Here is a 115,343-nt window from a genome sequence, read left to right on the forward strand (position 1 = left end):
CCTGATAGGAAGCCCAATTTTTATCAAGCGGAAGATAAGTTTTAGCTACGATGAAATATGTGCTAGCTTTATTCGCAGCGTGTGCTGTACTTGCTCAGGGTCAGCTTTACCTTGCGTATGTTTCATGACTTGACCAACCAGCGCGTTGAAGACTTTTTCTTTGCCAGCTAGAAACTGTACAACCAGGTGAGCATTGTCTGCAATGACAGCTTCTGTAATTTGGCTAATTGCATCGGCATCAGTGATATTTTCTAGGCCTTCATTGCGAATAATGTCATCAACAGGAAGACGGATTACCCACATTTTTTCAAATACCTGTTTGGCCAGTTTATGCGAAAGCTTGCCTTGGGCAATTTTTTTAATAAGAGTTGCTAAAGCCTGAGCAGATACAGGTGATTGTGAAATGGATAATGCTTCTTTATTCAGATAAGCTAGTAATTCACCATTAATCCAATTAGCTGCTAATTTTCCTTGCCCAGACTGCTTGGCAACTAATTCAAAATACTGCGCAACACTTCTTTGAGCGGTTAGGAGGGAAGCATCATAATCTGATAATTGATAAACTGCCATAAAACGCTGTTTCATCATATCAGGTAATTCTGGCATCGTAGATCGTATTGTTTCAATTTGTGCTGTTTCAAGTTGCATAGGCGGTAAATCTGGATCTGGAAAATAGCGGTAGTCATGGGCATTTTCTTTGCTACGCATGCTGCGTGTCTGTCCTGTGTCAGCATCAAACAACACGGTTGCTTGTTGGATGGGATAGCCTTGCATGCGCTGCTCAATTTGCCAAGATACTTCATATTCTATCGCTTGTTCAAGAAATCGAAAGGAGTTCAAATTCTTAATTTCGCGCCTAGTACCCAATGCAGTATCTGTTGCTTGACGTATTGAGACGTTAGCATCCATCCTAAAGTTGCCTGCTTCCATATCGCCTACCGAAATATCAAGCCATGTGACTAATTGGTGTAAGCGACGCGCATAAGCAACGGCTTCTTGAGCGGAACACATATCAGGTTCTGAGACAATCTCAATCAGCGGTATACCAGCACGATTCAAATCAACGCCCGTTAATTGTGTCGTATGGTCATGAGTCAGTTTTCCGGCGTCTTCTTCAAGATGTGCACGCGTAATGCGGATAATTTTTTCTACGTTATCCAGCATGATTACCAACTGTCCACACTGTACGATCGGGTGATCCATTTGGCTAATTTGGTAGCCTTTGGGTAAGTCAGGATAAAAGTAGTTTTTTCTGGCGAAGCAGTTTTTTTTGTTAATCGTAGCCTTCAAAGCAAGCCCTAAAAGGATAGCTTTCTCAATAGCTACTTGGTTGACAACGGGCAGTACACCTGGCATTGCCAGATCAATGATCGAGACCTGTGCATTAGGTATTTTGCAAGGTTTTGTTGGTGCGCAGGAAAAAAATTTAGATTGGGTATTGAGTTGAACATGCACCTCCAAGCCAATCACTGTTTCCCAATGCATAAAGCTTGTTCTCCCAATACGTCATCATGAATCATAAATGTGGCATACGATGGTGCCAATCTGTGACCTGTTGAAGGCGATGCGCAACATTCAGCAGGCGCGATTCGCTAAAATAAGAACCGATCAATTGGATGCCAGCTGGCATAGCTTCATCAGTAAATCCCGATGGTACACTCATGCCAGGTAACCCGGCAAGGTTAACAGCGATCGTGTACATATCTGACAAATACATCTGAATAGGATCATTTTGTTTTTCGCCTAACCGAAAGGCTGTTGTTGGTGTGACAGGAGCTGCAATTACATCGCATACTTTAAAGGCTTGCTGAAAATCTTCAGCGATCAGACGGCGGATTTTTTGTGCTTTTAAATAATAAGCGTCATAGTAGCCATGGCTTAATACATAAGTACCGATGAGAATACGCTGCTTGACTTCTTTGCCAAAACCTTCCGCACGACTTTTTTCATAAAGTTCAGTAAGATCCTCGTAGTCATGAGCACGATGACCGAATCGAATGCCATCATAACGTGCTAAATTAGCAGAAGCTTCAGCTGGTGCAATCACATAGTAAGCGGGTATTGATAAGTCAATATTAGGCAGACTCACATCAACGGTTTTAGCCCCTAATTGATTGAGTATAGCGACTGTTTTTTTAATCAGCGATGCAACTTGTGTATCCAATGCATTCGAAAAATATTCTTTTGGCAAGCCAATACGCAATCCCTCAATTGAGGCGTTTAAGTTGCGCGTATAATCTTCCTTAGCTCGTAAAATGCTCGTAGCATCACGCTCATCAAAGCCAGCCAATATATTAAGTAGTAAAGCACAGTCTTCCGCTGTTTTTGCCATGGGTCCGCATTGGTCAAGTGAACTGGCAAAAGCAACCATCCCAAAACGGCTCACCATGCCATAGGTTGGTTTGATACTAGTGATACCACAGAATGATGCGGGCTGCCTAATGGAACCACCTGTATCGGTACCGAGTGCAACAGGCGCCAGTCGTGCCGCAACAGAAGCTGCTGATCCTCCAGAAGAGCCGCCAGGAGTACAATCAACGTGCCAGGGATTTTTAACAGGGCCATAACAGGAATACTCATTTGACGAACCCATCGCAAATTCATCCATATTGGTATGCCCCAAGATAACCATACCAACGTTTTGGCATTGTTCGACAACATGAGCACTATAAGGCGAAACAAAATTTTTTAAGATTTTTGAGCAGCAAGTTGTTTTCCAGCCTTGGTGACAAAATAAATCCTTGATCGCAATTGGAATGCCCGTTAATGCATGCTGTTGACCTTTTGATAAGCGTAAATCTGCTGATTTTGCTGCTTGCTGGGTTTTTTCTTTATCCAGTGCAATAAAAGCGTTTAATATTGGATTCAAGTCATCAATACGCTTCAAAAACATTTCAGTTAATTCAACGCTTGAAATTGTTTTGTGTGCTAAATTTTCGGAGAGTGTACGAAGCGTTGCGTTAATCATTACATGATGGTCTGTTGACTGAATTATTCGATGACTTTTGGGACTAAAAATAAACCATCTTTTGCTTGGGGAGCCAAAGATAAAAACTGATTGCGTGGACAAGGAGGCATGGCGACATCTTTTCGTAATCGCAAAGCAACATGGTGCGCATAAGCCATAGGCTCTATATGATCTGTATTCACAGATTGCATGGTCTCAATCAGCGAAAAGATACGGTTAAGATGATCGTGAAGTTCGCCCGATGTTGTGTCATCCATCGCAATACGAGCTAGTTTAGCAATATGCTTAATTTCTTGCTCGGTGAGCAACATGAAATTTTCCAGTGAAACATTAACAAAAAACACCGCATAGAGTATCATATCTACATGGTAAATGCATCACATCAACGTTGTGATGATTGATAGCGGTTTTTTTGAGCATACTTTTGGAAAGATGAAGATGTTTGGGTCTTTATTGGGATATTTTTCTAACGATATTGCGATTGATTTAGGAACGGCCAATACTTTGGTGTTCGTAAGAGGCAAGGGTATTGTGCTGGATGAGCCATCCGTTGTGGCGATTCAAAGCGAACTTACCTCACAAAGGCAATCCGTTTTGGCTGTTGGTTTAGAGGCTAAAAACATGTTGGGTCGTACACCGGGTACGATCCAAGCTATTCGACCTATGAAGGACGGAGTCATTGCTGACTTTAAAGTGACGGAACAAATGCTCAAACAATTTATTGCGAATACGAAAAAAGCAGTTAACGCAGGTTGGTTTTCGGCTAGTCCACGCATCGTTGTATGTGTGCCTTGCGGTTCGACGCAAGTGGAAAGAAAAGCCATTTATGAAGCTGCCATCAATTCGGGTGCAAGAAGGGTTGAGCTGATTGAAGAGCCTATGGCAGCAGCACTGGGTGCTGATTTGCCTGTTGAAGAGCCAACTGGTTGTATGGTTATTGATATTGGGGGCGGCACAACTGAGGTTGGTGTCATTTCTTTGGGTGGGGTAGTTTACTCTAACTCGGTGCGTGTAGGAGGCGATAAATTTGATGAGGCAATCATTAATTATATTCGTCGTAATCATGGCACGCTTATTGGTGAAACCACAGCAGAAAAGATAAAAAAAACGATTGGTACCGCTTTTCAAATGGCCAAAAACGAAACGCTAGAAGTCAGAGGAAGGCATCTTTCAGAAGGTGTACCGCGTTCGCTTTCTATTTCAAGTAACGAGATATTAGAGGCATTGAATGAACCGCTTAACCAAGTGGTGCTGGCTGTTAAAAATGCCCTTGAAAAAATTCCGCCTGAACTGAGTGCAGATATTGCGGATCGTGGGATGGTCCTAACAGGAGGAGGAGCTTTATTAAAGGGTCTTGATCTGCTACTTTCTGAAGAGACGGGATTATCTGTTGTGGTTGCAGCAGATCCATTAACTTGTGTTGTCAGAGGTACAGGTAAGTCGCTAGATAGATTGGATACGCCAAACGTTATTTTTGCTGAAGTGCCTTGATGACAAGCTATTTATCAAAAAAGGTGATAGGTAAGTGAAGCATGGTATTTTCCACAATACGGTATTTTTTGAGGTTCCTATCTTTTCACTCAAGGTTTGTGGTTTATACATTGCTGGCATTAGGGTTTATTGCGCTGGATCAAAATTTCTCTTTCGTCAAATCAGCTAAGCGATATCTTGATGGAACGATCTATTCTATGCAGTTCGTTCTTTACCAGCCATTTCATTGGATGAGGCAAGGTAGTATTTTATTACAAAATCAAGCATCATTAGGTTACGCTAACCAACAATTACAACGCCAAATTCTACAACTTACAACTCAAATTGATCAACTCAAAGTGGCTGAACAAGAATTAGCTACGCTCAAGCGTTTTTTTGTGTTGCGACACCATCTTACTTTTGATCACTATTGCGTTGGACAATTGTATAGGTGGCGTGGTTCGTCTGCATATCAACTGATATTGGATAAGGGTACTGATTTTCATTTGCAACATGGTCAACCTGTTGTTGATGAACGGGGGTTGCTGGGGCAAATTTCGCATGTTTATGATCATTTCGCTACGGTGACGCTCATTGTGAGTAAAGGGCAAATGATTCCTATTATGGTTGAGCGGACCGGAGAGCGAGCTATTTTATATGGCCAAAATGGCCGCTTAAGTTTGCCATATTGGCCACTACAATCGGATATTCGGGCACAGGATCGCTTGGTTACTTCTGGTATTGATGGGGTTTATCCTGCTGGTTTGCCAGTGGCAAGAGTGAACCATGTTGAAAAAGATTCCTATGCACATTTTGCTAACCTTGATATTGTGCCGCTAGCTGGCCTATTTCGTTCTCGTTATGCTATGGTACTTTCCCCTCATGCTAGAGGGTTTTTGTTGCCATATCGTGATCATGAAGAGGTGTTAAAAAGGCCTTCTCAATGAGTATAACAACACAGCCGTTTGTTCGTTTGGCTAGTAGACGCCTGATTGGAGGTAGTCTATGTTTAGCCTGCGCGTTGCCTTTACTACCTTTTCCCGCTTTTTGGTTAAATTATTTTCCCGATCTAGTAGGCATAACGCTACTTTATTGGCTAATTTATCAGCCTCATCGCGTGAGTTTCGGCGTGGCTTTTTTGATCGGCATATTGACAGATATCGTGACCCATTCCTCGTTTGGGCAACACGCCTTGTCTTATGTAGCGCTTACTTATTTTGTCTTATTAATACGACCTGCTTACATCTTGATGCATGGTTTTGTGTTTCAATCAGTTTTGGTAGGTGCGTTATTAATGAGTATTGGCTTACTTAATGGCTTAGTGTGCTGGATGGTTGATGATCTATTTATCCAGATTACTTATTTCATTCCACCTTTATTAAGTGCTTGTATATGGCCTTTATTTAATAAAATTTTATTGCTAGCTTGCAACAAGCGTTTTACTCAAAGCAGATAGGCTATGCGTCATTAGGCGTGCTGTTTGATAAAGGGTATGCTCAAACATGAGAGAGGTTGAAGAGTGCTACGCAAGACTATACGTTTTGTTCAGGAAGAAGAAAAACAACGTTTTCACAATCGATTGCTTTGGTCCGGTCGATTTATTTTTTTGATGTTTGCATTATTATTGTGTCGCTTTGTATATCTACAAGTCATTCAGTACTACCATTACGCAGCGGAAGCTAAACATAATCAGATTACTTTTATACCACTAGAGCCTAACCGTGGTCGTATTGTGGATCGTAATGGTATTGTGCTGGCACAAAATCTGCCTTCGTATATGCTGGACATTATTCCCAACCAAACGCGTGATGTTGTACAGACCATTGTGGCGCTGCGCGAAATTGTGACACTTACACCAAAAGATCTAAAACGTTTTGAGCGTTTACGAAGAGAATCCCAAGTTTTTCAGCCAGTTTTATTGAAAGCTAAATTAACAGAAGTAGAGGCAGCACGCGTGGCAGCTAACAGTTGGCGCTTTCCAGGTGTGCAGGTAAGAGCTCTCTTAGCTCGAGATTATGTATACGGAATGTTAACCAGCAATTTTTTAGGTTATGTTGGGCGTATTTCTGCCCAAGATGATGCTTATCTTGGGCGAATCGGGCGGTCTCATGAATATCGGGGCGCTACCTATATTGGTCGCACTGGTTTAGAGGCTTTTTACGAAAATCGCTTGCGTGGTCAATTGGGTTTTGAGGCGATTGAAACCAATGCAACGGGCCAAAGCTTAAAAGTATTGGAGCGCCGTTCCCCCTTACATGGCGAAACACTTCAATTAACTTTAGATATTCGTTTGCAAGAAATCGCTGACAAATTATTGGGTCAGCGTCGTGGTGCATTGGTAGCTCTTAATCCGCAAACAGGTGAGATACTAGCTTTTGTATCCAAACCGAGCTTTGATGCAAATTTATTTGTTAATGGTATTGATTATGAGACATGGGATGCGCTGAATAGCGATTGGAGGCGTCCTTTACTAAACCGCGCAGCAAACGGGCTGTATGCGCCAGGATCCATCCTAAAACCTTTTATTGCTATGGCAGCCTTACATAGCAAGCAGTTGCAATATGGTGATAAACGTGCTGCGCCAGATGTATTTCGTTTACCCAAATCGCGCCATCAATTTAGAGATAGTAAGCGAACAGGGCACGGCATGATTAATTTACAGCGTGCTATTACTGTATCCAGTGACACCTTTTTTTATCGTTTGGCATGGGAGATGGGTATTGATGCCTTGCATCCGCTTTTAGCGCAGTTCGGATTGGGTCAAAAGACTGGCGTTGATTTACCTGAGGAGGCAAAAGGTGTATTGCCATCTCGTCAGTGGAAACAGAAACGTTTTGCGCGCCAAGCACCTATATTCCAAAAATGGTTGCCTGGCGATACGGTCAACATTGGTATTGGACAAGGATATAATGCCTATACCCCCTTGCAGATGGCGCACGCCACGACGATTTTGGCGAATAACGGCAAAGTATTTCAACCTTTTTTTGTCAAGCAGTTTGTAAAAAATGAGAATGGTCAAAATTACCAAAAACCTATCCAGCCGCAGAGTGTTGTACCTTTTAAATTAGCCGATTTTCAATATGTCAAGCAAGGTATGGAAAATGTATTGGGTCAGGGAGGTACAGCACAATATGCTGGTCAAGGATTGCAATACCGCATGGCAGGTAAAACAGGCACAGCGCAGGTTGTTAAAATTGCCCAAGGAAAAAACTACAATCGGTATGCCTTAATGGAGCAACATCGTGACCATGCTTGGTTTATTGCTTTTGCGCCAGCGAACCATCCAACCATTGCAGTTGCTGTGATTGTGGAGAATGCAGGATGGGGTGGAGTTGCTGCAGCTCCCATTGCGCGGGCGCTTTGTGATTTTTATTTGTTGCATATAGTACCCCCCGCTTTAAAAGATCGACTCATCACGTTGCAAGCATTGCCAAGATCTAATAATGCTATCCCTGCTAAGCAAGTAGCGCCTATTTCTCACCGTTTACGTAGGCGAGCACCATGAACATATATCGTACTGAGCATCCTATTAAACGGTTTTGGCGTGTCTTATTAGCGCCATTAGATCGGCGGCTTGTTTTGTTTATCAGCTTGATTTATTTGTTTAGCTTATTGGTACTGTATTCAGCCGATCAATACAGTTTTGACCGTTTGGGTGATAAATTAATCTATACCATCCTCGCATTTGGTCTCATGTGTTGTATTGCACGCATTTCTCCGCAATCTATCATGCAATGTGCGCCATATTTTTATTTTATAGGGTTGGTTATGCTCGTTGCTGTACATGTTGCTGGGGTAACAGTCAATGGTGCGCGACGATGGCTAGATCTTTATATTTTTACGTTGCAGCCTTCGGAAGTCATGAAACCAGCATTACCGATGATGCTTGCTTGGTATCTTTACCGCATAGAAAACGGACGACGCTGGTATCATTATGTCATAGCTACACTATTCATCATGATACCGAGTTTTTTAGTGCTCAAACAACCTGATTTGGGTACTGCTTGTCTTATTATCTTGTCTGGTTTCTTCGTGCTATTTTTTGCAGGATTATCTTGGAAAGTCATCGCAAGTGCTTTCGGGGCTTTTATCTGTATTTTTCCGCTGCTATGGCAGTACTTTTTCCTTGATTACCAAAAACAGCGCATATTATCGTTATTGGATCCAGCTCAAAATTTATTGGGGGCGGGCTATCACCACCATCAATCAGCTATTGCGATTGGTTCAGGTGGCATCTTTGGAAAAGGCTGGGGGCAAGGAACTCAAGCTCAGTTAGACTATATTCCAGAACAGGCAACCGACTTTATTTTTGCTGTGTATTCGGAAGAGTTTGGATTGATTGGTAATGCTATTTTATTGGCGCTTTATTTGGCTATCATCCTGCGTGGCTTAAGAATTGCGGCTCAAGCACCGACACTATATAGTCAATTATTGGCAGCTACCATTACCCTGTGTTTCTTTCTTTATGTGTTTGTTAATATGGGTATGGTAGCTGGAATTTTTCCAGTAGTTGGTGTGCCCTTACCACTGATGTCTTACGGTGGTACCGCAACTTTAATGGTGTTGATGAGTCAAGGGATGCTTATGAGCATTGCTCATCAAAAAAGATGATTTAAGTTAGTATATTCTAATGATAAATTGCTGAATGTTGTCCTATTTTAGGAGACGTAGAAACCTATTAATGTATAGGGTGGTTGTTATGGGCTGGTGGTTTGACTTCACAAAACTCGCCTTCAATGGTGGAACCATTGTCAGGTGAGGTTTTAGATTTAGAGGTTGAGGAAGTATGGTAAGCACTGGATTGCTGAAGGGTTGCTCCTTTAAAAGGTAAGAGTAGGACTAGTGCAGCAATGTCAGATAAGAAGCCCGGTATAATAAAGAGTAACCCAGCCATTTTATATCGAATGGGCCATAATAGCTGGTATAACGATACTGGTTTTGATTGCAAAAATGTTACGAGAGTCCATGCGATACCGAGTCGGTGTTGTTTAAGCAAAAAGATGCCCAATAGAGCGCTGACGGTCACCCATAACAATACAATTTTGAGGCCAAAATGACGGATGCTCCAGCTAAAAGTGATCATTTCTGCAAAGGGATAAATGATCATTATCCACAGTAATTTTTTGATAAGCGATCCTATGAAAATTTTAATGGTGCTATGTAATGTACCGGATAAGGAAATTGCCCTACGTATTGCTCAAGCTTTAATCAAAGGAAAACTTGCAGCTTGCGTCAATATTTTGTCGCCTTGTCAGTCATTATACCATTGGGAAGGGACTATACAGTCTTCTCAAGAAATCCCCTTACTCATCAAAACAACCAATGCATGTTACCAAGCACTCGAAGCTTGTATTATTGGGCTCCATCCGTATAGTATGCCTGAAATTGTTGCCATACCCATTACTCAAGCGTCTTCCGGTTACCTTAACTGGGTTCGGCAATCTTGTGTGATGCCAGTTGTTGGTAGTGTTGCTAAATCATGCTAATTTACTCAACTAAGGTGGGTAGCCTTTAGGATTGCTTAATGGTAAAATATATACTCTGGCTTGCAAAAAAAGTATTGGGAGTATTTGGGGTCGTTAGCTCAGCTGGTAGAGCAGCGGACTTTTAATCCGTTGGTCGCAAGTTCGAATCTTGCACGACCTACCATTTTTAAAGGGTGCTATATTTTAACACGCTTAAAAGGTGGCAGCGCTTCTAACAGTTTTCTACCATAGGGTTGCCTTGTAGTACGGTGGTCTAGTATGGTCACACGCCCGTAGTCTGATTCAGTGCGTAACAATCTTCCAACGGCTTGCAATAGCTTAAGCGATGCCTCGGGCATTGCTATTTCTAAAAATGGATCCTTACCCTGCTGGATGACCCATCGAGATAAGGTACGATCAATCGGATTATTGGGCATCGTAAAAGGCAATTTAGCAATAATAACTTGTACACAGGATTTACCAGGTAGGTCTAATCCCTCGGCAAAAGAATCCAGTCCAAAAATGATACTGGGTTTATTGGCTGCTAGTTGTGCAGCATGCTTTTCTAATAAACATGCTTTTGTCATGTTTCCTTGCACAAGAAGATGCGCCCTTAAGCATGCATCCAGTTGTTTTGCAACAGTGTGCATTTGCTTTTGTGATGCAAATAATACCAACGTACCGACTGCTTGCTGTAAATCAATCAATTTTGGCAGCCAAAGGATTACTTCGGCTGTATGTTCAGCAATATTTTTAGGGTTAGCGAGAATATTGGGCAAATACAGTTCACCTTGATTTGCGAAATTAAAGGGACTATCTAAAGCGAGACAAGTTATACCAGACAAGGCAAAAAGCCCAGTTTGTTGGAGAAAAATATCAAATGTTCCTAGTGCACGAAGGGTAGCCGAGGTCAGTAATATACCGGATGGGCGACGCCATAAGATCTGTTTAAGATGATGCGCAACGTCGGTTGGCGCTGCACAAAACCAATAATCATTTTGACGTGAAATCCACTTAGCAATGGGTTTTTGTCTATTGTCAACTGGAGTATCAAACAATTCCCATAGCTGCTGCATGCGATCTACATAACTTAATAATATGCCAAAATTGTCACTGATACGATCAAGCTGAGTGCCATGCGTTTTCGTTTGCTGCTGGTTGATTGTGTCAGATAAAGTATGCAGTGCTTTGAATAATTGTTTGGATAACAAGGCAAGATTTTGTGTGCAATGGTGCAGTGCATCGGGTACAACGCCTTCTTCGAAGAGCAACATTGTTTTTTCTGGGTCTTCATAGGAAGCCAACGTTGTATTATTTTCTAGTGTAAACAGCAGTTCTACGAGGCTCTGTTCAGTATAGTGAGCTATCGTTTGGATTTCATCAATATGGAACCTCTTTTTAAGATGTATAGCAATAGCTGGTAAAAGTGCACTAATTTTTTCTAGCGTACGAATACCTTGTTTTAAAGCGATATCTGATGAAAATTGGTTGATAGCTTTTTTGTAAAGGTGATGCGCTTCATCAATGCAGTAAAAACTGTTTTCAAGTGGTGGCAGAATGATGCCTCCACCCATAGCGCCATCAGCCAACAGTAAATCATGGTTTACTACTAAAACATCAACTTTTTTCAATTGTTCACGTGCTAAAAAAAATGGACATTCTGCTCTATTGGGACAAGTATCTTTACGACAGCCATGCCGATCGTTTGTGATGCGAGGAAGTAGTGCTACATCAATCGATTGTGGCCATACGTCAAGGTCACCACACCATTTTCTGTGTTGAAAAGCATCCGATAGTGCATGTAACAAGGTAACATCCGCTGGTTTTAATTTGTGATCCCATAATGCTGTGGTGATGGTTAGATCTGGCAGGGTAGGTTGAATAGTGTGTTGGTATAATCGGTACGGGCATACATAGCGCCTCCGTCCTTTTGCTAAAGCATAAGTGATAGGTTGGTCACTATATTGAAATGCCATCGGTAAATCTTTTCGGATCAACTGTTCTTGCAGGGCAATAGTTGCTGTGCTGATCACCAGTTTTTTACGACGCATTCTCGCGAGTACACCGCCAGCGATAAGGTAAGCAAGACTTTTTCCAACGCCAGCTGGTCCTTCAACAACTAAAATGTGATCGCCACGCAAGTCTTGGGTTGTATTCTGTGGAGCGTTATGACGAGCAAAGACTTCAGCAATACTATCAATCATGCATTTTTGGGCAGCACGCACAACAAAATCAGGTTGATGTTTGGCTAATTGCTGGTAATGGTTTTGAATATATTCTTTTTCGAAATCGGCTAGCATGCGCGTTATTATATCCCCTATACTAATATAATACCGTGATCTCTTATAATCTTACTTAGCGGTAGGTTTAGTATAGATGAGCTATCTGTAGATTTTTATCAATCGCATGGTGTAATGATTGCTCAATTGGAGGTAGTATATGTCGGCGCAAAAAATTTTTTCGCGGCGCTTTTTTCTAGAAAATGCTGTATATATCGCCCTATTATTTTTGCTTACCGTTGCTTGTATCAAAATATTGCTACCTTTCTTGGTAGCGCTGATTTGGTCAGTAATTATTCTGATAGCAGTTTGGCCTGTTTACCAGTTGTTGTGTCGCAAACTGGGTGGACGATCTAAACTATCAGCAGTACTTGTAGTGTGCATGTTAATTTTGGCACTCATTATGCCTTTGGCTTTTATGGTCATGGCAATTATTGAGATATTGCCGACTATCAGCGATACTGCTGCACAATTTGCGCATTACAAATTATCCTCCTTGCCACCTTGGCTAGCTCAAATACCTGTATTGGGTCAGCAATTAGCAGATTTTTGGATTTCTGTGCAAAACAATTTATCGGGCGTTTTTAGTCGCACACAACCTTTTATCCAAGATATTTTAAGTTGGTCTTTACGTCGAGGAGCAAGTCTTGTAAGGGGGGTATTGGAAATTTCCTTAGCCATTGTGATTGCTGGGGTTTTATTGGTATCCGGTGATAAAATACAGTATTACGCTAAGCACATCATTATCCGATTAAGCGGCAGAACCCATGCAGATTTATCCAATGTTGTGGTGCGTACCATAAGAGGTATTGCAACGGGCGTGATTGGTACAGCGTTGCTGCAATCTATTTTAGCAACCATTGGATTGATAATTGCTGGTGTACCGGGTGCTTTAGCATTAGGGTTTGCTTGTCTCATATTGGCTATTGCACAATTGCCAACAATACTTGTTTGGTTGCCTGCAACGATTTGGTTGTTTGCGCAACATGCGATGGGCTTAGCTATTTTCTTGGGGCTTTGGGGCTTGTTACTGGTTTCAACGATTGACAACTTTATTAAACCCTATCTTATCAGTCACGAAGCAGGGATGCCATTGTCGTTGATCTTTTTGGGGGTATTTGGCGGATTGTTAAGCATGGGAATTATTGGTCTATTTGTCGGACCAACCATGCTAGCGATTGCTTATACATTGATTGTGCATTGGCTCAAAATACCTACCACGGAAGACTATAAATAGCCTTTAAGATTAATTAATCGTTAAGCGATAGCTATCCATGTTAACGACTGTTATGCATTGGCAAAAACTGCTTTCTACAGCACGATTTAAAATAGATACTGGGCTTGTTACGCCAGTGGTTGTTAATAAAAACACAACCATCACGGCTGACCTGCGTAGTGATTTTCATGTTGACCATGATCGTATTGCTTTTTCCAGCGCCTTTCGTTGTTTAGGGAAAAAGACACAAGTGCATCCGCTTGCACAACATGACCATATCCATAATCGATTAACGCATAGTGTGGAAGTAGCTAGTGTCGGGCGTAGTCTTGGCAATCAAGTGGGTGCTATGTTACGAGTACAAGGGTTATTGCCCAAACAATTTACCCCTTTTGACATAGGCGACCTTGTACAGGTTGCTTGCTTGGCACATGATATTGGTAACCCGCCTTTTGGACATACTGGTGAAGAAGCCTTACGCGATTGGTTTCGCATGCCCAATAATCAGCGCTGGTTAACTGGATTGGGCGATGCTGAAAAGCAAGATGTATCAACTTATGAGGGCAATGCACACAGTTTGCGGATCTTAACAGCTTTGGAAATGTATGTTGCTAGAGGTGGGATGCGTCTGACAGCAGCAACATTAGGTACGGTAGTGAAATATCCTTGGACAGCTGATGCTATACCACAGCATATGGGGGAGAAATTTAATATTTACGGAACAGAGCTAGCTTATTTTCGATGCGTAGCTAAAAATTTAGGGCTTTTGCAAGTAGCTAATAATCATTGGTGTCGCCACCCTCTGTCATATCTTGTTGAAGCAGCAGATGATATGTGTTACGCCATTTTGGATCTTGAGGATGCTGTTGCTATTGGGATGTTGGCGCCTGAAGTTTTTGAAAAGATATTAAGGCCACTTATTGATGGGGAAGATTCACGTTTATCGCGGGCAAGCAACATGCGTCAACGCTGTGCGATGATGCGAAGTCTTGCTATGGGGCATAGTATTACTGAAATAGCTCGTTGCTTCATGCATTACCATTCATCGCTGTTAGAGGGTTGTTTAAACGCAAAAGACCTGATTAGTATTTGTGATGAACCAGTTAAAACTGTGTTAACCAATGCTAAATTGCTTGCTAATCAACATATCTATCACCATCACAATAAATTACCAACAGAGATTGCTGTATTTGCTTGTTTGGGGTCATTGCTGGATATGTTGATCCCCGTTGTACATAATTATATTACGGGCAATAGTACACATCATGCCTTACGGCAAGATCTTATTCTTAAACTGCTGCAAGAACATATCACGGTGGATAAGAATGACTCGCTGTATGTGGGCTATATGAAAATTTTAGATTATCTTGGCTTAATGAGTGACAATGCTGCGGCCGATTTGGCCAAAGTATTATCTGGGTTTGCGATTACATCGTGATTGACCATAACAGTGCTAAGTTATTCCATGATTACCCTGTAGCCAGTGGGGTAATTTCATTTATAATGGCTAGTATTTGGTTAACAGCAGGGGATAAATATGGGTTTTTTGGCAGGAAAACATATACTGATTACGGGCATGTTATCAGATCGCTCCATTGCTTATGGTATTGCTAAAAGTTGTTATCGGGAAGGTGCTAAACTGGCCTTTACTTATGAAGCGGATAGAATAAAAGAGCGTGTACAACATTTGGCTGAAGCGTTTGATTCTTCATTAGTTTTAAAGTGTGATGTACAAGTTGACCAGGATATTGAGCAGTTATTTGTAAGGCTTAGTGATCATTGGGATGGTTTGGATGGGTTGGTACACTCTATTGCCTTTTCACCACGTGAAGCCTTAACAGGCGATTTTTTGGATGCTCTGAGCCGAGAAGCTTTTCGTATTGCACATGATATTTCGTCCTATAGTTTTCCAGCGTTAGCTAAAGCAGCACGACCGATGATGAAAGATCGCTATGGTGCGTTACTGACATTAACTTATCTTGGTGCGGTACGGTCTATTCCGCATTACAACGTGATGGGTCTTGCTAAGGCAAGTTTAGAGTCTGCTATACGTTTTATCGCCAGTTCTGTTGGTCGAGACGGCACGCGTTGCAACGGTATTTCAGCTGGACCGATTAAAACATTAGCTGCATCGGGCATCGCAGATTTTTCCAAACTATTGAGTATTTCAGCGGCCAATGCCCCATTGCGTCGGAATGTTACCGTGGAAGAAGTGGGCAATGTTGCAGCGTTCTTATTATCTGATTTATCATCAGGTATAACTGGTGAGATTACCTATGTAGATGCAGGGTACAATATCAATGCTTTAAATGCACCTGAGGAAGATGAATCATAAAAATTGAATATGATGGATAATATCAATTTAGATAAAGGGCATAGCGATGCTTGGTAGAAGAGTTTTGGAAGAGATAGGCAAAAAAATAAGTGATATGGTGGCTACCAGTCCAGCCAAAGATATCGAAAAAAATATTAAGGCGGTTTTAACTTCTGCTTTAGCACGTTTAGATGTTGTCACGAGAGAAGAATTTAATTTACAACAAGAAATATGTGTACAAACTCGCGAGTCATTAAATGAGATAACAGTAAGATTGGATCGGCTGGAAGCCAAGCTTAGTCAAAACAAAATATTGCATGTGAGTTCATCAACTCAAACTAAACGCAAACGAAAGGTTTTGCATCAAGTACCCGTTGGTAAATTGACGAAAAGTGGTAGAACCACAAAATCGACGAGGATACTTAAGTCACGTTCTATACCTAAACCATAAGGATCTTGTTTGGATATTTTTATCAGCAATGCTTTGTTGAAGTAAGAGACGAATATTTTGTTGTATCTTAGATGAAGTTGGTTAGTTGTTGCGACTTGTTGGGTCATAATTGTGATGAAACAAAAACGCTATTTTCAAACAACCTCCTACGGTCGAGCAAGGCATCGCAAGGGATCGCTTTTGATTGGGCTACTCATCGGTATGGTAATTGGTGTAGCAGCTGTGGTAGGTATTGCGATTTATTTGAACTATGCCGCTACGCCGTTTACTAATATGAATCAATTGATAGATCACCAAGGTGACATGATAGCGTCCGATGATAGGCCTATCAAAACTAATCCAGACGATCAAATGGCTGCTTTGGACGCTAAAATAAAAGAGCTGACAGATTCTCGAGTAGGTAAGGCGGCCTTACGTGTGGAGAAAAGCGCTTCAGAGGAAGTGGCTGCAAAGGAATTCGATTTTTATAAAATTCTACCCGGTAAATCAGATATTGCTTCGGTAAAATCTGCTCAGCCAACATCCAAAAAGATGGTGGCATCTGCCGCTGCACATCAACATTATTTGCAAGTAGGTTCATTCCAAAATGCAAGTGATGCAAACAATCTTAAAGCAAAGTTAGCATTGATGGGTATCCATGCCAAAATCCAATCAATCAGTGCGGCTGATAAAGGGTTAATACATCGTGTACGTGTTGGCCCCATCAATAAAGCAAGCATTGAACCACTCAGAGCTTTATTGGCACAAAATGGTATACAAGCTGTCATGGCGACACAATGAAAGCTAAAAACACATGAAAAAATATGTGCTGATCATCCTATTATGTTTTATAAGTGCGATGGCACAGGCGAAGATTGTCCTGGGCAAAGATTATGTTGTGCTAGCCAAGCAACATAAACGTGTTCAAGCCAATCAAATAGAGGTGTTAGAGTTTTTCTCTTATCACTGTGGTCGTTGTTTTGATGTATCACGCAAAATGGAGGCAGAGGCTAGACGGTGGCCAAATTATGCTAAGTTGCAACGTATACAAGTCATGTGGGGCCAACCTTTTAAAGGTTTGTTACGCTTACTTGCGACGATTGAAAAAATGGGTAAAGTGCAAACATTGCACCACCGCATTTTTATTGCTTTTTTGGAGCAAGGTTTGATGCTTAATGATTCGAATACAGCATTAAATTGGGTAAAGAAGCAGCCAGATATTAACTTTAAAAAATTTGTTGAGCATTTTAATAGTGCCGCTGTCAGCAAACTATCAAATTATTATGCTGCAAAGACTGAAGAATATAACGTTGATGCAACGCCCATGGTAATTGTGGATGGTCGGTATAAAGTATTGCCCTCTATGCCAGATCGGATGGTGCAGGTGACGAGGGAATTAATTGCCAAGGCATGGAAAGAAGCAAAACGAAGATAGCGTTGTGTCAAATTAGTGGTTGAGTTGTGAGAGGCGCTTTAGCAAAATTAGGTAATGAGAGACCAGTGATGACGCGCTATCAATCAATAGCAGTACTTCTATTAGTCAGTTTTAATTTGGTTAATTACGCCAATAAAATGCTTATTTTTTGCTCAGAAGGCTCGCCAAGTGGATTTGATCCGGGTCAATATCATAGCAGTATTGATTATGACGCTTCAGCTGAAACACTCTTTAACCGCCTCATCTAATAATTTAGTGCTAAAGGCGCAACGTATTAATAATATGCAAGAATGGATTAAGCTTTATCGATCAGCGCAAAAGGAATTGTTAAATAAGAAATACCCGTTACTCCTTTAGCGCATACGCTATCTAGCAAAGCTATCAATCGTTTTGTTAGAAATTATAAAAAATCCGTTTTTTGTTCAGTTGAATCTAGGGGCGTTGATTTAGTGGAGTAATATTTCCTAGAAGATGGTCGAACAATCTAAAAATTTACTGGATAATCAGCAAGTTGCGCTTGATTTTTTGCATGGTGCTGCGCGACTGATGGTTACCTATAACACCAGAACATACCTTTTACAGCGCCATCTTAATCGCATCGCTCAAGCAATTGGTTTAGATAACTTGAGTATGGATATTGGATATTGCAGGGTGACTTTGTTTACCAAGCAAGGCACGATACTCTATGCATATACGCCAGAATTTTGTATCAATATTGCTTTTTTAGCAAAAGTGATGCACATCATTGATAAGGTCTGTGCACATACTCTATCGCCTCGTGAAGGGTTGTTAGCCTTTGAGACGATTGAGCGCACGGCAGAAAATCGTCAGTGGTCTTTAGCAGCACTATTTTCGGCAGCAGCAGCCAGTGCCATTGCTTTTCTTGCCAAAGGCGATATATCAACTATGGTTGCTGTTGGATTTGCTGCAGCAGGCAGCATTATGGTGCAAAAATATTTAACCCATAAGCAGATTATCAAATTAATGCTGCCTTTTGCGGGCTCTTTTTTCGGTGCCATTTTTTGTAGTTTTTGGATCCGGATGGGTTGGACAACAACACCAAATGTCTGCTTGATTGTGCCTGTATTATTAATGATACCTGGCCCACACCTCATTAATGGTCTATATGATATTGTCGAAAACAATATTCAAACAGGAATTGCCCGCCTTTGCTTAGCAGCTTCGATTGTGATTGCAAGTTCATGTGGTGTGTTACTCGGTAGTCATCTAATGTTTTTAGAAAGCACTACACCGATCCTACATGATACGGTTGTTGGGGAATTACCATTATGGCTAGACGCTGTGATGGCAGGTGTGACTTCTTGCGGGTTTGCTGCTTTTTATAATGCCCCTTGGCGCGTGCTAGTTATTTCAAGCTTATACGGTATGATGGGACATGCAATCCGCTATTTTTTGCTTGATTCGGGTTATTCGCTTGAATCGTCGACTTTTTTTGCGTGCTTAGCAGTGGGTTTCTTTGCGAATTTTATGGCTGAGTATCTTAGAATTGCCTTTTCGGCTGTGGCTTTTGCAAGCGCTATGCCGATGATGCCGGGTATGTTGATGTTCTCGGCTATTAATCATGCAACAAGTATTGCAACATATGGCCAACAAGCAGAGCCTGTACTGGTTGTTTTGATGCTTTCTGAGCTATTCAAATCTACCTTGGTGCTGGGTGCCATGGTGGCGGGTTTACTGATCGGTGCATGTTTTGCAAGAATCTTTGCCGAAGGCTTGGATAGACCCTTACATCAAATCAAGCGGCAGTTTAGGATGTAGTCAGACGATATTTGTTTGAGCAACGTTCATTTTTTTTTGACCACACAATATGTTTTGCAAAAGCAGAGTATAAATTGCTGTTAACTGATTGATATCTTCAATGGGTGAGCATTCATTTGTTTGGTGAATCGTACTATCTAATAAACCAAATTCAAGTAATTCTTTTGCGATTTGACACAAAAAATGGCCATCTGAAGCACCACCCTTTGTTGAAAATTGACTTGGTTGTCCTGTGACAGATCCAACAGTTGCTTGCAAGGTTTTGGCAAGGTATCCTACTTCATCTATAAAAGGGTTACTGGATAACGTCCAGTGGATCTCATATTGTAAATGTTGTTGATCGAGCAAGGCAGTCAAGCGTTTTTTGAGTGAATCGACCGTACTTTCTACTGAAAAACGAAAATTAAACGTCAGTTCACTACTTTGCGGAATCACATTGACCGCACCTGAATCAGCGTGCAGATAACAAGCTTGCCATGAAGTTGGCTCAAAATATTGGTTTCCTGTATCCCATGTTGTTTCGCTAAGCACTCTGATTGCTCGACCGAGGCCATGTATTGGATTTATCGCAAGGTGTGGATAGGCAATGTGACCCTGCTTACCTTTGATCACTAAGTGACCAGTAAGAGAGCCTCGACTACCTACTTTGATGGTATCTCCTAGGTATTGTTTTGAGGTTGGTTCACCGATGAGACAAAAATCAATTGCTTGATGGCGTGCTTGTAGGGTTTCAACGACACGCAATGTGCCATCTTTCGCCTCGCCTTCTTCATCTGAGGTGAGCAAAAAAGCAATAGCCCCTTCAAAGTCAGTATGCCGATGCAAGAAAGTTTCTGTTGCAACTAAGAATGCTGCGATAGCCGCCTTCATATCTGCCACACCACGCCCGACAAGACGGTTTCCTCGAACGGTTGGTCTAAAGGGAGAAGTGTGCCATTTTGATATATCACCGGGTGGCACGACATCGGTATGTCCCGCAAAACAGAAAGTGGGCGAAGCGTCCCCCAATTTAGCCCATAGATTGGTGACTTGTCCAAAACGCAAAAATTCTACTGAGAAACCAAGGTTTGTCAAATGCGCTGCAATTAAATCTTGACACCCTGCATCGTTGGGGGTAACTGAGGGGCGACTGATCAATTGGCAGGCCAGATCCAGCACTTTATTCATCGTAGGCAATCTTGATATTCAGCAACACTAAAACCGCATAATACTTTGCCGTGATACATCAACAAAGGACGTTTAATGAGCGTTGGTTTGCGAATCAGTAACGTGATGATTTGTTCGGACTGGTCTAAGCATTTTTTATCAGCTTCGCTGAGTTTACGCCACGTTAGACTCTGCTTATTGATAAGTTTTTGTGTACCCAAAAGGTTTAACCAATGGGTAACTTGCTCTGTGCTTAGCGCTGTTTTTTTAAAATCAACAAATGTATAGCCGACATGGTTACTATCTAACCAGTCTCTTGCTTTTTGAACAGTACTACATTGGGCGATGCCATAGAGGATAGTATTGTCCATGTAAGTTTCCTTGATGACTAAAACGGTATTTCGGTAGGTGATTCCACAATAGTTGAAGCTTCAGCTGGTGTAGGTGTTAAGGTTTCTGTATCAGCAGGCATCACTTCTACCGATGCATCAAAAACAGCTTTTTGTGATGTATCCTCAATGGTCATTCCTTTTACGATCGGAGCGGGAGGTTGTTGCGCACTACAGCAACTCGTTAATGTCAACAATCCCGTTACCACAATTAGCCACTTAATCGTTTGATTCATTGCTTTTTTCCTATACAAATTGATATTAAACAGTAGATCGCTCTCATTTTATGCTTTGCCTGCAATCATGAGAACAAAATTTACCATTTCTACGCATGTTTTTTGGATGGTTTGACCCGATTTTTCAAAGCACCATAAATATTGCTGCGTTGCTTCGCCGATAGGAGCAATAAGCCGACCATTATTGCTGAGTTGATCTAATAAAGCGTTAGAAATATTTTTGATGGCTGCTGTGATAAGGATACCATCAAACGGTGCAACCTCTGGTAATCCTTCATGCCCATCTTGATGTACAAGTCGTACTGTTGTTAAGCGTGCACGGCGCAGATTTTGTTTAGCAAGATGGAGCATTGTTGCAAGGCGCTCAATAGAATAGACTTCTGTTACACCTGAAGCCAAAAGTATAGCGCTTTGGTAACCACACCCTGTGCCAATTTCCAACACTTTACGTGGCATATTTGGCGTGAATAGCATTTCGGTCATACGAGCAACGGTATAAGGTTGCGAGATAGTTTGACCGTATCCAATAGGTAGTGATTTATCGTCATAAGCCATGGTAGCAAGAGCCTCATCAACAAAAAAATGTCGAGGTACCTGCGCCATGGCTTTGAGTACTTTAGGATGTTTGATGCCATGTTGTATCAACCGATCTATCATGCGTTGCTTGGTGCGATCAGATAGCATTCCAGAAGCTAGGGTTGACATGGTTTTAGTGTTCTGATAACCAGTGTTCAAGTGGCAAAACTTGATTGCGTGCTGTCAAGTCAACGGTAAGCGGGGTTATTGAAGCAAAACCCTGTTCACAAGCCCAAAAATCGGTGTCATGCCCCGCATCTTGTGCTTCTCCTGTTTCACCTACCCAATAAACAGGATGACCTCTTGGGCTTTGCATCGGCGTGACTGATTTGATTTGATGCCGACGTCCTAAGCGAGTCGCTTTTAATCCCTTCAGCTCAGTAAGCGGTATATCTGGTACGTTGATATTCAGTAACTGCACTATTTTAGGTGGGTGATCCAGTAAATATGTAACCAGTTTTTTAATGACTGTTTGAGCAGTTGCGAGGTGCTTACCTGATTTGCCTGCCATCGAAATGGCCACAGCAGGAATGCCAAACAAAAATCCCTCTACTGCAGCAGCGACAGTACCGGAATATAGGGTATCTTCCCCCATGTTCGTGCCGTGATTAATGCCTGAAAATACCATGTCTGGTTTATGTCTTAGTAACCCTGCCATGGCAAGGCGCACGCAGTCTGTTGGTGTGCCATTAACATAATAAAATAGGTTGTCTGCTTGATGCACAGTCAATGGTCGGTTGAGTGTTAAGGAATTGCTGGCACCACTTTGTTCTCTTTCGGGTGCAACAACAATAACCTTGCCAAAATAGGAGAGTGTACTGGCAAGTGCAATAATACCTGAGGCAAGATACCCATCATCGTTGCTGACTAGAAACTCCATCATCGGCACCATATAATTATGATAACGCAAAGTGTGACTAAACCGCCCATTTTACTATAGCCATGCTTTATACCGCTAACTTTGACTGCAGCGATCCAACTGTTGTTTATATACTGTGTACGGTTGAGGAAAAGATTGGCTTGCTCATCGGTCAGGGATAGCATAGAATCAACACTTCGTAATCTACTTAACTTTGTGGGAGTTATGCGTTTATGGTCGTGATTCGTCTGGCTCGCGGTGGGGCTAGAAGCCGCCCGTTTTACCATATTGTGGTGACTGATTCGCGTAGTCGGCGGGACGGTCGATTTATTGAGCGCATTGGTTTTTTCAATCCGATAGCAAAAGACAAGGAAGAATATATACGACTGTCCGAGGAGCGCTTTAATTACTGGGTAGGCGTTGGTGTTCGCGTATCGGACACCGTTCAGAAGCTTGTTGCTGTGCAATTGAAGGCTAAACAAGCAATGCCTGCTGAGCAAAAAGGCATTGTTGTTACCAAGCCAGCTAAAGAAAAATCTACAAAATCCCTTAAAGCACGTCAAGCAGAACAAATGGCTAAAGAAACTGTCACAACCCTATCTGATCAAACCGAAAAACCTGCAGAGCAAGTTGTTGAGCCTATATCTCAAGACACAACAGAGCCAGCTGACTTGGCATCACCTACCGCGGTTGTTATGGAAGACGAAGCTGTTGCAGTGCCGGATACCAATGAATCAACGGTGCCTACACAAAACGACGAAAAACAAGCAGATACTGATAAGGGTGAATAGGACGATTAACTTGGTTTTCATATCAGGCCATCTTCAAAGCGACTGTGTGTGGGTAGTTAATGCTTGATGAAAAAAATCTCGTCGTGATGGGTCACATCACGGGTGCTTTTGGTATCCAAGGTTGGATAAAAATTCATGCAGATACGATGGAGCCTCATTCGCTTTTTGCTTATCCTGTGTGGTATTTAGGTCAATTTAGTAGGAAGTGGCAGGCTTACCAGTTTGTTGTAGGCCAAGTGCATCATCATATGCCCATTGCACAGATTGAGACGATTACAAATCGCGAAGAGGCTCTGCAACTTCAGGGGTCATTGATTGCTATACCGCGTACCCAATTACCTAAAGCGGAGGATGAGGAATATTATTGGGTAGATTTAGTAGGTATGTCGGTACGTAATCAACATGGCGAGATGCTTGGCATTATTGAAAAGCTTGTCAGCAGTCCTGCACATGATATATTAGTTGTTCAGCAGGGCGCCTTTCAGCGATTAATCCCTTTTGTGTCGGCGATTGTAATGCAAGTAGACCAATCTTGTCGTTCGGTAACAGTTTTATGGGAAAAAGATTACTAGCAATTGAAGGATAGATTGTGCAAGTTGATGTTGTGACATTGTTTCCCAGCATGTTTAATGCGCTAACGGGTTTTGGTGTTGTGGGTCGTGCTTTGCAAAAATCAATTTGGCATTTTCGTACTTGGGATCCGCGTCATTTTGCGACCGATATACATCATCGTGTGGATGACAGACCCTATGGAGGTGGTGCGGGCATGGTGATGTTGGCAGAACCCTTATTTGCCGCAGTGTCTGCTGCTAAGGCACAGCATACGTTACAACATTACCCAACGCATGTTATTTATTTATCTCCGCAAGGCGCATTGCTTAATCAGAAAAAAGTAGCAGAATTGGCAACAAGACCTGCTTTAATTTTACTATGTGGACGCTATGAAGGCGTTGATGAGCGCTTAATTGAGCAAGTGGTTGATGAAGAGATTTCGATAGGTGACTATGTGCTATCTGGAGGCGAAGTACCTGCCATGATTCTTATGGAGGCGGTTTTGCGAATGTTACCAGGCGTATTACATGACAGGGCCTCGTGTGAACAGGACTCTTTTATGAACGGCTTACTTGACTATCCACACTATACGCGCCCCGAAGAATTTTTAGGTGTCAGGGTACCCGATGTTCTATCTTCTGGACATCATGGTAAAATCACACGTTGGCGATTGAAGCAAGCGTTAGGGCGGACTTGGCGCAGACGACCCGATTTATTGCGTGATCGAGCTTTAACGGCAGAAGAATTAGTGTTGTTGACGGAGTTTCAACAGGATAGTATGAATTTTAAAAATGGAGTGACTTGTGAACCTTATTGATCAGTTAGAACAAGAGGAAATAGACCGTCTGAATAAAAATATTCCGACCTTTGCACCGGGTGATATGGTGGCTGTACAAGTAAAAGTGGTGGAGGGCAATCGCGAGCGACTTCAAACATTTGAAGGGGTTGTGATTGCGAAACGTAATCGTGGACTCAATAGCGCTTTTACTGTGCGGAAAATTTCGGCAGGAGAAGGCGTAGAGCGTACCTTTCAGACCTATTCGCCGCTATTGGTTTCGATTAACGTCAAACGCCAAGGCGATGTTAGACGAGCTAAGCTTTATTATTTAAGGGGTCGCACGGGTAAATCAGCCCGTATTAAAGAAAAACTTGCAATCCGTAAAACAGTCGAAGTGGTTGGCGCAACAGAACCTATTCAGGAAACTGCTTCCTAATTTTGGGTTGTTCCCAAAAAAGTTTTGTGGGACATTTTCATGCCATGCAGATAGATGACAAGGCATTGATTGATCAGTTCTTGGATTGGCTGTGGTTCAATGAGCACGTCGCTGAACACACCTTGTTAGCTTATCGCAATGATTTGTATTGCCTTGTTCGCCTCCTTGAGGTTGTGCAAGTAACCCTCCGTACTGCCCAGCGCGATGAATTGGAGCAGGCTTTATTGAATACGATGCAGCGACAATCTACTGCGACTGCAGCAAGGCGGTTATCAGCGTGGCGACGTTTTTATCGCTATTTAGTGCAACAGCATAACCTGGAACATGATCCGAGCATAAAAATCATATCACCACGTAACAAGCAATCTTTACCAAAAGCTATTTCGGAACGAGATGTGGAGGCGCTACTTGCATCACCGGATACTTCAACGCCGATTGGATTGCGTAATCGTGCGTTATTTGAAATTATGTATGCAAGCGGTTTACGTGTTAGTGAATTAACAACACTGACGCTTACCCAGATAGATACTGTACAAGGATTAGTTGCCCCGATCGGTAAGGGTAACAAAGAGCGTCAAGTACCCATTGGGGAAGTAGCTTGCTATTGGTTACAGCGCTATTTAGCCGAAGCAAGGCCAGTTTTAATGCGACAGAAGCAATGTGATACGTTGATGGTGACACAAAGAGGAAAGGGATTAACGCGTCAGATGGTATGGCATTGGATTGTGCGTTACGCCAAGCAAGCTAATCTATTTCCAATCAGTCCACATGGTTTACGCCATGCTTTTGCAACGCATTTGGTTAATCATGGTGCTGACTTGCGGATTGTACAGCTTTTATTGGGCCATGCTGATATTTCAACAACGCAAATTTATACTTATGTTGCCAAAGAGCGCTTAAAACAGCTTCATGCCCAGCACCATCCAAGAGGTTAACTAATGCGTTTACCCATTGCTTTAGCAAGGTATGGATATAGGATAGGAGAATTGCGATGCGTCTTGTTGGGCGATTGGTAACATTAATATTACTGCTCTTACTTGTGATTGTGGCTGCAAAAAATAGCCAGATGACAACATTAGAATTACTTTTTGGCTATGCTGTTGCTTTGCCATTAATTGTGCTGATCGTTAGTTTTTTTGTAGTAGGCGTCGTTTGTGGTTTATTAATGGCAACGCGTTATCTATTCACCCTACGACATCAAGCAAATCATCCTATAAAGGCTGCTACAAATGATCCGGCGCACAATACTGCTGTACCCCATTCTGTCTATACAGAGGATTTGTCAGATAAGTAGCGATGTGATTGCAATAACCAAATACCTATACCAATCATTGGCAGTGATAACCATTGACCCATGGAAAGCCCGAACCACAACAACGGCATAAAACTATCTGGTTCGCGCACGTATTCAATAACATAACGAAAAGCACCATAACACAATAAAAACATCCCTGATACCTGTCCTATTTTCCGAGAGCTTTGAGAGTAATAGTGTAATACGATGAAAAGCATAATACCTTCCAAGGCACACTCATAAAGTTGGGTGGGATGGCGTGGTAAAGCATGATGAAGGGATAAAAAATATAGCCATTCAGGATGCTGGATAGCGTATAAATTATCAGCCGTACTAGCGTGCGGAAAAAGCATTGACCATGGGGTTTCAGGTGAGGTTACTTTACCCCACAGTTCGCCATTAATAAAATTCCCAATGCGTCCCGCAGCAAGACCAGGTGGAACCAATGGTGCTGTAAAGTCAGCAATTTGCCAAAATCCATAGTGCGTCCGATAAGCCAATAAACCAATTGCAAGCAATACACCTAACAATCCGCCATGAAAAGACATACCACCTTCCCAAAATGCAATGATTTTTAGGGGGTGATGAAGATAAAATAGCGGTTTGTAAAATATTATATAACCGAGTCTACCGCCCAATATAACGCCCAACATGCCATAGAGTAAGAGGCGGTCTACCAGAGCTTCATCCCACTTTATCATGCTTGCTTGTTTTTTTCCGAGCCATATAAATATTAAAAAAGCAAGAAGGTAGGTTAACCCGTACCAGTGCACAGCAAGTGGCCCGACTTGCATAACAATGGGATCAAAATTAGGGTGAACAATCATCAAAATACCAAATTAAGCGTTGATGTTCTACGGAGCAATACAAAACGAATCACGATAAAAAACAACCTATTTTAATCGTATTTTATTTGCTCTAGTTATTTTTAAGCCATGCTATGCTTTTTCATAAGCGTGTTATGTATTACAATATTCCATAATTGATTTAATTTATTTAATTGATTTTAAATTTGTGGGTGGTGCCGTGTTTGACCCGTTAATGACCATTGCAACTTTTGATGAAGCGCTTTTTTCAGCCATGTCGGCTGAATTAAAGCGGCAAGAAGAATGTGTAGAACTGATTGCTTCGGAAAATTATGTGAGCCCTGCAGTTTTGGAGGCACAGGGTTCTGTTTTGACCAATAAGTATGCGGAAGGTTATCCGGATAAACGCTATTACGGTGGCTGTGTGTTTGTGGATCAAGTAGAAAAATTGGCTATTGAGCGTTGTAAAGCTTTGTTTGGGGCGGAATATGTCAATGTACAACCGCATTCTGGTAGTCAGGCCAATCAAGCCGTATTTATGGCTACACTCAAACCGGGTGATGTGATCCTCGGTATGGGTTTGGCGCATGGCGGACATTTGACGCATGGCGCTTCAGTTAATATTTCTGGTCGGCTTTATCAAGCGTTGACCTATGGATTAAATGCTCAAGAGGAACTAGATTACGAGGAAGTGGCCTATTTGGCTAAGCAGCATCAACCTAAATTGATTATTGCTGGTGCCTCAGCATATAGTTTAGCAATTGATTGGCAGCGTTTTCGTCAGATCGCAGATAGTGTGGGCGCTTATTTATTTGTGGACATGGCGCACTATGCAGGCTTAATCGCAGCGGGCGAATATCCTAACCCTATTCCTTATGCTGATTTTGTAACTACCACAACGCATAAAACCCTACGCGGACCGCGTGGCGGGATTGTCATGGCTAAAGCTGAACATGCCTCAGCGATCAATTCAGCAGTTTTTCCATGCCTGCAAGGAGGCCCCTTAATGCATGTGATTGCTGCCAAAGCTGCTGCTTTAAAAGAAGCACTGGAGCCGAGTTTTAAAATCTATGCTAAGCAGATTAAAAAAAATGCACAGATCATGGCTGAAGTTTTAGCGAAGCGGGGCTTACGTATTGTATCGGGTCGCACCGAGTCGCATGTACTCTTGATTGATTTAAGACCTAAACATACAACGGGTAAAGCTATTGAGCATGCATTAGAGCGTGCTCACATTACTGTGAATAAAAATGCAATACCGAATGACCCCGAAAAATTCACGATTACTTCTGGTATTCGTATTGGGACGCCTGCCATGACAACGAGAGGATTTAAAGAGGCTGAAACCTATCAGCTAGCTAACCTTTTGGCAGATGTGACTGACGCGCCGGACGATGAAACGGTATTGAACAGGGTACGCCAAGAAGTACTTGCCCTATGTCAGCGTTTTCCTGTATACACCGCTTAAATTATAAGGCATGTAGGATTGCTTCCACCATTTTTTTAGCATCGCCAAAAATCATGTGTGCGTTATCTTTGAAAAAGAGTGGGTTGGGAACGCCTGCATAGCCTGTATTCATCGACCGCTTATTGATGACCACATCTTTAGCTTTCCACACTTGTAAAACGGGCATGCCCGCAATAGGGCTATTGGGATCTTCTTCTGCGCTCGGGTTAACGGTATCATTGGCTCCTAACACGAGCACCACATCCGTTTCCGGAAAATCCTGATTAATCTCATCCATTTCCAAAACAATATCATAAGGTACTTTGGCTTCAGCCAACAGCACATTCATATGACCTGGTAAGCGTCCCGCAACAGGATGGATAGCAAAACGCACCTGAACACCCATTTCAGCCAGTTTTCTTGCGATATCTGCAACAGGGTACTGTGCTTGCGCAACGGCCATTCCATAACCTGGTGCAATGATAACGGAGCGAGCGTTTTTGAGTAGTTCGGCAACCTGCCCAGCTTGTACTTCGCGGTATTCGCCCATTGCTTCAACGGCAACGGCAACACCTGCTGTGCCAAATCCGCCAGCAATGACACCAATAAATGAACGATTCATGGCTTTACACATAATGTAGGACAAGATTGCGCCAGATGAGCCTACTAACGCACCCGTAATAATGAGTAAATCATTAGCAAGCATAAAACCTGCTGCTGCTGCTGCCCATCCTGAATAGGAATTAAGCATCGACACGACAACTGGCATATCAGCGCCACCAATAGAAGCAATAAGATGCCAACCAAATAGCATAGCAATAGCGGTCATGATACCTAATACTACCCAAGACATACATCCTTGAGCCTGCATGACAAAATACAACATCAAAATTATGGAGCATATGATAGCGATCAAGTTGAGTACATGCTTATGGGGTAAGCGCAGTGGGTTTGATGAGAGTAAGCCATGTAATTTACCAAACGCAACCAAAGAACCTGAAAAGGTAACTGCACCAATAAATATTCCTAAATAGATTTCAGTAAGATAAATAGTATGTTCTGCGCCAACCAAATGATGAGGCGTTAAAAGACTATTAAAACCGACCAATACTGCCGCTAAGCCGACAAAACTATGTAACATGGCAACGAGTTCTGGCATTTGTGTCATCTCGACCTTACGAGCAAAGTAAAGACCGATAACAGCGCCGCATAGCATCGCAAAGGCCACAATGAGTGCTGTTTTGATGCCATATTGTGCAAGCGTCGCAAAAACAGCAATAGTCATACCGACCATACCGTAAAGATTGCCACGTTTTGCGGTTTCATGCTGAGACAGACCCGCTAAACTTAAGATAAATAAAACCGCAGAAGCAATATAAGCTGCTTGGATTAAACCTGATGGAAAAGTTATTGTTGGCATGGTCATTATCTTTTTTGGAACATATTTAACATACGTTGTGTGACAGCAAAACCACCAAAAATATTAACGCTAGCAATCACAATAGCAATGCCTGCTAATAGTACAGTCAGCAGGTTAGGGTTGGTAATTTGCAGTAATGCACCAACGACAATAATGCCTGATATCGCATTTGTTACAGACATAAGTGGTGTATGGAGTGCATGGGTAACATTCCAAATCACGTAATAACCAACGATGCATGCTAGAACGAACACTGTCAAATGCGACAAAAATGAATTGGGTGCACTGTATGCAACCCAGGTCGTTGCGAATAGTGCCAAAATGGACAAAAGTTGCTTTTTAAATTTATTGAGTCGTGCTGGCTTAGCAGTTGGAGCAGAGCTAACCAACGGTGCAGATGCTGTTTTGGCAACAGAAACTTTAATAGGAGGTGGAGGCCAAGTCATCTGGCCTTCCTTAACAACGGTTGCTTGCCGGGTAATGCTATCTTCAAAATCCAGTACCAATTGGCCATTTTTATTAGGGCATAGCAACTTAAGTAAGTTGACTTGATTAGTGCCGTATAACTGGGAAGATTGTGTCGGTAAGCGACTCGGTAGATCAGTATAACCAATGACCTTAACTTGGTTTGCGGTATGAACGATTTGGTCAGCAACGGTCAAAGCACAGTTACCGCCCGTCGCGGCGGCAAGATCAACGATGATACTGCCCGGTTTCATACTGGCTACCATAGTTTCTGTAATGAGACGAGGCGCAGGTTTACCTGGAATCAGTGCGGTGGTGATAATGATATCAGTCGCTTTGGCTTCAGTCGCAAATAAGGCCATTTCAGCTTCAATAAAGGCAGCGGACATTTCTTTGGCATAGCCATCACCACTTCCTGAGGTTTCTTCTAATGCCAATTCTAGAAATGTTGCACCCATACTTTGGATCTGCTCTTTGACTTCCGGTCTCGTGTCAAAGGCTCGGACGATAGCACCCAAAGCACTTGCCGTACCGATAGCAGCAAGTCCTGCAACACCAGCGCCAATGACAAGTACCTTGGCTGGTGGGATCTTGCCTGCTGCAGTAATTTGACCTGTAAAAAAGCGCCCAAATTCATGAGCAGCTTCAATAACAGCACGATACCCAGCGATATTAGCCATTGAGCTTAAAGCATCCATAGATTGAGCACGTGAAATGCGTGGGATAGCATCCATAGCCAATGCAGTGATATGTTTAGCTGCCAATTGTTGCAGTAGCTCCGATTGCTGTGCTGGCCAAATAAAACTAATTAAAGTAGCGCCTGATTGCATCTGAGCGATTTCAGTTGCAATAGGTGGGTTGATTTTAAGGATAAGTGGTGCTTGCCAAACAACTTGCGTTGCAACAATTTTTGCGCCCGCTGCGATAAAAGCAGTATCATCAAAATTGGCCAATTGCCCGGCATGCTCTTCAACTATGACCTCAAATCCAAGTGCAATCAGTTGCTCAACAGTTTTGGGGGTTGCTGCAACCCGTGTCATGCCCAAGGCTTGCTCTTTTGGAATTCCAATTTGCATGCTCAACCCTTCATGTATCGGTTTTGACGGACGAATAAGGCAACTTGTATCAGGTTCCTGCATAACTTGGTAATTGTATCGTAATTTTCTGGATGCTTCTTAAGTTCTTATGATATTTTGATGCATCATACATTACAGAGAATGGCAGTTAGTTGAAATCATTAGCAAAATTTTTAGGGTTAGGCTCTTGAAATATAGAAAACTTGACCCTACTTTCAGTACTACATGAAAAGATGGCAACAGCGTTCAAGCGGTGTTGTCGCACAGCGGTGATACATGCTAATTTGGGCTATTTTTTATACTTTTGGAGAAGTCAATGAAGTCAATGACCATTCGTCCTTTACATGATCGTGTGGTGATCAAGCGTTTGGAAGCGGAAGAAAAAACTGCTTCAGGTATTGTTTTGCCGGGCTCTGCTGCAGAAAAACCAGATATGGGTGAAGTGGTTGCAGTGGGCAAAGGGAAGGTTCTTGAAACTGGGGAATGTCGTGCTTTAGAGCTTAAAGTGGGCGATAAGGTGATTTTTGGCAAATATTCTGGACAGACTGTCAAAATTGATGGCGAGGAACTTTTAGTGATGCGCGAAGAAGATGTCATGGGAGTTGTCAGCTAGGTTGCGTTTGTTGGCATTTTGCGATGGCAATATCTAAATAGATTGATTAACACATTTCGGAGTAAGTGAATTATGGCAGCTAAAGACGTACGTTTTGGTGATTCTGCTCGCCAAAAGATGACACATGGCTTGAATATTTTGGCCGATGCGGTCAAAGTAACTTTGGGTCCTAAGGGTCGTAATGTAGTGCTGGATCGTTCATTTGGCGCACCAACTGTTACCAAAGATGGGGTGACGGTAGCCAAAGAAATTGAGTTGAAAGACAAATTCGAAAATATGGGCGCCCAAATGCTTAAAGAAGTGGCATCCAAAACTTCAGATGTTGCAGGAGATGGGACAACAACCGCGACTGTATTGGCACAGTCTCTTGTTAAAGAGGGAATGAAATATGTTGCCGCTGGTATGAACCCGATGGATTTAAAGCGTGGTATTGACAAGGCGGTAACTGCTTTGGTGGCAGAGCTACAAAAAATTGCTAAGCCTTGTACAACCTCCAAAGAAATTGCACAGGTGGGATCCATTTCTGCTAATGCGGACGCAGATGTTGGGCAGATTATTGCCGATGCGATGGATAAAGTAGGTAAGGAAGGTGTGATTACTGTAGAAGATGGCAAATCATTAGTGAATGAACTGGATGTGGTTGAAGGTATGCAATTCGATCGCGGTTACTTGAGCCCCTACTTCATTAACAATGTTGAAAAACAAATTGCTGTATTGGACGATCCTTTCGTACTACTTTATGATAAAAAAATCTCCAATATCCGTGATTTATTGCCTGTATTAGAACAAGTGGCTAAAGCTGGTCGTCCGTTGCTCATTGTTGCTGAGGATGTGGAAGGCGAGGCATTAGCAACACTTGTTGTGAACAATATTCGCGGTATTTTGAAAGCTGTTGCGGTTAAAGCGCCAGGTTTTGGCGATCGACGCAAAGCTATGTTGCAAGATATTGCGATCTTAACAGGTGGCCAAGTTATTGCTGAGGAAGTTGGATTGACGCTAGAAAAAGCAACATTGGATATGCTGGGTAGCGCCAAGCGTGTTGAAATTGCCAAAGAAAATACAACCATTATTGATGGTTCTGGTAAATCGAAAGAAATTCAAGCACGCGTTGCTGAAATTCGTCAGCAAATTGAAACTTCAACCTCTGACTACGATCGCGAAAAATTGCAAGAACGTGTTGCAAAATTAGCGGGTGGGGTTGCCGTGATTAAAGTCGGTGCGGCTACTGAAGTAGAAATGAAAGAGAAAAAAGCGCGTGTGGACGATGCACTTCACGCAACCCGTGCAGCGGTTGAAGAGGGTATTGTGGCTGGTGGTGGTGTTGCTTTGCTGCGTGCCCGCGCTGCCTTATCTAATTTTAAAACGAGTAATGCGGATCAAGAAGCAGGCGTGAAAATTCTGTTGCGTGCTTTGGAAGAGCCGCTCAGACAAATTGTGGCCAATGCTGGGGAAGAGCCTTCAGTTGTAGTGAATAAAGTGCTCGCTGGCAATGGTAACTTTGGCTTTAATGCCGCTACAGGTGAGTATGGCGACATGATTACTATGGGTGTTTTAGATCCTGCTAAAGTGACGCGTTCTGCTTTACAGCATGCTGCATCTATTGCCAGTTTGATGCTCACTACAGATTGCATGGTTGCCGAGTTGGCTGAGGAAAAACCTGCTGCTGGTGGTGGTATGCCTGATATGGGTGGTATGGGTGGCGGTATGGGTGGCATGATGTAATACCCGCTACCATTGTTTTGACAAAGCCCGCCTTATTTAGGCGGGCTTTTAGTTGTTCGATAAAAAATATATATACTTATTTTTGAGTAGTCATCTTGGCGGTTTTACGGCATAATATACACCCTATTTTTGTCTATTTACCATACTTTTTAGTAAACAAGATTGCCATGTTACGTTCTAGCACAGGCGTTGTAATTTTTTTAGCTGTCCTACTTTTAGCCGGTTGTGCCATGTACACGCCACGTAGCCAAACAGGTGAAACCATGAAGCCTGAGTGGGTGAATATGGGTGTCTCAACAGATGGTTTAGTGCTACATGAATTGGATAAAGCTTCCATTGTCCATTCTGGTGATTTAGTCGATTTTATGGATCGCAAAACAATTTTAGATAGTAAAAATCCGCGTCGTATTACTTATCAATATATTAATTGGCAGATGCATTGCGCTAAAAAAACACTCCGCATCAAAGCAGTTAGACTCTATGATGGCCAGCAACAGCTGATCAAGGAAAAGTTGCATGATCTTGATGCAGCGCAAGAAGTACCGATTGTGTCTGGCTCAGTGGGCGATAAACAGTACCGCATCGTATGCGCTCCGCTTTTTTAAAAGTAACGCTTTAGAAATACCTATCGGTAAAGTTGCCTAGCTTCTTCAATGAAAGCTATAACCAAGCTGTTTGCGATTCGGTCAAAGATTGGGGCGAACAACATATGCCAAAGTGGAGATGAGAACTCATAAGCTAAATCAAAGGTGATACGACACCCTGCTTTTGTACGGTTAAAACGCCATGCGCCCTCCAAATGACGAAAGGGACCTTCTACAAGTGTCATGGTAATTGATTGATTTGGCTGCAACCTATTACGCGTAGTAAAAGGATGACTAATGCCATGATAGGCTATCCATAACGTGGCATGTACCTCTTGGTCAGAAATAGTTTGAATACTTGCTTGTTGGCACCATTTTAAAAAAGCTGGATAGCGCTGTACTTGGCTTATTAAAGTATACATTTGGCGTGCTGTATAAGTGACAACCAGATGTTTGTGAATTTTGTGCATGGTAGCTAAGCTCTGTTAGAATGGCATCTTATCTATATATTTTATGTCATAACATGCCATCCTATGAGCATTGTTCAGAATCGTAAAGCGTTTCATGATTATTTTATTGAGTCGCAGTTTGAAGCTGGTCTTGTTTTAGCTGGTTGGGAAACCAAAGCGATTCGTGCACACCGCGCCCAACTTAAAGAAGCCTATATTCGCTATAAAAACGGGGCATTTTGGCTCATCGGCGCTCATATTACCGCCTTATCTTCTGCATCCACCCATATCGTGCCTGATCCTGTACGCCCAAGAAAACTTCTGTTGAATCAGGCTGAGATCAATAAGTTGATTGGTAAGGTTGAAAGAGCAGGTTATACCCTTGTTCCACTGAATTTTCATTATAAAAAAGGTTGGATCAAAGTGGATATTGCCTTAGCAAAGGGCAAAAAACAGTATGACAAGCGACAAAGCGACAAAACACGCGAATGGCAGCGTGATAAGCAACGCGTTTTAAGACAAGAAAGGTAGACTACTTATCAAATCGGATTGAGTTGTTGGCTATGCTGAACAAGAAGAGAAGTCTGTTGAGATAGCCAATCTCCCAACGCACGAATGCCATAGCATTCCGTAGCATGATGCCCAGCTGCAACAAATAACACGCCGCTTTCTTGGGCTAAGTGGTAATTAGGTTCTGATACTTCACCCGTCACAAAAGCGTCTACTCCAAGAGCAATGGCTTCACTAAAGTCATATTGTGCAGCACCCGTACACCAAGCAATATGTTGAATTGTACGAGCAAGATTGCCCAATACTGTTGGTGCTCGGTTTAAGGTTTGGCCAATTGTGTTGACAAAGTCTGTAGCTTGCACAGGTTGTGTTGAGCCATGCCATAAGAGTTGTTGTTCGCCGAATTGGCCTTTGACTTGCCAGCCTAGTTTTTTAGCAAGCATGGCGTTGTTGCCAAGTTCTAGATGGGCATCAAGTGGTAAGTGATAAGCAATTAGATTGATTTGATTTGCCAGCAGCATTTGAATGCGCTGCTTTTTAACACCCGTAATAACCGGAGATTCGCTTTTCCAAAAATAGCCATGATGAACAAGAAGCGTATTGGCTTGTATTTTGATCGCTTCCTCTATTACGGCTTGGCTTGCTGTCACGGCAGTTAAGAGTTGATTGACAGTTGAGGTTCCTTCAATTTGTAAGCCATTCGGTGCAGAGTCTTGAAATTGCCAAGGTGTCAATTTGTTGTTTAGTAGCGCAATAAGTTTTCGGCGTTGCATATTATTATCCGTTGTGACTGTGAATACATTATCCCAAGTAGTGTATCAGGTTGTTAGCGATCTAAAAATCTACAGTAACTTTTCAATATATATCTCAATTTTCCATGGCAGAAAAAAATAAAACATTACAAATCATTTGTAGGGCTTTTATCAATTGTAATCAAGCCAAACAATATTTATATAAGTTTAATAAGATTAAGAAGAAAAATTGCTATTGGCTCTTAAGCGAACGTGAATGGTGGTTCAATGGCGGTAAACGCAAAAACCTTTTAGCCCAGCTTAAATATGGGTATAAATCCTGTTATCATTGAGTCTTAGTTAATTTATCACTTCTTTTATTAGGTGCCCTGAGTTTACCGTAAACCAGTTTTTTTTCAAAAAAGCAAGCTTTGCGCCATTATTTTCTGAGTAATGGATGACAATTTTAATATTTGACGTTGATTTTGCATTTTTTTCTAACGTGTTTAATAGTAGTCGACCAGCCGATTCCCAATATGAATCAAAAAACATAAAAAAACTATCCTCTTCCACAAGTAAGATTTTCTCAGATTTTTTTCGGTTCTCAATTACGTGACTAAAAATATAGCCAATTAATCCTTTGTTATAGGTGGCAATATATGAAAATGTTTGATCGGAATTAGCGTTTTCTCGAAGTTGTAGACAGAGCTCGCACGGTTCATTGTTGTGCGCACTTTTTATCTCAGTTTCTAAAAAATGATTATCGCATTCTTTTTGTGTTGCTGGATGGATCACAATATCTTTTGAGTTCAATATTGGTTCTTTTATAATTTTTCTCCTTAAAAATTCAGATACTGGTTCATTATTTTTTGTTTCTTTATGAAAAATTCTAAAATGGCGTGGCTTCAAACTGAGATCTGATGTGTATATGTTGCGTATTACCAAAAGATTTTTGTAAAATTTTTCGTTGATTTTTGTCAGTAATTGTGCACCTTCTTCCCATCTGGAGCGCCCAGTATATAGAATAGCTTTAAGTCTTAGACCTACTTTTTTAGTTGGGTAAATGCCTGGTTTATCGAATATTCGATATTCTTTTTCATAGCCCCACCATGGAGATTTATAAAGAAATTCTCCCATATCCATCCCTGGCCATAGACTGTAATAAAATTCGCCATCTAGCCAGCGAACTAAACGGTTAGGTTCACGGCCTTTTAGTTGTGGAAAGTTTGCGTAATCTATTGGTAACGCTTGGCTCGGTTTTTTGCGGTATTGATAAATGAGTGCCAAGCCAGCTGAATTTTTGGCATAATGTGCGAACATAAGTTGTGCTGCATCATCTTCAAATACAGACATGTTTGACATACAGAAAATACCAACAGAGGTATATGCTGTTGCTTCTTCATATAATGTTATGAGTTCATTGCGAATATATTTGAGTTCGTTTTCTGGCCAAGGTAAATATTTTTGATACAAATTTCTCAGTAGTTTTAGGACTTGTTTATTTCTTTTTTGTAGAAGCCTTGATAAAGATCCACCAGATTCTAGAAAGTTTTCAATAATATTTTTACATCCTGGTGTTCTTGTTTCCATTGCCAATTGGAGTAAATTTTGATTGAAAGATGGAACATGTGATTTTTTCTTTATTTTTGCCATAAGTTTTTTAGTTTGTTTATCTTGGTCGCACTGTTCCGCGCGGTAAGGGGTGCTTAGATATCGATATTCATTGAGATCGTTAAACTCGAATACTGTAGAAAATTTGACCGTTTTATTGACTAAATGCGTGATAGTTCGCTCGTTGTATGGAACAAACTTAACAAAATAGCGATTCATTGATTGGCACCATAAAATAACTTAACAGAACTTTGTAAGTGTGTATCAAAAGCATATAAAGTGATATGTTTAGGATACATAAGGCATTCTGTATTTTGATCATTTTTTAGCAATTCCATCAATTTACATATACCTATGAGCCTTTCCTTACCAATTCATCAATCAATATGGCAAATTGACCCGATCCCTTTGAATAAATAAGTGCTATCCGGCGCGTGATTGTGCTTGTTTACAATATCATTGATTCTAATTGATTCTATGATAAATTTTGCAGGCTTGTTTAAAGATCGGCTTTATTAATTGATCATTATGTATTTTTGGCAGTTTTTGGTGAACATATTGTTTTGTATATTTGCCAAGTTCCATATATGGCATTCATCTTATCTGTCTTCCAATATGATGCATTCTTAATAGCGCTTAGCTGATTTTTTGACGTTTAAAAGCGCACGCAGGCTTATTTCAGTAGCGTCACACCAAATTGCACGCATTTTATGTTAATAAAATGCATAAAAATTAACATATAATATATTCATGTTAATTCAGTTAACATGAAAATCATAGAAACGATATACACTACTAGATGTTTTATTGGCAGTGTGTTCCGAAAAATCTTTAGAAGTTAAGTCGCTGACGTTTTGGTCACTGCATACGTTGTCTCTGGGCTCTAGTTCTATTGTGCATCTTGATGAGATAAATCGTTATTAAAAAAAGGATCTTGTATGCAATGTAGAATTGGTCTAGTTTCTATTTCAGATCGGGCAAGCCAAGCAATCTATGAAGACCAAGGTATTCCAGCGTTGCAAGCATGGCTCCAAGAAGCTCTAGTGAGCCCATTTGAGTGTATCACTAAGCTGATCCCGGATGAACAAATTCAGATTGTAAATACCCTTACCGCTCTTGTTGATGACGCAGGATGCCATCTTGTTTTGACAACAGGCGGGACGGGTCCTGCGCCTCGCGATGTCACGCCTGAAGCTACTTTGGCAATTGCAGACAAAGTTCTGCCAGGTTTTGGTGAGCAAATGCGCCAAGTGAGTTTACATTTTGTGCCAACCGCTATTTTATCGCGCCAAGTTGGCGTGATTCGTAAAACATCACTCATTTTAAATCTGCCAGGTCAACCCAAAGCTATTTGTCAAACGCTAGAAGGGGTAAGAGGAGTAGATAACACGATCAAAATCCCAGGCATATTTGCTGCGGTGCCTTATTGTTTAGATTTAATGGGCGGACCCTTTTTAGAGACTAACCCCAATATCGTCCAAGCATTCAGACCTAAGCGATAGTTGGTTTATGTAAAATGCTCTGTGTGTTTTTATGATGGCGCAATTTCAGATTCCAATAAAAAGGCTTTTCTTTTTAACCCTGCTGCAAATCCTGTAAGTGAGCCATCTGAGCCAATGATGCGGTGACAAGGCAACATCATCACAAGAGGATTTTTAGCAACGCTTTGTGCGACGGCTCGTACTGCTTTGGGTTTACCAATCATTTGAGCAAGTTTGGCATAAGAGATCGTTTGACCAAACGGAACTCGGCTTAAGGCTTGCCAAACCTCTTTTTGAAAGGCTGTGCCGAGCAATTGGTAAGGAACATCAAAATACTGGAGCTCCTTGTTAAAAAATTCGATGATTTGCTGTTTAGTTCTGGTTAAGATGGCTTGTGTTCGGGTATTTGTTTGTTTAGACAGTGCGATGTTACCATCTAGCTGATCACTAAAATATAGCCCAACTAATGCTTGGTCATTAGCAAAAGCGGTCATGCTACCCAGTGGCGTAGAAAATACACAAGAATCAGTAGCAGTCGTAACCATTTTTATCAAATACCATGGTTATCAAAATAAGGACGTATTTATGTTACCCATCAAAATTTTTCCCTAGGGCAAGAGCCAAGGTTGTCTTGTCATTTTTCAGGCAATGGATGGCAAGTTATGCACAAAAAGCGATTGGGGTTTTGATAAAAATTTTCTGCTCTTTTTCTATCGTGTCGTTCTAAATTATTGCAAGATACGCTGCACAAAACAACCACCCACCCCCTACCACCCCCATCTTAATCCCACTTCTCCTTTAACATCAACGTCTGTCTTCAAAAAGGTTTCATGCAAGCTAGCACTTAGGCTAAGAGCTTCTTGAAGCTGATAGTTTAATTGACTTTGTAGATTGGGAGTATATTGAATCAATTACTGTGGTGTTGGTAATAACAGATCAAGCTTCTAAATGTGACCTATATTAATAAAATAGGATGTGGGTTGTTTATTTTTAATGCCTTATCGATAGTGAGTTATTTTAAGTCTTTCGTGTATGCAAGAAATGATTCATTAAATAATCTATCACTCAAAAGTGAAGAAACGTTTTTTATTTTCACCATGCATCGAAAGCTATTGAGCATAATAAAGACCAAAGGCCGCTTTGTGGAGCGGCCTTTGGTCAAGGATATCCTCTAATACCAATAAGTCAAATTAAGTGCAGCTGTTTTTTGATTAAACCATTTGTCAGTTTCAGGCGTCGCGTCGTCGTGCAACCAATTAAGTTGGCCGTAGGCTAAATTGACAATGATATGGTCTGTTACAAAATAGTCCATACCTACAACACCTTGTACATATCCTGGCAAATTAAATTTCGAAGCAGAATCGCTTTCAGATTCATAGGTATTTTTTGTGCTTTTCCCCAATACAATGCTAATTTTGGGCACGAACTTTCCAACCGTGTAGCTGACGCTGGTTGCTATTTCATGCATTGGAAAAGCAAAATAACGCATCCCTCGATCTGGAAGAGCATAGTTTGTTGCAGAACCAATTTCTGGTCCAGTCAACGCCTCTTGCTGGTTTTTTGGCATCGCATACAATGTGTCACCCCAGCCTGCATTATTCAATAAATATTGATAGCCTGCCGAAATAAACCAGTTGTTTTTGTTATAGCCTCCTTCAAAACGATGCAAATAAGCATGGTTTTTTTGCTCTGCTTCACTTTGTCTTTTATCCAGCAAGCCGTCATGGCGTATCAGTCCCGTATATTTTGCAAAGTAACCATCTTTTTGTTGTTGGACAGTACCGCCGTATATTTTGACTGATTCAACGGATGGTGCAACAGGCAAATTAGGAATCCGCTCATATATGCCGTTTACACGTTTGCCAATACCACGGATCAAGTGAAACGATAGACCATCCCAATTGGGCGATTCATAAAGAATAGCGTTTGCAACAGGGAAAAATGTGCGCCGATAAAGGGTTAGACCCGCCACCCCACCTGTTGACCAAAAGTCGGGTGTTAAGCCAAGCGAATTAGTCGATAGGTTGCCAAATTTTAAGTTACCCATAGATGAACCTAAGCCAATGTACAAGGATTTAGCGCCAAATTGCCCGATAATCCCGTTGCCGTACCCATCATCAAAACGTTTTGCGAGTGGCTGCGTATTTTTAGTTAATTCAAAATACCCACCATACAACAACTTAAAGCTTGGGCTTATTGCTGTAGCAGGTGCATTTCCATCAAAACCTATTCCAAGGCTATAGTTGTAATCCAAAAGCCCTTTCGGCTTTTGGTCAGCACCGCTGCTTAATGTAGATTCAGTGTCTAGATCATATAAGCTACCAAAATTGATGCTCAAATAAGGATAAAAAACAGCCTTATTTGTATCAATTGTTTCGGCAATAGCGAGCTGAAAAATCCCTAATGCTGAGTATAGTACCATCGCCATGGACAATTTTTTAACAGACAACATAAATGAGTCTCCCATTTTACTTCCAAAAAAAACGCCTATCAAAGCATAGCGCATTATACTATATATAGTATGAAATTAAATTTCATTTACTAAATAATGTGAATATTAGAAACTATATATGAACATCATTATAAATTAATTATTTTAAAACAAAGCATGCAGGATCAGATAATGGTCTAAATATAACAGGTTCCGTACCCATCATAGATATTTTATTTGAGAGCACTTGAACCTGTGTGTAGGTTATAATAAATAAAACAGTAGGAAACACACCATTTTGAGCCTAAACGCAACTTATACTAAGATATATTTATGTCGCTCTTTACACACTTGGATGCACAAGGCAAAGCTCAGATGGTCGATGTTTCAGATAAAACCGCAACCATCCGGATAGCAAGGGCACAGGGGTATATTCATCTGCAGCCAGAAACGCTTGAACAACTTGAGCAGCATAAGCACAAAAAAGGAGATGTGTTGGGTGTAGCAAGAGTAGCGGCGATTATGTCGAGCAAGCGTTGCGCAGAATTAATTCCTTTGTGCCATCCGATTAGCCTTACAACTATCTTAGTTGGTTTTGAATTCTTGTTTTCACCAAGCGCCATAAAAATACAAGTTACAGCGAAAGCACATGCGACAACAGGTGTTGAGATGGAAGCCCTAACAGCAGTCTGCGTTGGTCTTTTAACGCTATATGATATGTGTAAGGCAGCTGACCGCGGTATGTATATTGATGGTGTTCGCCTACTAGAAAAATCTGGTGGTCGTTCCGGGCATTGGAAAGCGAGCAATGTTAAGTAAAAAAATAAAACAGATCCAGTTCATGTTGTTCGTCATGTGTTTAAGCTAAGCGCTTAGCATGCTTCGTTTTTATCAATCCAATGCTATTGAGGATTTGGCGGCGTTTTATGCGCAATTTATCAAAACAGTACCATTGCGCGATCCTTTTATTACTGAAACCATCATTGTTCCTTCCTCTGCCATGGGGCATTACCTTAGTCAAGAGTTGGTAAAGCATAACGGCATTGCTGCTAATTTGGATATGATGTTACCCATGTCATGGGTGCAACAGCTGATCACTGAGGCGGCAAATGATAAAAAAATGGGTTATGCCTTCACACATGAGGCGCTAACATGGCGACTATTTGGATTACTGCCGAGCATTACACATATTCCTGCTTTTATAGCTTGGCAGGTTCAGAAACAAGCTAGTCCTGCCTCACGTTTTTATCTTGCTCAGCAGCTTGCTACCTTATTTGATCAATATTTGATATACCGCCTTGATTGGTTGCTTGCTTGGGAAAATAACCAAACGTTAGGTTTAGGGGATGATGAAAAATGGCAAGCGGTGCTTTGGCAAGCACTGACAAAGTCTGTTCCCAAACCACACCATATAGCACACTATGTCAACATGCTTGATCAAATCCATTGCAGTGTCTTGCCTGAGCGCATTACCCTGTTTGGCTTAATGCATTTAGCGCCTGCCTATTTAGATCTACTTAAACGACTGGCTGATTTTATTGAGATTTATGGTTTTGTCCTCAATCCCTGCTGTGAGTATTGGGCAAAAACTGAATCAACTCTTTTTTTATCAGACAGCACAACTACCCGGGAAGCAATAGGCGACCTGTTACTCAATCAGTTGGGGCATAAAGGTAGCATTTTTTTGCATGCACTGGCTTTGGACGATCAATGGCATTTAAAATCATTTTTTCGGCCGCCTGCTGCCAGCACTTTGCTCGGTAAACTCCAAAAAAGTATTTTGATGCCTAATGCGCTACTTGATGAGGAAGATGAGGAAATAGAGGATGTCCAGGCAGTAAGGAATGATGCGTCCATCGTTTTACATGTGGCTCACAGCCCGCTACGCGAATTGGAAATCCTCAAAGATCAACTGCTATGGCATTTTTCGCACGACCCAACTTTAACGCCAGCAGATATAGCAATACTTGCTCCTAATATTGACAACTATGCCCCTTTTATTAAGTCCGTATTTGGTGAACCAATAGACCAAGGTTATATCCCTTACCGCATTGTTTACCGAGCCAATCAATATACTGAATACCCGCTACTTGTGTCGTTGATGAAGCTGATCGAACTAGTAGATAGCCGCTTTGTTGTCAGTGAAGTATGTCAGCTTTTTGATTGCCAAGCGCTTTGTAGGCGCTTTGGGTTTTCACACGACGAAGTGAATAAAATAGTTTATTGGATACATCAAGCGGCTATTACTTGGGGGCGTAATGCTTCACACCGTAGGGACTGGGGATTTCAAGAAGAACCTGTATCTAGCTGGCGTTTTGGATTAGATCGCTTATTGTTGGGTACGCTTTTATCGCCCGATCAACTAACAGCTGATATAGCCAATGAGTTAGTGATACAACCGCTACAGGTTAGGTGGCAAGATTTGCCAAAAGTAGCAAAATTTGGTCATTTTTTTGATGCGCTAGATCAATTATCAACTACTTGGCAAAAACCGACTGATGCAACAGATTGGGTAGAACGTATAGACTATGCATTAGCGACTTTTTTTGATCCAGACGAACAAGAAGAGCGGGCGTTGGATGTTTTAAGACAAACTTTATTACTATTTCTTGAGAGCAATTCGCTTTGTTGTCACCAGTTTTTTGAATTGTCTGTTTTACGTGCTTGGCTCAAATATGCGATCTGTTTACCTGTACAGCATGATACGTTAAACGGGTCACTAACTTTTGGTACTATTCACGGTCTCAGTGCCATTCCCTTTAAAATCATTTGTGTAATTGGGTTGGATAGCAACAGTTTTCCAGCCCCATTACCACCCATATATGGTAATTTGATGCTGCGTCAAGGGCGGTCAACGGATTGCTCGGTGCGGGATGATGATGCCTATGCATGGCTTATGCTATTGTTATCGGCAAGAAAAACGCTTTATCTTTCTTGGGTAGGTCACGCACAAGATAGTGACGATGACTTGCCACCTACGGTGTGGATTAGCCAATTACAAACTGTGCTTCATGAGCTATCTAGCGCTCAAACGTTGCTTAGTACATCCGATTCGGTGAACAAGGTTCACGTATCTGATGCTGCTATAACTATTTTTAACCATCCTTTACAGCCTTTTTCGCGCAATTACTATAGGGGACAGGAGCGCGGCTTAGTGAGTTTTGAAGCAGCTTATGCGACTGGACTTGCTTTAGCGCACCGCACTGTACAGCCTTTTGCTGTTAGTTTGTCGCAAATGGCGCTAACCAATTCCTTAGTTACTTGGGATACTTTTTTGCGTTTTTGGCGTTTGCCAGCCCAATATTGGTTGCTCGAACAGCTGAAAGTCAAGCCTATTTTACATTGGTTGGTATCCACAGAGCAGGAACCACTGTCATTGCGTTATCGTGGGCAGCGCAACTTGTTAGCTTATTTATTTAAAAAACACCATGTACCTTGTGATGTTGATTTTGCCAATAGTGCTTTTGATGACACGAGTCTCCTTCCGCCTGGAGAACTTGGTAAAGCATATAAGCAGCACGCCTTACAAACTATTAACCGCTTGAACGTACAAGAAGATATCAGCGAAGTGGTGTTGCCAACTATACGGTTTGATATAGCATGTCAAGAGGGTAATTATTTAGTTGGCAACTTCAATGGCATACGACCAAGTGGCTATTTTTGTTTTATCGACCATACGCATCAGCCAGATCAAATAATCCATATTTGGCTTAGGCATTTGGTGTTAAATATCATAGCAGATGGTCGATTTATGCCTTGCACAAGACTTATCAGTACCGATGGGTATCATCATGAGCTATCGGTTATGGATAAAGCTACGGCTATGGATTATTTAAACCAATGGATGAAATGGTATCAATATGGTCAACATACTCCACTTCCTTTTTTTCGTCGAGCCAGTTGGCAGGCGGCACATTCTGAAGTTCAATCCAAAACAAAAGTACTATCAGAAGAAGTTATACGACAAGTATGGGAAGAAGACAGCTACGGCAGACCAGAATCGCAGAACGTAGCAATAAAAATAGCCTTCCGTGGCCAAGAAGCATTGTTTTCACCTATTTTTTGGGATCTAGCAAAGTTTTTGTTAGCGCCTTTTGCTAGACAATATATGGACAAAAAAACATGACGGCGCCTATTTTTTATCCATTCAAGGCACCTTTAAATGGCATCAATCTTATTGAGGCGTCAGCGGGTACTGGTAAAACTTCGAGTTTAGCAACGCTATTTGTGCGGTTTTTGCTTGGCGATGCAAAACAACCACCTTTAGCGATCCATCAAATCCTTGTTGTGACGTTTACAAAAGCTGCAACAGCTGAGCTATATACCCGTTTTCAAAAAAAAATAAAAACGACGCTATCTGCGTTGCAGCATGGTGCCAAAGATAAAGAAACTGAGGATTTGCTTGCGCCTTACAGGGAAGATGCGCATCAGATGCAGTTAGCTAAAAGACATTTGTTAGAAGCGTTGAATCAATTCGATCAAGCTGCTATTTATACCATCCATGGTTTTTGTCAGCGGATCTTGTCGCATTATGAGCCAGCTAATCATACTTATGAGCTATTGACGGATGATACGCTGCTTTTAAATAAGCTTGTTGCTGATTTTTGGCGTACGCATGTTTTGTATGATGCGCACTATGCACAGCTTGTCATTGAAGAAAAATTGAATGTTGAGAAGATGCTCAAGGTTGTTAGGCCGTATATTGGCAAGCCTTACTTAGAAAAACCGAATCTGCAGTCAGCAAGCGATGAAGCCGTCCTTGCTAGGCAGTCGTTATCTGCGGCATGGCACAAAGTATGGCAACATCTGGAGGCAGGAGAGCGTATTTTTTGGTTCTTACAACAGCAAAAATTAAACAAAAATCGTTATCGGGAAAAATCCTATCAAGCACTGTTTTTTTGGTTATCACAACCTGCAACGAAAGCCACTTTTTCTTCGGGTGATCAATTATTGGATAAAGCGCAGACAACGCAACCCATTAAAAAAGTATGGCTTGAGAAATTGCGACCTGCTGCATTAGCCGATTGTATTGAAGAAAATGAAGCGGTACACCATCCTTTTTTTGTGGCCATTGCACAACTGCTAGATGCCGATTTAGAGCTATCCCAGATCCGTGCTTGCTCAATAGATGTTCTAAGGCTTGCTTTGATTGATTGGATTGATGAAAAACTCACAACACAAATTGATCAGCCTCAACGCCGGATGGATAGTTTAGTCATTGATCTGATGCGATTACTACAACATCATCCATCATTGGGTAAAGAGATTGCTGATATATGGCATGTCGCATTGATTGATGAATTTCAAGATACCGATCCGGTGCAATATGCGATTTTTCAGCAATCTTTTATTCAACATGGCGAATCCGTGTTTTTAGTAGGGGATCCTAAGCAAGCTATTTATAGTTTTCGGGGTGCTGATATTTTTACTTATCTTGTTGCCAAGCAGCAAGCAGATCGCCACTATACTTTGACAAAGAACTACCGTTCTAGCCAAGCGGTTGTATCGGCTATTAATGCATTATTTGAGCGATCACAAGCATTTTTGTTAGATATTCCTTTTTTGCCTGCCCAGGCTTCTGAACCCATTGGTCAATTGGCAGATGGTTATTCAGCAATGGTTTGGCATTGGCTAACGAGCCAGACAGCAGAAGAGGAAACCAACAATATTTCTAGAAAGCAGATGATTACGCAGGCAGCAGCATGGACAGCAAGACGCATTGCAGAATTATTATCTTCCAAGCCACTCGTAGAAGAAAAATCCAGCGCTTATCCATTATGCGCTCGCGATATTGCTGTATTGGTTGCAACGCATGCGCAAGGTGCTGTCATCCGCGATGCACTAGCCAAATATAACATTGCCAGCTCCTCATTGACTAACCGCAATGTTTTTGACAGTGCAGAGGCAGATGACATGTTAGCGTTATTGCAGGTTTGGCGCCTACCTGGTGATCGCTTTGCTTTACATACGGCGCTGGCAACAGAAATTATTGGTTTAGATGCAGCAGCAATTTATACGTTAGAGGATACAGCACAAGAACGATACCGTTCTTTATTTTTTGAGGCTCATCAGCGTTGGTTAAATACAGGCCCAATGGCTGCATGGCGATTTTATATGCGAGCGGATCGGGTAGCTGAGCGCCTACTACCACTTGTTGATGGAGAGCGCCGATTGACAAATCTGATGCACTTGATGGAATTAGCGCAGCAGCATAGCATACAAACACAATCTAGTATGACAGCACTGGTTACATGGTTTATGCAATCCATGCACCGTAGTTCTTCTGTCCAAGACCAACAAGAACGCTTAGATAGCGATCAAGATTTGGTGCGCATCGTAACGATCCATGCTGCTAAAGGTATGCAGTACCCTGTTGTTTTTTGCCCATTTTTATGGCATGCCTATTTGGATCATAAAACAAATGATTTTTGGTTATATCATATTGATGATAAAGCATGTCTTGCGACTACAGCCACGGTGAATGATGACATTAAGCGTAGAGCACAAAATGAACGATTTGCAGAAGAAATTCGTAAGCTCTATGTTGCGCTCACGCGCGCTAAATTGCGCATTGAAGTCTGCTGGGGAGCTATGAAAGATATTGTGCATACACCGCTAGCTTGGCTACTTTGCGGTGATGCTTTGGATCCTATTGCTGTCGAAACTCAACTTAAAACGTTAACCCAAAAAGCCTTACATGATCAATGGGCAACTTGGGTTGGCCATCATGCCAATCATATGTCGATACGCTATGCTGATTACGTGATGCCCAATGCACCTTTATTAACCCAACCTAGCCAAGCGATCGTGATGCCTCCTACTAGTCCAGTTGTCTTACCAGCTTGGCAAATTGCCAGCTTTAGCAGGTTGGCGGATACATTTAGTTTGGGTATTCAGGCGACGCCAGATGACGAGGCGCCAGCGCTTACACAGATTGCTTCACCTCCTACTTTGATTCACGCTGATTTTCCAAAAGGCACGCGTGCTGGGCGATGTTTACATGATGTACTAGAGACAGTTGATTTTTCTGATACGGATGAGCAGCTTTATTTGGCAATTGATCGCGTTTTAATGCGCCATGCTTTTAGCCAAACCGTTTGGCGTGATGAGGTTTATCGTCTTGTATCAGGTGTTCTTGATGCACCGCTAAAGGAGACTTACTCACTTCGTGGCATTACCCGTAAAGCACGCCTAACAGAAATGGCATTTTTATTGCCCCTTAAACCATTAAAGGTCACTGCTTTACAGGCGATTCTTGCGAATCCCAGCTACCAATTGCATCCTGCTTTTCAAGAAGCGTCCTATCGGCTTGATTTTGAACAAATCAAGGGTTATATCAAAGGATTTATTGATTTAGTTGTATCGTTTGACCATGCTTTTTATGTGATTGATTATAAGTCACATTACCTTGGCGATCAAACAATACACTATGCACAACATCAATTGATTCATGTCATGGCTCAAAAGCATTATTATCTGCAATATCTCATTTATTTAGTGGCACTTAGAGCTTATCTGAAATCTCGTGGCTTACCAGTCAATATAGGTGGTATACGCTACCTTTTTGTACGGGGATTGGATAGGCTGGGTCATGGCATATGGTCCGATACACCCTCCGAAGCACTACTCCAAGCTTTAGAGCAGCTTTTTTATGGCGAGGCAACCGCAAGCGTACACTAAAACACGCGATTTTTTAAGGCAGGTAATTTTCGTCTGACGTCTTTCAAATAGTCTAAATCAATCGTTGCGCTGATGCAGCCTTGACCTGTTGCTTGTTTGGCTAGGATGCGACCCCACGGATCAATGATCATGGAGTAACCGTGTGTGACACGGCCGTTTTCATGGATGCCACCTTGGTCAGCAGCAATCAGGTAACATTGATTTTCAATCGCACGTGCTCGTAATAACACTTCCCAATGTGCTTTACCAGTGACGGCAATAAAAGCAGCTGGAATAACCAAAATATCAAAAGGTAGTAACTGCCGGAAAAGCTCCGGAAAACGAATGTCGTAGCAAATACCAAACGCAAGCCGTGCTAGTGGTGTTTGAAAGGTAACGCCCTTAACGCCTGGCTCAAAAGTATTGGCCTCGCAGTATGACTCAGCTTGTTTAGATAAACAAAACAGGTGGATTTTATCATACCGACAAGCAACAGAACCATCTGGCGCAAAGAGCAGGGTACTGTTACGAACAAGCTCTGTATGATGTGATTTAATAGGTAATGTACCGCCCACAAGCCAAATGCCATGATGTTGAGCGATACGGGATAGGGCTTGCTGAATATGACCATCTGCTATATTTTCACTATAAGGTGTTTGGCAATTAGTTAAATTCATTAATCCGAAGCATTCAGGCAACACAACTAACTGTGCTTGTTGGCGAACAGCCTTGTTAATTAAGTTGTCTGCAACCTGTAAATTTTCAGCAACATTGGATCCTGATACCATCTGTATGGCCGTGGCGACAAACTGTGTAGACGCAATACTCGGCATTACTTGTCTCCAGTGAGGTTGCGTCGATATTGTTGTAACGTTCGCCGCTTTTCTATGATGGGTTGATCAATTGATCCGCTAATATCATAATGTATGATGAATACTTTTCCGAGCGGATTTTTTAGGGCTTGTTGACCTAACAGACCAGCCATACCGAACCATGGATTAAGAGCTATCAAACTCGTTGCAATGGCAGTATTTTCTATAAGATGTGTCTCCAATTGCACGCTAAGTTGCAGCGTGTTGTGCTTAAAATCCATCACGCCATTGATTGTAATATCTGCAGCAGGACCTTTCATGACCAGTTTATCAGTGCTTAGTGCACCATTTTGAATCAAGATGTTACCGTAAATATAATCAAAAGCAAGTCCGTTTTCAAAAAAGCGACCAAAATCGAATTGCGCAAATCGCAGCAAAGATTGGAGGCTCAAGATACTAAACAATCGTGAGACGCCAGGGTCAATTTTGGCGAAATAGCCTTGTTGGATATTTAAGGTGATATAACCTGTTACATCATCGTTTTTGGGGAATTTAATTGTATTGGGCCAAGTAAGGTTACCTCGTACTGTGCCATGGCCGCTTCCTATGACGTTGACATAACCCAAGCCTGATAAATACTGCCCCACATCTTGAAGATGTAGCATAAATTGGCTGGTAGTTTGCTTATCCTCTGCATGGCTAGCGAATGTTGCAGTTAACGTACCGTGTGGATTGATAAGCTCAATCAGTTTGACGACCCAGCCATTGACTTGCTGTTTTGCTGATAAGTTAAGATGTCCAAGATTATTATGCTGATGATAGAGCGCATCGCAATGTAAGGATAGATTAACCAATTTACCTAGTGCTTGTTGTTGCGTAGAATGAATGGGCTGAGCGAAAAATTCGATATCTTTTGTATCCAATTGAGATACTTGAATCGCTAAAGCTGCTTGTTCTGGATCAAAATGCACCGTCCCGGTAGTTTTATCCAATGCAAATTGTCCGCTAATTTGTTGCTTAGTATCTCTTGCAAAATATAAGCTGACTTGATGGAACAATTTGTTAAAGAGGGTAAGTTGCTGTGTTTGCAAGGTGAAGTTAATCGGAAGCATAGCCAGTTTCATTGTATGGCTCCGGAAAAAGGGAGGCAATAGGCGAAGCCAAGGGTCAAGCGTTATATTAGGCACAGCAATTTGTATAGATAGCGAGGGATGGGTCTTGGTGTCATGGATGGATCCGATTTGTAAGGCATGAGCAGTCATTATGCCTTCCTTGATACCAAGTTTTCCAGTGATGGGAAGGTGGCCTAAAATCTGATAGGCTACTTGCCAGCTACTTTTTTTGGTAGATTGAGCAGTGATTTGTAGAGGCCATTTTTGTTTTGCTGTTTTATGTAAGGGGTAGGGTAGTACGAGCGAAGTGCCTTGTAATGGTGTTTGTATGGCAACGCTTCTTTCTAGGCCATTTTTGATGGTTATTGTGGCTCGATAGTTAGCCTGACCTTTGATGTAGTTGCTTAAAAAATGTACATAGCGCTTTGTGGCTTCTTTACTATTTGCCGTGCCCGTGATGGCGATTTGTTGTTGATGTTGATTAGATTTTGCGGTCAAAGTAGCTTGCCCACCTAATGCTGTAAAGGCAAGCTTTTTGGTATGTAGACCCTGTTCATTAACGCGTAAGCTGCCTTGTATATGCTTCATATTAGGGATAGATAAGCGCCCAAAGTATAGCGTGTTGTTCTGAAGGGCAACGTTTGCAGTAAACTTATTCTTTGCGCGGCTGCCACGTATGAGTGGAATCTGGAGTGTTAACTTAATGGAGGCGGAGCCTGTAGCCCGTAAATTTTTAACAAAGCTAGTAATATGGGGCGAATGTGGTATTTTTTCGATAAACCGCAAATAACGATCCAATGCACTAGTCATATTACCTGATGCATATAAAATAGGCTGATGTTTGATGTTTGGAATATTTACCGCAATATTGCGTAGTGGTATTTGGTCAATTAGAGCCGTTTTGGCCAAGATGGTAAGGCGTGCATTGTCCCACAGGAGTTGTCCGTTGATATGATGGATAATTGGCCAGTTTGGGTGATAGCGTAGACTAGCGTGATACACTTTTGCCTTAAGTTGAAATTGTCCACCTTGGCCTTTTGCAAAAGGGAAACGACGCCAGTCACCATTGAGTGAAAATTCTGCTTGCTCAGCTATGCCATTCAGTAAAGCTTGATCAAACCATTTCTTAAATTTTGAGTTTAGTTGTTGGGGAAGATATCGCTTAATACGGGCAACTTGTACTTGTTTGAGTATGCCGACCAGTTCAATATAACGGGTGTTATGCTGATATTGCCCTTGTATTTTTCCTGAAAAATCTGGGTTATTTATATTTATCCGATGAAGCTGGATAACCGTGTCTTGGTCATGCTGACGCCAAGTAACATATGCATGCAATGCTTTAGTTTTGAGTGGGACAGATAAAATACGTGGTATCGCAAATGTACTATGTTGACTATTAAGTATCAATTTGCCTTGTTGTTGATTGACATCAAGGTGACCGCTGACTTGTTTAATGGCTAACTGTTGAGCGTACCATGTTCCGCTACATTGCACAAAGTCAGTTTTAAGAAAAAATTCACGTGAAAAAGTGAGCCGATCATGCCAAGCTAATTGCAAATTTTTAAAATGCCCGTTTATTTGGATCGTGTTCAAGCGAGTGGGCCATGTTTTGCGAAATAAAGATTTGAGTGTATCTAATGAAGTGACGTGAGCATGCTGAACTGCAAATTTGATTTGGCGAATAAAGCCTTGTGAACTAATCGTTGCATCGCATTTTGCTTGTTGCAGGGCAAGTGTTTGATTAATACTTAGGTTAGAAAACTGGCTTTTGATTTGATAGGATCGGTTATCTTGATAAGCTAGTTGTATATGACCATTGGCTCGTATGACAGTATGAAGATTGGTCGCATATTTCTTTTGCAAGACGATGCGGGCATCTTGTAGGGCTGCACTTAATTTTATAGGTTGACCTTGCTTGAAATAAGCTGTTGCTTCGACCTTACCTTGAGCTTGCCAGGCTTGATGGGATGGATTAAGGTAACGGACTAAAAAATCAGTTTGTAGGTGTTTAGCGGAAAGCTTGATATATCCTGACCAATGCCTCCATTGCTTGACATCTTGTCCATGCCATGCTGCCGTAACGAGGAGACGCTTCCCGATATGTTGTGCTTGTGAAGTGGAAACTACCAATGTTTGAGCAAATAATGTTTTATCATAGGTCATTACAACTGATCGTAAATGCACGATGGGCAAATGCTTGAAGTCATCTTGCCATTGGACAACGGTGCTTGTTAGGAGAACGCTATCTTGACGAAGCAACCAATTGACTAACTGTGGTTTACGCGATGTTTTGAGTGGAAAATAATTCACTGACAATTGAGCTTGCTGGTCACGTACCACGTGGATTTTGGGTAAATGCATGTTAATCATTGAAAAGTGAGGTTCCCATACGAACACAGTTTTTAATGACGGCACGCAAGCAATTTGAGGGATGGCGAGGGTTTGTTGTCGATTGGATAGCGTAACATGATGGGCTGTAATGGTCGGCGAAATACCCTGCCAACTACCTGATAACTTTGCAATTTTAATTACGTAACCAGTTTGGTTGGTCAGAGTTTTTTCTAGAGCAGGCCGATAAAGGTCAATGCGTGGCAGTAACCATGCTATAAAAAGTAGCAATCCTAATAGGGCGCATAGTATTGTGCCTAATAATCCGATGAGCAGGCGTTTATAGGTGAGGTGGGGTGTTGCCATGCTTATTTATTGTTTGTTTTGTAGTCAATGAATCAAGGTACATTGTAGCACCAATTAATTGGTGCATATTTTTGGTACAGTGACTACAGGAAATTGACTTGCATCAATGCCATAGAGCTAACCTAACTTGAAGTGACAAACTATAAAACAAACCGGACACAGGAATGAGCGGTGAGTGCTTGATAGAGACTATCCAGCTGTAGGCGACTTGTAGCTTGAATGGTGATGCTAAGCCCTATATATTGACTAGCACGGCTCGGTCTCGTCTTGATATGGTGCGCTGTAGTATGGGGCGCATATTGTTGTATCACGTCAAGGAGTGTCTGGATGATATCGTCTTGATACCGAACAACTACCTTGATGACAAAGACACAGGGAAACTGTAGTAATTCATTAGCATGGGTTGCCATGATTGTACACGTTGAAACATGTTGCGAGATATGATGTCGTGCTTGAGTTTAACCTTCTTTTTTGTTTTTGCGTTGTAAAGCAAAAATGAGTGCTTCAACAATAAATGCGACGAGTAAAAAGAGCACAACCACCCAAATGCAACTTTGTGCTGTATCAATAAAACTGCGGTAGATTTCTACTATCCAATGCATCGGATTGGTATTAAAAGGAATTTGCCGTTGTGAAAAGGCAAAATCTTCCAACATATCCAGTTTTACGCCACCTTGTAAACCGACCAAAATAATGGCCCAGCTCAAGCATTTTCGCCAAGCAAGTAAAAGCGGTTGGCTAGCAAAACGGTCTAAAATGCGATTTAACCAAGGCACAAAGGTATAGCTGATAAATAAGGCTGTCAGTAAAGACACGCTGAACATGGTGATAAATAAAGCGTAAGGCATAGCGAATTTATGAGTGATGATTGGAGTGGGTATAAAACAATATCCTGAAGACACCATCATATCATATTTTGCTAGCGTCAACTGATGCTATTTGAAGCGGTATCTTTACCGAGGGTAGGGTAAACTAGCCGATTTGGTTTAACATGACAAAAGACTTCATAGGCACTTGTACCTGCAGCTTGTGCGATGGTATTGACGCTAATATGATTTCCCCATAATTCAACAGATGTTCCTATTTTGGGGGATAATACATTTGTCAAATCAATGGTGATAAGGTTCATGGATGGTCGGCCAACAATGGGGCAATTAGTGTGATGCAAACGCACAGGAATACCACTTGAGACAAGCCTTGGATAGCCATCGCCGTAACCACACGTAATGAGTCCTATTTTGCTTGGGCGAATCGTTTGATAGGTTGCTCCATAACCTATATATTGCCCAGCTGGTACATCATGTATATCAAATAAATGTGTTGAAAAGGTCATGACTGGTTTTAGTGCATGAGGGACATCTTGTATAAGTGGGCTAATACCATATAAAGCAAGTCCTGCTCTACCCCATCCACGATGGGTGTTAGGATGACCTAAAATAGCAGATGATGCCGCACTACTAACAGGGTTTTTGGGTAGCGATGAGCAGGCTTGGTCAAATTGTGCAATTTGGAGATTAGTCATCGGATGATGTAAATCGTCAGCACAAGCAAAGTGGGTCATATAGACGATTTGTTGAACATTCTGGTGATGGGCTAACTGCTTGTATGCTTGTGCATAGTGTGCAGGCAATATACCGCCGCGACATAATCCAGTATCCATTTTGAGCCATATTTGTAAAGCAGTTGGCAAGTGAGCTGACAACAAGGTGTTAATCTGTTCTGAGCTTTGTACAGATAACCAAAGATTTTGTTTGGCAACCAACAGTAGTTCTGTTTTTGATAAGACACCCTCTAACAACAAAATGGGCAGATGGATTCCTTCTGCTCGAAGCAAGCGTGCTTCCTCAAGGTGCATGACGGCAAATCCATCAGCTATATCAGCTAAAGCTCTCGCACAAGGGATCATACCATGCCCATATGCATTTGATTTAATTACAGCAAGCAATGGTCCTTTATGCTGGGCTTTAAGCCACCGATAATTATGACGAAGGTACCGGGTATTAATAAAAGCAGTTAAGGGGCGCATAGTAACGAATCAGATAAATATTGACCCACGCTGACGCGTTCTTTATTTGCGAGGTCACGCTCCGTGCGTACAGCTACAAAGCTATTTTGTCGTAGCATGGTTCGTACAGCTTTGCCTTGCGAAAAACCATGTTCTAGTACTAACCAACCCTTATTGACTAAAAAGTGTGGTGCTTGATGAATAATATGCGCTAAATGCGCCAAACCATCACCGTAATCGGTTAAGGCATCTTGTGGCTCAAAACGTAAATCACCCATTTTTAAATGCGGATCATGCGCTGCAATGTAGGGTGGATTAGCGACAATCATATCAAATTTTGATGGTTTTAAGGAAACGGGTTCAAACCAATGACCTAGCATAAAACGCACTGTTGCATGCAAAGTTCTGGCGTTTTGCATAGCTATTTTTAAAGCTTGGGCACTACAATCTATTGCGCTAAGCTGCCAAATTGGCTCTTCCAATGCTAGCGTAATGGCAATGATGCCACTACCAGTACCAAGATCCAAAATGGTTTTTGCTGATGCCTTATTGAATAAAGACAGTGCTGTATCAATGACTAGCTCGGTATCAGGACGCGGTATTAACGTAGCAGGACTAACCAAGAATGGACGTTGATAAAATTCACGCATGCCGATTAAATAGGCAATCGGTTGACCCATTTGTCGCGCTTTAACGAATGCTTTAAAATGTTGCTGTATTTTTTCAGGAACGCTATTTTGATCTTTTGCAACCAACTGTGCATGTGTTAGTTGGCTGACATGTTGCAATAACAGACGTGCTTCATGTCTGGGTAAATGTGTATTTGTTAAGAGCTCACGAAAGGTAATGGTCATCGTACAATGATATGATTGGTCATGACACGCCGATTGCTAAATATCCAATAGGAACAACAATGAGTCAATGTATTTTTTGTCAGATTTGTGCGTGCGAAATACCTAGCAAAAAAATTTATGAAGACGAGTTATTTTTTGCTTTTCATGATATCCACCCCATTGCACCGACACATTTTTTGGTTGTGCCCAAAAAACATGTTGCTTCACTCCTAGAATTGACCACATCCGATGCAGATTTTTTAGGGCGTTTACTGTTACTTGCTAAAACGCTCGCTATGCAAAATGGTTTAGAAGCGGGGTTTAGAACCATCATTAATACGGGATCTAATGGTGGGCAGGAAGTCATGCATTTGCACTGCCATATTACAGGGTAAGTTCAAACAAAGTATTATGTAATTGGGCTATCCTGACTGCTATAGTGCCTCAATCGAGACAGCTGTATGCCCTTTTTCAACAAATCCTAACTGATGTGCTGCGGCGTAAGATAGGTCAATAATACGTTGTTTTTTGAACGGTCCTCTGTCGTTAATGCGTACGATAATGGACTTACCGTTGTGTAAATTCGTGACTTTTGCATAGCTTGGAATGGGCAATGTGCGGTGTGCTGCTGTCATTTCATGCATATCAAAACGTTCGCCCGAAGAAGTTTTTTTCCCATGAAAATAAGAGCCGTACCAAGAAGCTTCACCTTTTTTACAATAAGGCTTAGCTGGATCTGGATGATCTGCTTTATGCATTGTGGTGGGCAATTGATCGCTACATGCATCATCTGTGGCACCTACTGGCACCATAATAGTCAGATACAATAGGACACAAATGATCCATTTTTTTTGTGGTTGGACACAACAGGTAAAGCGAAGGCAATTGGCTAGGCGCATAACATAGCGCCAACCTGGGGCGATAACATAGCCTGCCTTAAACAAAGCAGATCTTAAAAATTCAATAAAGCGTGATAAGTAGATTGTTTTGATGTGGATCCCTAACTGGCGACCCATAAAGCATAGTTTCTTAATAGCTAAAACCATTTAGAGTTGTTAACGACTCGGCAATTATCCAGATTTTAAGCAAAAAAAGCAAGTGTTGCATAACGGATTCATAAACTGGTTACAAGTTGAATAAGAAATGCATAACATCGCCATCTTTTGGTAAATAATCTTTGCCTTCAGTGCGCATTTTACCATGTTCTTTGGCGCCTTGTTCGCCACCATATGCGATAAAGTCCTCAAAAGCAATTGTTTGTGCTCGGATAAATCCTTTTTCAAAATCAGTGTGAATAACACCAGCGGCTTGGGAAGCTGTCCATCCAGTTGGGATAGTCCATGCACGTACTTCTTTGGGACCCGCTGTAAAATAGGTTTGTAATTTTAACAGTTGATAGGCTTCACGAATCAAGCGGTTCAGGCCAGGTTCAGTAAGTTGCATGGCCGACAAAAAAACTGCCTTATCTTCATTGCTTAAATCAGCAATTTGTTCCTCTATAGCTGCACATAACGCAACAGTTGGAGTATGATCTTGCTGTGCTTTTTCTTGGAGTTGTGCTAGGAGACTATTGTCTGAAAAACCATCCTCTGCCACATTAGCGACATATAAAACTGGTTTTAAGGTGAGTAAACCAAACGGTTTTAATAGCCGCTTTTCTTCGTTGTCAAAGCTAAGCTGCCGCAACCATTGTTCAGCGTTGAGCGCCTGTTGCGCTTTATGGAGCACCGCATAAAGAGGTTGATTAGTTTGCGTGGTATTTCGATTGCCTTTACATTGATGTAATGCTTTTTCAATCATGACTAAGTCAGATAGCATTAGTTCTAAATGGATGGTGTCTATATCAGCAACTGGATTAATCTGATTGGCAACATGCAGGATGTTGGGATCCTCAAAACAACGCACAACATGGATAATGGCGTCGGTATTGCGGATATTTGCTAAAAATTGGTTGCCCAATCCTTCGCCTTGGGAAGCGCCAGATACGAGTCCTGCAATATCAACGAATTCTACGGTAGCAGGTTGTATTTTTTGAGGATGTACAATATGAGCAAGCATTGTTAAACGTTGATCAGGTACTTCAACAATACCGACATTCGGGTCAATCGTACAAAATGGATAGTTCGCGGCACTGACACCGGCTTGCGTTAGCGCATTAAACAAAGTTGATTTGCCAACGTTGGGTAATCCTACAATGCCACACTGTAAACCCATGATGGATTCATGCCTTTCGCAAAAATAAAAGATCAAACGATCCTATTACTACGTTTTGATGCGTCGCTATGCAGGATTTGAATAGCTTTATCCATATTATCAAAAATAAGAGGCAGTGCAGCTAATGCATCAGAAACAGCATGGGTCAACTGCTGTTTTTCCATGCCGGAAGGAATGCTAAGCACATAATCTTTCATATCTTCTTGTTTGTGGGTGGGTTGAATACCAAGGCGCAAACGCCAAAAATGGTTGTTGCCCAATTGAGCGATAATATTTTTTAGGCCGTTATGCCCATTATGCCCACCACCATATTTAAATCGTGCCATGCCAGCTGGAAAATCTAATTCATCATGTAGGATGAGAATGCTGTCAATAGGGATTTTATAAAAGCGCACCAAGGCAGATACTGCCTGGCCGGACATATTCATGTAAGTGGTTGGCTTAAGCAGCCAATGGCCAGCTTGATCAGGTTTTGCTACATGAGATAACTGCGCAAAAAACTGATGTTCTGTTTTCCAAGCTGGGGCAGCTATGGCAACATGCCACGCATCTAAGAGCCAACGCCCAACATTATGCCGAGTTAAAGCATACTGTTTGCCAGGGTTTCCCAACCCAACAATGAGACGAATAGCAGGCATATTGTTTTACAAATTACCAACGACTCCAATCAGGTTGGATTAATTGTCGGCTTTGTCATCACTTTTGACAGTTTCAGCTGTTGCGGCAGTATCGGTAGCGGTTGCCTCAATTTCTTCTGTCATACTGGATTTATTGGTTGTAGAAGCAATGATAGTGTCGTCCCCTCGCAGTAAATCAACGAGCTCCGTGCCTTCTGGTACAACTAGATCAGAAAGACGCACCACTTCACCAGCGTTGATTTGAGCTAGATCTACCTCAATGAAGGTTGGCATTTTGCTAGGAAGTGCCCGCATCTCTACTTCATTGAATAAATGCGTCACCCGATGGCCTTGTAGTTTAACAGCGGGTGATATATCTTCATTAATAAAATGTAGCGCAATTTTAAGTTGCATTGCTTTTTTCAAATCAACACGTTGAAAATCAATATGTTGCAATTGTGGCTTAAAAGGATGCATCTGAAATTGTCGCACAATAACCGATTCGGTTTTGTCATCCAATGTCATAGAAATGACAGAACTATGAAATGCTTCATTTTTAAGTGCGTAGTAGATTTCTTTATGATCAAGTGCAATAGCAGATGCTGGCTGGTCGTTGCCATATATCACTGCAGGTATTTGACCTGATCGACGCAGATAGCGACTTGCCGAAGTGCCAGACTTGTTGCGATGGGTTGCTGTGAGCGTAAATTCCATATTAGTAGCCTATTTTAAAATGAGATGGTTCATGAAGTTTGTGTTTCGACGGCCAGTGTTTTTTCGTTAAAAAGATACGATACTGATTCTTCATTACTAATCCGTCGTAGGGTCTCAGCAATCAAACCAGCAACCGATACCACACGAATGCGATCGCATGACCTGCCTTCGGCGCTCAGTGGAATAGAATCGGTCACCACGACTTGATCAATATCTGAATGCGCGATGAGCGTAATGGCTTGACTGGAAAATACCGCATGCGTAGCATAAGCTAGAACATGTTTTGCCCCTCTTTCCTTCAGGGCATTGGCGGCTTTACAGAGTGTTTTGGCTGTGTCAATCATATCATCCACAATGATGCAGTCACGGTCAGCAATGTCTCCAATGACATTCATTACTTCTGCTTCATTGGCATTGGGGCGACGTTTATCAATAATTGCCAGTTCTGCATTGATTGCTTTGGCAGTGGCTCGGGCTCGTGCAACTCCACCAATATCTGGACTCACGACAACAAGATTCTGCAAACGTTGCGCTGCAATATCCTTTAAAAAAACGGGTGTTGCATACACATTATCTACCGGGATATCAAAAAATCCTTGTATTTGGTCAGCATGCAGATCAAGCGTGAGCAAACGGTCAATGCCCGAAGAAGTGAGCATATTGGCTACTAATTTGGCAGTAATGGGTACACGTGCTGAGCGAGGGCGCCTATCTTGACGTGCATAGCCGAAATAGGGAATAGCGGCAGTGATACGACCCGCTGAGGCACGTTGCAGCGCATCAGCCATGGTCAATATTTCCATGAGATTATCATTAGTCGGTGCACAGCTCGACTGCAGGATAAACACATCTCTGCCGCGCACATTTTCTAATAGTTCAACCGACACTTCGCCATCCGCAAAACGACCCACTGCAGCACGTCCTAACGAAATATCTAAGTGCTGCACAACTAAATTCGCTAATTCTGTGTTGGCAGAGCCTGTGAATACCATTAAGTTGTCATAAAGTGTCATACATAATCCCACGTCTTTCAAGATAAACTGGCTGGGGAGGCAGGGATTGAACCTGCGAATGCCGGAATCAAAATCCGGTGCCTTACCACTTGGCTACTCCCCAATTATTCGTTGACCCAATCAACCAAAGGGTGTTGCGCAAGGCCGCGGGCGAGATAACTTTTCCAATTACCTTGGCAAGCTACCACCACACGTTGAGCAACTGCTTTATATGCGCAAGCCAAAAATACACAGCTACCTGAACCAGTCATTCGTGCTGTGCCGTATGCCGATAATGCCAACATTGCCTGATCCACGATTTTATACTGGTTTCGTACGACAGATTCTAAATCATTCACCCATAAATTCGGCGTTAATGGGTTGGGTATTATTGCTGGTGCCGTGCGTCTTGTCAATTTCCATTGTTGAAACACGGTTTTTGTACTGATTGAAATAGGTGGGCACAGTAGCGCATACCATTTTTTTGGCAATGTGCATGCTGTTAATTGTTCACCAATACCCTCTCCGATAGCGTTTTTCCCAAAGATAAATACGGGTATATCGGCACCAAGCTTTATAGCAAGCTTCATCAACGCATTTCGTGATAAATGGGTTTGCCATAGATGATTTAATGCAATTAATGTGGTAGCCGCATCGGAGCTTCCTCCTCCTAAACCACTACCTATGGGAATGCGTTTAATAAGGCGAATAAAAGCACCTTTTTTAGTGCCTGTTGCTTGTTTTAAAAGATTGGCAGCCCGTATTACTAAATTGTGATCAAAGGGGATATTGGCTACAGGTGTTATAAGTTTGATCTCGCCTTGTGGTTGTATGGCAATGTCCACGCTATCTGCAAGGTCAATGAACTGAAAAATCGTTTGAATATTATGATAGCCATCTGGACGACAATTAAGCAGGGTAAGCGTCAAGTTTAATTTGGCTGGCGCATCAAATGATTGAAAAAACATCGCACTTATGCTTCTTTCCACTATCCAACTTGGCATTATTTTACGCTATTTGTAATGACGACACACAGGCATGGCATCGACTTTTACTTGACTTATCCTTAAAAGTTCACTAAAAAATTGATTACAATGCACGCTGTAAGTTGATTGCGTTCAATAACCATGCCTGAATTACCAGAAGTCGAAACGATATGTTCCGCACTTGCAAAGCGCGTCGTAGGGCTTTTCATCAAACAGGTAGTATTACGCACTGCCAAATTACGCCAATGTTTACCACCATTGGATGATTTATTGCCAAATAGTCAAATATGCGCTGTTGCGCGCCGCGCTAAATATTTATTGATCACATTAGATCGCGGTACACTGATTATCCATTTTGGTATGTCAGGCAGATTACGACTTATGCCGGACTATTATGCACCAACCAAACATGATCACATTGATTGGATATTATCTAATCGCACGGTCTTGCGCTTTAATGATCCGAGACGTTTTGGGGATGTTGTATGGAGCGAACAAGACCCTTTTCATCACCCTTGCTTGGCGAAATTAGGGCCAGAACCACTTAGTAGCACTGCTCATGCTGCGGATTATTTATCGTGCCCAGCATAAACGCTCTGCAATCAAGGTATTGCTGTTGGATCAATCTTTTATAGCAGGTATTGGCAATATTTATGCAAGTGAGATATTGTTTAGGGCAGGTATTCATCCGGCAAAAGTTGCCAATACCCTCTCTTATTTACAATGGCGCTTACTGCTGAACTCAATACGCTTTATACTCAAACAAGCTGTCCAATCAAAAGGTAGCACTATACGCGACTTCTTGTCTGTTGAAGGTCAGCTGGGCAATTTTCAGCATCAACATAAAGTTTATGGCCGCACGAACCAGCCTTGTGTAAGGTGTAAAAAGCCGATACAGAGCTTGATACAACAAGGGCGAAGTAGCTTTTATTGTCCACACTGCCAATTGTTGAAAATGAAATAAGGCAGATCTTCCTGTTTAGGAAGACAGTGTACCCGGTATGGCATATATTTGTTGGCTTGCAAGATCAACTGCCACGAGTTGTTTACCCCAAACACATCCTCCATCAATAGCTAATGCGTGGTTGCTAGCAAAAGGACCAATAGCTGACCAATGTCCAAATACAACAGTGTAATGTGCTGGTCGAATGGTGGGTAACGCAAACCAAGGCACTAATCGTGATGGCATTTCTTCAAGGGTACCTTGATAAGAAAAGTCTAATTTGCTTTCATGAGTGAGGCAGCGCATGCGTGTTGTGACGTTTATTGTTTTTCTAAAGCGACGTATCCTATCGGTAAGCTGTTGGCAGTGAATCACTTTATTGCTGTAAAGTTGCATGAGAAAATGTGGATAGGTTGGACTTTGTAAACATTCGTTGACTTCTTGCGTCAGTTGGTGAGCCTGATCAACAGACCATTTTGGTAATAAGCCAGCATGAACAATGAGTGTATTGCCTACTTCTAACAGAAGTGGTTGATGTCTAAGCCAGTTTAGCAGCGATTGACTGTCCTTCGCGAGTAAAATATTGCTTGATGTATCTTCTTGTTCAAGCTGGCTGTAGCCTATTGACGAAGCCAAAAGATGGAGATCATGGTTTCCGAGCACTGTTTGAACACACCGATCATGATCTTTTACCCATCGCAATACTTCCAAGGACTGCGCACCACGATTAACCAAATCACCCGTTAGCCAAAGCGTATCTCGCCCTGGATTAAAAGCGATATGCTGTAATAGCTGCATGAATGTATCAAAGCAACCATGAATATCGCCAATTGCATAGTCTGCCATGTTGTATTAGTAATAATTTTCCATCCTAAACCCGCAATCTTACAAAAGAAACGTAAAGGATGATACTTAAATTGTATTGGTTATCGTATATGCTACCCTGCAAGTTCATCTTTTGAAGAGAATCAATTGATAAAAGATGGTTATATGACCAACCCTTTTTCTCCTATTTTGCGTATTCAAGCAGTGCTTTGTCGCAGTAAACTTTATTTGTCAGCAGCAATATTGCACATAGGTGATTGACAGCTTGAGACTATCTCCCATTGTGTGCGTTATGCAAGATCAGTTGATCAAATTAGAGCCAACTGAATTTCGCTTACTACATTTTTTAATGAAGCATCCGGATCGTCTATACCGTTACACACGATTGACTGATCAAATATGGGATGGTCATATTTTTGCGAGCGAGCACACAATTATTAACAGTGAACTAGGAAAGGGAGCCGATTTAGTTTACGATTTCTTTATATCGCAAACTGAAGAAACCAATGAATAGATTACTTAAGTTTGGTTTCTTTGTACAGCACATGTTTACGTGCTACAGGATCAAATTTTTTGATCTCTATTTTTTCGGCTGTTGAGCGTTTGTTCTTCGTGGTAGTGTAAAAATGTCCTGTGCCAGCACTGGACTCAAGCTTGATTTTATCCCGCATGACAGCAACTCTCTATGAGATGGCGACGATGAAACTATTTCATACCCTTCAAACGCAAGTGTGACAATACGGCATCAATGCCTAATTTATCAATCAAGCGTAGACCAGCGGCTGATATACAAAGACGAACCCAGCGGTTCTCACTTTCTACCCAAAGCCGGTGTGATTGTAGGTTGGGCAAAAACCGTCGCTTTGTTCTGTTATGTGCATGAGAAACGCGACATCCAACCATTGGCTTTTTGCCAGTTATTTTGCAGCACTGTGTCATAACTAAACCTTACCTTGCGCCAAAATAAAAATGAATCCACATTCTATCATAAACTTAGCAGTCAGTGCGATATCCATGTCTTTAGAAATTTGGTCAGTTGAAGCGGGCTTAGTTTAACGTTACAATGCTGACAGATTACCTCATTTACTTTATTTTGAAGTGCTTTAGTGATGTTTATACATAAACATTCATGACAAAATTCATATTTGTGACAGGTGGTGTAGTTTCTTCTTTGGGCAAGGGGATTGCTGCTGCTGCTATCGCAGCTATTTTGGAAAGTCGTCGTCTTAATGTGACAATGCTCAAGCTTGACCCTTACATTAATGTTGACCCAGGCACTATGAGCCCCTTTCAACACGGCGAAGTGTTTGTCACGGAAGATGGTGCTGAAACTGACTTAGATCTAGGGCACTATGAGCGCTTTATTCGGGTCAAAATGAAAAAATGCAACAATTTTACAGCTGGTCAAGTCTACGAATCGGTGATTGCTAAAGAGCGACATGGCGACTATTTAGGCGGTACAGTTCAGGTTATTCCTCACATTACAGATGAAATTAAGGCCAAAATTCATGCCGGATCCCAAGGCGCACAAATTGCTATCGTCGAAATTGGTGGAACGGTAGGAGATATTGAATCACTGCCTTTTTTAGAAGCTATTCGGCAAATGCGTGCTGAACTAGGTCGTCACCAAACACTTTTTGCGCATTTATCTTTCGTGCCTTATCTTGCGATGGCAGGAGAAATTAAAACTAAACCAACGCAACATTCTGTTAAAGAACTCAGAGAAATTGGTATACAACCCGATATTTTATTATGTCGCATGGATCGGCCTTTACCTAACGAAGAGCGCGACAAAATTGCATTATTTTGCAATGTTGAAGAAGAAGCGGTGTTCAGTTGCTATGATGTGCCCTCAGTTTATCAGGTACCAAATATGTTACACGAACAGGGCATTGATCAGTTAATTTGTGATCAACTGAAGCTGGATAACCCTGCTGCTGACTTGTCAGCGTGGCACCGCATTGTTTACGCTCACGATCACTTGCATCACCAAGTAGATATAGCCATGGTCGGTAAATATGTTGATCTAACCGAGTCTTATAAATCCCTCTCGGAAGCTTTAAAACATGCCAGTATCCATACCAATACCAAAATTGATATTCATTACATTGATTCTGAAAATATGTTATCAGAAGGGGCGCAGGCTTTACTAGGTAATATGGATGCTATCCTAGTGCCGGGCGGATTTGGGGTACGTGGTATTGAAGGAAAAATCGAGGCAGTGCGTTTTGCTCGTGAGCATAAGGTACCGTATCTTGGCATTTGTTTGGGTATGCAAATTGCGTTGATTGAATACGCAAGACATGTTGCGGGATGGCAAGACGCTAATTCTACTGAGTTCGATCCCTATACAGCTTATCCTGTCGTTGCACTTATTGAAGAATGGTTAAACTTTGATGGCAAGATCGAAAAACGGGATGATTGTGGGCATTTAGGTGGAACCATGCGTCTTGGTGGCCAGTGCTGTTTATTAGCTAAATCTACTCTGGCTGCGACGATTTATCAAGCCGATGAAATTATTGAGCGCCATCGCCATCGCTATGAAATCAATAATCGCTATGTGCCAGAACTTGAAAAGGCTGGTCTTGTTGTGAGTGGACGCTCTTTGGGTTCCAACAAGCTAGTGGAAATGATTGAATTACCACAGCATCCTTGGTTTATTGGTTGCCAATTTCATCCTGAATTTACATCTACCCCGCTCGATGGCCACTTGCTCTTTAATGCTTATGCCAAAGCAGCGCTTGCCTATCGCGCAACGCGTCATCTGCATACTAACTTAAGTTAATGGAACGATTGAGAGTGAGAAAATAGTCATGGCCACCATTCGTACGATTCGGGCACGTGAGATTTTAGATTCACGTGGTAACCCGACCCTTGAAGCGGATGTCTGGTTGTCATCTGGTAAGATGGGGCGTGCTGCTGTACCGTCTGGGGCTTCAGTGGGTAGTAAAGAAGCTTGCGAGTTACGTGATGGCGATATCAAGCGTTATGGGGGTAAAGGGACAAAACAAGCCGTGCAATCTGTCAATACAGAAATCCAAGCAGTATTGATTGGTTGTGATATTGAAGACCAAGCTGCGCTTGATCAGCGCATGATTGCGTTAGATGGCACAGCGAATAAATCACGATTAGGAGCGAATGCGATCTTAGCCGTATCGCTTGCCTTAGCTAAAGCTGCAGCACATGAAGCAAACCAACCGCTCTATCGCCATTTGAATAAAACAGAATCTTTATATTTACCCGTCCCCATGATGAATATTATCAATGGGGGTGTTCATGCGAATAATGGATTGAATATCCAAGAATTTATGATTGTACCTATCGGCGCAAAGAGTTTCAGTGAAGCATTACGTTGTGGCTCAGAAATCTTCCATGCATTAAAGGCGATTTGCCAAAAAAAAGGCTATTCTACAGCTGTAGGTGATGAAGGAGGATTTGCGCCCAATTTGAAGCATCATGAAGATGCAATCCGATTAATTTTGGATGCTACAGATAGGGCGGGTTACTTACCCGGAAAGGAAGTATGCTTAGCGTTAGATTGTGCGGCAAGCGAGTTTTACCAAGCAGGTCAATATCATTTAAGTGCGGATGGTTTAATGCTGAGCGCAGAGGCTTTTTCGGATTATCTAGCACATTTGGTTGATCTTTATCCGATTATTTCGATTGAAGATGGGATGAGTGAAGCGGATTGGGCGGGTTGGCGTTACTTGTCGGAAATGCTGGGTCAGCGCATCCAATTGGTTGGCGATGATATCTTTGTGACAAATCCAGTCATGCTGGCTGAAGGCATCAAACAGGGTGTTGCTAATGCTGTTCTTATTAAGGTCAATCAGATTGGTACCTTAACAGAAACATTGCAAACGATGCAACTTGCCTATCAGGCAGGCTATGCTTGTGTCATGAGTCATCGCTCCGGCGAAACAGAAGACAGCACGATTGCTGACCTAGCCGTAGCAACTGCTTGTAAGCAAATTAAAACAGGCTCACTTTCCCGTTCGGATCGTATTGCAAAGTATAACCAACTGCTTCGTATTGAAGAAGCATTAGGTGATAAAGCGATTTATCCTGGTGCATCGGCTTATTTGAAACCGTTATGAATCGGCTAACTTTACTACTCATTGCATTATTACTGTTGTTGCAAGGCTCATTTTGGTTGGGTAAGGGTGGTATTGTGCGGGTGTGGCGATTGAATGAGGATCTTGCTCAAAAAATAGAACAAGTAGCACAGCTTAAACTGCGCAATGAAACTTTGGCTGCTGAAATCAATGACCTGAAGGTTGGGGACGAAGCTATCGAAGAGCGTGCCCGGTACGAACTTGGTATGATCCGCCATGGTGAACTTTTTTTTCAAGTGCTAGAAAGCAAGGCATCCGTACAACCAGCTTCATATTAACAAAAGACCAAAACTAACATAGCACAGCAACAGATTCAGTATAAGGTAGCTGTTGTTACCTAAATTTAGGCTTTAGGCTGAAAACGATGAACCACAACCACAGGTGGTAACAGCGTTAGGGTTATGGATGACAAACTCTTCACCTTCTAGGTTTTTTTGATAGTCAATTTCTGCGCCAACTAAATACTGGTAGCTTATCGAATCAATTAAAAATGTGATACCTGCTGACTCAATAGAAACATCGTCATCATTCACCATTTCATCAAAGGTGAAGCCATACTTAAAACCAGCACATCCACCCCCGCTTACAAACACACGTAACTTTAGAGCAGGATTGCCTTCATCAGTGATCAATTCTCGTACTTTACTACAGCAGCTATCTGTGAATTTAATGGATGTATTGACTGTATCAGTTGTATTCATTAACAGGGTTCCTTCAGGTATTTTGTGCTATCCAATTTATCCTATTTTAACACTAAAACCATCTGTAACATAAACTGCACACATTGAGTCAGGATTTTTGTTACCAAAATAGCCAAGATTATAAAAATAGGCTGCAAGGCATAACGATAGGTGTACAATGCCTTCCAGGCATGCTTGAAGCAATGTTAGGATCAAGATGTTGTATAGACTGTTGTTGCTATGATTATGGATATCTTCGAGTTTAGAAAAAGGAAAGTATGATGCGAATTGTTGTAGCGTTAGGAGGTAATGCTTTACAAAAGCGCGGTGAACCTATGACTGCGGAGAATCAGCGCGGCAACGTGCAAATTGCTGCAAAACAGCTGGCGAAAATTGCCCAAGAGCATGAACTTGTTTTGGCTCACGGCAATGGCCCGCAGGTTGGTTTATTGAGTCTACAAAATGATGCTTATGCTAAATATGTGGATGCTAAAGTGACTCCTTACCCACTGGATGTTTTGGGTGCTGAAACACAGGGCATGATTGGTTATATGATCCAACAGGAGTTGGGCAATGCATTGCCTGCTGATAAAGCGGTCGTAACCGTATTGACCCAAGTTGAAGTGGATGCGAAGGATCCGGCTTTTGAGCATCCAACCAAGTTTGTAGGGCCGGTTTATGATCAAGAAGAAGGGCAGCGCCTTGCTCAAGAAAGAGGGTGGGTTGTTAAAGCCGATGGCAAATATTTTCGTCGGGTCGTGCCCAGCCCAAAACCTAAGCGCATTTTTGAGATACAACCGATCAAATGGTTAATTGAAAAAGGTGTCATTGTGATTGCGGTGGGAGGTGGTGGTATACCGACCATGTTGGATCAAACGTCGAATCGCTTATCTGGTATTGCTGCTGTTATTGATAAAGATCTTGCTTCGTGTTTACTAGCTAGAGAAGTGCGAGCCGATTACTTTTTGATTGCTACGGATGTAGCGTCGGTATTTGTTGATTGGGGTACGCCGCAAGCTCGTGCCATCAAATTAGCTCATCCAGATGAGATAGGCCGTATGGAATTTGATGCAGGATCGATGGGCGCCAAGGTTGAGGCGGCTTGCGAATTTGCAAGGCTTAGCGGTAAACGAGCCGTTATCGGTGCGTTGGAAGATATTGATAAAATTGTTCGAGGTGAAGCCGGAACAGTTGTATCCACTGAAAAACTAGGCATTACATGGTATTAAGCTTCACTTTGATTAGTTGATGCGGATGCTGTTTTGGTGTGGCTAGTAGCGTGTGAACCTAACCGCCAATGCAGCGTCCGATCAAATGGTCGTTCATGTGCAACAATTTTGGCAAGAATTTGTGGGTTACTACCAAACAAAGTTAGGCTTTGTTGGGCGTTGGATACGATACCGTGTAGGCTCACCCGGTCAAGTTTTTCTTCTTCATCTTTTGCCAACCATAGCCATAAGTGATTGATAGCCTTAGTGTGGCTTTTAAAGTAAGGCATTGCTAATGCTGTGGTTACTTTAGGCAGATGTGTTGGCAAAAAGCAGTCATAACCTTGCCCCGTTATTTTTGGAAAATAAACTCTCAAGCCAGATTCGGTCGGTAAGGTTAATCCGATATCCCCGATAAACAGCGTATCAATGCTGTTTTTATCGCACAGCACAACGGGTCTGCCGATATACCAATCTGCACTTTTTTGTCCAGATGCTTCTAACAGGCGTTCCTGCTGAGCGTTGATTGTATAAGCCGCTCTACTTGTTGTGGTCAACAGCATCAAATCCCAGAAGGCAGCAAAAGCAGCTTCAGGCTCACCAATGGTGGCGATTTTAAAATAAGCAGCTTTTTGATTGAGTGCCTCCTGAGCTAATTCAGGCTCGCTAATGGTATGCCAAGTGATGGGGCAAGATATGCCCTTTTGCTCTTCCAATGCTTTTGCCACCTTTTCTTGCTCACCATTGAAAACTGCTTGACACCATGCTGTCAGTTTTGTGTGGCGTGTTTTGCTGGGCATGGCTTCTAATACAACAAGACAGTCTGATAATCTATCCTCAATGGTGTGCTTACTGGTGCTGATTAGTGGCAAACCAATTTGATGTAGCCAATGCTGTGTTGTAGTGCCAAAAACGGGCGTATGGTAAAGCTCTGTTAAAATTGTACTATGTTCTGTGGATAAACAGGCCGGGTTCCCAAGCATAATCAATTTTGCATAACTGGGTAGCGCATCAACAAGCTGCGCCATGTCCTCCATGTCAAGGCTAGAAGCTTCATCAACGATTAAAACATCAAAAGGTAACGGATGCTCAGCATGATAGGATTGTGAGGCATTGCTATAGAGTAATTGATGCAAAGTAACGGCTTCTTTTGGCAATCTACTTCGTGCCGTCTCGCTGAGGATGGGCAGTTTTCGTATGGTGTTTAGTGCTTGGTTTAATGCGTAAAGGGATTGATGGTTGGGTGCGACCAATGCAACGAGCGCTACTTGATGGCACATGGCTTGGTATGCAATGCACCAAGCAGTCAGTTGGGCTGCGAGCATGGTTTTACCAGTATGGGGTTTACCGCTTACAACAAGTAATGCATTGCGCAAAGCTAAAAGTAGAACTTGTTGTTGTTGAATAGATGCTTGAGGAAATAATTGATTCAGTAAAGTTATCGCATACAAGGCATCAATATCACGGAAATTCTTGGCACGTTGTATCAGGTAGCGGGCAATTTTTTGCTCAGCGAACCATATGCGACCAACATATAGCCGATTTTGTTCAAGGATCAAGGGCGCAGGAAATTGGGGTGTACCAACCAAGGGTGTGGCTTGCTGTAATTGCGCTACTTCATCTGAAGTGAGCATTAAATAATGAGAATTTTGGCAGGCCGCGAACAGTTTTTTGATAAACGGCTCAACCGTTAAGGTGGCACGGGGTGCCAAGCGTGCGAATAATCGCTCGATTTGTTCGATAGATAAAGTAAGCTCTTGTTCTGGTGCCATCATGTAGTGTATGCTTTAAGGCGGTGGCGATCAAATGGTTGGTAAACAATCTATGGTGCATTTAACCTGATCCGATTTCCGAACATCTTAACCGAAATAACGAGTATATGGCATGCGAAAAGCAGTCAATCGAGTCCCTTTGACTGCACGTGGCGCAGCGCTTTTGAAAGCAGAACTTATCCGCTTAAAGCAAGAAGAGCGCCCAAAAATTATTGCGGCCATTGCCGAAGCGCGCTCGCATGGGGATTTATCTGAAAATGCGGAATATCATGCTGCAAAAGAGCGCCAAGGTTTCATAGAAAACCGCATTAAAACGCTTGAACATACCCTATCATGGGCCGATGTGATTGATTGTGCAGCTTTAGCCGATTACACCCAAGTGGTATTTGGGATGATTGTGCAACTCAAAGATTTAATGACAGAAGATACAGTGCAATATCAAATTGTAGGCGAGGAAGAAGCTAATATCAAATTAGGTCATTTATCGATCAGTGCTCCCTTAGCGCGTGCTCTCATCGGCAAGGAATTAGGGGAGGTTATTGCAGTACAAACGCCTAATGGTCTAAAAGAGTATGAAATTATAGCCATTACAAGTGAATTAACTCATTCCTAATTAAGTGACTTGACGAAAGCATCTATCGTTGACACATCCTAAGCATACCCGCGCATGGCTAAAACAGCATATTGAAGATCCTTGGGTCAAACGTGCACAGCAAGCAGGCTATCGTTCGCGAGCAGCTTATAAGCTGCTGGCTATTAACCAGCAAGATCATTTGATTAGCTCGGGCACGATACTGGTTGATTTGGGTGCTTCGCCCGGCGGTTGGTCACAGGTTGCGCAAACGCTTGTAGGCTCAACAGGGCATGTTTTTGCGGTGGATATCCTGCCGATGGTGCCGATTGCAGGTGTTTCGTTTATTTTAGGGGATTTTCGAAATCAATCGGTTGTTGAGCAGTTACTTTTGTTGATGCAAGGAACCAAGCCATCTCTTGTAATATCGGACATGGCTCCCAATATGTCAGGAAATCGTGTTCTAGATCAAAGTCGTGTTTTTGCTTTGGCAGAACTTGCCTTAGCGTTTACACAGGATCATTTAAGACCGGGTGGACACTTTTTGGTGAAAGTTTTTCAGGGCGAGGGATTCTTGCCGTATAGAGCCTTTCTAAAAAAGGCGTTTAAAACGGTGGTGAGCCGTAAACCGCCCGCATCAAGAAGTCACTCTAAAGAGATATTTCTCATTGGTAAACATAAGCTTTGATACAATACATATATATGGCAGGATGAAGAGGGGGTTTTGTGATCAAAAATCTGGGTAAAAATATCATCGTATGGGTCATTATCAGCATTGGGTTAATGGCCATATTTAATTATTATCATAAGTCGGGCAAAGATAAACAGCAAATTATCTATTCGCAATTCATTGTGCATGAAGTGCGTGAAGGTAAAGTCCAGCTTGTGACGATGGAAAGCGATCAATCGCGTACTGGACAATGGCTAAAAGTAAAGCGTAAAGACGGCTCCGTCTTTTCTACCTATGCACCAGCGAATGATGAATTGGTACCCGAGCTCTTGAAAAACCAGGTAGCTTTTGAGGCAAAGCCTGCTAAAGAACAATCTTTATTGTTGCAAATATTTATCAGTTGGTTCCCGATGCTGCTTTTATTTGGTTTGTGGTTTTTCTTCATGCGGCAGATGCAAGGAGGCGGTAAGGGAGGCGCTTTTTCATTTGGAAAAAGTAAAGCCCATCTTCTGGATAAAGATAAAAACAAAACAACCTTTGGTGATGTGGCCGGTTGCGATGAAGCGAAAGAAGAAGTCAGTGAGGTGGTTGACTATTTAAGTGACCCAAAACGCTATCAAAACCTTGGGGGGCGTATTCCACGCGGTGTTTTGCTATATGGGAATCCCGGTACGGGTAAAACTTTACTTGCTAAAGCTATTGCGGGCGAAGCCAAAGTACCTTTTTTTAGTATTTCAGGCTCTGAATTTGTAGAGATGTTTGTGGGTATTGGTGCATCGCGTGTTCGAGATATGTTTGAACAAGCAAAAAAAAATGCGCCTTGCATTATTTTTATTGATGAAATTGATGCAGTAGGTCGGCAGCGCGGTGCGGGATTGGGCGGTGGCAATGATGAACGGGAACAAACGCTGAATCAATTGCTTGTTGAAATGGATGGCTTTGAAACCAATTCTATGGTGATTGTGATTGCCGCAACAAACCGACCTGATGTGTTGGATCCTGCTTTGCAGCGACCTGGGCGTTTTGACCGACAAGTGGCCGTACCGTTACCTGATATTCGTGGGCGTGAACAAATTCTTAAAGTCCATATGCGTAAAGTACCCGCTGCCAAAGATGTGGAAGCAGCCATCTTGGCACGCGGTACACCTGGTTTTTCGGGAGCTGATTTAGCGAACCTGGTTAATGAAGCGGCTTTATCTGCTGCACGACGTAGCAAAACGCTCGTTGAGCAGAGCGATTTTGAGTTTGCCAAAGATAAAATCATGATGGGTGCTGAGCGACGGAGCATGGTGATGTCGGAAGATGAAAAACGGAATACGGCTTACCATGAGGCAGGCCATACTGTGGTTGCCAAACTGTTGCCTAAAGCCGATCCTGTACATAAAGTGACGATTATTCCAAGGGGAAGGGCTTTGGGATTAACGATGCAATTACCCAAGGAAGACCGCTATGCGTATGATAAGCAGTATCTGTTGAATAATATGGCGATTTTATTTGGCGGGCGTTTAGCGGAAGAACTCTTTATGCATCAGATGACAACGGGTGCTTCCCATGATTTTGAGCAAGCAACACAGCTAGCACGTAATATGGTCACGCGCTATGGGATGAGTGATGCGATGGGGCCGATGGTCTATGGAGAAAATGATAGTGAAGTCTTTTTAGGGCGTTCCATTACGACACATAAGGCAGTTTCAGAACATACGATGCAACAAATTGATGATGCGATTCGTCAATTGATCAACCAGCAGTACCAGTTAGCGCGTCGCTTACTGGATAAAAACCGCGATAAAGTTGAGGCAATGGCCAAAGCGTTATTAGAATGGGAGACGCTGGATACGGCGCAAATTGACGATATCATGGCTGGCAAAGCGCCCAAACCACCTAAAAAAGAACCACCTATTGTGGCGCGTGGTGCTGTTGCTACTTCCGTGAAAGGTCAACGTGGAATAACGAAAGCATCGACTAAAAAAGCAGCAGGGACAAAACGCACCACGAATCCTGCTACCAAACCTATTTTACCCAAAAAGCCAACGCGTACCAAAACACCGAAAGCATAATATTCGCTTCAAGGCTTTGTTATAGGCGATAGGGATGAAGTGTACTATAGTTAGGGTCAGTAAAAGAATGTTAGGTATGAATAGTGAAAGCGTGATATGGCAACGCATTATCCTTTAGTCATTCTAGGTTCTGGTCCTGCGGGCTATACGGCGGCTATTTATGCGGCAAGGGCGAATTTATCGCCAGTGATGATTACTGGTTTGGTCAAAGGTGGGCAGTTAACCACAACAACTGAGGTCGATAACTGGCCAGCTGATCCGGATGGTGTAGATGGCACTATACTCATGGAGCGCTTTGAAAAACACGCGATCCGTTTTGGTTCAAAAATAATTTTTGACCACCTGCAATCGGTTACCTTAATGCAGCGTCCATTTTTACTATCTGGTCAAACTGAGCAATACACTTGTGATGCGTTGATTGTGGCAACTGGTGCTTCTGCTAAATACTTGGGATTGCCGTCGGAAGAAAAATTTAAGGGCAAGGGTGTTTCGGCTTGCGCAACGTGCGATGGTTTTTTTTATAAAAATAAACCTGTTGCAGTAATTGGAGGAGGTAATACCGCTATTGAAGAAGCGCTTTACTTATCGAATATTGCTAGCCAAGTTATTTTCGTCCATCGCCGTGAAACCTTCCGAGCCGAACCGATTTTGATTGATCAGTTAAAAAATGCGGTTGAACAGGGAAGGGTAGTATTGAAATTAAATGCTACTCTAGAGGAAATATTGGGCGATAAAGAAGGCGTAACAGGTATCCGCATTATTTATCAAGATGGGCAAAAAGAATTAGTTGATCTACATGGTTTATTTATTGCCATTGGACATCGACCCAATACAGATTTATTTATGGGTCAACTGGATATGGATCAAAATGGCTATTTGATCACAAAAGGGGGGCGAGCAGGTTTTGCAACAGCTACCAATATAGTAGGTGTTTTTGCAGCAGGAGATGTACAAGACGCCATGTATCGCCAAGCGGTGACGAGTGCTGCATCGGGCTGCCAAGCGGCATTGGATGCTAAAGATTATTTGATGCGAAAGCAACTGCAGCAATGAAATCGGATGACATAGCTATTGATCACGATACGTCTTTTGCGACACTGTTTTCAGATGTTGTGCCGCTTAAATCGACTAACCAAAAAGCCGACATTTTACCGATTCAGCATATTAGCCTGACACATCAACCTTTACCCATACGAAAACAGTACGAACCAGACACAGCAATACGCTATATTGCGTCAGATGACCTAGATGCATTGGAAGCACCATCCAGTTATTTAAAACCCGATTGTGATAAAAATCTTTTACGAAAACTGCGTAAAGGCGTTTATCCAATTGGGGATCAAATTGATCTTCATGGCTGTAATCGTTTTGAAGCACAGGTGGCATTAAGCCATTTTTTTGCTAAAACCCAAGTGAATTGTTTGTTGGTGATTCATGGACGAGGCTTAACACCGAATGGTAGACCAATTTTAAAAACCATTGCAAGAGCTTGGTTGACGCAGCAAAAATTTGTGTTAGCATTTTGTGAAGCGCAATCTTCGGAAGGTGGGGAGGGTGCAGTATTGGTTTTGACAAAAAACTGTTCCGGCCAGTGCACATATTCTAATTTGCTATAATAGATGCTCGATAACCTTCTGATATATAAGAGGTTATCGAGTTTTTTATGTAAAAAAAATGATTAAATCTAGAAGAGTTCATATTGGCAGGGAGATTTCTTTTTAGATAATCCAGAAGAGTCTTGAAATGAAATAATTTTTTCGTACTGTTTATCGGTAAACTGTAAAATGCTAATTTTTCCACCTATTGGGAGGTAGTGTTCTATTTTCTTGGCAAGTGTATCCACTTGTGCTGTACTGGAGCAAAAACGCATATAAACAGAAAATTGAGCCATTTCAAACCCTAGATTCAACAAATGATTCCGAAAATCTGTAGCGGCTTTTCTGTCTGCTTTTTCTATAACTGGCAAATCAAACATAACAAGCATCCACATTAGTCTATAGCTGAATAGCATTTTAGAGTTTAAATTGCTAAGTACAGTTCATCATAGGTTGGGAATTTAACTGGAAATTCAAGGCAGTTGGTTTCGCCTAGATAGAACTGCGCTAACGAAATTGCACATTTTTGAATACAGATGGTCAATGGCGAGATACCAGCGTTTGTTTTAATATCAACAAACATAGTGAGCGCTATCTTTTTCTTAGTTTCGGAGTTTACCTCAATTTTGTTATTTTGATATAATTGCCACACTTTAAAATCAACTATTGGCCTAAAGGGCTCCATAACATCATCAACCAGTCTTAAGGCATTATTTTCATTTTTATGATGAATGCCAATAGTGGGATGCAAAACAGCGCATGTTATAGCACGTGCTACCGTTGCTCTAAGTACCGTATAACCATAATTTAATAATGCATTAATACCCCCAGCGTTCTTATCTCGACGAAATGTTGTGCCGAACAATAAAGGCCAATATCTTCTTGCGCCTTGAGCTTCTACATTAGTTGGATCACCAGATCTTACTTTGCTGATTAAATTCTGCAATTGATTAGGTGATGAACCTATTTTTTCTAAAACAGCTGCTTGCCAACTTAGTTTAGATTTAATTATTTGCATCCACAATTTCTTGTTAGCTGGAAGATTAGCAGCAATTTGAGCATCAAAACGTTTCGCTTGTTGATAGTGACCGTCAACAGAGAACAGTATGCCTGCTACATTATGGTTAGTGCCACAAATTATAAAAGGTATGCCGCGCTCCGCTAAGGCTACCAGTAGATTATTTGTGTAGCTTAACCCATAAGCGTTACCAACTACTGCAATAATGTCGTCCAATGGGACTTTATGAGTTTCGTTTTGTTGGCAATCTGCAAAATTTTTTACGACCAAAAAACCACGAAATACTGATAAATGTTTTTTATCATCAGCAATTTCAACGATTTTGCCTAGCATAGTAATTTACTTTTTCCAAATTGATGTTTTACCGATAGGGGAGACTGTTACAAAAACAGCATTCATCTTTTGTAAAGAACCTGCATATTTACTGAGATATTTAAATGTATTATGTTTATCCCTATCGCGTGCATCAATATTCGCTTCGTGCGGTTCAGCCAAGTAAAACTGACCATTGTCTGATATTCTAATAACACGCATTAATTTTATAATGCCATCAATCTGTAGTTTAACGTAATCATTAATCATGAGACGCATAACAAGAGGCTTTCCGGATTGGCTAAGCGTTGGATTCCTGGGCTGCTTTATACCTTTAGATTCACCTAATTTCCTAATGATTTGATATGCCTCAAAGGTACTGATGACGTCGCCTTGCCATTTCTCTTTGTCATTTTTCAAAATTTCGATTGCATAGTTATTTCCCCCTACATAGCCCTTGTAGGGCAATATATGCCCCAATGCATCTTTTTTATGTCTGTTTGGATCATTACTGCTATTTATTTGGATAAGTTGTTTTTTCTCATCTTTTCGTATTCTTTTATCCGAATCCTCGTTTTTTGCCAATCTTGTTGCTGTGCCATCTGCTTTAATCCCCCAAGCTGTTTCTTCATGCATAGCACCTTGATATCCGTGATCTGGTTTATGGCTAACTGTGATATGCTGTAGATGAAATTTGACATCCTCTCTATAAGTTGGCCAGGGTAATGGCATATTACTGACAAGCCTCTTCAAGCCAAATTCACCAGTTCTTTTATTAGCGTCTGCAAATTTTTTCAATAATCCTTGGTCAGTAATACCGATAACAGCAGCATCCAAAGCATGATGCTTATGATCGTTACGGTTTTTCTCCTCATTTCCGGAAAGGAGCTGATTTAAACCAAATTTCCCACGTAGTTTTGCTGTCATCCTGCCAGGAATAGCTCGTACATGGTTTGGTGGGCAAATAAGAGACAAATACTTCAAAGCAACTACTGAGATATAGGCTGTATCATTCAAAGCTCTAGCAAGAAAGTCCTTATTATTTTTTAGCCAATCTGCGTATCCATCTTTTGCAAATCGCCGCCCTTTGTTTTTTGGCATTAAAGCAGCACACTGCAAGATATCATCATAATTATATCCTGATTCATTTTTAACTCCGAAAGCTTCGTAAGGCGTGTCATTTCCTTTAATACGATTGGCTCTATTGATACAGACTGTTTTATTATTTAAAGAATCATCTAGAGTTCGCGAGAACGGTAGGATATGCTCTATTTCAACCTCGCTTGATAACAATCGATTTATACTTATTTGTGTTCCGGTGTATGGGCACCTACGGTTTGTTTCATCATTTGGATTGAGTTCATACCAGAGCTGCATTTTTTGTAGCATTTCGCGACGCTCAGATTTATCAAGCATATCAGGATCTCGCCCAATGGCTTGGCATGCTGTACTTAACATGATTTGGTTTCTATCTTGATTTTGTTTTTGTTCTGCTTGGATTTCTTGTTTCTTTTTCTTTGATAGCTTCAAATCTCTTGTAACTTCCAAAGTGACCTCGGATGGATGACCATAGCGCTCAATAATAGCGTTGACAACTTTTCGCAATTGATTGAGCCCAACATGCACAGTTGGGTTAGCTATTTTTCCAAAACGCTCTTCATCATTTCTTGGGTTTTCTTTGGGAAAACCAACATATCTATTCAAAGGATTTCCATAATATGGCAAGCTATCCATTACTTCACCTGTCTGCTGTGCATGTGACCCGGCAGCTTTGTCGTAAGTAATGACTCCTTCCATCAGTTTTGGAAGAACTTTATCTAACGCAGCTTTGCTTAAACGACTATAACCTTCTGGCAAACTAACATTTGCAATGTTTGTAGCCTTTTGCCGATCAATATTAAAGTGATTAACTAACCAACCAATCAGCTCTTGTTCGCTTGGTTCATTCAATAACTTGTCTACTATTGCATCTTGTTGCGTAAGATTAAAGCTATCCCAATTACTACCAAAATATTCATCTCTTACTAAGATTGACGCGGTGATGTTACCCTTCAAAACAGTTCGCTTACAATCTTCTAAATTAAAAGTTGCGTCCTTTGCTGTGGCTAACAGAGGAGCAATAGTTTTATCGGTTTTAATTTTTTTGAAAGTTACTTCACGTTTATTTTTCAGTAAACTAATCACTTGATCTCTTTGTGTCTTATCGAGTGATTTTTCTTGAAAGCCTGGCAAAACGATTTTTAAATTATTGACTTCTTGATAGATTCTAAAAAATTGAGCGCTGGGTAGGGCTATTGGGGCGCGCTCTTCATCTGGTAATAAGGTACATCTTCCTGGCTGAATAGGTTTTAATGGACGTTGAAATAAAAGAATATCTTTTAGTTGTTGTTTACTTACTTCGTTAAATAATTGTGGATTACATTGCGACTGTTTAGTCCAGAGTGTATCAAATTCATGCTCAATCATAGATCTATCAGCATAAAAATCATAAGAGCTATCTTTTTTAGTTTTGCCATGTAGTCTAGCTCGTACACTTAGCCCTTGTTCATGTCGCTTGGCTAGCCATTCCCCTAAGGTGCGACAGGATTCCTGCTTTAATTTTTCTCGTAATGTAACAATTGCTTGTTTTAATGTACTGCTATCGCGATCCTTTTTATCTGTTTTTCTGTTACTTAAGAAGCCCCTACGTTGATTGATATGGAACAATGCCCTAGCAAATTCTGGTCCAGATAGTGGTGCGTCTAATCCTTTGGCGCGGATTTTATAGGGATCTAATTGAACATATTGCTTGCGCTCTGTCAAAGCAGAAGGGAAAAAACCAAGTTCCGTTAATTTATCTTGTAGCCGGTTTTTTCTTTTTAAAAGTCGATCGCGTCTTCTGCGCATTTGCCTTGCAGCTCTTCTTGAAAAGGCTAGCGAAGTTCCATCTTTCGGATTTCTACCATCCGAAAATTCTGACGCCCATTTTGATTATGGACTGTGGCTCAGCAGTAGCGCTCTCGGTTGTATTTTTTAGTTTAATAAGACACCAACCAATTGAGCTAGTCCCAATATCCAGCGCTAAGCGATAATTAAGTTTTGAGAGCATATTTTTTATAGTTAAGAAAGTAGTTGACAATTCCTAGAAAAGCATTTAACCTGCCCAAGCCTGAAGTTGATTAGGATATGTGCTTTGGACGCTAACAAGCCGAAAAATGCACCAAATGCTGAGCCACCTTGTGTGGCTCTTTTTATGTCTAGCAACAAATGATACGCTATAAACCTTATAACGATCCGAGGCGCTAATTCTAACTAACTTTTACTAATTTTACAAACTGTTATTATTTTAGCAAATTAGTAAACTTTTTATACTTAACCAACCTTGAATTTTTATTGTAAAAAATCGCCAGTAAAAAACCGCCACCCCAAATTAAGAAGTAGCGGTTTCAATTGTAATCCAATAGAGTTGTCTTATTGTTTAGTCAGATGTTCAGCAATATGTTTTTGCATCCCAACCCGATACACCACTGAAGAAATGATCAACCCAACAAACCAAGCGTACGTATAGATATCTTTCCAAATTTGTCCAATATTTGCAAAAGCTTCTGGAGCTGCTGCGCTTAAAAAACCTGGAATATTGGGTAAGACACCTAAAACAAAGGCAATAACAGCCACCTTATTCCATCCACCACTATACTGATAGATACCTTTATCTGTGTAAAGATCCTTCACATTCAGTTGTGTCCGACGGATTAAAAAATAGTCCACAATTAAAATACCTGCAATGGGACCGAGCAGGGCAGAATACCCAATTAACCAAACAAAGACATAGCCACCTGTAGAAGTCAAAAGCTTCCAAGGCATCATGATGATGGCAATACCTGCTGTAATATAACCACCGATCTTATAAGTAATCAATTTTGGGTTGAGTGATGAGAATCCATAAGCTGGCCCCACCATGTTAGCAGCAAGGTTAACACTAATGGTATCAACTAATAAAACAGTCAAAGCAATTAAAACAGCAATACCAGTCATACGTCCCGCTAAAGTAATCGGATCCCAAATGGCTTCACCGTAAATCACTACCGTCGCCGAAGTGACGATGACAGCAAGTAAAGACAAGGCACCCATGGGGCCAGGTAAACCGATAGCTTGCCCGATAATTTGGTCTTTTTGTGATTTAGCAAAACGCGTAAAATCGGGAATGTTAAGCGCAAGAGTTGCCCAAAACCCTACCATAGCTGTTAAAGAAGGCCAAAAAACTTGCCAGAACTGACCTGCTTTGGGACCACCTTCTGCAAATTGAGAAGGTTGATCTAAAATGGGACCAAAACCACCTGCTTGATCATAAACCCACCATAATAAAACAAAACAAATCAAAATCTTAATGGGTGCAGTGTAGGTTTCTAGGTTTCGAATAGAGGTTAGCCCATGGACAATGAAGTAAAATTGCAGTCCCCAAAAAATCAAAAAGCAGACGAATTCTGCAAAATTAATCCCTAAAAAAGGTAACGCTTCTCCACCGATGGGTGCACCGATAATCAAACCGCCTAAGGTATAGATCATCGTGCCACCAATCCAAGTTTGGATACCATACCATCCGCAAGCCACAACAGCTCGCAAAAAAGCAGGTAATTTAGCCCCTAAAGTACCGAAAGCGGCTCGCATCAACACAGCAGAGGGAATTCCATACTTCACGCCAGCATGGCCAATTAATAACATGGGAATTAACACAATAATATTCGCTAAAAATACAGTCCAAACCGCTTCATCCCATGACATCCCACTGCTAATTAAGCTAGCAGCTAAGAGATAGGCTGGTACACACATGACCATACCAATCCATAGTGAGGCAAAATGATACCAAGCCCAAGTATGATCTTTGGGTTGAGTTGGCGCCAAGTCATCATTCCACAGATCTTCATGGCGATCTTGTGTTTCTTGCGGCATCTTGATTCTCCTTGTCATGTCGTTACAATCCTGATCGTATAATTTGAAAAATATAATAGATACAGTTTGAATCAACCAACAGCATCAGCTATCTTTCCATTATACACTATCTTGATTCCAAGCAATTTTGCCTGTGCCAGCCTTCATCTAAATAACCTGTTTTTTTAAAGATACCTATCTTAGGTTTTAATTACCCAATGTTGCAACCATAATCGCTTTGATCGTGTGCATGCGGTTTTCTGCTTGCTCAAAAGCGATGTTATAGGCACTTTCAAAGATATCTTCGGTAACTTCTATACCCTTGGCCAGCACAGGGTAGGTTTTCGCAATGTCTTTGCCTACTTTTGTTTCTGCATTATGAAAAGCGGGCAAGCAGTGCATGAATTTTACTTTCTTATTACCGGAAGCATCCATCAAGCCTTGATTGACTTGGAATGGCATCAATAGCTTGATGCGCTGATCCCATGCTTCAATAGGTTCGCCCATGGAGACCCACACATCGGTGTGAATAAAGTCCACTCCTGCTACAGCTGCTTTAGGGTTATCGGTGATCAATAAACGTGCTCCGGTTTTTCGAGATAAGTCCTGAGCAATTTGAATGAGTTTTGTGTCAGGCTGTAGACTCTTTGGCGCACTAATACGCACATCCATTCCTAAAAGCGCACCGATGATCATTAACGAGTTGCCCATGTTGTAGCGTGCATCGCCAACATAAGCGTAAGCAATTTCAGATAAAGGCTTATCCGCATGTTCAATCATCGTGAGAACATCAGCGAGCATTTGCGTGGGGTGCCATAGATCGGTTAGGCCGTTGTAAACTGGTACGCCAGCATATTGTGCCAATTCCTCCACCATGACCTGGCTAAATCCACGGTATTCAATGGCATCAAACATACGACCTAATACCCGTGCTGTATCTTTCATGGATTCTTTATGGCCAATTTGCGAACCAGATGGATCCAAATAGGTGACATGGGCTCCTTGATCATGAGCGGCTACTTCAAAAGCACAGCGGGTACGTGTGGATGTTTTTTCAAAAATCAAAGCGATATTTTTACCTGTTAAGCAAGGTATTTCTGTACCACTATATTTTGCGCGTTTTAAGTCACGCGCCAAGTCCAGCAAATAACACAACTCGCGTGGCGAAAAATCGAGCTCTTTTAAAAAAGAGCGATGACGTAAATTAAAAGCCATACCGTAATCTCCTTCGGATATCCCCTAAAAACCGCTAAGCGTTAAGAGATGACATACTCTTAACGCTTAAATGATTATTCAGAATAGTGATTAAAATTTGACTTCGTCGCGTAATAACGGACAAGTCATGCAATGACCACCTCCACGACCACGCCCAAGTTCTGCAGAAGGAATTTCAATAAATTCGACCCCCGCTTTTCTGAGTAGGCCGTTAGTGTGTGTGTTACGATCATAGCCGATGACTTTACGACGATCAATTGCAATGACATTAATCCCGTCATCCCATTGCTCACGCTCACGTCCGAAGACATCACCACCGACTTGAAGAACTTTAAGATTTGATAAACCAAGGGCTTTTTTGTAAACGTCAACGATATTTTTACCCTCATGTCTCTCATAACGCACTTCCCCTGCTTTGTCGCCCGCATATATGCTGGTACAGATAATTTGGTCCGTTACATCAGGGAAAATATTGAGTAAATCAATATCAAGTATTGAAAAGACAGTGTCTAAGTGCATAGCAGATCTTGAGCGAGGCATTTGACAAGCGATAACCCGCTTGGCTCCATCAGGTTGGCCTAAAACGGCTTTAGCGACTTGTTCTACAGCTTGTGGCGAAGTGCGCTCACCCATTCCAATTAAAGCAACACCTTTGCCGATGGGCATTACATCACCACCTTCTAAGGTTGCTAAACCATGATCCGTGTCCGCATCGCCCCACCAAACTTTGACATGACCCGCAAAATGGGGGTGGAATTGATAGACAGCTTGCATGATCAATGTTTCTTGGCGACGAGCTGGCCAGTACATTGGATTGACCGTTACACCACCATAAATCCAACAACTTGGGTCACGCTGAAACAAAGAATTTGGAATCGGTGGAAAAACAAAATCAGCATCTTCCAGGTAACTACCCAGTAAGCCCTTTGTTTTAAAGGGTAACTCAAAGCGTGCTAGGCCACCAATCAAATATTCAGATAGCTGTTTTGCTGGAATAGTATCTAGCCATGCTCGCACGTCTTTGGCCAATTCTAGGCCGAGTGTTTTGGTCGTAATTTTACGATCCAAAATCCAAGTTCGTGCTTTAGTGTCTTCCAATATCTTGGCGAGCGCATCATGTAATTCAATAACATGAGTGCCATTTTTTTCAAGTTCCGAGACCAAAACAGCATGATGTTTTTGTGCTTGTTCCACCCAAATCACATCATCAAACAATAGGTCGTGACAATTATCAGGCGTTAGTCTTGCATGTGCAAGGCCAGGTCGGCAAACCATCACATCCCGCAATTTACCGCATTCAGAGTCCACGCCAAAGTGATTCATCTATATTTCCCCAATTCAACTATTAAAAAAAACACACGGTGTATTTTTGTCTGTATTACGACACCTACCCCTCTAAAATAACGTTACCAATCGCACCTGTCGTGATCAATAAATAGACCGCATAGACACCTAAAGCTACAATTAAGCATGCTAGAAGTGCTTCATAGCCTTTGAAAGGTTGCTGACCCTGCTCGCGTTTGGCCCACCAGTAAAAAAATAGGCCCGGCGCATAAAACAACATGGAGGCCAATAGATAAGATAAGCCTGCAGCATAAATGAGCCATACCCCATAGCCAGATGCAATAAGACCGATAAGGATATCTTTGGTGGACTTACCGTTTTTATAGCCCTCTCCACGGAGAGCAACCATAAGGGCGAATAAACCGCTCAGCACATATGGCACGAGGATCATTGAAGCGGCTAGTGCGATTAAACTGAAATAACCCGCATCACTTTTTAAGATCCATAGTAGAGAAAGTTGTACGAGACCATTGGTTAGCCACAGTGCTGCAGTGGGTGCACCATTCTTATTGAGTTGACTAAATATTTTTGGAAATACCCCGTCTTTTGCAGCAAGGTAGGGTGTCTCAGCTGCCAAAAGCGTCCAAGCTAGTAAACCACCTCCGACAGAGATCAGTAAAGCAATTTTAATCAAGCCAGCCCCCCAAGGACCCACCGCATGTTCTAGGACACCAGCCATGGATGGATTTTGTAGCTTGGCTAATTCTGGCTGCGTGAGAATACCAAAAGATAAAAGTGAGACAGCCATGAGTAGAGCTATGGTTAACAAAAACCCAATGATCGTTGCTTGCCCCACTGATTTCATTGATTCAGCGCGGCTTGAAAACATGGAAGCTCCTTCAATACCGATGAATACCCATACGGTGACTAACATACAGCCTTTTACTTGATCACCAATGGAACCCAATTCCGGAGTCCCCCAAAAATCGAGCTTAAAAGTTTCTAAGTTAAAGACAACAAGCGCAATAAGCGCGAAGAGCAAAATGGGTACTACTTTAGCAACTGTGGTTATGGTATTAATCAAGGTTGCCCCTTGAATACCACGCAAAATTAGAAAATGGAACGTCCAAACTAATACGGAAGCTCCTGCTACCGCATAGGGTGTTGTCCCGGCTCCAAAAAAACCCAGCGCTTCAAACATACCGAGCGCCGAGAAAAAGGCAACGATATAGGCAAGATTACCAGTCCAAGCGGAGAGCCAATATCCCCAGGCTGAATTAAAACCTACATAATCGCCAAACCCTGCTCGTGCGTAGCCATAGACGCCACCTGTAATATCGGGTTTGCGCGTTGCAAGATTCAAAAAAGCGAACGCTAACATTACCATACCGAAAAAAGTAATGATCCAAGCGATGATTAAAGAGCCAGCTCCAGAGGTGGCTGCCATATTTTGCGGTAGCGCAAAAATACCGCTACCAATCATTGAGCCAACTACTAGCGCAACCAACGCAGCTAGTTTTAACTTTGGAACATTTTCCGTAGACATTGTTTCATTCCTTATAAAGTTCACTACAACTCAATAACACCTTCTTACAAGACACGTGGTGTTTATACTACTTTACTGCATCCTTTTCAAGGATTCCCCGATCAAAATAACGCTTTTAGTGATTTACTTTTTTAATGCGATGCTTAGGACAAGAGTTTAACAAGACTAAAGCAAAAACGATCGGACTGGTATTATCATAATTTAGCTAGTTATATGATGCACTTACCTTTAATATGGTTTAAATGGATTGGATCTAGAAATTTAAATTGAAGGATCGCTCCTTATTGAAATGCATAGTACTTTAATTTGTCACTTAGCGATTTGGTCACACTGACGCGAACTATTTTTCTGAAGTAAAATGGTCGTCTGTATGGCAGTTTTTGATCCTGCGATTCCTGTGATTCACGTAGTGCGCTACCTATCTGTAAGGTTTTTTCATGTTATTGCCCGCTTCGTACATTTTTTTACATGCTTTCTTAGCACAGTTTGTCTATTTTGCTGTTTCGGTTACCCTTGTTGTTACACTTTTATCGCTTGGGCTTTCCACTACATCCATTGCGGTTGTTTTAACGGCTTTTATTGGGTCATACCGTGCCGGTCGTATTATTTTTGCACCACTGATTAATAAAATCCCTATACAGATGGGTTTGTTGCTCGGTTGTATTCTTGCTGCGCTCGGTTTTTTTGTTGGTAGCTTTGTTAGTTCGATGGGGTTTATCACGCTTGCTATACTTATTGTAGGCATGGGTATGTCGGTTAATGTGCAAGTAACCAAGCAATCAATTTCTATGCGCAGTAACCATGCCCTTTATCGTCAAAAAGTATTTGCGCTATATAATGCAGCGACTAATATAGCAGCCATTCCAACACCCTTTATTGCTTTTTTGGTTTTGGAGGCTTATGGCAAAGATGTGTTGTATTGTTTGCTTGCCTTGATTTTTATTGTCATGGCTATTTTGGCAGCTTTAATGTCGCCATATCGCACCCAAACTATACCAATGGCTTTCCCAGCTTTGTGGAAACAATGCACGTTGTTACTTAAGCAAATGCCAATTTGTCGCATACTGTTAATCAATACATTCGGTTGGTTTTTTCGTGGTTTACTGTTGGCATTGATTCCCTTTTATTTTGTGGATTGTTTGCATCACATAACATTGATCAAATGGGCACAATTTTTTAAATCAACCGTGATGGCGCTTTTGCAGATGCCCATCGTTTTTTGGGTTAGAAAAAATTTTCGCACCCAAAATCAGGACATAATCTCCACGGCTTATTTTGGTTTTGCTTTATCTTTTTTATTTTTATGTATAAACAATGGTTATATTGGCATCATTGCTTTTTTAATCGTTTATTCAGCAGCAGAAATGTTATTTCTACCCAGCATTGAAACGCAAATCGTCTTACTTGCTAAAACCAATCATCGTGCTGCTCTTTATGGGGTAGCATCACTAAGTACAGGGTTAGGTGAGTGGATTGGTTGCATGATATTTTTACAAGCTTATGCCACCTTCAAAGCCAGCGAAAAAATACTCTTGCTGTGGCCGGCTTTATCGGTGCTAGGGGGCATATTGGCTATTGGATCAGCCCTTATTTGGCGTTATCACATTCAGCATCGTTCAACACATACTTACAGCGCATAGCGGTGCTCTTAGATTGCTGTAGTGACAGGTTAGCAAAGCATACAGCGACACAAGTGATAGTGATCAGAATGGGTATGGTCATACCCTGCCAATGTCCTAAAACTAGCTCTGCTATTAACGATAAAACTGGTACAAGTGGCGTAATTAAGGAGACTCTTGCGTCCCCAAGTTTAGCTAGGGCGTGCTGGAAGGTTAAGGCAGGTAGAATCACTGAAAAAATAGCTAAAAGCACTAATTGACCAATGAGCATGCCGTCATTGGCGAGTAAGTGCATGATATCTTCTCTACCCAACACAGCGGTGACTATGAGTAAAAGGATAAAGCGTGTTGAAAGCACATCAAGGATTGTGCAGCCTATTGCGTGATGTAAGCGTGCAGATTGGAACATATAAAGACCACTTGCTAGCCCTGCTAGGGTTGCCAGAACGATTCCTTGCCTTAAATGGTTAAAAGAAATCAGGCATTCATCAGATAATACCCTGACAACTACGAGCATTAATAGCGATACCGCAATACAAAGTACGCCGACTGTACGCAAGCTCTTCCATCTTGCTTGATGCGCAAAAACATCACAGGTTAATACAGTGATGGGTACCCAAGCTTGGCAAACAGCCGATTCAAATGAGGCTTCCGCAATCAGAATGGCTGCAAACATAGCAATCCAAGTAATCAAAGTGAGGATATTGAGCTTTAAAACAGTTTTCGGGCATGTACGGATTAATCGAAAAAGACTGATGCCCTGCATCACCTGTGCTACCCAAAAAAATAAGGACGCAACCAAAAAAATAACAAACGCTAAGGCCCAAATATTCACGGCGGTATGCGAGAGATCAAAAAATACCCATATGCCAGAAAGCCCAGCAGATAGGCAATATAGCAGTATGGCCAGTAAGCCACTATAGGATCTATCCATATCTAATCAAGCGCTTGCAACCCAATGGTGTTGGCATGACGTGACGGCTAAACAGTTCGAGCGTATAGACGTGTGTCGCGTAAATTTCCGTTTACGTCTAACTCATCACGATGTAAAACGCCTTCTAGCTTGAAATGAGCACGCTCTGCTAAGCGCCAACTTTTGTAATTTCGATCATCGATTCTTAAAAAGATGCGGTTAGCTCGTAAGTTTTGCATTGCATAGGCTGATAGGGCACGAACCCCTTCAGTCATGAGTCCCTGACCGCTGTAGTCTATATTGCCCCAATAGCCGATCTCAAATTGTCGTAGGATCCAGTTAGCCCGGTGTAAACCGCTACTGCCTACAAAATCACCATTCGTTTTTAATAAGAAAAAAATTGTGACATCCTCATTTAACCAGTATTTTGCGTAGGCTTGCCTGCAAAAGGTTTCTAATGCTTCAATGGTTACTCCATCTTTTGCCCAATGCATCGAAGGTTTGAGCGTTTCAATGGATTGACTAGCTGCTTGATAAAGCATCTGAGCATCTTGCGGTTCGGCAGCACGAATCAATAGGCGATCCGTTTTGATGGGTTGAGGAAAGATAGATTCGGTCATATTGTGAATTTTATTGCTAGACTTTTTATTATACATCCAAATAATTTATTTTAATTTATTTGGTTCTGTATTTTGATTCATCTTTCCATGCTAAAAATAATCATACTTATTGTGAAAAAAATGATTTGACAAATAAGCTAGTTGTAGTTCAATGTAATCAAATATAGTAACTTGATCCGAGGATCTGGATACAAGCTTGTTGCGGTTTTTGTGAATGAGGTGATTAGGGATAGCAACACTTGTAATTTTTGGAAATTCTAATGAAGAACTCTAAAGCTTTTTCTTTCAAGCTTGTTGCTGTAAGACGTACATCCGATCTTATTTTTTAAAAAACAATTCAGTACTGAGAAGTGTATTTTTCTTACGCATGTCAACGATCTACCGTGTTAGGTATTTTATTAGATGACTCTAATGCCCATCAACCGAATTTTAAAAGGCATTTCTATCAGATCAGCAAATAGAAAACAGTCTTTTAAATTGTCATCGGTAAAGTTGAAATCTATTTTAGTGGCCTTTTTTGGTAAGGAAATTTTTTGGCAGATTCCTCAGTAAAAAAAATCATGTGATTTAATCGTCTTATGCAAAATATTATCATCGGAGTTACGGGTTCCATAGCAGCTTGTAAAATTCCAGAGTTAGTTAAACAACTCCTTGCGCACAATTTTAGTGTAAAGGTTGCATTAACTCGCAATGCGCAACAATTTGTTGCGCTATCGGCTTTTCATAGCCTTCAATTAAAGGGACTATATACGGGTTGGACGAATGACCAAACAGAATCGACCGTACCCCATATTACATTAGCCAAATGGGCAGATTTGATTGTGATTGTGTCAGCAAGTGCTAATTTCATAGCAAAACTCGCACATGGTTTAGCAGATGATTTTTTAAGCACACTGTGTTTGGCCTCGGTAGCACCTATTTTTGTGTTTCCAGCAATGAATACGAATATGTGGCAAAACCAAGCGACCCAATCAAACGTGATGTTGCTTAACAATCGATCAATAACTGTTTTTGAGCCTGAGTACGGCTTACAAGCTTGTGGCAGTATCGGATTGGGTCGAATGCAAAAAATTGAAAAAATACTTCATCACATTATTGGTGCGAACCAAAGACCATTTTTAAATGGTTTACATATTTTAATTACTGCTGGGGCTACCCATGAACCAATTGATCCGGTTCGCTTTATCACCAATAGAAGTTCTGGAAAAATGGGCTATGCTTTGGCTGCTCAGGCATCTGCATTAGGTGCTCACGTTACTTTGATTAGTTGCAATAGCTGTTTTCTGATGCCTCCTATTTGTAAAGAGTTTATTACTGTAGCGACAACATCGGATCTATATAAAATTGTTACAGATAAAATAGCTCACCAAGATATTTTTATCAGCTGTGCTGCAGTATCGGATCATCGAGTCACTAACTATTCCACACAAAAAATAAAACGCACGCCTAATCAGCAGCTTGTGTTGGTTTGTGAACCCAATACGGATATAGTAGCTCATGTTGCTAAACACTATCCTATTTTTACCGTAGGTTTTGCTGCTGAAACCTGCCAGATGATAAAAAACGCCAAAACAAAACTAATATCCAAAGGAATTGATGTCATCATAGCTAACAATGTTTCTAGACGAGATATCGGTTTTGAAAGTGACTATAACGAAGTATATGTTATTTCAAGAACACAACAAACCAAATTGAAAAAAGCCCCAAAAACTAAGATAGCTCAAGATATATTAAAATTAATTCAACAAGCTTTTTTACAACAACAGATGCTAAGTTCAAAAAATAAGCTTTAAAATTTTTTAGCCCAATTGCGTTTAGTGCAGATCGTTATTCCGTCAATATTGACTAGTACAGGTGTTTTCGTAATCTTGTTAAGAGTATGCCAAGATTTCTTTTGCTATGCTAAGATTAGCCCCTAAATTAAATGATGAGTGTAGTTGCGACATTCTAAAACTCGTTAGAATTCCGGTTGATTAAGTGAATGGGTAAACATTTTGCACAACATTTTCGATAAAAACAAAGCAGGCACTGTGCTCATAGCGAGCACACTGACATTTGTTGTAAGTTATATGGTATGGATGATGTTTAGTGTCATTGGTGTACCAATCAAAAAATCTTTGAATCTTAGTGCTACTCAATTTAGCTTATTGACTTTTATACCGCTTTTGACTGGCTCAATTATGAGAGCACCACTTGGCATTTTATCAGATCGTTTTGGTGGTCGTATAACAATATTGGTTACACTGCTCCTGGCAATTGCGCCAGTTTGGTTAGTCAGCCAAGCTTCGTTATACTGGGAATTTTTATTACTTGGCTTATTTATTGGTTTAGGCGGAGCAACATATGGAGCTGGTATTCCCTATATCGCGCATTGGTTTCCGAGAAATCGCCAAGGTTTTGCAATGGGCATCTATGGTGCAGGAAGTGTTGGTGGCGCACTCGGCAATCTAGTAGCTCCAGTATTGATAGCCATTGCTGACTGGACAATGGTTCCGAAGATTTATGCTTGCCTTTTAGTGGCGACCGTATTTTTATTTTGGTTATTTGGTTATTCGAATTCGCACCCTTTTGTAGCAAAAAAAATACCTTTTATGCAACAGCTGAAAGTTTTAACAAACTTTAAAGTATTGCAACTATGCTTATACTATGCCATATCTTTTGGAGCATTTGGTGCACTTAGTTTTTGGATGGTATGGTATTACGTAGTTGAATTCAATTTAACGCTTAAGAATGCAGCTTTTCTAACAGCATGCTTCACTTTTCCAGCGAGTATATTTGGCGTATTGGGCGGATGGTTGGCAGATAGATATGGAGGTCGTACTACTACTTTTTGGGTACTGCTAGTTAGTAGCATCTGTTTGTTATTTTTGTCTTGCCCAAGTACCTATATCACAGTCGGCACCAATAAGTTTAGTATCGGGCTTAATGTTTATATCTTTACAATTATTATGTTTATTGAAGGTGTTGCTTGGTCTATAGGAAAAGCTAGCATTTATAAATGGATAAGTGAAGATCATGCAAACCAGATAGGAGCAGTTTCTGGTGTAGTCGGTGCAATGGGCGGTATAGGAGGGTCAGTATGGTTGATTTTATTTGGAATTTTATTAGATCTGACTGGTATTCGTTCCACTGCTTTTATGTTGCTATGGTTAGTCGTTTGTTCAGCGTTAGCACTCATGCGGTTTGCCAATAATAAATAGTATATTGTACTTTTATCGCCGATATTATCTTTACATAAAAAGCAATGCGATAAACGCATTGCTTTTGCCAATTCCTTTAAAAAATAACGACCAAAGCATTTTGATATCGTTTCAGGATGAAATTCTTTAAAGTTGCGCTATTAATTGCTTTAGCCAACTTTTGAATGGATGCTGATTTTTGGTTATCTTTCCTAGCTGCCAATACATTGGCGTATGCAGAGCGGCTATCCTCAAGAATTAAAGCATTTTTTGGAGAAAGTTTTGCAAGTAACGCAAAATTTGTATTAATACAAGCCAAATCAACTTGTCCCAACAATCGAGGCAATACAGCGGCATCCAACTCTTTTACACGTAAATTTTTAGGATTCGAGATAATATCCTTGGTTGTTGAGAAAAGATTATTTGGCTTTTTCAGTTTTAGTAAACCATGATGGTGTAATAAAAGGAGTGCGCGTCCTCCATTAGAAGGATCGTTCGGAATGACAACGGTCGCACCATGTGGCAATTCTTTAATAGAGCGATATTTACTAGAATATATTCCAAAAGGTTCAATATGCACTTTAGCAATTGGCACCAAATTGGAGTGATGTTTCGCATTAAAATCATTCAAAAAGGGAGCATGTTGAAAAAAATTCGCATCAAGTTTTTTAGCAAACAATTGTTGATTGGGTTGCACATAGTCTGTAAAAACGACGATACGTAGATTAACGCCTTGCTTGGCTAGGATGGGTTTAAGAAATGTCAAAATTTCAGCATGAGGCACGGGCGACGCACCAACGACAAGGGTTTGCGCGGCAAAAGCTGACGAAAAACCAGCCGTTAAACATAACAATAATATAGCGATATATTTTTTAATCATCACTTACTCCTTGTAAAAGGAATTACTAATGAGAGACAACGCGTACCAACCAATCTCCGAGTTCTTGAATGATTGCAACCATGATTGCTAGAATGACTATCGTGACTACCATGACTGCTGTTTCATAGCGATAATAGCCATATCGGATCGCCAATTCCCCTAAGCCACCGCCACCGAGTGCACCGGATAAAGCTGAATAAGCTAAAAGGGTAATTGCTGTGACTGTGATAGAGGCAACAATACCCGGGAAGGCTTCTGGCAATAGACCCTTATAAATAATTTGCCATAAGGTTGCGCCGAGTGATTGCATGGCTTCAATTATGCCGCGATCTACTTCACGTAATGCAATTTCCACGAGCCGTGCAAAAAAAGGTGCTGCGCCAATAATAAGTGGTAGGACGACTCCTCGTATACCGATGACATCCCCCATGACCGTAGCCGACAAAGGGATCACAGCTACCATTAAAATTAAAAAAGGCATCGAACGCAACGCATTAACAATTTGCGATAAAATATTATAGAGCCAAAGTTTTTTTAATAATCCGCCCTGTGCTGTGAGAAACATAATAATGCCTAGCGGTAATCCGATGAGCAAGGTAAAGGGTAGGGCGGCTAAAACCATATAGAGTGAATCAAGTGTTGCAAAACCTATTTCCACCCAATCAATACTGGTTATATCCCAATGCATGACTAAACCCTTTCTTTTTAACTGTTTGAGGCAATATAATTTCAACCGTTACGAGATTGGCCTCAAAATACGCTTTAACCAATTGCAATGTTTTATCGCTTCCCTTAAGTTCAAGCACAAGTTGTCCATAAGGGGCATTTTTTAGTTTTGCTACTGAGCCTTGCAATAAACTAAATTGCACATCAAATTGTTTGGCGACCTTATTTAAAAAAGGCTCGCTAGTTGTTTTACCAATGAAAGTAAGGCGCCAAATTTGGCCCTGTATATTGTGTAGCACTCCTGACTCAATGAGTTCATCGGTATGCTGTAATTGGCCAATCATGCGTCGCGTCACTGTTTTTTGGGGGCGCAAAAAACATTGCAGGACTGAACCCATTTCAATGATACAACCCTTGTCTAATACGGCTACTTTATCGGCAACACGCCGAATAATATCCATTTCATGAGTAATTAATACAACAGTGAGATGAAATTTACGATTAATTTTGGCAATCAGATCCAAGATATCATGGGTTGTTTGTGGATCTAAGGAATTGGTTGCTTCATCACATAATAAAATACCTGGTCTATTCGCCAGTGCTCTTGCAATACCAACTCTTTGTTTTTGCCCACCTGAGAGTTGTCGAGGATAATGATTTGCTAAATGATGCAAACCAACTAATTTGAGTAATTCGACAACACGTGCATCTTGATCGAATTTGGATAATACGCCAACTAACTCTAAAGGAAGTCGTATATTCTCTGCAACTGTTCTGGAGGATAACAAATTGAAATGCTGAAAAATCATGCCGATTTGCTGGCGCAGACTACGCAAAGCAGCTTGATTTAGTTCGGTAATATTAGTGTTATCAATGAAGATGGTACCACTATCGGGCTTTTCTAGAAGATTGATAAGGCGAATGAGCGTACTTTTGCCCGCACCAGAATAGCCAATGATACCGAATATCTCACCAGCCTCAACAGCAAAACTTACCTGTTGCAGTGCTGTAATGCGTTGTTTATTAACAATATAAGTCTTATTGACAGCTTCTAAACGAATCGAATACATTTTTCGCCTTTGCTATACATCATCACATGTTACTCAAAAACAACTAAAGCCAAACACAACAAGCTTGCACTACACAAGCACGTTATCTTTCAGCACATGCACATGACTCGAGCAAAGAAAGCCATTTGAGAACTTTAAGAGACAATCGGCTGACTAAAAAAACCAACTCCACAATGGGAATATAACATATTCTTTAAAAGAATCCAATTAAAACTTAGCAAGGTATAACATAGCTTCCAATACACTACCTGCGATTGCACGTGCTTTGTCAGAAATAGTCATAGGATCTATTTTACTGCCGCGCGGATCAACATCACCAATTTTCATTGCTTGATGCACGGCTGCGCCAGAATGAATTAAGCCGCGTAACATGCCATCAATAGGAGCTAATACAGGTGTTTTATCTATATAAGCGATAATTTGTGTTTTTTTGACAAGATCACCAATGCGTGCTTTGGCGATGAATCGCCCATCTATTGGTGCACGCACGAGTCGTTCATGGGCATAACCCATAATGCTACCTGGTTCGCCTGTATTATCTTCGGCACAGCCTTCATAAATTACTTTGCCAAGATTGTGTCCTCTATTTGTTTCAATAACTGCACGGCAATCTTGCCCTGCTGTGAAGCCAGATCCCAACGCAATGACGATAGGCGCCATATTTATTTCCGTACCAAGATTTTTTTTAGCCAAGATAGCATCTATGACATAAGTTGGTGATAAAGATTGAATATGATTGCCGGATGGATCAACTAAGACAGCAATACAGTTTTGTTTTAATATCGTATCGACTTCACTTCGATTATTTGCCTTATTTGCTTGAATACCTTCAACTGTCATGGATCCTAAACGGATAGCTTCAGAAAACGCAACTGTATTACGAATTGAGGTCGGTTCAGCAACATCAAGCATCGCAATCCGAAAACCTGCTTTATGCAATCGTACAGCAACACCAGTGCCCATTTCGCCAGCTCCACGAATGACAACAAGCCGCTCTTTTTGTAAAGCAGTCATTCGATAAAGTGGTAAAGCAGAGGTTTGATTTTTAACGCTCAGTATTTCTGCCATCACACTTATCGCAATTTCTTCAGGTGTCTCAGCACCAATATCTAGTCCTACTGGTGAATGGATATGGTGAACAACGGTTTCCGGTACACCATTTTGAAGAAGCATATTTAACAAAATTTGTGATTTATGGTGGCTTGCCATAATACCAAGGTAGCGTATGGATTGATTAGCAAGCGTAGCGAGGGCAACTCGATCTTCATGATTAGTTGCTATAATGACATAGGTTGCTGGATTAAAATTAACTTCATCAATGGCTGCCTTTAATTTTTTGCCTAAAATACATTGAGTCCCTTCCGGGAATAAGTGTTCAGCAAGATTAGGTGCGTAGGTATCTAATACAGTAATAGAAAAACCTAAACGGTGAGCAAGATATGCAATAGCGCGATTAACATGACCTCCACCAACAAGAACGAGTTGAGCTGATTGTCCAAATACATTGATGAGGACTTTGGCAGATCCCCCACAGTCCATATGAAGTGCCTCTGTGCCGTGATGTGATAAATTACCGCTTATTAAGCGAGGCTCCCCTAAACGAATCGCTTCTAAGGCTTCCTTGATCACAAAACGCTCCAGCATACCACCGCCGATAGTACCGATAATGGTGCCATCTGTTTTGACGATCATTTGTGCTTGATGCCTCGGTGTGGAGCCTTTTGTTTCGACTATTACCGCTAAAGCAAAAGGAATACGCAACGCTTCCAGTTGAGCGATTTGCGCAAAAAAATGGTTCATATAGCCTCTTTAATTTAAGTAATTCTGCTTAGCCAAATATTATTTTATTTTGCAGGGGATTCCATTGTTTTTGCAAGAGCTGCTTGAACGGCATCAATAACTTTTTCATAGCCCGTGCAACGGCAAAGATTTCCAGCCAACTCACGGCGAATTTTTTCTCGAGATAACATTTGACCGCTATATTTTTCAATGATAGCTGTACTTGTCATAATGAGTCCTGGAGTACAAAAACCACACTGTACAGCACCTTTATCAACATATGCTTGCTGAATAGAAGATAAAACACCATTTTTATGTTCGCCTTCTGCTGTGCGAATCGTTTTTCCATCTGCCCAAACTGCAAGTTGAATGCAAGTGTCTGTAGGTATGTTATCCACCAATACTGTACAAGATCCACACTCACCAACACCGCAACTTTCTTTAACAGATGTAAAGCCATTTTCCCGCAATAATTCCAAAAGTGATAATCGTGGATCAATTTCAAATTGATAAGGCTGTTCATTGATCACGCAAGAAATTTTAGTCATGCTCTATGCTTCCTCCTGCGTTTGCGATGGCTTTTATGACAACGCGCTTAGCTAAAGTGTGGATAATTTGTAAACGAAAGGCTTTACTTGCTCGCCAAGAATCGCGAGGTGATACATCTTTTAATACTGCCTGCTGAATCTTGTTTAGCGTATCTTCATTAACAGGTTGATTTAATGCGGCTTTTTCTGCTGTTGGTGTGCGAATCGGCGTAGGTGCGGCAACGCCATAGGCGAGCTTAAATAAGCGAAAAACACCATTTTCAATACGGCAAGCCGCAGCACAACCAATGGTTGCAATATCCATTGCTTCACGAATAGCGTATTTATAGTAAGAACCACCGACTTGCTGGTAATTTTCTTTTCTAAACAAAAAAGCTGTTGCAATTTCATTGTGCTTTAAATCAACTTTACCAGGTGCTAAATAAAACTGCTCAAGTAGCATCTTTCTTGCGCTATTTAAGGAAGTGATCTCAACTTCTGCTCCTAACACGATGGAGGGGGGGGTTGCATCGGCACTGGGTGCACCATTACAAATATTACCTCCTATCGTTGCTATATTACGAATTTGAGGACCAGCAACCGTTGTCAAAGCCTGCGCTAGTGAAGGAATAGTCTGAGCAATAATATCAGACTCCATAATTTGAGTAAAAGTTGTGCCACTGCCAATACGGACGGTACCATCTTCAAGTTCTTTAATGTAAGTCAATTCTTTTAAATGATGGATATCGACCAAGTGCTGTAAACGTTTATTGTGATGGCGTAGTTTAATGAGTACATCAGTGCCTCCGGCGACAAGGCAGGCTTCTGGATTATCTACTAGCAGTTTCAGGGCTTTGTTAAGGGAATCAGCACGATGATAGGTTTTAATGTCATACATGATCAATTCCCTTTAGCAGTCCATGTGCAATAAAGTTCTGATAAAGCACTCTTGGTGTGATAGGCATTTCATTAATCTTAACACCCGTTGCCATCCACACTGCATTTCGAATTGCAGGACTCGGTGTCAAAATAGGTGGCTCCCCCAGAGACTTATTGCCATATGTTGACTGAGGTTCCCAAGTTTCCACAAAAGCATGACGCATGGATGGTACATCCATGATGGTTGGAAACTTATAATCTAACAGGTTGCTATTTCGAATAAGACCAGTTGCGGGATCAATTAATATTTCCTCAAAAAGAGCAGCACCAATGCCCATTGCCATACCGCCATCAACTTGACCTGAAGCCAATTGTGGATTCAAGATTCGTCCAGAATCATGCATATTCAGTATATCTTTAACGGTAATTTTACATAACGGAATATCAACTTCTATCTCTGCAAAAGTACAACCAAAAGCAGGCGGATTAGTGCGCGTCTTATGCGAGGCTTCTGCAGTAATTTGACCGCCATAGTCTTGCTGATAAATTGCATCCATTGCTACATCAGCTATAGAATATAAAATATAGTCTGATCGCTTGATAAAAACAATTTTGCCATCTATGAGTTCTAACGAACCAGCTGGTTGGCCACTCATAAAAGCAGCATGCTCCAAAATTTTTCGCTTTAACTCAACGGCCGCTTCATGAATTGCAGCAGAAGCAACATAGCTTTCTCGCGATGCGAAAGCGCCGGGGTCAAACGGGGTAATGTCGGTATCTTGCGTTGAAATAGTACGAATCATTTTAAAGGGCATACCCAATGTATCGGCTACCATTTGAGCAAAAACTGTATCGGAGCCTTGCCCAATTTCTGTTGCACCGACTTGTAAGTTAATCGTACCATCTTGGTTTAGCGCCAAGCGAGCACCAGCTATTTCAACACCATTTGGGTAAGTATTAGCCCCATAACTAAAACAGGCAACACCTACACCACGGCGGACTTCTCCATCTTGATGTTGATAAGTTTTATATTTTTTCTGCCAGTCAAATAGTTCACGCCCTTTTTCTAGGCATTCAATCATGCCGCAGCTTTTAATTTCTTTATGATTAACTGGATTGACATCCCCTAGTTTTGCAACATTTTTAAGGCGCATTTCAACCGGATCCATACCGATACTATGAGCTGCTTCTTCCACAAGACAATCTAGCGCAAAAATCGCTTGAGGAGCTCCATAACCGCGCATCGCTCCGGCATTTGGTAAGTTCGAATAATAGGTTTGCGCGCAATAATTGAAGACAGTCCGCGGGTAAAGGTAGGAAATTTTGTTAGCACCTGCTGAAACGATGGAGTGCCCATGTGAAGCGTAACCGCCTGTATTGGAGCGTGATTCCATTCGGTAACCCGTAATGACTCCATTTTTTTTAACGCCCATTTTCCCATGAATATCGAAAGAATGTCTTGTGCGAGATCCGAGAAAATTTTCCTCACGTGTTAACTCAATTTTAATGGGTATGCCACCGAGTTTCATGGTTAAAAAAGCACACATTGGTTCCTCTAACACATCTTGTTTGTTGCCAAAACCACCACCTAAATAAGGCTTGATGACTCGTATATGAGACCATGGAAGCCCTAAGGCTTGGCCAACAATACGTCGCACGATATGTGGTATTTGTGTGCTAGAAACAATAATAATATGATTATCATGCTCCATATATGCATAGGAAATCACAGTTTCCATGTGACAATGCTGAGCAATTGGTGTGTGATAATCTGCCTCTACGATTTGGTCGGCCTGTTGCATCGCTTCATCAAAATTGCCTCCTGCAAGAATTTCATGTTGCTTAAGTAAGTTACCATTCGGATGCAGTGGTACAGCGTTTGGCGCAAGCGCTTCTTTAGCTGTTAGCATAATAGGCAAAGGTTCATAATCAACCTTAATCAAATGCACTGCTTGATCCGCTGTGATCTTGTCTTTTGCGACAACAATTGCTACGCCATCACCATGATGTTTGACGTGATCGGTGAGTAATAGGCGATCGGCTACATCACGTTTTGCAGGATCAAGTGAGTAGGCGTGTCCTGCAGTAGGAAAAAGGATTTGAGGAACATCTTTATAGGTAAAAATAGCCTCAACGCCCGGCAAAGCCAATGCTTCTGATGTATCAATGGATTTTACTTTACCATGCGCTATAGGGCTTCTGACATACTGCGCAAAACGCATACCGCGCATCGTAAGATCATCTGTGAACCGTGCTTTTCCGGTAACCTTAGCAATGGCGTCTTGACGGGTCGCGGGGGTTCCTAGCGCCATGAAATACTCCTAAAAGAGGATACAACTTAGGTACAATCTTAATTATACCTGTAAGGTTTCTTAAAACTCAATTATTTGTCCAGTCATTTTTTACAACGCATAATGAAGTTATTTTAGTTGTTCTAGCATCCAGAGCAAAAACTGGTTGATGGTTAACCACTAGATATATAATTAAACAAGATGCTTCTACATTTGAGGTTAGTGAAGTCAGTTGTTGCTAAACTTGAAGCTCGATATTTGATTAGGCATACTACATTCAAGCGGGAAGCTGGATGAAAATTCAGGCGTGTCCAAAAATTACAAAATCACTCATGACTGAGTGATAGCTCATTATTCGTTTATATTAAATGTTTGCACCGTATTATTTTTGACACTAGTTAGCCAAATTTTTCTCAATCTGACATTTTTCAGTAGGCCCGTTAATTTTTTTAGTAATGCATAAAGAGACGATACTGAATCTATTACATCTAATTTGTTAATAACTAAAATTTTCGTGATATTTTCACTTGCGCTATTTTTAAATAGCCCATCAGGTTCATCGATAAGAGGTTGCAATATTTTCTCATCAATCATCGTATTTTCTTGACATCCTGTAAGACTAGCAAATTTTTGCCAACGGTGGATGGCGTTAGGTTGAGCTGATTGAAGTATTGCATCAACCCCTATAACGGCCAATACAATTGTTGTTCGAATCGGCAAACAAGGTTCATGATCATCTGGCGCTTTAATAGGCAAACCTTTTGCTCCATCTGCTTCAACTAAGATAACATCAAAAATATGGTGAGCATCAATTCGGTCAACATCATTCGGTGACAATCCTTTTACCTTGTTTGTGCTTGTTGCATAGGTTGTAGCACAATAAGTCACCGTTGCTTTCGGGGATTGATTGAGTACAGTTAAAAGTTGTGTAAATTCATGATGAATCACAAGATAGTCGTACTGCGATGGATCAGGACGATACATCGCAGTTGTTGTCGTACAAAGCACCTTTAAGCCCATTTTTTTGAAATAAAGGCTTAACCAAAAAAGCAAACTGGTTTTGCCGCCCGCACCAACCAGTGCAATAATAGCGGGTATTGATACTTGGGTATGCTGATCAGGCAATATAATGGATGACATAGGCCGTACCAAAACAAACCAACCAAAACTAGCAGCGGATTGCCTCATTTTAGCAGCTGGCTTATCTTCTCGCATGAGTGCTTGGAAAATGATGTTGCCGTATAAGAAGGGTGTTTTGCTAGATGCTGCGATTCATAATGGACTAGCAGCTTGCCACAGGGTCATCTTGGTTGCGGGTTATCGTGCCGATGAACTGATTACATATTATCGAGATTTGCAAGGTGTTACTGTCTTAAATAATTTGTATTATGCTAGGGGGATGTTAGGATCCATACAAACAGGCCTTCGAGTTCTAACGCAGGATTATTTTTTTATCAGCCATGGTGATATGCCTTACCTTGAGGTTGATTTATATCGTACTTTATGGTCTTTTCGCCATTATGATGTAATATTTCCAGGCAACCCTGCACAGCCTGGTCATCCTGTTCTTCTATCAAAAAAGATAGTACCGCTTATTCAAGCTGCACAGCCTAATGGATCTATGCGCCAATTGATTTTAAAGTCAGAATATCAACACTATCTGGGATTAGCAGATACACGCATATATCATGATATTGATACACTAACAGACTACCAAATATTGCTACAAAATGGTGCTCGCATCTAAATTATTATTTGAAATGCGCAACGCATTAAAACACGATGATAACTCATCAAAATTTTCAGCTTTTTTAAGCTAATTAGTGGTAAAGTACACCCTTTGTTGAATGATTACATACTATTTATACGTTGACCAAAGGAGAGTGCTGTGGCCGATATTATGCGTCCTGTTTCCTTCAAGGAAATTTTGAAGCGTATTTTTGGTGAATTTAAAGCAGATAAAACTATTTTTGGCATCCCGGAAAAACAGTTTTATAGACGGCGTCATAATAAGTTGATTAAGGTTTTTGAAGAAACTTGTGAAACAGCTGTTGGTCCTGCAGCAGGTCCTCATACACAGCTTGCGCAAAATATTGTAACTTCTTGGTTAACTGGTGGGCGCTTTATTGAACTCAAAACTGTTCAGATCATGGATCGTCTTGAAATTGAAAAACCTTGTATTGATGCCGAAGATGAAGCTTTTAACACGGAATGGTCGACCGAGTTCACACTTCAAAAAGCTTATGATGAATACCTGAAAGCATGGTTTGCCTTATATCTCCTTGAAGAAATTTTCGATCCACGTATGAACGGCCAAGCCCGCTCTTTTATTTTTAACATGAGCGTTGGTTATGACTTAAAAGGCATTAAAGAACCTCCCATGCAAGCTTTCATTGACAATATGATTGATGCAAGCAAGCACCCGAAGTTTGTGCAATATCGCGAAGAGCTACGGCAGTTTATTAATGATCCTGAATTTATCAAAACAGTCGACTTGCAAGATCGCGTTGATCGCCTCAAAACTCTACCAGACAAAATCCCTCACAAACTCGTGGTCAGTTTAACGCTTTCAACGATGCACGGCTGCCCGCCGCATGAAATTGAGGCAATTTGTCGCTATATGCTTGAAGAGAAGGGACTACATACTTTTGTTAAACTTAACCCAACGCTTCTTGGCTATGATCGTGTTCGAGAAATTTTGGATCAATGTGGGTTTGACTATATCGGTCTTAATAAAGAAGGATTTACGCACGACCTTATATTGGATGATGCCATTTCTATGTTGCGCCGTTTGATGGATTTAAGCAAACAATTAGGGTTGGGTTTTGGGGTAAAATTAACGAATACACTAGCTTCTATCAATGATAAAGGTGTTTTACCGGGCGGTGAGATGTATATGTCAGGCCGCGCTTTATTTCCTTTATCCATCAATGTCGCGCTAGTTTTATCGAAAGCTTTTGATGGCAAACTTCCTATCTCTTACTCAGGTGGCGCCAATCAGTTTAATATTCAAGAAATTTTTGAAGCAGGCATTCGACCTATTACAATGGCTACCGATTTATTAAAGCCAGGCGGGTATTTGAGGATGATGGAATGCGCGAAGCTGTTAGAGGAAAGTGAAGAGTGGGGGATGAACCAAGTTAATATCGCAAAACTTGAAGCTCTAGCGCAAAAATCTTTAACAGCAGACTATACGCAGAAAGTTTGGCGTGGATCGGAAACAATTGCTGTTCATGCGCCATTACCGATTACCGATTGTTATGTAGCGCCTTGCGTTGTAGCATGCCCGATTGAGCAGAATGTACCGGAATATTTACGCCTAGTTGGAGAAGGTAGGTATATTGAAGCGCTTGAACTTATTTACGCAAAAAATGCATTGCCTGCTATCACTGGACATATTTGCGACCACCAATGCGAATATAACTGTACGCGCCGTGATTATGAAAAGGCACTTGATATTCGAGCTATTAAAAAAGTAGCTGTTGAAAAAGGTTGGGCGGGTTACAAGGCAAAATGGCATAAGCCTGCTTTAATAAACAAAAAACCAGTTGCTGTGCTTGGCGCGGGGCCTGCTGGCTTATCAGCAGCTTATTTCTTAGCTCGTGTTGGTTATCCGGTGATGATTTTTGAAAAAGAAAAAAACGCAGGAGGTGTTGTTAAAAACATTATTCCTCAGTTTCGTATTCCGTCTGAGGTTATTCAGCATGATGTTGACTTTGTAGCGGAGCACGGCGTTAAGTTTACCTATAATTGTGGTGATTTAACGGTGCAAAAGCTTCGTGATCAAGGATATCAGTACATTTGTCTAGGTATTGGTGTTGATAAAGGTACAGAAGTAAAGCTAGTTGGCGACAATACTAATATCTATAAATCGCTCAGTTTTCTTCGGCAGCGTAATCAGGGCGTATCGCTACAACTTGGAGAGCATGTAGCCATTATTGGAGCTGGAAATACTGCGATGGATAGTGCTCGCTCCGCATTAAAAGCGCCAGGCGTTAAAAAAGTAACTGTTTTTTACCGTCGCACTGAAAAAGAAATGCCAGCTTATCGAGAAGAATATCTTGAAGCATTAGAAGAGGGTGTTAACTTCTGTTTCTTGTCGAATCCTGAGCGCTTTGATCGTGACGGTACTTTAACGGTTCGTACTATGGTACTTGGTGAGAAGGATGATAAAGGTCGAAGACGTCCTGTGGCAACGGATAAAATATTTACGGCAAAAGTTGATACAGTTGTTACGGCTGCTGGAGAGCAGATTGATTTTCCGCTTCTTCAGGAAATCGGTCTGCCTGTAGAATCAGATGGTTCTATTCAAGTAGATGCTAAGACTTGTGAGACTGCTTTATCTGGTGTTTTCCTTATCGGTGATGTTCAGTCTGGACCTTCTTCTATTGTCGCTGCCATCGGAGGCGCTCGTAAAGCAGCGGATGCTATCTTAGCACGCGAAAACCAATCTCATCAGGACTATAACTTTATTTCTCCAACAGGATTTGGTGAAATCTACGAACGTAAGGCATCTATACCTTTAAAGCTAGTGAACAAAGATAAAGTAGAAGCTTTTGCGCAGCAAGAAGCAAAGCGTTGTTTGGAGTGCTCCTATATTTGTAGCAAATGTACAGATGTGTGTCCTAATCGCGCAAACCTTTCTTTGCCTATTCCTGGTTTTCGTGATCCCTACCAAATTATCCATGTAGATGCCTACTGCAACGAATGTGGTAATTGTGGGCAGTTTTGTCCATGGGATGATCGACCTTATAAGGATAAGGTGACCATTTTTAATTTACGGCAAGATTTTGATAACAGTACCAACCCCGGTTTTCTATTGAAAGACGGTGAGGCGCTGATTCGATTTGATGGGCAAGTACATACTTTAAAATGTGAAGCGGGCCAACTAAAAAATGCCCCGAATGAATTAGAGGATATATCCCGCATTATTCACTATATTCATGAAGAGCACCCCTACCTTCTTGGCGCTGTGGAGGAATAATCTATGATTTTGCTCAAAAATGTTATTGCTGTTGGAATAGAGCCCGCTTCTGTTCAGGAAGGCGTGGATATTGCGATTGATGGCACAGAGATTGTTGCTGTTGGGCAGCAGCTTGCTAGTCAGTATCCACATGCACAATTAAAAGACCTACAAGGTAAGCTTGTTATGCCCGGCATCGTTTGTTCACACAATCACTTTTATTCGGGCTTAGCAAGAGGCATCATGGCTGATATTCAACCTTGCCCCGATTTTGTATCCACACTTAAAAATCTGTGGTGGCGACTTGATCGTGCGCTGGATGAAGAAATACTATATTACAGTGGCCTTGTTTGTGTCATCGAAGCGATCAAAAATGGTTGTACAGCGGTAATTGATCACCATGCTTCACCGAAATTTATCAAAGGCTCTCTTAACACATTGCGCAAGGCTTTTTTAAAAGCTGGATTGCGTGGTATGACTTGTTATGAGACAACAGATCGCAATCATGGTTTGCGGGAACTAGAGGCAGGTGTGGAAGAAAATATCGTTTTTGCCCAGAGCATTGATGCGGATCGGGTCAAGCAAGCAACGCCTTATTTGGTAGAGGCGCATATAGGAGCCCATGCACCTTTTACAGTCTCTGATGCTGGTTTATCTTTGTTAAAAGAAGCCATTAATAAAACTAAACGCGGTCTTCACATTCATGTTGCAGAGGATGGCTATGATGTATCGCATTCACATCACCATTACGGTAAAGATATTGTTGTTCGGTTAAACGATGTGGGTTTGATTAACCAAAAAACTCTTTTAGGCCATGGTTTGTTTTTATCGGATGCAGATATTGCGATACTGAATGATAAAGATGGATTCTTGGTGCATAACGCTCGTTCAAATATGAATAATCAAGTCGGTTACAACCAACAATTAGCAAAGTTTAAGAATGTTGCCTTAGGAACAGATGGTATCGGTGCTGATATGTTTGAAGAACTCAAATTTGCATTTTTCAAACATCGCGATGCAGGTGGTGCGTTGTGGCCAGATAGTTTTTTACGATTTTTAGCTAATGGCAACATACTGCTTGAGCGTAATTTTAATGCTAAGTTTGGGCAGCTTAAAAAAGGCTATAAAGCCGATTTGACTATTTGCGATTATATGAGCCCAACACCTTTTGAATCTGCTAACTTACCGGGTCATTTTGCGTTTGGTATGAGCGCAAGTAGCGTTCATTCTGTTATGGTAGAAGGCAGCTTTGTTTATGAAAATCATGCATTTGCGTGGGATATATCACCTATTTATGCTGAAGCGAAGAAGCTAGCTAAAAAAATGTGGCAAGCAATGGATCAATTACCACGATAAGATAGGATTTAAAAAGACAAACAAGCAAGAGGAAGAAGAACATGATAGTGCAATTTTTTAAACCCAATACGATTGCTGAGAGTTTGGCATTGAAAGCGGAGTATGGTCGTAAAGCTGCTTACATGGGTGGCGGATCTAAACTGAATTCTGCTGCTGTACCACATCACGAAACAATTGCAATATCGCTATCGCTACTGAAGCTAGATGGTATTGTAAAACAAGGCAAGCAATTGGAAATTGGCGCTACAGCATCTTTACAAAATTTAGTTGAACATATGGATGTGCCTTATTCGCTTAAAGAGGCAGCCAAGCTTATTTATTCACGCCATCTGCGCAATCAAGCAACGTTAGGGGGAGAAATTGCAGCTTCGCAAGATACTTCAGTGTTGTTGCCTATTTTGCTTGTTTTGGAGGCCAACTTGCTATTGGATAATGGTGAGCAAGTAACGCTTGAGCGGTATTTATCTGAGAGACGGGGCGCTTTAATCCAAAAAGTGGTTCTGCCAGATGTAACTATTTCTGCTTCAACGCGTAAGATATCGCATACAGTTGATGGTTTGATTACATTAACTGCAGCTGTTTCTTTAACTGCTACTGGATCAATGCGTATTGCGTTAGATGGTGTTACTGATTGTGCGACCCGCTTAAGGGCTGTAGAAGCTATGAATTTAGAGGGTGAAGCATTGGAGCGAGCTGTTACGCAAGCGATTAAACCCAAGGGTGATATACTGCGAGGAAGTAGTGAATATAAGTCCTATATAGCGGGTATTGTTGTAGCGGATCTTTTAGTGAATTGCCAGCAGCAGGGGAGAAAGTAATGGAACTGAAATTTAATTTAAATGGCGTTTTTCAGCACATTCACTGCCAGCCTGGTCACAATGTACAAAAGTTACTTTTTCATGAGTTTGGTTTACATTCTGTACGAGATAGCGATAATGGTTTTGGGTTTGCCGGATCAGATGCTATTTTATGGAATGATAAAATTGTCAATGCCTCTTTATTAATTGCAGCACAGTTAGAGGGTACAGAAGTTAAGACGGCTGAAAGTTTAAGTAAGCCAAACTACCCCAGCCCAATACAGCAAGCGATGATTGACGTTGGAGCTGTACAGTCGGGTTATAACGAACCTGCGGTTGCTTTAGCTCTTACCGATTTACTCGCTCGTGTACCGCAACCTAACCGTGAAGATATAGAAGATGCATTAAGTGGTCTATTTGTACGTGATAACGGTTATCAACAGTACTATGAGGCTGTTGATTTAGTTATTCAGCGCCAAAAAACTTCTGTATCACAGAATGCACAAATTCCGGTGTTTGGTGGTGGTTTGCAATATGTTGGTAAACCATTGCCAAAATTAGATTCGATTAAAATGGTTCAAGCACAACCTTGCTATGTAGAGGATCGTATCACCAAACAGACTTGTGTTTTGAAAATTTTGCGTAGTGTTCATGCCCATGCCTATATTAAGCGCCTAGATGTTAGCCGTGCCGAAGCTTTGCCTGGTGTGCTACATGTTATTACTTACCGTAATTGTCCACAAATTCCTTACACGCCAGGTGGTCAGACTGCACCGGAGCCTTCTCCGTTAGATAGGCTAATGTTTGGTCAGAAGATGCGCCATGTCGGAGATCGTGTTGCGGGAGTCGTGGCTATTAACGAAGAAATTGCTGCACAGGCTCTCTTACTCATTCAGGTGGAGTATGAAGTACTTAAACCGGTCATGACGATTGAAGATGCCGAAGCGAGTAACGCACCCATAGTTCACAATGAGTTAATTGAGTATATTGTGGGTGCTCCAGATGATCTTGCTGAACAGAATCGATTAGCCGATCTTCGTGCAGGGAAAATGATTTTCAACTTTCCTATTGGCAGTGAACCGCGCCGAAATATTGCTGCAAGTTTCCATGGTCATATTGGGGATGTAGAGCGCGGTTTGCAAGAAGCGGATGTGGTGATAGAACGCACCTATCGCTCAACCCAAGCACAACAAACTCCTGTTGAAAACCATATTGCTTACAGCTATATGGATGGTGATCGCGTGATTGTGCACGCTTCAACGCAAGTGCCATTCCATGTACGCCGTGTGATTGCTAAACAACTGCAGATTCCGCAAACACGTGTACATGTTGTTAAAGAGCGGATTGGTGGCGGATTTGGCTCTAAGCAAGATATTTTAGTTGAGGAAGTTTGTGCTTGGGCAACTTTTGTTACAGGTAAACCTGTTTATTTCCATCACACACGAGAAGAAGAGTTTATTTGTACTTCTAGTCGCCATACGACGCGTGTTACCGTTAAGTTGGGGGCTAAAAAAGATGGAACATTGACCGCTATCTTTATGGACTTTGCCGCTAATACAGGCCCTTATGGCAATCACTCACTAACCGTGCCGAGTAACGGCCCTGCTTTAGCTTTGCCGCTTTACCCATGTGATAATGCTGGCTTTAAAGTAACGACCTACTACAGCAATATTTGTCCTAATGGTGCCTATCAAGGATATGGAGCGCCACAAGGCAATTTTGCACTCACGATGGCGATGGCTGAGCTGGCTAAAGAATTGGATATTGATCAGTTGACGATAATTGAGAAAAACCGTGTAGTGGAAGGAGAGGAGCTAGCTATTTTAGGTAAAGTAGGAGAGGGTAAAGTAGTACCAACCTCTATTCCTCGAGCATCTAGTTGCGCACTGGAAGAAATTCTAAAACAGGGACGTCAATTGATTGGTTGGGGTACTCCAAAAGAATCTTTGCTTGGTAGAGATTGGAAAGTAGGTCGTGGCTTAGCACTGATTCAGCAAAAATCTGGTATTCCTGATATTGACCAAGCGAACTGCCATGTTCGATTGATTTCCGATGGGACTTTTATTGTTCATTCTGGTGGCGCCGATATTGGCACAGGATTGGATTTAGTCGTTTCAAAATTAGTGGCTGAAATGCTATTTTGCCCAATTGAGCATGTATTGGTGCTCTCGGGTGACACTGACCACGCACCCTTTGATAAAGGTGCTTATGCTTCATCTGGTACCGTGTTTTCAGGTAATGCTGCAAAACTTGCTGCAGAGGCTGTTCGTCAGTTAATATTAAAGTCTGCTGCAAAAATTTTAAACGAACCCATGTCTGCTTTAAGCATTGTTTACCCGGGCATCATCAAAGGCAAAACTTCGTCAGTTAGCTATCAAGAAATAGCACGTAATGCTGAGACTGGTACAGGTTTTGGACAAATTGAAGGATTAGGTACTTATATTACTCCTGAATCCTGTTTCCCATATGGCGCTAATTTTGCTGAGGTGGCTGTTAATATACGTACTGGCGAGATTCGTTTAGAAAAATTCTATGCCTTTTTGGATTGTGGAACACCTATCAATCCTGAACTTGCCTTAGGTCAAGTATATGGGGCTAGTATGCGCGCCATTGGACATAGCATGTATGAAGCTATTCTTTATGATGACCAATGTATACCACTCACGCGTGATCTAAAATCGTATGGTGCACCAAAAATTGGTGATATTCCGCGCGATTTTAGGGCTTTTCTTGTGCCAAGTGATGATAAGGTTGGGCCGTATGGATCAAAATCTATTTCAGAAATTGGTATGAATGGTGCTTCACCATCAATTGCTGCGGCAATTCACGATGCTTGTGGTGTTTGGTTAAGGGAATGGCACTTTAAACCCGAAAGGATTTTGCGTGGCTTGGGTAAATTTTAAAAATTTAGCCTATATGGCGCGAGCGCTTTTCAGTTATCATTGGGGTAGCTAGATGAAAGAACAGAGTGTAGCTCAAGCAGTGCGGGGTTCCTTATTAGATTTTATCAAACCAGTGCAAACCGCACAGCAGCTTGCTTCACAATTTCGGTATATTGAGGATGGATTATTAATTCTCATAGATGGCAAAATAAACTGGTCTGGTTCTTGGGAAACTGGTCAGTTTTTATTGCCCGAAAATTGTTCGGTCACCCATTATCCAAATAAATGGATTCTGCCAGGCTTCATTGATACCCATATTCATTTCCCGCAGATGGAAATGGTGGGTGCGTATGGCGAACAGTTGCTTGAATGGTTAAATCGCTATACCTTTCCAACCGAAATGCGTTATGCTGACCAAGCCTATGCTACCACGATGGCATCTGTTTTTATCAAGGAATTGTTGCGCCATGGTACTACAACTGCACTAGCACTATGTACCGTTCATCCTGAATCGGTAGATGCCCTATTTCAAGCAGCAGATGCTATCAATATGCGCATGATCGCAGGTAAAGTCATGATGGATCGCAATGCACCAGCAGCTTTATTGGATACTCCTGAGGATAGCTATACAGATAGCGAACAATTAATTAAAAAATGGCATAAATACCATCGTTTGCTTTATGCTATTACCCCTCGTTTTGCGCCTACTTCAACAGATAAGCAGTTAGCCTTGGCAGGGCAATTAAAGCAGGCCTATCCGGATACCTATGTTCATACGCATTTATGCGAGAACTTAGATGAGATTAAATGGGTGCAATCCCTCTTTCCGAAACATAAAAATTATTTGGATGTGTACCATTCCTATGGTTTAACTGGATCGCATAGTGTTTTTGCGCATGGTGTACATTTAAATGAGGATGAGTGGGATTGCCTAGCACAAACAGACTCTACCATAGCATTTTGCCCGACTTCCAATTTATATCTTGGTAGCGGTCTTTTTTGTCACTCAAAGGCACAAGAAAAGCAAGTTCGGGTTGGTCTTGGTACGGATATTGGCGCAGGAACCAGTATGTGTCAATTACAGACACTCAATGAAGCTTATAAAGTTACGCAGCTACAACACTACTCATTCTCAGCATTAGAAGCATTTTATATGATTACGATAGGAGGCGCTAAAGCTTTATCGCTTGACCATTTGATCGGTAATTTTGATATGGGTAAAGAAGCCGATTTTGTTGTTATTGATCCGATCGCAACGCCCTTACAGAAGTTGCGTTATCATCGTTCTTCTAGCCTAATAGAAAAGCTGTTTGCGTTAATTGTACTTGGCGATGACCGTTCCATTTATCGTACTTATGTAAATGGTGACATGGCGTTTGCTCGAGAAGAATTTCGATAATCTTTATATTAAGAGGCAAATATGGCAGATACTAAATCAAACTGCACAGCCAAACTGGCATTAGGTAAGTTTTTTCTTATTCCTGAACGTGGCAGTTCAATCAAACAAGAATTGATTGCAGGATTGACCACCTTTTTAGCTATGGTGTATTCCATTTTTGCAGTGCCTGGCATGCTTAAAATAGCTGGTTTTCCTGCTGAAGGCGTTTTTATAGCCGTATGCTTATTGTCAGCTTTTGGTTCTTTATTAATGGGTTTTTGGGCCAAGTTACCAATGGCTATTGGTTGCGCGATCTCATTAACTGCTTTTACAGCCTTTAGTTTTGTATTAGGTCAAAAAGTACCCGTTCCTGTCGCGTTGGGCGCTGTATTTTTGATGGGTATTATCTTTACCTTAATTACGGTAACGGGTATCCGTGCATGGATACTTAAGAATTTACCGCTTGGTATTGCACATGGCACAGGCATTGGTATTGGCCTATTTTTATTGCTGATTGCTGCTAATAGCGTTGGTTTAGTTATTGAAAATCCAGAGCAAGCTGGTTTACCAGTAAAGTTAGGTGAATTCACTTCTTTTCCCGTTATCATGTCTTTATTAGGGTTAGCAGCCATTTTTGGATTGGCTAAACGCGGTTTTTCGGGAGGTATTTTGCTCGTTGTAGCCGTGATTTCGTTTATCGGCTTAATTATTGATCCGAATGTTGTTTACACTGGATTTATGTCTTTTCCATCCTTTTCTCCTGAATCTTCCTTGATTGGAAAGCTTGACATCAGCGGGGCATTAGACATTGCTGTTTTACCTGTTGTGTTAGCGTTGGTCATGACAGCAATTTTTGATGCTACTGGAACGATTCGCGCAGTAGCTGGGCAAGCCGAATTGATCGGTAAAGATGGTCAGATTATTAACGGTGGTAAAGCTCTAACCTCTGACTCAATCAGCAGTATTTTTGCAGGTTTGATCGGTGCATCGCCTGCGGCAGTTTATATTGAATCGGCTGCTGGTACCGCAGCAGGGGGAAAAACAGGTCTAACGGCTGTTGTAGTGGGTTTACTTTTCTTATTAATGTTATTTTTTTCACCACTTGCCAATTTGGTACCAACCTATGCAACGGCGCCAGCTTTAATGTATGTTGGTTTACTGATGTTAAGCAATGTGAGTAAGCTTGATATGCAAGATTTTGTTGACGCTTTATCGGGTTTGGTGTGCGCTGTATTTATTGTCCTTACTTGTAACATTGTCACTGGCATTATGCTGGGTTTTGCGTCGTTGATTGTTGGACGCGTTGTTTCTGGAGAGTTTAATAAACTCAATATTGGCACGGTGATTATTGCAGGTATACTCGTTGCTTTTTATGCGGGTGGCTGGGCCATTTAAGTTTTAGTTGAGAAAAAAGCAACAGGATAAACGCACCATGCCTCGTTGGTGAGGAATGGTGCGTTTTTTTAGCATCTTATTTATTCTATTTAAAAAAAACTTTGAGTGATGTTACTATATCAAATAACATTAAGAAAGTTATGCATTAGGTTGAGCTATTGCTTTTTATTATGTCTACCGCTATTTGCCAGAGCAGAAATTTTACAAATTGCTGTTGCTGCTAATGTGCAAGAACCATTCGAAGAAATCGCAAAAATTTTTCAAATTAAAACTGGTATCGAAGTTAAATATACTATCGGATCTACTGGAAAATTTGTTGCACAGATTATACATGGCGCTCCTTTTGATCTTCTTTTATCGGCAGACATGGAATACTTGGCAAAATTGCATCAAATGCATTTGACCGCATCAACTCCCAAATCTTATGCTAGTGCACGATTGATATTATGGACAACACATACGTTTGATTTAAAAAACTGGGTTAATTTATTGCAATCCAATCAAATAAAGCGCATCGCAATAGCGCACCCTGACTTTGCTCCATTTGGCAAAATAGCATTAAAAGTATTGCAAGCGTGTCACCTGATAAATAAAATCGAGCACAAACTCGTCTATGGTAACAGTGTTGCACAAACGAACCAATATATCGCAACAGGTCACGCCGATCTTGGTTTTACTGCACAATCCATTATCTTTACTCAAGCATTTGCTAAAGCTGGAAAGTGGATTTTTATTCCGCAGCATCTCTATCCATCCATTAAGCAGGGAGTTGTTATTATCAAATCCACACGTCATCTTGCTGCTGCTAGAAAGTTTATTGAATTATTAAATAGCTCAACTGCACATGCTATTTTTAAGCGCTACGGTTATAGGCTACATAACAACTAGCAATCAGAAAGGCAAACATCATGGATTTTACTTCAATAAATTGGCAGCCTTTTTATTTGACTTCTAAATTGGCATTAGCAACAACTTTATCCTTGCTTCCAATAGGGATTATCTTAGCTAAATGGATGATTCATTCCCGTTTATC

Annotated in this window: 105 protein-coding genes, 2 tRNA genes and 1 pseudogene (1 of these 108 only partly in view); 55 read left to right on the forward strand and 53 right to left on the reverse strand. The window is 41.5% G+C overall.

Going from position 1 to position 115,343, the window contains the following annotated elements:
- Positions 1 to 45: 45 nt before the first annotated feature.
- The 3 genes from gatB to gatC are packed head-to-tail and all read right to left on the reverse strand — an operon-like array spanning position 46 to position 3,279.
- Entirely contained in the window at positions 46 to 1,485 is a 1,440-nt protein-coding gene (gatB, locus tag IPK86_01645; protein ID QQS16913.1) for an Asp-tRNA(Asn)/Glu-tRNA(Gln) amidotransferase subunit GatB, read from the reverse strand.
- Between the two features lie 31 nt (positions 1,486 to 1,516).
- Positions 1,517 to 2,968 (reverse strand): Asp-tRNA(Asn)/Glu-tRNA(Gln) amidotransferase subunit GatA, encoded by a 1,452-nt coding sequence (gene gatA / locus IPK86_01650; GenBank protein ID QQS16914.1) that lies wholly within the window; start codon positions 2,966 to 2,968, stop codon positions 1,517 to 1,519.
- A gap of 23 nt (positions 2,969 to 2,991) precedes the next feature.
- On the reverse strand, positions 2,992 to 3,279 hold the full coding sequence (gene gatC, locus IPK86_01655) for an Asp-tRNA(Asn)/Glu-tRNA(Gln) amidotransferase subunit GatC (protein ID QQS17033.1): 288 nt from the start codon (positions 3,277 to 3,279) through the stop codon (positions 2,992 to 2,994).
- A 127-nt stretch (positions 3,280 to 3,406) separates the two neighbouring features.
- Between gatC and IPK86_01660 the strand changes: the two genes are divergently transcribed.
- From IPK86_01660 to rodA, 5 genes are all read left to right on the forward strand, one after another.
- A complete protein-coding gene (locus IPK86_01660; protein QQS17034.1) occupies positions 3,407 to 4,459 on the forward strand; it encodes a rod shape-determining protein in 1,053 nt (350 codons plus the stop codon).
- Positions 4,460 to 4,557: 98 nt separating this feature from the next.
- Positions 4,558 to 5,385, forward strand: a complete 828-nt coding sequence (gene mreC / locus IPK86_01665; protein QQS16915.1) for a rod shape-determining protein MreC — start codon at positions 4,558 to 4,560, stop codon at positions 5,383 to 5,385.
- The gene (gene mreD / locus IPK86_01670) at positions 5,382 to 5,894 is read left to right on the forward strand and encodes a rod shape-determining protein MreD (protein ID QQS16916.1); all 513 of its coding nucleotides are present in this window, start codon (positions 5,382 to 5,384) and stop codon (positions 5,892 to 5,894) included. The genes mreC and mreD overlap by 4 nt, the downstream gene beginning before the upstream one ends.
- A gap of 63 nt (positions 5,895 to 5,957) precedes the next feature.
- Entirely contained in the window at positions 5,958 to 7,943 is a 1,986-nt protein-coding gene (gene mrdA, locus IPK86_01675) for a penicillin-binding protein 2 (protein QQS16917.1), read from the forward strand.
- Positions 7,940 to 9,049, forward strand: coding sequence for a rod shape-determining protein RodA (gene rodA / locus IPK86_01680; protein ID QQS16918.1), 1,110 nt, complete (start codon positions 7,940 to 7,942; stop codon positions 9,047 to 9,049). Before mrdA ends, rodA begins: the two co-directional genes overlap by 4 nt.
- Positions 9,050 to 9,116: 67 nt before the next feature.
- On the opposite strand, the gene IPK86_01685 is transcribed toward rodA, so the two are convergent.
- On the reverse strand, positions 9,117 to 9,545 hold the full coding sequence (locus tag IPK86_01685; GenBank protein ID QQS16919.1) for an FxsA family protein: 429 nt from the start codon (positions 9,543 to 9,545) through the stop codon (positions 9,117 to 9,119).
- Between the two features lie 31 nt (positions 9,546 to 9,576).
- On the opposite strand from IPK86_01685, the gene IPK86_01690 reads away from it, so the two are divergent.
- Both IPK86_01690 and IPK86_01695 read left to right on the forward strand, forming a co-directional pair.
- Positions 9,577 to 9,924 (forward strand): divalent-cation tolerance protein CutA, encoded by a 348-nt coding sequence (locus IPK86_01690; protein QQS16920.1) that lies wholly within the window; start codon positions 9,577 to 9,579, stop codon positions 9,922 to 9,924.
- A gap of 87 nt (positions 9,925 to 10,011) precedes the next feature.
- Positions 10,012 to 10,087 (forward strand) — tRNA-Lys (locus IPK86_01695).
- Between the two features lie 13 nt (positions 10,088 to 10,100).
- Here the strand turns inward: IPK86_01695 and dinG are convergent.
- On the reverse strand, positions 10,101 to 12,203 hold the full coding sequence (gene dinG / locus IPK86_01700; protein QQS16921.1) for an ATP-dependent DNA helicase DinG: 2,103 nt from the start codon (positions 12,201 to 12,203) through the stop codon (positions 10,101 to 10,103).
- A gap of 139 nt (positions 12,204 to 12,342) precedes the next feature.
- Between dinG and IPK86_01705 the strand changes: the two genes are divergently transcribed.
- From IPK86_01705 to IPK86_01740, 8 genes are all read left to right on the forward strand, one after another.
- The gene (locus tag IPK86_01705; GenBank protein ID QQS16922.1) at positions 12,343 to 13,419 is read left to right on the forward strand and encodes an AI-2E family transporter; all 1,077 of its coding nucleotides are present in this window, start codon (positions 12,343 to 12,345) and stop codon (positions 13,417 to 13,419) included.
- 52 nt (positions 13,420 to 13,471) lie between these two features.
- Positions 13,472 to 14,836: a deoxyguanosinetriphosphate triphosphohydrolase gene (locus IPK86_01710; GenBank protein QQS17035.1), complete on the forward strand. Its 1,365-nt coding sequence runs from the start codon at positions 13,472 to 13,474 to the stop codon at positions 14,834 to 14,836.
- A 99-nt stretch (positions 14,837 to 14,935) separates the two neighbouring features.
- Entirely contained in the window at positions 14,936 to 15,733 is a 798-nt protein-coding gene (gene fabI / locus IPK86_01715; protein ID QQS16923.1) for an enoyl-ACP reductase FabI, read from the forward strand.
- A gap of 46 nt (positions 15,734 to 15,779) precedes the next feature.
- Positions 15,780 to 16,163: an accessory factor UbiK family protein gene (locus IPK86_01720; protein QQS16924.1), complete on the forward strand. Its 384-nt coding sequence runs from the start codon at positions 15,780 to 15,782 to the stop codon at positions 16,161 to 16,163.
- A gap of 114 nt (positions 16,164 to 16,277) precedes the next feature.
- Positions 16,278 to 16,943 carry an SPOR domain-containing protein gene (locus tag IPK86_01725; GenBank protein QQS16925.1) on the forward strand — a complete coding sequence of 222 codons (666 nt, stop codon included), beginning with the start codon at positions 16,278 to 16,280 and terminating at the stop codon, positions 16,941 to 16,943.
- Between the two features lie 58 nt (positions 16,944 to 17,001).
- Positions 17,002 to 17,577, forward strand: coding sequence for a thiol:disulfide interchange protein DsbA/DsbL (locus IPK86_01730; GenBank protein ID QQS16926.1), 576 nt, complete (start codon positions 17,002 to 17,004; stop codon positions 17,575 to 17,577).
- 68 nt (positions 17,578 to 17,645) lie between these two features.
- Positions 17,646 to 17,825, forward strand: a complete 180-nt coding sequence (locus tag IPK86_01735; GenBank protein ID QQS17081.1) for a hypothetical protein — start codon at positions 17,646 to 17,648, stop codon at positions 17,823 to 17,825.
- Positions 17,826 to 18,048: 223 nt separating this feature from the next.
- A complete protein-coding gene (locus IPK86_01740; protein ID QQS16927.1) occupies positions 18,049 to 19,356 on the forward strand; it encodes a threonine/serine exporter family protein in 1,308 nt (435 codons plus the stop codon).
- Here the strand turns inward: IPK86_01740 and dapE are convergent, their stop codons facing one another.
- The 5 genes from dapE to surE are packed head-to-tail and all read right to left on the reverse strand — an operon-like array spanning position 19,357 to position 22,583.
- Positions 19,357 to 20,523: a succinyl-diaminopimelate desuccinylase gene (dapE, locus tag IPK86_01745; protein ID QQS16928.1), complete on the reverse strand. Its 1,167-nt coding sequence runs from the start codon at positions 20,521 to 20,523 to the stop codon at positions 19,357 to 19,359.
- Entirely contained in the window at positions 20,520 to 20,873 is a 354-nt protein-coding gene (locus IPK86_01750) for a Spx/MgsR family RNA polymerase-binding regulatory protein (GenBank protein QQS16929.1), read from the reverse strand. Before IPK86_01750 ends, dapE begins: the two co-directional genes overlap by 4 nt.
- Positions 20,874 to 20,890: 17 nt before the next feature.
- Positions 20,891 to 21,127, reverse strand: coding sequence for a hypothetical protein (locus tag IPK86_01755; GenBank protein QQS16930.1), 237 nt, complete (start codon positions 21,125 to 21,127; stop codon positions 20,891 to 20,893).
- 48 nt (positions 21,128 to 21,175) lie between these two features.
- Positions 21,176 to 21,832, reverse strand: a complete 657-nt coding sequence (locus IPK86_01760) for a protein-L-isoaspartate(D-aspartate) O-methyltransferase (protein QQS16931.1) — start codon at positions 21,830 to 21,832, stop codon at positions 21,176 to 21,178.
- Positions 21,833 to 21,836: 4 nt separating this feature from the next.
- Complete coding sequence (surE, locus tag IPK86_01765; GenBank protein ID QQS17036.1) at positions 21,837 to 22,583, reverse strand: 5'/3'-nucleotidase SurE; 747 nt, start codon at positions 22,581 to 22,583, stop codon at positions 21,837 to 21,839.
- A gap of 212 nt (positions 22,584 to 22,795) precedes the next feature.
- Here surE and rpsP point away from each other — a divergent pair, with 212 nt between their 5' ends.
- From rpsP to IPK86_01795, 6 genes are read left to right on the forward strand one after another with little or no spacing between them, the layout of a single operon-like run.
- Complete coding sequence (gene rpsP / locus IPK86_01770) at positions 22,796 to 23,353, forward strand: 30S ribosomal protein S16 (GenBank protein ID QQS16932.1); 558 nt, start codon at positions 22,796 to 22,798, stop codon at positions 23,351 to 23,353.
- 59 nt (positions 23,354 to 23,412) lie between these two features.
- Positions 23,413 to 23,925, forward strand: coding sequence for a ribosome maturation factor RimM (gene rimM / locus IPK86_01775; GenBank protein ID QQS16933.1), 513 nt, complete (start codon positions 23,413 to 23,415; stop codon positions 23,923 to 23,925).
- Between the two features lie 17 nt (positions 23,926 to 23,942).
- Complete coding sequence (gene trmD, locus IPK86_01780; GenBank protein QQS16934.1) at positions 23,943 to 24,722, forward strand: tRNA (guanosine(37)-N1)-methyltransferase TrmD; 780 nt, start codon at positions 23,943 to 23,945, stop codon at positions 24,720 to 24,722.
- On the forward strand, positions 24,709 to 25,119 hold the full coding sequence (gene rplS, locus IPK86_01785) for a 50S ribosomal protein L19 (protein QQS16935.1): 411 nt from the start codon (positions 24,709 to 24,711) through the stop codon (positions 25,117 to 25,119). Before trmD ends, rplS begins: the two co-directional genes overlap by 14 nt.
- 44 nt (positions 25,120 to 25,163) lie before the next feature.
- Positions 25,164 to 26,054 carry a site-specific tyrosine recombinase XerD gene (gene xerD / locus IPK86_01790; protein ID QQS17037.1) on the forward strand — a complete coding sequence of 297 codons (891 nt, stop codon included), beginning with the start codon at positions 25,164 to 25,166 and terminating at the stop codon, positions 26,052 to 26,054.
- Positions 26,055 to 26,110: 56 nt separating this feature from the next.
- Complete coding sequence (locus IPK86_01795) at positions 26,111 to 26,413, forward strand: LapA family protein (protein QQS16936.1); 303 nt, start codon at positions 26,111 to 26,113, stop codon at positions 26,411 to 26,413.
- Here the strand turns inward: IPK86_01795 and IPK86_01800 are convergent.
- Positions 26,386 to 27,240, reverse strand: a complete 855-nt coding sequence (locus IPK86_01800) for a prolipoprotein diacylglyceryl transferase (GenBank protein QQS16937.1) — start codon at positions 27,238 to 27,240, stop codon at positions 26,386 to 26,388. The genes IPK86_01795 and IPK86_01800 overlap by 28 nt on opposite strands.
- A gap of 199 nt (positions 27,241 to 27,439) precedes the next feature.
- Here IPK86_01800 and IPK86_01805 point away from each other — a divergent pair, with 199 nt between their 5' ends.
- On the forward strand, positions 27,440 to 28,687 hold the full coding sequence (locus IPK86_01805) for a serine hydroxymethyltransferase (GenBank protein ID QQS16938.1): 1,248 nt from the start codon (positions 27,440 to 27,442) through the stop codon (positions 28,685 to 28,687).
- A 1-nt stretch (position 28,688) separates the two neighbouring features.
- On the opposite strand, the gene pntB is transcribed toward IPK86_01805, so the two are convergent.
- Positions 28,689 to 30,086 carry a Re/Si-specific NAD(P)(+) transhydrogenase subunit beta gene (gene pntB / locus IPK86_01810; protein ID QQS16939.1) on the reverse strand — a complete coding sequence of 466 codons (1,398 nt, stop codon included), beginning with the start codon at positions 30,084 to 30,086 and terminating at the stop codon, positions 28,689 to 28,691.
- 5 nt (positions 30,087 to 30,091) lie between these two features.
- A complete protein-coding gene (locus IPK86_01815; GenBank protein QQS16940.1) occupies positions 30,092 to 31,627 on the reverse strand; it encodes a Re/Si-specific NAD(P)(+) transhydrogenase subunit alpha in 1,536 nt (511 codons plus the stop codon).
- Positions 31,628 to 31,952: 325 nt separating this feature from the next.
- On the opposite strand from IPK86_01815, the gene groES reads away from it, so the two are divergent.
- The 3 genes from groES to IPK86_01830 all read left to right on the forward strand — a co-directional run bounded on the left by groES (position 31,953) and on the right by IPK86_01830 (position 34,567).
- On the forward strand, positions 31,953 to 32,240 hold the full coding sequence (gene groES / locus IPK86_01820; protein QQS17038.1) for a co-chaperone GroES: 288 nt from the start codon (positions 31,953 to 31,955) through the stop codon (positions 32,238 to 32,240).
- 72 nt (positions 32,241 to 32,312) lie between these two features.
- Positions 32,313 to 33,962 (forward strand): chaperonin GroEL, encoded by a 1,650-nt coding sequence (gene groL / locus IPK86_01825; protein ID QQS16941.1) that lies wholly within the window; start codon positions 32,313 to 32,315, stop codon positions 33,960 to 33,962.
- A gap of 167 nt (positions 33,963 to 34,129) precedes the next feature.
- Positions 34,130 to 34,567, forward strand: coding sequence for a hypothetical protein (locus IPK86_01830; GenBank protein QQS16942.1), 438 nt, complete (start codon positions 34,130 to 34,132; stop codon positions 34,565 to 34,567).
- 20 nt (positions 34,568 to 34,587) lie between these two features.
- Here the strand turns inward: IPK86_01830 and IPK86_01835 are convergent, their stop codons facing one another.
- Positions 34,588 to 35,016 carry a type II toxin-antitoxin system RatA family toxin gene (locus tag IPK86_01835; GenBank protein QQS16943.1) on the reverse strand — a complete coding sequence of 143 codons (429 nt, stop codon included), beginning with the start codon at positions 35,014 to 35,016 and terminating at the stop codon, positions 34,588 to 34,590.
- A 63-nt stretch (positions 35,017 to 35,079) separates the two neighbouring features.
- On the opposite strand from IPK86_01835, the gene smpB reads away from it, so the two are divergent.
- Positions 35,080 to 35,526 carry an SsrA-binding protein SmpB gene (gene smpB / locus IPK86_01840; protein QQS16944.1) on the forward strand — a complete coding sequence of 149 codons (447 nt, stop codon included), beginning with the start codon at positions 35,080 to 35,082 and terminating at the stop codon, positions 35,524 to 35,526.
- 8 nt (positions 35,527 to 35,534) lie between these two features.
- Here smpB and IPK86_01845 read toward each other — a convergent pair whose 3' ends face one another.
- Together IPK86_01845 and IPK86_01850 are read right to left on the reverse strand one after the other, a co-directional pair.
- A complete protein-coding gene (locus IPK86_01845) occupies positions 35,535 to 36,278 on the reverse strand; it encodes a Nif3-like dinuclear metal center hexameric protein (protein QQS16945.1) in 744 nt (247 codons plus the stop codon).
- A gap of 318 nt (positions 36,279 to 36,596) precedes the next feature.
- Complete coding sequence (locus IPK86_01850; GenBank protein QQS16946.1) at positions 36,597 to 38,066, reverse strand: DUF2971 domain-containing protein; 1,470 nt, start codon at positions 38,064 to 38,066, stop codon at positions 36,597 to 36,599.
- A gap of 719 nt (positions 38,067 to 38,785) precedes the next feature.
- Here IPK86_01850 and mog point away from each other — a divergent pair.
- Entirely contained in the window at positions 38,786 to 39,349 is a 564-nt protein-coding gene (mog, locus tag IPK86_01855) for a molybdopterin adenylyltransferase (GenBank protein QQS16947.1), read from the forward strand.
- A gap of 29 nt (positions 39,350 to 39,378) precedes the next feature.
- Here mog and IPK86_01860 read toward each other — a convergent pair whose 3' ends face one another.
- Together IPK86_01860 and IPK86_01865 are read right to left on the reverse strand one after the other, a co-directional pair.
- Positions 39,379 to 39,822 carry a methylated-DNA--[protein]-cysteine S-methyltransferase gene (locus IPK86_01860; GenBank protein ID QQS17039.1) on the reverse strand — a complete coding sequence of 148 codons (444 nt, stop codon included), beginning with the start codon at positions 39,820 to 39,822 and terminating at the stop codon, positions 39,379 to 39,381.
- Positions 39,823 to 40,499: 677 nt separating this feature from the next.
- Entirely contained in the window at positions 40,500 to 41,795 is a 1,296-nt protein-coding gene (locus IPK86_01865; protein ID QQS16948.1) for a hypothetical protein, read from the reverse strand.
- A 297-nt stretch (positions 41,796 to 42,092) separates the two neighbouring features.
- Here IPK86_01865 and moaC point away from each other — a divergent pair, with 297 nt between their 5' ends.
- From moaC to recB, 3 genes are read left to right on the forward strand one after another with little or no spacing between them, the layout of a single operon-like run.
- The gene (gene moaC / locus IPK86_01870) at positions 42,093 to 42,578 is read left to right on the forward strand and encodes a cyclic pyranopterin monophosphate synthase MoaC (GenBank protein QQS16949.1); all 486 of its coding nucleotides are present in this window, start codon (positions 42,093 to 42,095) and stop codon (positions 42,576 to 42,578) included.
- A 58-nt stretch (positions 42,579 to 42,636) separates the two neighbouring features.
- On the forward strand, positions 42,637 to 45,885 hold the full coding sequence (gene recC / locus IPK86_01875) for an exodeoxyribonuclease V subunit gamma (GenBank protein QQS16950.1): 3,249 nt from the start codon (positions 42,637 to 42,639) through the stop codon (positions 45,883 to 45,885).
- Positions 45,882 to 49,439 (forward strand): exodeoxyribonuclease V subunit beta, encoded by a 3,558-nt coding sequence (gene recB / locus IPK86_01880; protein QQS16951.1) that lies wholly within the window; start codon positions 45,882 to 45,884, stop codon positions 49,437 to 49,439. Before recC ends, recB begins: the two co-directional genes overlap by 4 nt.
- On the opposite strand, the gene IPK86_01885 is transcribed toward recB, so the two are convergent.
- The 6 genes from IPK86_01885 to prmC form a co-directional block, all read right to left on the reverse strand.
- Positions 49,436 to 50,251 (reverse strand): carbon-nitrogen hydrolase family protein, encoded by an 816-nt coding sequence (locus tag IPK86_01885; protein ID QQS16952.1) that lies wholly within the window; start codon positions 50,249 to 50,251, stop codon positions 49,436 to 49,438. The two genes, recB and IPK86_01885, sit on opposite strands and share 4 nt — an antisense overlap.
- Positions 50,251 to 54,036, reverse strand: a complete 3,786-nt coding sequence (locus IPK86_01890) for a TIGR02099 family protein (GenBank protein ID QQS16953.1) — start codon at positions 54,034 to 54,036, stop codon at positions 50,251 to 50,253. The genes IPK86_01885 and IPK86_01890 overlap by 1 nt, the downstream gene beginning before the upstream one ends.
- Before the next feature lie 140 nt (positions 54,037 to 54,176).
- A complete protein-coding gene (locus tag IPK86_01895; GenBank protein ID QQS16954.1) occupies positions 54,177 to 54,446 on the reverse strand; it encodes a DUF493 family protein in 270 nt (89 codons plus the stop codon).
- A gap of 48 nt (positions 54,447 to 54,494) precedes the next feature.
- Positions 54,495 to 54,944, reverse strand: coding sequence for a hypothetical protein (locus IPK86_01900; protein QQS16955.1), 450 nt, complete (start codon positions 54,942 to 54,944; stop codon positions 54,495 to 54,497).
- Between the two features lie 17 nt (positions 54,945 to 54,961).
- Positions 54,962 to 56,062 carry an alanine racemase gene (alr, locus tag IPK86_01905; protein ID QQS16956.1) on the reverse strand — a complete coding sequence of 367 codons (1,101 nt, stop codon included), beginning with the start codon at positions 56,060 to 56,062 and terminating at the stop codon, positions 54,962 to 54,964.
- Complete coding sequence (gene prmC, locus IPK86_01910) at positions 56,050 to 56,895, reverse strand: peptide chain release factor N(5)-glutamine methyltransferase (protein QQS16957.1); 846 nt, start codon at positions 56,893 to 56,895, stop codon at positions 56,050 to 56,052. The genes alr and prmC overlap by 13 nt, the downstream gene beginning before the upstream one ends.
- Before the next feature lie 59 nt (positions 56,896 to 56,954).
- Here prmC and IPK86_01915 point away from each other — a divergent pair, with 59 nt between their 5' ends.
- Positions 56,955 to 57,269, forward strand: a complete 315-nt coding sequence (locus IPK86_01915) for a histidine triad nucleotide-binding protein (GenBank protein QQS17040.1) — start codon at positions 56,955 to 56,957, stop codon at positions 57,267 to 57,269.
- 39 nt (positions 57,270 to 57,308) lie between these two features.
- Here the strand turns inward: IPK86_01915 and IPK86_01920 are convergent, their stop codons facing one another.
- The 7 genes from IPK86_01920 to ispE form a co-directional block, all read right to left on the reverse strand.
- Positions 57,309 to 57,773, reverse strand: coding sequence for a septal ring lytic transglycosylase RlpA family protein (locus IPK86_01920; protein ID QQS17041.1), 465 nt, complete (start codon positions 57,771 to 57,773; stop codon positions 57,309 to 57,311).
- A 226-nt stretch (positions 57,774 to 57,999) separates the two neighbouring features.
- Positions 58,000 to 59,088, reverse strand: coding sequence for a redox-regulated ATPase YchF (gene ychF, locus IPK86_01925; protein QQS16958.1), 1,089 nt, complete (start codon positions 59,086 to 59,088; stop codon positions 58,000 to 58,002).
- Between the two features lie 32 nt (positions 59,089 to 59,120).
- On the reverse strand, positions 59,121 to 59,726 hold the full coding sequence (pth, locus tag IPK86_01930; GenBank protein ID QQS16959.1) for an aminoacyl-tRNA hydrolase: 606 nt from the start codon (positions 59,724 to 59,726) through the stop codon (positions 59,121 to 59,123).
- A 39-nt stretch (positions 59,727 to 59,765) separates the two neighbouring features.
- Positions 59,766 to 60,419, reverse strand: coding sequence for a 50S ribosomal protein L25/general stress protein Ctc (locus IPK86_01935; protein QQS16960.1), 654 nt, complete (start codon positions 60,417 to 60,419; stop codon positions 59,766 to 59,768).
- Between the two features lie 29 nt (positions 60,420 to 60,448).
- Positions 60,449 to 61,432, reverse strand: a complete 984-nt coding sequence (locus tag IPK86_01940) for a ribose-phosphate pyrophosphokinase (GenBank protein QQS16961.1) — start codon at positions 61,430 to 61,432, stop codon at positions 60,449 to 60,451.
- 28 nt (positions 61,433 to 61,460) lie between these two features.
- Positions 61,461 to 61,535: transfer RNA gene (locus IPK86_01945), tRNA-Gln, on the reverse strand.
- Position 61,536: 1 nt separating this feature from the next.
- Entirely contained in the window at positions 61,537 to 62,388 is an 852-nt protein-coding gene (ispE, locus tag IPK86_01950) for a 4-(cytidine 5'-diphospho)-2-C-methyl-D-erythritol kinase (protein QQS17042.1), read from the reverse strand.
- 150 nt (positions 62,389 to 62,538) lie between these two features.
- Here ispE and IPK86_01955 point away from each other — a divergent pair, with 150 nt between their 5' ends.
- Entirely contained in the window at positions 62,539 to 62,988 is a 450-nt protein-coding gene (locus IPK86_01955; protein ID QQS16962.1) for a hypothetical protein, read from the forward strand.
- Positions 62,957 to 63,361, forward strand: coding sequence for a hypothetical protein (locus IPK86_01960; GenBank protein ID QQS16963.1), 405 nt, complete (start codon positions 62,957 to 62,959; stop codon positions 63,359 to 63,361). The genes IPK86_01955 and IPK86_01960 overlap by 32 nt, the downstream gene beginning before the upstream one ends.
- A 15-nt stretch (positions 63,362 to 63,376) precedes the next feature.
- Here the strand turns inward: IPK86_01960 and IPK86_01965 are convergent, their stop codons facing one another.
- Positions 63,377 to 64,186, reverse strand: coding sequence for a symmetrical bis(5'-nucleosyl)-tetraphosphatase (locus IPK86_01965; protein QQS16964.1), 810 nt, complete (start codon positions 64,184 to 64,186; stop codon positions 63,377 to 63,379).
- A 271-nt stretch (positions 64,187 to 64,457) separates the two neighbouring features.
- On the opposite strand from IPK86_01965, the gene IPK86_01970 reads away from it, so the two are divergent.
- Positions 64,458 to 64,679: a winged helix-turn-helix domain-containing protein gene (locus tag IPK86_01970; protein ID QQS16965.1), complete on the forward strand. Its 222-nt coding sequence runs from the start codon at positions 64,458 to 64,460 to the stop codon at positions 64,677 to 64,679.
- Between the two features lies 1 nt (position 64,680).
- Here IPK86_01970 and rpmG read toward each other — a convergent pair whose 3' ends face one another.
- On the reverse strand, positions 64,681 to 64,836 hold the full coding sequence (gene rpmG / locus IPK86_01975) for a 50S ribosomal protein L33 (GenBank protein ID QQS16966.1): 156 nt from the start codon (positions 64,834 to 64,836) through the stop codon (positions 64,681 to 64,683).
- Between the two features lie 34 nt (positions 64,837 to 64,870).
- Positions 64,871 to 65,104, reverse strand: a complete 234-nt coding sequence (gene rpmB / locus IPK86_01980) for a 50S ribosomal protein L28 (GenBank protein ID QQS16967.1) — start codon at positions 65,102 to 65,104, stop codon at positions 64,871 to 64,873.
- A gap of 190 nt (positions 65,105 to 65,294) precedes the next feature.
- Here rpmB and IPK86_01985 point away from each other — a divergent pair, with 190 nt between their 5' ends.
- The 3 genes from IPK86_01985 to ftsB are packed head-to-tail and all read left to right on the forward strand — an operon-like array spanning position 65,295 to position 68,558.
- Positions 65,295 to 66,950 (forward strand): CTP synthase, encoded by a 1,656-nt coding sequence (locus IPK86_01985; GenBank protein QQS16968.1) that lies wholly within the window; start codon positions 65,295 to 65,297, stop codon positions 66,948 to 66,950.
- A gap of 28 nt (positions 66,951 to 66,978) precedes the next feature.
- Complete coding sequence (gene eno / locus IPK86_01990) at positions 66,979 to 68,262, forward strand: phosphopyruvate hydratase (protein ID QQS16969.1); 1,284 nt, start codon at positions 66,979 to 66,981, stop codon at positions 68,260 to 68,262.
- The gene (gene ftsB / locus IPK86_01995) at positions 68,259 to 68,558 is read left to right on the forward strand and encodes a cell division protein FtsB (protein QQS16970.1); all 300 of its coding nucleotides are present in this window, start codon (positions 68,259 to 68,261) and stop codon (positions 68,556 to 68,558) included. The genes eno and ftsB overlap by 4 nt, the downstream gene beginning before the upstream one ends.
- A 72-nt stretch (positions 68,559 to 68,630) precedes the next feature.
- Here ftsB and erpA read toward each other — a convergent pair whose 3' ends face one another.
- The gene (gene erpA / locus IPK86_02000) at positions 68,631 to 68,981 is read right to left on the reverse strand and encodes an iron-sulfur cluster insertion protein ErpA (GenBank protein QQS16971.1); all 351 of its coding nucleotides are present in this window, start codon (positions 68,979 to 68,981) and stop codon (positions 68,631 to 68,633) included.
- A 260-nt stretch (positions 68,982 to 69,241) separates the two neighbouring features.
- Between erpA and arcC the strand changes: the two genes are divergently transcribed.
- A complete protein-coding gene (gene arcC / locus IPK86_02005; GenBank protein QQS17043.1) occupies positions 69,242 to 70,189 on the forward strand; it encodes a carbamate kinase in 948 nt (315 codons plus the stop codon).
- Here the strand turns inward: arcC and IPK86_02010 are convergent.
- Positions 70,186 to 71,943, reverse strand: a complete 1,758-nt coding sequence (locus IPK86_02010; protein QQS16972.1) for an AAA family ATPase — start codon at positions 71,941 to 71,943, stop codon at positions 70,186 to 70,188. The two genes, arcC and IPK86_02010, sit on opposite strands and share 4 nt — an antisense overlap.
- Before the next feature lie 109 nt (positions 71,944 to 72,052).
- Here IPK86_02010 and greA point away from each other — a divergent pair, with 109 nt between their 5' ends.
- The 5 genes from greA (at position 72,053) to IPK86_02035 (ending at position 76,854) form a co-directional block, all read left to right on the forward strand.
- Positions 72,053 to 72,553 carry a transcription elongation factor GreA gene (gene greA, locus IPK86_02015; protein ID QQS16973.1) on the forward strand — a complete coding sequence of 167 codons (501 nt, stop codon included), beginning with the start codon at positions 72,053 to 72,055 and terminating at the stop codon, positions 72,551 to 72,553.
- A gap of 28 nt (positions 72,554 to 72,581) precedes the next feature.
- Positions 72,582 to 73,199, forward strand: a complete 618-nt coding sequence (locus IPK86_02020; protein ID QQS16974.1) for an RlmE family RNA methyltransferase — start codon at positions 72,582 to 72,584, stop codon at positions 73,197 to 73,199.
- 41 nt (positions 73,200 to 73,240) lie between these two features.
- Positions 73,241 to 75,238 (forward strand): ATP-dependent zinc metalloprotease FtsH, encoded by a 1,998-nt coding sequence (ftsH, locus tag IPK86_02025; protein ID QQS17044.1) that lies wholly within the window; start codon positions 73,241 to 73,243, stop codon positions 75,236 to 75,238.
- 96 nt (positions 75,239 to 75,334) lie between these two features.
- Positions 75,335 to 76,291 (forward strand): thioredoxin-disulfide reductase, encoded by a 957-nt coding sequence (gene trxB / locus IPK86_02030; GenBank protein ID QQS16975.1) that lies wholly within the window; start codon positions 75,335 to 75,337, stop codon positions 76,289 to 76,291.
- The gene (locus IPK86_02035) at positions 76,288 to 76,854 is read left to right on the forward strand and encodes a Smr/MutS family protein (protein ID QQS16976.1); all 567 of its coding nucleotides are present in this window, start codon (positions 76,288 to 76,290) and stop codon (positions 76,852 to 76,854) included. Before trxB ends, IPK86_02035 begins: the two co-directional genes overlap by 4 nt.
- Positions 76,855 to 76,922: 68 nt before the next feature.
- Here the strand turns inward: IPK86_02035 and cas2 are convergent, their stop codons facing one another.
- The 7 genes and pseudogenes from cas2 to arcD form a co-directional block, all read right to left on the reverse strand.
- Positions 76,923 to 77,249, reverse strand: coding sequence for a CRISPR-associated endonuclease Cas2 (gene cas2, locus IPK86_02040; protein ID QQS16977.1), 327 nt, complete (start codon positions 77,247 to 77,249; stop codon positions 76,923 to 76,925).
- 8 nt (positions 77,250 to 77,257) lie between these two features.
- The gene (gene cas1, locus IPK86_02045) at positions 77,258 to 78,184 is read right to left on the reverse strand and encodes a type II CRISPR-associated endonuclease Cas1 (GenBank protein ID QQS16978.1); all 927 of its coding nucleotides are present in this window, start codon (positions 78,182 to 78,184) and stop codon (positions 77,258 to 77,260) included.
- A gap of 6 nt (positions 78,185 to 78,190) precedes the next feature.
- Positions 78,191 to 81,251: pseudogene (gene cas9, locus IPK86_02050) on the reverse strand (type II CRISPR RNA-guided endonuclease Cas9).
- 362 nt (positions 81,252 to 81,613) lie between these two features.
- Entirely contained in the window at positions 81,614 to 83,092 is a 1,479-nt protein-coding gene (locus IPK86_02055) for an NCS1 family nucleobase:cation symporter-1 (GenBank protein ID QQS16979.1), read from the reverse strand.
- A 186-nt stretch (positions 83,093 to 83,278) separates the two neighbouring features.
- Positions 83,279 to 84,286, reverse strand: coding sequence for an ornithine carbamoyltransferase (locus IPK86_02060; protein QQS16980.1), 1,008 nt, complete (start codon positions 84,284 to 84,286; stop codon positions 83,279 to 83,281).
- A gap of 90 nt (positions 84,287 to 84,376) precedes the next feature.
- Complete coding sequence (locus tag IPK86_02065) at positions 84,377 to 85,609, reverse strand: arginine deiminase (GenBank protein ID QQS16981.1); 1,233 nt, start codon at positions 85,607 to 85,609, stop codon at positions 84,377 to 84,379.
- Positions 85,610 to 85,673: 64 nt separating this feature from the next.
- The gene (gene arcD / locus IPK86_02070) at positions 85,674 to 87,116 is read right to left on the reverse strand and encodes an arginine-ornithine antiporter (GenBank protein QQS16982.1); all 1,443 of its coding nucleotides are present in this window, start codon (positions 87,114 to 87,116) and stop codon (positions 85,674 to 85,676) included.
- A 437-nt stretch (positions 87,117 to 87,553) separates the two neighbouring features.
- Between arcD and IPK86_02075 the strand changes: the two genes are divergently transcribed.
- Positions 87,554 to 88,756, forward strand: a complete 1,203-nt coding sequence (locus tag IPK86_02075; GenBank protein ID QQS16983.1) for an MFS transporter — start codon at positions 87,554 to 87,556, stop codon at positions 88,754 to 88,756.
- On the opposite strand, the gene IPK86_02080 is transcribed toward IPK86_02075, so the two are convergent.
- Entirely contained in the window at positions 88,704 to 89,669 is a 966-nt protein-coding gene (locus tag IPK86_02080; protein QQS16984.1) for an EamA family transporter, read from the reverse strand. The two genes, IPK86_02075 and IPK86_02080, sit on opposite strands and share 53 nt — an antisense overlap.
- A gap of 47 nt (positions 89,670 to 89,716) precedes the next feature.
- A complete protein-coding gene (locus tag IPK86_02085) occupies positions 89,717 to 90,268 on the reverse strand; it encodes a GNAT family N-acetyltransferase (protein ID QQS17045.1) in 552 nt (183 codons plus the stop codon).
- A gap of 578 nt (positions 90,269 to 90,846) precedes the next feature.
- On the opposite strand from IPK86_02085, the gene coaBC reads away from it, so the two are divergent.
- Both coaBC and IPK86_02095 read left to right on the forward strand, forming a co-directional pair.
- Positions 90,847 to 92,061 carry a bifunctional phosphopantothenoylcysteine decarboxylase/phosphopantothenate--cysteine ligase CoaBC gene (gene coaBC / locus IPK86_02090; protein ID QQS16985.1) on the forward strand — a complete coding sequence of 405 codons (1,215 nt, stop codon included), beginning with the start codon at positions 90,847 to 90,849 and terminating at the stop codon, positions 92,059 to 92,061.
- 237 nt (positions 92,062 to 92,298) lie between these two features.
- On the forward strand, positions 92,299 to 93,468 hold the full coding sequence (locus IPK86_02095; protein ID QQS16986.1) for a NarK/NasA family nitrate transporter: 1,170 nt from the start codon (positions 92,299 to 92,301) through the stop codon (positions 93,466 to 93,468).
- Between the two features lie 76 nt (positions 93,469 to 93,544).
- Here IPK86_02095 and IPK86_02100 read toward each other — a convergent pair whose 3' ends face one another.
- The 8 genes from IPK86_02100 to yqeC form a co-directional block, all read right to left on the reverse strand.
- Complete coding sequence (locus tag IPK86_02100; GenBank protein QQS16987.1) at positions 93,545 to 94,327, reverse strand: methionine ABC transporter substrate-binding protein; 783 nt, start codon at positions 94,325 to 94,327, stop codon at positions 93,545 to 93,547.
- 25 nt (positions 94,328 to 94,352) lie between these two features.
- Positions 94,353 to 95,015, reverse strand: a complete 663-nt coding sequence (locus IPK86_02105; protein QQS16988.1) for an ABC transporter permease — start codon at positions 95,013 to 95,015, stop codon at positions 94,353 to 94,355.
- A complete protein-coding gene (locus tag IPK86_02110) occupies positions 94,990 to 96,063 on the reverse strand; it encodes an ATP-binding cassette domain-containing protein (GenBank protein QQS16989.1) in 1,074 nt (357 codons plus the stop codon). The genes IPK86_02105 and IPK86_02110 overlap by 26 nt, the downstream gene beginning before the upstream one ends.
- 207 nt (positions 96,064 to 96,270) lie before the next feature.
- Positions 96,271 to 97,863, reverse strand: a complete 1,593-nt coding sequence (locus tag IPK86_02115; protein ID QQS16990.1) for an EF2563 family selenium-dependent molybdenum hydroxylase system protein — start codon at positions 97,861 to 97,863, stop codon at positions 96,271 to 96,273.
- Positions 97,864 to 97,907: 44 nt separating this feature from the next.
- Positions 97,908 to 98,390: a xanthine dehydrogenase iron sulfur-binding subunit XdhC gene (gene xdhC, locus IPK86_02120; GenBank protein QQS16991.1), complete on the reverse strand. Its 483-nt coding sequence runs from the start codon at positions 98,388 to 98,390 to the stop codon at positions 97,908 to 97,910.
- A complete protein-coding gene (gene xdhB, locus IPK86_02125) occupies positions 98,383 to 99,267 on the reverse strand; it encodes a xanthine dehydrogenase FAD-binding subunit XdhB (protein ID QQS16992.1) in 885 nt (294 codons plus the stop codon). Before xdhB ends, xdhC begins: the two co-directional genes overlap by 8 nt.
- Positions 99,260 to 101,560 carry a xanthine dehydrogenase molybdenum-binding subunit XdhA gene (gene xdhA, locus IPK86_02130; GenBank protein ID QQS16993.1) on the reverse strand — a complete coding sequence of 767 codons (2,301 nt, stop codon included), beginning with the start codon at positions 101,558 to 101,560 and terminating at the stop codon, positions 99,260 to 99,262. Before xdhA ends, xdhB begins: the two co-directional genes overlap by 8 nt.
- 330 nt (positions 101,561 to 101,890) lie before the next feature.
- Positions 101,891 to 102,679: a putative selenium-dependent hydroxylase accessory protein YqeC gene (gene yqeC / locus IPK86_02135; protein QQS16994.1), complete on the reverse strand. Its 789-nt coding sequence runs from the start codon at positions 102,677 to 102,679 to the stop codon at positions 101,891 to 101,893.
- Between yqeC and IPK86_02140 the strand changes: the two genes are divergently transcribed.
- The 9 genes from IPK86_02140 to modB all read left to right on the forward strand — a co-directional run.
- Complete coding sequence (locus IPK86_02140; protein QQS16995.1) at positions 102,669 to 103,286, forward strand: NTP transferase domain-containing protein; 618 nt, start codon at positions 102,669 to 102,671, stop codon at positions 103,284 to 103,286. The genes yqeC and IPK86_02140 overlap by 11 nt on opposite strands.
- A gap of 141 nt (positions 103,287 to 103,427) precedes the next feature.
- A complete protein-coding gene (gene ygfK / locus IPK86_02145; GenBank protein ID QQS16996.1) occupies positions 103,428 to 106,523 on the forward strand; it encodes a putative selenate reductase subunit YgfK in 3,096 nt (1,031 codons plus the stop codon).
- 3 nt (positions 106,524 to 106,526) lie between these two features.
- Positions 106,527 to 107,858 carry a putative aminohydrolase SsnA gene (gene ssnA / locus IPK86_02150; protein ID QQS16997.1) on the forward strand — a complete coding sequence of 444 codons (1,332 nt, stop codon included), beginning with the start codon at positions 106,527 to 106,529 and terminating at the stop codon, positions 107,856 to 107,858.
- A gap of 41 nt (positions 107,859 to 107,899) precedes the next feature.
- The gene (locus IPK86_02155) at positions 107,900 to 108,676 is read left to right on the forward strand and encodes a molybdopterin-dependent oxidoreductase FAD-binding subunit (GenBank protein ID QQS16998.1); all 777 of its coding nucleotides are present in this window, start codon (positions 107,900 to 107,902) and stop codon (positions 108,674 to 108,676) included.
- Positions 108,676 to 111,558 carry a molybdopterin-dependent oxidoreductase Mo/Fe-S-binding subunit gene (locus IPK86_02160; GenBank protein QQS16999.1) on the forward strand — a complete coding sequence of 961 codons (2,883 nt, stop codon included), beginning with the start codon at positions 108,676 to 108,678 and terminating at the stop codon, positions 111,556 to 111,558. The genes IPK86_02155 and IPK86_02160 overlap by 1 nt, the downstream gene beginning before the upstream one ends.
- A 52-nt stretch (positions 111,559 to 111,610) precedes the next feature.
- Positions 111,611 to 112,936: a guanine deaminase gene (gene guaD, locus IPK86_02165; protein QQS16269.1), complete on the forward strand. Its 1,326-nt coding sequence runs from the start codon at positions 111,611 to 111,613 to the stop codon at positions 112,934 to 112,936.
- A 21-nt stretch (positions 112,937 to 112,957) separates the two neighbouring features.
- On the forward strand, positions 112,958 to 114,310 hold the full coding sequence (locus IPK86_02170; protein ID QQS16270.1) for an NCS2 family permease: 1,353 nt from the start codon (positions 112,958 to 112,960) through the stop codon (positions 114,308 to 114,310).
- A 108-nt stretch (positions 114,311 to 114,418) separates the two neighbouring features.
- Positions 114,419 to 115,198: a molybdate ABC transporter substrate-binding protein gene (gene modA, locus IPK86_02175; GenBank protein ID QQS16271.1), complete on the forward strand. Its 780-nt coding sequence runs from the start codon at positions 114,419 to 114,421 to the stop codon at positions 115,196 to 115,198.
- A 20-nt stretch (positions 115,199 to 115,218) separates the two neighbouring features.
- Positions 115,219 to 115,343: the 5' portion of a molybdate ABC transporter permease subunit gene (modB, locus tag IPK86_02180; GenBank protein QQS16272.1), read on the forward strand. 553 nt of this gene lie beyond the right edge of the window; 125 of the gene's 678 nt are visible here — the first part of the coding sequence; it begins with the start codon at positions 115,219 to 115,221; the stop codon falls past the right edge of the window.

The organism is Neisseriales bacterium (assembly GCA_016699915.1).
In the GTDB taxonomy this organism is placed as follows: Bacteria; Pseudomonadota; Gammaproteobacteria; order Burkholderiales; family Q3-R57-64; genus Q3-R57-64.

Excerpts from the sequence above, each read along its gene's own strand:
- gatB (QQS16913.1), bottom strand. The coding sequence starts at position 1,485 with ATGCATTGGGAAACAGTGATTGGCTTGGAGGTGCATGTTCAACTCAAT.
- gatA (QQS16914.1), bottom strand. The coding sequence starts at position 2,968 with ATGATTAACGCAACGCTTCGTACACTCTCCGAAAATTTAGCACACAAA.
- gatC (QQS17033.1), bottom strand. The coding sequence starts at position 3,279 with ATGTTGCTCACCGAGCAAGAAATTAAGCATATTGCTAAACTAGCTCGT.
- IPK86_01660 (QQS17034.1), top strand. The coding sequence starts at position 3,407 with ATGTTTGGGTCTTTATTGGGATATTTTTCTAACGATATTGCGATTGAT.
- mreD (QQS16916.1), top strand. The coding sequence starts at position 5,382 with ATGAGTATAACAACACAGCCGTTTGTTCGTTTGGCTAGTAGACGCCTG.
- rodA (QQS16918.1), top strand. The coding sequence starts at position 7,940 with ATGAACATATATCGTACTGAGCATCCTATTAAACGGTTTTGGCGTGTC.
- IPK86_01685 (QQS16919.1), bottom strand. The coding sequence starts at position 9,545 with ATGATCATTTATCCCTTTGCAGAAATGATCACTTTTAGCTGGAGCATC.
- IPK86_01690 (QQS16920.1), top strand. The coding sequence starts at position 9,577 with ATGAAAATTTTAATGGTGCTATGTAATGTACCGGATAAGGAAATTGCC.
- dinG (QQS16921.1), bottom strand. The coding sequence starts at position 12,203 with ATGCTAGCCGATTTCGAAAAAGAATATATTCAAAACCATTACCAGCAA.
- IPK86_01705 (QQS16922.1), top strand. The coding sequence starts at position 12,343 with ATGTCGGCGCAAAAAATTTTTTCGCGGCGCTTTTTTCTAGAAAATGCT.
- IPK86_01710 (QQS17035.1), top strand. The coding sequence starts at position 13,472 with ATGCATTGGCAAAAACTGCTTTCTACAGCACGATTTAAAATAGATACT.
- fabI (QQS16923.1), top strand. The coding sequence starts at position 14,936 with ATGGGTTTTTTGGCAGGAAAACATATACTGATTACGGGCATGTTATCA.
- IPK86_01720 (QQS16924.1), top strand. The coding sequence starts at position 15,780 with ATGCTTGGTAGAAGAGTTTTGGAAGAGATAGGCAAAAAAATAAGTGAT.
- IPK86_01725 (QQS16925.1), top strand. The coding sequence starts at position 16,278 with ATGAAACAAAAACGCTATTTTCAAACAACCTCCTACGGTCGAGCAAGG.
- IPK86_01730 (QQS16926.1), top strand. The coding sequence starts at position 17,002 with ATGGCACAGGCGAAGATTGTCCTGGGCAAAGATTATGTTGTGCTAGCC.
- IPK86_01735 (QQS17081.1), top strand. The coding sequence starts at position 17,646 with ATGACGCGCTATCAATCAATAGCAGTACTTCTATTAGTCAGTTTTAAT.
- IPK86_01740 (QQS16927.1), top strand. The coding sequence starts at position 18,049 with ATGGTCGAACAATCTAAAAATTTACTGGATAATCAGCAAGTTGCGCTT.
- dapE (QQS16928.1), bottom strand. The coding sequence starts at position 20,523 with ATGAATAAAGTGCTGGATCTGGCCTGCCAATTGATCAGTCGCCCCTCA.
- IPK86_01750 (QQS16929.1), bottom strand. The coding sequence starts at position 20,873 with ATGGACAATACTATCCTCTATGGCATCGCCCAATGTAGTACTGTTCAA.
- IPK86_01755 (QQS16930.1), bottom strand. The coding sequence starts at position 21,127 with ATGAATCAAACGATTAAGTGGCTAATTGTGGTAACGGGATTGTTGACA.
- IPK86_01760 (QQS16931.1), bottom strand. The coding sequence starts at position 21,832 with ATGTCAACCCTAGCTTCTGGAATGCTATCTGATCGCACCAAGCAACGC.
- surE (QQS17036.1), bottom strand. The coding sequence starts at position 22,583 with ATGGAGTTTCTAGTCAGCAACGATGATGGGTATCTTGCCTCAGGTATT.
- rpsP (QQS16932.1), top strand. The coding sequence starts at position 22,796 with ATGGTCGTGATTCGTCTGGCTCGCGGTGGGGCTAGAAGCCGCCCGTTT.
- rimM (QQS16933.1), top strand. The coding sequence starts at position 23,413 with ATGCTTGATGAAAAAAATCTCGTCGTGATGGGTCACATCACGGGTGCT.
- xerD (QQS17037.1), top strand. The coding sequence starts at position 25,164 with ATGCAGATAGATGACAAGGCATTGATTGATCAGTTCTTGGATTGGCTG.
- IPK86_01795 (QQS16936.1), top strand. The coding sequence starts at position 26,111 with ATGCGTCTTGTTGGGCGATTGGTAACATTAATATTACTGCTCTTACTT.
- IPK86_01800 (QQS16937.1), bottom strand. The coding sequence starts at position 27,240 with ATGATTGTTCACCCTAATTTTGATCCCATTGTTATGCAAGTCGGGCCA.
- pntB (QQS16939.1), bottom strand. The coding sequence starts at position 30,086 with ATGCCAACAATAACTTTTCCATCAGGTTTAATCCAAGCAGCTTATATT.
- IPK86_01815 (QQS16940.1), bottom strand. The coding sequence starts at position 31,627 with ATGCAAATTGGAATTCCAAAAGAGCAAGCCTTGGGCATGACACGGGTT.
- groES (QQS17038.1), top strand. The coding sequence starts at position 31,953 with ATGACCATTCGTCCTTTACATGATCGTGTGGTGATCAAGCGTTTGGAA.
- groL (QQS16941.1), top strand. The coding sequence starts at position 32,313 with ATGGCAGCTAAAGACGTACGTTTTGGTGATTCTGCTCGCCAAAAGATG.
- IPK86_01830 (QQS16942.1), top strand. The coding sequence starts at position 34,130 with ATGTTACGTTCTAGCACAGGCGTTGTAATTTTTTTAGCTGTCCTACTT.
- IPK86_01835 (QQS16943.1), bottom strand. The coding sequence starts at position 35,016 with ATGCACAAAATTCACAAACATCTGGTTGTCACTTATACAGCACGCCAA.
- smpB (QQS16944.1), top strand. The coding sequence starts at position 35,080 with ATGAGCATTGTTCAGAATCGTAAAGCGTTTCATGATTATTTTATTGAG.
- IPK86_01845 (QQS16945.1), bottom strand. The coding sequence starts at position 36,278 with ATGCAACGCCGAAAACTTATTGCGCTACTAAACAACAAATTGACACCT.
- IPK86_01850 (QQS16946.1), bottom strand. The coding sequence starts at position 38,066 with ATGAATCGCTATTTTGTTAAGTTTGTTCCATACAACGAGCGAACTATC.
- mog (QQS16947.1), top strand. The coding sequence starts at position 38,786 with ATGCAATGTAGAATTGGTCTAGTTTCTATTTCAGATCGGGCAAGCCAA.
- IPK86_01860 (QQS17039.1), bottom strand. The coding sequence starts at position 39,822 with ATGACCGCTTTTGCTAATGACCAAGCATTAGTTGGGCTATATTTTAGT.
- IPK86_01865 (QQS16948.1), bottom strand. The coding sequence starts at position 41,795 with ATGGGAGACTCATTTATGTTGTCTGTTAAAAAATTGTCCATGGCGATG.
- moaC (QQS16949.1), top strand. The coding sequence starts at position 42,093 with ATGTCGCTCTTTACACACTTGGATGCACAAGGCAAAGCTCAGATGGTC.
- recC (QQS16950.1), top strand. The coding sequence starts at position 42,637 with ATGCTTCGTTTTTATCAATCCAATGCTATTGAGGATTTGGCGGCGTTT.
- recB (QQS16951.1), top strand. The coding sequence starts at position 45,882 with ATGACGGCGCCTATTTTTTATCCATTCAAGGCACCTTTAAATGGCATC.
- IPK86_01885 (QQS16952.1), bottom strand. The coding sequence starts at position 50,251 with ATGCCGAGTATTGCGTCTACACAGTTTGTCGCCACGGCCATACAGATG.
- IPK86_01890 (QQS16953.1), bottom strand. The coding sequence starts at position 54,036 with ATGGCAACACCCCACCTCACCTATAAACGCCTGCTCATCGGATTATTA.
- IPK86_01895 (QQS16954.1), bottom strand. The coding sequence starts at position 54,446 with ATGGCAACCCATGCTAATGAATTACTACAGTTTCCCTGTGTCTTTGTC.
- IPK86_01900 (QQS16955.1), bottom strand. The coding sequence starts at position 54,944 with ATGATGGTGTCTTCAGGATATTGTTTTATACCCACTCCAATCATCACT.
- alr (QQS16956.1), bottom strand. The coding sequence starts at position 56,062 with ATGCGCCCCTTAACTGCTTTTATTAATACCCGGTACCTTCGTCATAAT.
- prmC (QQS16957.1), bottom strand. The coding sequence starts at position 56,895 with ATGACCATTACCTTTCGTGAGCTCTTAACAAATACACATTTACCCAGA.
- IPK86_01915 (QQS17040.1), top strand. The coding sequence starts at position 56,955 with ATGAGTCAATGTATTTTTTGTCAGATTTGTGCGTGCGAAATACCTAGC.
- IPK86_01920 (QQS17041.1), bottom strand. The coding sequence starts at position 57,773 with ATGCGCCTAGCCAATTGCCTTCGCTTTACCTGTTGTGTCCAACCACAA.
- ychF (QQS16958.1), bottom strand. The coding sequence starts at position 59,088 with ATGGGTTTACAGTGTGGCATTGTAGGATTACCCAACGTTGGCAAATCA.
- pth (QQS16959.1), bottom strand. The coding sequence starts at position 59,726 with ATGCCTGCTATTCGTCTCATTGTTGGGTTGGGAAACCCTGGCAAACAG.
- IPK86_01935 (QQS16960.1), bottom strand. The coding sequence starts at position 60,419 with ATGGAATTTACGCTCACAGCAACCCATCGCAACAAGTCTGGCACTTCG.
- IPK86_01940 (QQS16961.1), bottom strand. The coding sequence starts at position 61,432 with ATGACACTTTATGACAACTTAATGGTATTCACAGGCTCTGCCAACACA.
- IPK86_01955 (QQS16962.1), top strand. The coding sequence starts at position 62,539 with ATGCCTGAATTACCAGAAGTCGAAACGATATGTTCCGCACTTGCAAAG.
- IPK86_01960 (QQS16963.1), top strand. The coding sequence starts at position 62,957 with ATGCTGCGGATTATTTATCGTGCCCAGCATAAACGCTCTGCAATCAAG.
- IPK86_01965 (QQS16964.1), bottom strand. The coding sequence starts at position 64,186 with ATGGCAGACTATGCAATTGGCGATATTCATGGTTGCTTTGATACATTC.
- IPK86_01970 (QQS16965.1), top strand. The coding sequence starts at position 64,458 with ATGCAAGATCAGTTGATCAAATTAGAGCCAACTGAATTTCGCTTACTA.
- rpmG (QQS16966.1), bottom strand. The coding sequence starts at position 64,836 with ATGCGGGATAAAATCAAGCTTGAGTCCAGTGCTGGCACAGGACATTTT.
- rpmB (QQS16967.1), bottom strand. The coding sequence starts at position 65,104 with ATGACACAGTGCTGCAAAATAACTGGCAAAAAGCCAATGGTTGGATGT.
- IPK86_01985 (QQS16968.1), top strand. The coding sequence starts at position 65,295 with ATGACAAAATTCATATTTGTGACAGGTGGTGTAGTTTCTTCTTTGGGC.
- eno (QQS16969.1), top strand. The coding sequence starts at position 66,979 with ATGGCCACCATTCGTACGATTCGGGCACGTGAGATTTTAGATTCACGT.
- ftsB (QQS16970.1), top strand. The coding sequence starts at position 68,259 with ATGAATCGGCTAACTTTACTACTCATTGCATTATTACTGTTGTTGCAA.
- erpA (QQS16971.1), bottom strand. The coding sequence starts at position 68,981 with ATGAATACAACTGATACAGTCAATACATCCATTAAATTCACAGATAGC.
- arcC (QQS17043.1), top strand. The coding sequence starts at position 69,242 with ATGCGAATTGTTGTAGCGTTAGGAGGTAATGCTTTACAAAAGCGCGGT.
- IPK86_02010 (QQS16972.1), bottom strand. The coding sequence starts at position 71,943 with ATGATGGCACCAGAACAAGAGCTTACTTTATCTATCGAACAAATCGAG.
- greA (QQS16973.1), top strand. The coding sequence starts at position 72,053 with ATGCGAAAAGCAGTCAATCGAGTCCCTTTGACTGCACGTGGCGCAGCG.
- trxB (QQS16975.1), top strand. The coding sequence starts at position 75,335 with ATGGCAACGCATTATCCTTTAGTCATTCTAGGTTCTGGTCCTGCGGGC.
- IPK86_02035 (QQS16976.1), top strand. The coding sequence starts at position 76,288 with ATGAAATCGGATGACATAGCTATTGATCACGATACGTCTTTTGCGACA.
- cas2 (QQS16977.1), bottom strand. The coding sequence starts at position 77,249 with ATGCTATTCAGCTATAGACTAATGTGGATGCTTGTTATGTTTGATTTG.
- cas1 (QQS16978.1), bottom strand. The coding sequence starts at position 78,184 with ATGCTAGGCAAAATCGTTGAAATTGCTGATGATAAAAAACATTTATCA.
- IPK86_02055 (QQS16979.1), bottom strand. The coding sequence starts at position 83,092 with ATGCCGCAAGAAACACAAGATCGCCATGAAGATCTGTGGAATGATGAC.
- IPK86_02060 (QQS16980.1), bottom strand. The coding sequence starts at position 84,286 with ATGGCTTTTAATTTACGTCATCGCTCTTTTTTAAAAGAGCTCGATTTT.
- IPK86_02065 (QQS16981.1), bottom strand. The coding sequence starts at position 85,609 with ATGAATCACTTTGGCGTGGACTCTGAATGCGGTAAATTGCGGGATGTG.
- arcD (QQS16982.1), bottom strand. The coding sequence starts at position 87,116 with ATGTCTACGGAAAATGTTCCAAAGTTAAAACTAGCTGCGTTGGTTGCG.
- IPK86_02075 (QQS16983.1), top strand. The coding sequence starts at position 87,554 with ATGTTATTGCCCGCTTCGTACATTTTTTTACATGCTTTCTTAGCACAG.
- IPK86_02080 (QQS16984.1), bottom strand. The coding sequence starts at position 89,669 with ATGGATAGATCCTATAGTGGCTTACTGGCCATACTGCTATATTGCCTA.
- IPK86_02085 (QQS17045.1), bottom strand. The coding sequence starts at position 90,268 with ATGACCGAATCTATCTTTCCTCAACCCATCAAAACGGATCGCCTATTG.
- coaBC (QQS16985.1), top strand. The coding sequence starts at position 90,847 with ATGCAAAATATTATCATCGGAGTTACGGGTTCCATAGCAGCTTGTAAA.
- IPK86_02100 (QQS16987.1), bottom strand. The coding sequence starts at position 94,327 with ATGATTAAAAAATATATCGCTATATTATTGTTATGTTTAACGGCTGGT.
- IPK86_02105 (QQS16988.1), bottom strand. The coding sequence starts at position 95,015 with ATGCATTGGGATATAACCAGTATTGATTGGGTGGAAATAGGTTTTGCA.
- IPK86_02110 (QQS16989.1), bottom strand. The coding sequence starts at position 96,063 with ATGTATTCGATTCGTTTAGAAGCTGTCAATAAGACTTATATTGTTAAT.
- IPK86_02115 (QQS16990.1), bottom strand. The coding sequence starts at position 97,863 with ATGAACCATTTTTTTGCGCAAATCGCTCAACTGGAAGCGTTGCGTATT.
- xdhC (QQS16991.1), bottom strand. The coding sequence starts at position 98,390 with ATGACTAAAATTTCTTGCGTGATCAATGAACAGCCTTATCAATTTGAA.
- xdhB (QQS16992.1), bottom strand. The coding sequence starts at position 99,267 with ATGTATGACATTAAAACCTATCATCGTGCTGATTCCCTTAACAAAGCC.
- xdhA (QQS16993.1), bottom strand. The coding sequence starts at position 101,560 with ATGGCGCTAGGAACCCCCGCGACCCGTCAAGACGCCATTGCTAAGGTT.
- IPK86_02140 (QQS16995.1), top strand. The coding sequence starts at position 102,669 with ATGGATGACATAGGCCGTACCAAAACAAACCAACCAAAACTAGCAGCG.
- yqeC (QQS16994.1), bottom strand. The coding sequence starts at position 102,679 with ATGTCATCCATTATATTGCCTGATCAGCATACCCAAGTATCAATACCC.
- ssnA (QQS16997.1), top strand. The coding sequence starts at position 106,527 with ATGATTTTGCTCAAAAATGTTATTGCTGTTGGAATAGAGCCCGCTTCT.
- IPK86_02155 (QQS16998.1), top strand. The coding sequence starts at position 107,900 with ATGATAGTGCAATTTTTTAAACCCAATACGATTGCTGAGAGTTTGGCA.
- IPK86_02160 (QQS16999.1), top strand. The coding sequence starts at position 108,676 with ATGGAACTGAAATTTAATTTAAATGGCGTTTTTCAGCACATTCACTGC.
- guaD (QQS16269.1), top strand. The coding sequence starts at position 111,611 with ATGAAAGAACAGAGTGTAGCTCAAGCAGTGCGGGGTTCCTTATTAGAT.
- IPK86_02170 (QQS16270.1), top strand. The coding sequence starts at position 112,958 with ATGGCAGATACTAAATCAAACTGCACAGCCAAACTGGCATTAGGTAAG.
- modA (QQS16271.1), top strand. The coding sequence starts at position 114,419 with ATGTTACTATATCAAATAACATTAAGAAAGTTATGCATTAGGTTGAGC.